General features: G+C 59.4%; 108 protein-coding genes, 3 tRNA genes, 1 other RNA gene and 1 pseudogene (2 of these 113 running past the window's edge). 89 read left to right on the top strand and 24 right to left on the bottom strand.

Annotated features, from left to right (window positions below; all coding sequences use genetic code 11):
• From H3028_RS08995 to H3028_RS08975, 5 genes are all read left to right on the top strand, one after another.
• Positions 1 to 723: the 3' portion of an ABC transporter substrate-binding protein gene (locus H3028_RS08995; RefSeq protein ID WP_181297101.1), read on the top strand. The gene continues 102 nt to the left of window position 1, outside the view; 723 of the gene's 825 nt are visible here — the last part of the coding sequence; the start codon falls outside the window, past its left edge; the stop codon is at positions 721 to 723.
• Between the two features lie 49 nt (positions 724 to 772).
• Entirely contained in the window at positions 773 to 1,084 is a 312-nt protein-coding gene (locus tag H3028_RS08990) for a DUF4398 domain-containing protein (protein ID WP_181297100.1), read from the top strand.
• A complete protein-coding gene (locus tag H3028_RS08985) occupies positions 1,081 to 1,887 on the top strand; it encodes an OmpA family protein (RefSeq protein ID WP_181296683.1) in 807 nt (268 codons plus the stop codon). The genes H3028_RS08990 and H3028_RS08985 overlap by 4 nt, the downstream gene beginning before the upstream one ends.
• A 121-nt stretch (positions 1,888 to 2,008) precedes the next feature.
• Positions 2,009 to 3,439, top strand: coding sequence for a PLP-dependent aminotransferase family protein (locus H3028_RS08980; RefSeq protein WP_181296682.1), 1,431 nt, complete (start codon positions 2,009 to 2,011; stop codon positions 3,437 to 3,439).
• Positions 3,440 to 3,463: 24 nt separating this feature from the next.
• Positions 3,464 to 3,994 carry a hypothetical protein gene (locus H3028_RS08975; RefSeq protein WP_181296681.1) on the top strand — a complete coding sequence of 177 codons (531 nt, stop codon included), beginning with the start codon at positions 3,464 to 3,466 and terminating at the stop codon, positions 3,992 to 3,994.
• Here the strand turns inward: H3028_RS08975 and H3028_RS08970 are convergent.
• Together H3028_RS08970 and H3028_RS08965 are read right to left on the bottom strand one after the other, a co-directional pair.
• The gene (locus tag H3028_RS08970; protein WP_181296680.1) at positions 3,967 to 6,594 is read right to left on the bottom strand and encodes an EAL domain-containing protein; all 2,628 of its coding nucleotides are present in this window, start codon (positions 6,592 to 6,594) and stop codon (positions 3,967 to 3,969) included. The two genes, H3028_RS08975 and H3028_RS08970, sit on opposite strands and share 28 nt — an antisense overlap.
• 121 nt (positions 6,595 to 6,715) lie before the next feature.
• A complete protein-coding gene (locus tag H3028_RS08965) occupies positions 6,716 to 6,883 on the bottom strand; it encodes a DUF2897 family protein (protein WP_168424978.1) in 168 nt (55 codons plus the stop codon).
• Positions 6,884 to 7,038: 155 nt separating this feature from the next.
• On the opposite strand from H3028_RS08965, the gene pyrF reads away from it, so the two are divergent.
• Positions 7,039 to 7,734 (top strand): orotidine-5'-phosphate decarboxylase, encoded by a 696-nt coding sequence (gene pyrF, locus H3028_RS08960; RefSeq protein ID WP_181296679.1) that lies wholly within the window; start codon positions 7,039 to 7,041, stop codon positions 7,732 to 7,734.
• Positions 7,735 to 7,788: 54 nt separating this feature from the next.
• Here the strand turns inward: pyrF and H3028_RS08955 are convergent, their stop codons facing one another.
• Positions 7,789 to 8,793, bottom strand: coding sequence for an NADP-dependent oxidoreductase (locus H3028_RS08955; RefSeq protein ID WP_181296678.1), 1,005 nt, complete (start codon positions 8,791 to 8,793; stop codon positions 7,789 to 7,791).
• 215 nt (positions 8,794 to 9,008) lie between these two features.
• On the opposite strand from H3028_RS08955, the gene H3028_RS08950 reads away from it, so the two are divergent.
• Positions 9,009 to 9,770, top strand: coding sequence for an SDR family oxidoreductase (locus H3028_RS08950; protein ID WP_181296677.1), 762 nt, complete (start codon positions 9,009 to 9,011; stop codon positions 9,768 to 9,770).
• Positions 9,771 to 9,786: 16 nt separating this feature from the next.
• Here H3028_RS08950 and H3028_RS08945 read toward each other — a convergent pair whose 3' ends face one another.
• Entirely contained in the window at positions 9,787 to 10,980 is a 1,194-nt protein-coding gene (locus H3028_RS08945; RefSeq protein ID WP_181297099.1) for a benzoate/H(+) symporter BenE family transporter, read from the bottom strand.
• Between the two features lie 305 nt (positions 10,981 to 11,285).
• Between H3028_RS08945 and fliE the strand changes: the two genes are divergently transcribed.
• From fliE to flhB, 18 genes are all read left to right on the top strand, one after another.
• Positions 11,286 to 11,615 (top strand): flagellar hook-basal body complex protein FliE, encoded by a 330-nt coding sequence (gene fliE / locus H3028_RS08940; RefSeq protein WP_025242402.1) that lies wholly within the window; start codon positions 11,286 to 11,288, stop codon positions 11,613 to 11,615.
• Positions 11,616 to 11,630: 15 nt separating this feature from the next.
• A complete protein-coding gene (gene fliF / locus H3028_RS08935) occupies positions 11,631 to 13,418 on the top strand; it encodes a flagellar basal-body MS-ring/collar protein FliF (RefSeq protein ID WP_181296676.1) in 1,788 nt (595 codons plus the stop codon).
• Positions 13,411 to 14,430 (top strand): flagellar motor switch protein FliG, encoded by a 1,020-nt coding sequence (gene fliG / locus H3028_RS08930; protein ID WP_168424973.1) that lies wholly within the window; start codon positions 13,411 to 13,413, stop codon positions 14,428 to 14,430. The genes fliF and fliG overlap by 8 nt, the downstream gene beginning before the upstream one ends.
• A 16-nt stretch (positions 14,431 to 14,446) precedes the next feature.
• A complete protein-coding gene (gene fliH / locus H3028_RS08925) occupies positions 14,447 to 15,223 on the top strand; it encodes a flagellar assembly protein FliH (protein WP_181296675.1) in 777 nt (258 codons plus the stop codon).
• Positions 15,213 to 16,571, top strand: coding sequence for a flagellar protein export ATPase FliI (fliI, locus tag H3028_RS08920; RefSeq protein WP_181296674.1), 1,359 nt, complete (start codon positions 15,213 to 15,215; stop codon positions 16,569 to 16,571). The genes fliH and fliI overlap by 11 nt, the downstream gene beginning before the upstream one ends.
• A 3-nt stretch (positions 16,572 to 16,574) precedes the next feature.
• Positions 16,575 to 17,027, top strand: coding sequence for a flagellar export protein FliJ (gene fliJ / locus H3028_RS08915; protein ID WP_168424970.1), 453 nt, complete (start codon positions 16,575 to 16,577; stop codon positions 17,025 to 17,027).
• Between the two features lie 170 nt (positions 17,028 to 17,197).
• Positions 17,198 to 17,503: an STAS domain-containing protein gene (locus H3028_RS08910; protein ID WP_181296673.1), complete on the top strand. Its 306-nt coding sequence runs from the start codon at positions 17,198 to 17,200 to the stop codon at positions 17,501 to 17,503.
• A complete protein-coding gene (locus H3028_RS08905) occupies positions 17,504 to 19,210 on the top strand; it encodes a fused response regulator/phosphatase (RefSeq protein WP_181296672.1) in 1,707 nt (568 codons plus the stop codon). It begins immediately after the preceding gene.
• On the top strand, positions 19,203 to 19,595 hold the full coding sequence (locus H3028_RS08900) for an Hpt domain-containing protein (RefSeq protein ID WP_168424967.1): 393 nt from the start codon (positions 19,203 to 19,205) through the stop codon (positions 19,593 to 19,595). The genes H3028_RS08905 and H3028_RS08900 overlap by 8 nt, the downstream gene beginning before the upstream one ends.
• A gap of 132 nt (positions 19,596 to 19,727) precedes the next feature.
• Positions 19,728 to 20,963, top strand: coding sequence for a flagellar hook-length control protein FliK (locus tag H3028_RS08895; RefSeq protein WP_181296671.1), 1,236 nt, complete (start codon positions 19,728 to 19,730; stop codon positions 20,961 to 20,963).
• A gap of 205 nt (positions 20,964 to 21,168) precedes the next feature.
• A complete protein-coding gene (gene fliL, locus H3028_RS08890) occupies positions 21,169 to 21,699 on the top strand; it encodes a flagellar basal body-associated protein FliL (RefSeq protein ID WP_181296670.1) in 531 nt (176 codons plus the stop codon).
• Between the two features lie 12 nt (positions 21,700 to 21,711).
• Positions 21,712 to 22,686, top strand: coding sequence for a flagellar motor switch protein FliM (gene fliM, locus H3028_RS08885; protein ID WP_181296669.1), 975 nt, complete (start codon positions 21,712 to 21,714; stop codon positions 22,684 to 22,686).
• A 40-nt stretch (positions 22,687 to 22,726) separates the two neighbouring features.
• Positions 22,727 to 23,197: a flagellar motor switch protein FliN gene (fliN, locus tag H3028_RS08880; RefSeq protein WP_181296668.1), complete on the top strand. Its 471-nt coding sequence runs from the start codon at positions 22,727 to 22,729 to the stop codon at positions 23,195 to 23,197.
• Position 23,198: 1 nt separating this feature from the next.
• Positions 23,199 to 23,618, top strand: a complete 420-nt coding sequence (gene fliO / locus H3028_RS08875) for a flagellar biosynthetic protein FliO (RefSeq protein WP_181296667.1) — start codon at positions 23,199 to 23,201, stop codon at positions 23,616 to 23,618.
• The gene (fliP, locus tag H3028_RS08870; protein WP_181296666.1) at positions 23,618 to 24,394 is read left to right on the top strand and encodes a flagellar type III secretion system pore protein FliP; all 777 of its coding nucleotides are present in this window, start codon (positions 23,618 to 23,620) and stop codon (positions 24,392 to 24,394) included. The genes fliO and fliP overlap by 1 nt, the downstream gene beginning before the upstream one ends.
• A gap of 19 nt (positions 24,395 to 24,413) precedes the next feature.
• A complete protein-coding gene (gene fliQ, locus H3028_RS08865; protein ID WP_019340606.1) occupies positions 24,414 to 24,683 on the top strand; it encodes a flagellar biosynthesis protein FliQ in 270 nt (89 codons plus the stop codon).
• Between the two features lie 36 nt (positions 24,684 to 24,719).
• Positions 24,720 to 25,499 carry a flagellar biosynthetic protein FliR gene (gene fliR / locus H3028_RS08860; protein ID WP_181296665.1) on the top strand — a complete coding sequence of 260 codons (780 nt, stop codon included), beginning with the start codon at positions 24,720 to 24,722 and terminating at the stop codon, positions 25,497 to 25,499.
• A 36-nt stretch (positions 25,500 to 25,535) separates the two neighbouring features.
• Complete coding sequence (gene flhB, locus H3028_RS08855) at positions 25,536 to 26,672, top strand: flagellar biosynthesis protein FlhB (RefSeq protein WP_181296664.1); 1,137 nt, start codon at positions 25,536 to 25,538, stop codon at positions 26,670 to 26,672.
• A 194-nt stretch (positions 26,673 to 26,866) separates the two neighbouring features.
• Here the strand turns inward: flhB and sodC are convergent, their stop codons facing one another.
• Entirely contained in the window at positions 26,867 to 27,388 is a 522-nt protein-coding gene (sodC, locus tag H3028_RS08850; protein ID WP_181296663.1) for a superoxide dismutase family protein, read from the bottom strand.
• 246 nt (positions 27,389 to 27,634) lie between these two features.
• Between sodC and flhA the strand changes: the two genes are divergently transcribed.
• From flhA to H3028_RS08775, 15 genes are all read left to right on the top strand, one after another.
• A complete protein-coding gene (gene flhA, locus H3028_RS08845; protein WP_181296662.1) occupies positions 27,635 to 29,755 on the top strand; it encodes a flagellar biosynthesis protein FlhA in 2,121 nt (706 codons plus the stop codon).
• A gap of 16 nt (positions 29,756 to 29,771) precedes the next feature.
• Positions 29,772 to 31,049, top strand: a complete 1,278-nt coding sequence (gene flhF, locus H3028_RS08840; protein WP_181296661.1) for a flagellar biosynthesis protein FlhF — start codon at positions 29,772 to 29,774, stop codon at positions 31,047 to 31,049.
• A 91-nt stretch (positions 31,050 to 31,140) separates the two neighbouring features.
• Positions 31,141 to 31,968: a flagellar synthesis regulator FleN gene (gene fleN, locus H3028_RS08835; protein WP_181296660.1), complete on the top strand. Its 828-nt coding sequence runs from the start codon at positions 31,141 to 31,143 to the stop codon at positions 31,966 to 31,968.
• Positions 31,965 to 32,711: an RNA polymerase sigma factor FliA gene (gene fliA / locus H3028_RS08830; protein ID WP_375154402.1), complete on the top strand. Its 747-nt coding sequence runs from the start codon at positions 31,965 to 31,967 to the stop codon at positions 32,709 to 32,711. Before fleN ends, fliA begins: the two co-directional genes overlap by 4 nt.
• Before the next feature lie 117 nt (positions 32,712 to 32,828).
• On the top strand, positions 32,829 to 33,203 hold the full coding sequence (locus H3028_RS08825) for a chemotaxis response regulator CheY (protein ID WP_181296659.1): 375 nt from the start codon (positions 32,829 to 32,831) through the stop codon (positions 33,201 to 33,203).
• Between the two features lie 23 nt (positions 33,204 to 33,226).
• A complete protein-coding gene (locus tag H3028_RS08820; protein ID WP_181296658.1) occupies positions 33,227 to 34,021 on the top strand; it encodes a protein phosphatase CheZ in 795 nt (264 codons plus the stop codon).
• 12 nt (positions 34,022 to 34,033) lie between these two features.
• Positions 34,034 to 36,208 carry a chemotaxis protein CheA gene (locus tag H3028_RS08815; protein ID WP_181296657.1) on the top strand — a complete coding sequence of 725 codons (2,175 nt, stop codon included), beginning with the start codon at positions 34,034 to 34,036 and terminating at the stop codon, positions 36,206 to 36,208.
• A 45-nt stretch (positions 36,209 to 36,253) separates the two neighbouring features.
• Positions 36,254 to 37,351: a chemotaxis response regulator protein-glutamate methylesterase gene (locus H3028_RS08810; RefSeq protein ID WP_181296656.1), complete on the top strand. Its 1,098-nt coding sequence runs from the start codon at positions 36,254 to 36,256 to the stop codon at positions 37,349 to 37,351.
• A complete protein-coding gene (locus H3028_RS08805) occupies positions 37,351 to 38,091 on the top strand; it encodes a flagellar motor protein (protein ID WP_181296655.1) in 741 nt (246 codons plus the stop codon). The genes H3028_RS08810 and H3028_RS08805 overlap by 1 nt, the downstream gene beginning before the upstream one ends.
• A 157-nt stretch (positions 38,092 to 38,248) precedes the next feature.
• Positions 38,249 to 39,067 carry a flagellar motor protein MotD gene (motD, locus tag H3028_RS08800; protein ID WP_181296654.1) on the top strand — a complete coding sequence of 273 codons (819 nt, stop codon included), beginning with the start codon at positions 38,249 to 38,251 and terminating at the stop codon, positions 39,065 to 39,067.
• A gap of 98 nt (positions 39,068 to 39,165) precedes the next feature.
• Positions 39,166 to 39,954, top strand: a complete 789-nt coding sequence (locus H3028_RS08795) for a ParA family protein (protein WP_181296653.1) — start codon at positions 39,166 to 39,168, stop codon at positions 39,952 to 39,954.
• A gap of 86 nt (positions 39,955 to 40,040) precedes the next feature.
• Positions 40,041 to 40,871: a CheW domain-containing protein gene (locus H3028_RS08790; protein ID WP_181296652.1), complete on the top strand. Its 831-nt coding sequence runs from the start codon at positions 40,041 to 40,043 to the stop codon at positions 40,869 to 40,871.
• Between the two features lie 86 nt (positions 40,872 to 40,957).
• The gene (locus H3028_RS08785) at positions 40,958 to 41,437 is read left to right on the top strand and encodes a chemotaxis protein CheW (RefSeq protein ID WP_181296651.1); all 480 of its coding nucleotides are present in this window, start codon (positions 40,958 to 40,960) and stop codon (positions 41,435 to 41,437) included.
• A 3-nt stretch (positions 41,438 to 41,440) separates the two neighbouring features.
• Entirely contained in the window at positions 41,441 to 41,854 is a 414-nt protein-coding gene (locus H3028_RS08780) for a DUF2802 domain-containing protein (RefSeq protein WP_181296650.1), read from the top strand.
• A 208-nt stretch (positions 41,855 to 42,062) separates the two neighbouring features.
• Positions 42,063 to 42,503 carry a rhodanese-like domain-containing protein gene (locus H3028_RS08775; RefSeq protein ID WP_181296649.1) on the top strand — a complete coding sequence of 147 codons (441 nt, stop codon included), beginning with the start codon at positions 42,063 to 42,065 and terminating at the stop codon, positions 42,501 to 42,503.
• Here the strand turns inward: H3028_RS08775 and H3028_RS08770 are convergent.
• Together H3028_RS08770 and H3028_RS08765 are read right to left on the bottom strand one after the other, a co-directional pair.
• Positions 42,484 to 42,807, bottom strand: coding sequence for an EscU/YscU/HrcU family type III secretion system export apparatus switch protein (locus H3028_RS08770; RefSeq protein ID WP_181296648.1), 324 nt, complete (start codon positions 42,805 to 42,807; stop codon positions 42,484 to 42,486). The genes H3028_RS08775 and H3028_RS08770 overlap by 20 nt on opposite strands.
• The gene (locus tag H3028_RS08765; protein WP_181296647.1) at positions 42,804 to 44,327 is read right to left on the bottom strand and encodes a flagellar hook-length control protein FliK; all 1,524 of its coding nucleotides are present in this window, start codon (positions 44,325 to 44,327) and stop codon (positions 42,804 to 42,806) included. Before H3028_RS08765 ends, H3028_RS08770 begins: the two co-directional genes overlap by 4 nt.
• Before the next feature lie 131 nt (positions 44,328 to 44,458).
• Here H3028_RS08765 and ccmA point away from each other — a divergent pair, with 131 nt between their 5' ends.
• The 15 genes from ccmA to H3028_RS08695 all read left to right on the top strand — a co-directional run bounded on the left by ccmA (position 44,459) and on the right by H3028_RS08695 (position 57,966).
• Positions 44,459 to 45,094, top strand: a complete 636-nt coding sequence (gene ccmA, locus H3028_RS08760; protein ID WP_181296646.1) for a cytochrome c biogenesis heme-transporting ATPase CcmA — start codon at positions 44,459 to 44,461, stop codon at positions 45,092 to 45,094.
• Positions 45,091 to 45,762, top strand: coding sequence for a heme exporter protein CcmB (ccmB, locus tag H3028_RS08755; protein ID WP_168424942.1), 672 nt, complete (start codon positions 45,091 to 45,093; stop codon positions 45,760 to 45,762). Before ccmA ends, ccmB begins: the two co-directional genes overlap by 4 nt.
• Before the next feature lie 154 nt (positions 45,763 to 45,916).
• Positions 45,917 to 46,702, top strand: coding sequence for a heme ABC transporter permease (locus tag H3028_RS08750; protein ID WP_181296645.1), 786 nt, complete (start codon positions 45,917 to 45,919; stop codon positions 46,700 to 46,702).
• A gap of 232 nt (positions 46,703 to 46,934) precedes the next feature.
• Positions 46,935 to 47,111, top strand: a complete 177-nt coding sequence (gene ccmD, locus H3028_RS08745) for a heme exporter protein CcmD (RefSeq protein ID WP_181296644.1) — start codon at positions 46,935 to 46,937, stop codon at positions 47,109 to 47,111.
• Positions 47,108 to 47,575 (top strand): cytochrome c maturation protein CcmE, encoded by a 468-nt coding sequence (gene ccmE, locus H3028_RS08740; protein WP_168424939.1) that lies wholly within the window; start codon positions 47,108 to 47,110, stop codon positions 47,573 to 47,575. The genes ccmD and ccmE overlap by 4 nt, the downstream gene beginning before the upstream one ends.
• Complete coding sequence (locus tag H3028_RS08735) at positions 47,572 to 49,545, top strand: heme lyase CcmF/NrfE family subunit (protein ID WP_181296643.1); 1,974 nt, start codon at positions 47,572 to 47,574, stop codon at positions 49,543 to 49,545. Before ccmE ends, H3028_RS08735 begins: the two co-directional genes overlap by 4 nt.
• A gap of 1 nt (position 49,546) precedes the next feature.
• Positions 49,547 to 50,077: a DsbE family thiol:disulfide interchange protein gene (locus tag H3028_RS08730; RefSeq protein WP_181296642.1), complete on the top strand. Its 531-nt coding sequence runs from the start codon at positions 49,547 to 49,549 to the stop codon at positions 50,075 to 50,077.
• Positions 50,074 to 50,547, top strand: coding sequence for a cytochrome c-type biogenesis protein (locus tag H3028_RS08725; protein WP_181296641.1), 474 nt, complete (start codon positions 50,074 to 50,076; stop codon positions 50,545 to 50,547). The genes H3028_RS08730 and H3028_RS08725 overlap by 4 nt, the downstream gene beginning before the upstream one ends.
• Positions 50,544 to 51,758 carry a c-type cytochrome biogenesis protein CcmI gene (ccmI, locus tag H3028_RS08720; RefSeq protein WP_181296640.1) on the top strand — a complete coding sequence of 405 codons (1,215 nt, stop codon included), beginning with the start codon at positions 50,544 to 50,546 and terminating at the stop codon, positions 51,756 to 51,758. Before H3028_RS08725 ends, ccmI begins: the two co-directional genes overlap by 4 nt.
• Before the next feature lie 36 nt (positions 51,759 to 51,794).
• Complete coding sequence (locus H3028_RS21245) at positions 51,795 to 52,217, top strand: hypothetical protein (RefSeq protein WP_375154401.1); 423 nt, start codon at positions 51,795 to 51,797, stop codon at positions 52,215 to 52,217.
• Positions 52,218 to 52,345: 128 nt separating this feature from the next.
• On the top strand, positions 52,346 to 52,642 hold the full coding sequence (locus H3028_RS08715; protein ID WP_181296639.1) for a flagellar protein FliT: 297 nt from the start codon (positions 52,346 to 52,348) through the stop codon (positions 52,640 to 52,642).
• Positions 52,643 to 53,040: 398 nt separating this feature from the next.
• Positions 53,041 to 54,510: a sigma-54 dependent transcriptional regulator gene (locus H3028_RS08710; RefSeq protein WP_181296638.1), complete on the top strand. Its 1,470-nt coding sequence runs from the start codon at positions 53,041 to 53,043 to the stop codon at positions 54,508 to 54,510.
• A gap of 213 nt (positions 54,511 to 54,723) precedes the next feature.
• Positions 54,724 to 55,830, top strand: coding sequence for an ATP-binding protein (locus H3028_RS08705; RefSeq protein WP_181297098.1), 1,107 nt, complete (start codon positions 54,724 to 54,726; stop codon positions 55,828 to 55,830).
• A gap of 5 nt (positions 55,831 to 55,835) precedes the next feature.
• Positions 55,836 to 57,245 carry a sigma-54 dependent transcriptional regulator gene (locus H3028_RS08700; RefSeq protein ID WP_181296637.1) on the top strand — a complete coding sequence of 470 codons (1,410 nt, stop codon included), beginning with the start codon at positions 55,836 to 55,838 and terminating at the stop codon, positions 57,243 to 57,245.
• Between the two features lie 61 nt (positions 57,246 to 57,306).
• Positions 57,307 to 57,966, top strand: coding sequence for a thiopurine S-methyltransferase (locus H3028_RS08695; RefSeq protein ID WP_181296636.1), 660 nt, complete (start codon positions 57,307 to 57,309; stop codon positions 57,964 to 57,966).
• 93 nt (positions 57,967 to 58,059) lie between these two features.
• On the opposite strand, the gene H3028_RS08690 is transcribed toward H3028_RS08695, so the two are convergent.
• From H3028_RS08690 to H3028_RS08675, 4 genes are all read right to left on the bottom strand, one after another.
• Positions 58,060 to 58,713 carry a DUF2959 domain-containing protein gene (locus H3028_RS08690; RefSeq protein WP_181296635.1) on the bottom strand — a complete coding sequence of 218 codons (654 nt, stop codon included), beginning with the start codon at positions 58,711 to 58,713 and terminating at the stop codon, positions 58,060 to 58,062.
• Between the two features lie 114 nt (positions 58,714 to 58,827).
• A complete protein-coding gene (gene htpX, locus H3028_RS08685) occupies positions 58,828 to 59,700 on the bottom strand; it encodes a protease HtpX (protein ID WP_181296634.1) in 873 nt (290 codons plus the stop codon).
• Positions 59,701 to 59,813: 113 nt separating this feature from the next.
• On the bottom strand, positions 59,814 to 60,257 hold the full coding sequence (locus H3028_RS08680; protein WP_181296633.1) for a hypothetical protein: 444 nt from the start codon (positions 60,255 to 60,257) through the stop codon (positions 59,814 to 59,816).
• Between the two features lie 6 nt (positions 60,258 to 60,263).
• A complete protein-coding gene (locus tag H3028_RS08675; RefSeq protein WP_181296632.1) occupies positions 60,264 to 61,475 on the bottom strand; it encodes a pyridoxal phosphate-dependent aminotransferase in 1,212 nt (403 codons plus the stop codon).
• 426 nt (positions 61,476 to 61,901) lie between these two features.
• On the opposite strand from H3028_RS08675, the gene msrB reads away from it, so the two are divergent.
• The 3 genes from msrB to H3028_RS08660 are packed head-to-tail and all read left to right on the top strand — an operon-like array spanning position 61,902 to position 63,751.
• Complete coding sequence (msrB, locus tag H3028_RS08670) at positions 61,902 to 62,300, top strand: peptide-methionine (R)-S-oxide reductase MsrB (protein ID WP_181296631.1); 399 nt, start codon at positions 61,902 to 61,904, stop codon at positions 62,298 to 62,300.
• A 33-nt stretch (positions 62,301 to 62,333) separates the two neighbouring features.
• Positions 62,334 to 62,819 (top strand): glutathione peroxidase, encoded by a 486-nt coding sequence (locus H3028_RS08665; RefSeq protein ID WP_181296630.1) that lies wholly within the window; start codon positions 62,334 to 62,336, stop codon positions 62,817 to 62,819.
• Positions 62,820 to 62,872: 53 nt separating this feature from the next.
• Positions 62,873 to 63,751, top strand: coding sequence for an ATP-binding protein (locus H3028_RS08660; RefSeq protein WP_181296629.1), 879 nt, complete (start codon positions 62,873 to 62,875; stop codon positions 63,749 to 63,751).
• 304 nt (positions 63,752 to 64,055) lie between these two features.
• Here H3028_RS08660 and H3028_RS08655 read toward each other — a convergent pair whose 3' ends face one another.
• Positions 64,056 to 64,739 (bottom strand): glutathione S-transferase family protein, encoded by a 684-nt coding sequence (locus H3028_RS08655; RefSeq protein WP_181297097.1) that lies wholly within the window; start codon positions 64,737 to 64,739, stop codon positions 64,056 to 64,058.
• A gap of 134 nt (positions 64,740 to 64,873) precedes the next feature.
• Positions 64,874 to 65,641: a hypothetical protein gene (locus tag H3028_RS08650; protein ID WP_181296628.1), complete on the bottom strand. Its 768-nt coding sequence runs from the start codon at positions 65,639 to 65,641 to the stop codon at positions 64,874 to 64,876.
• A gap of 214 nt (positions 65,642 to 65,855) precedes the next feature.
• Here H3028_RS08650 and H3028_RS08645 point away from each other — a divergent pair.
• The 3 genes from H3028_RS08645 (at position 65,856) to H3028_RS08635 (ending at position 67,315) form a co-directional block, all read left to right on the top strand.
• Positions 65,856 to 65,931: transfer RNA gene (locus H3028_RS08645), tRNA-Glu, on the top strand.
• 17 nt (positions 65,932 to 65,948) lie between these two features.
• A tRNA-Gly gene (locus tag H3028_RS08640) sits at positions 65,949 to 66,024 on the top strand.
• A 361-nt stretch (positions 66,025 to 66,385) separates the two neighbouring features.
• Positions 66,386 to 67,315, top strand: a complete 930-nt coding sequence (locus H3028_RS08635; RefSeq protein WP_181296627.1) for a ZIP family metal transporter — start codon at positions 66,386 to 66,388, stop codon at positions 67,313 to 67,315.
• A gap of 60 nt (positions 67,316 to 67,375) precedes the next feature.
• Here H3028_RS08635 and H3028_RS08630 read toward each other — a convergent pair whose 3' ends face one another.
• Positions 67,376 to 68,362 carry an NAD(P)/FAD-dependent oxidoreductase gene (locus H3028_RS08630; protein WP_181296626.1) on the bottom strand — a complete coding sequence of 329 codons (987 nt, stop codon included), beginning with the start codon at positions 68,360 to 68,362 and terminating at the stop codon, positions 67,376 to 67,378.
• Between the two features lie 526 nt (positions 68,363 to 68,888).
• On the opposite strand from H3028_RS08630, the gene ffs reads away from it, so the two are divergent.
• The 3 genes from ffs to efp all read left to right on the top strand — a co-directional run bounded on the left by ffs (position 68,889) and on the right by efp (position 70,915).
• Positions 68,889 to 68,985: signal recognition particle sRNA small type (gene ffs / locus H3028_RS08625), an RNA gene on the top strand.
• 180 nt (positions 68,986 to 69,165) lie between these two features.
• Positions 69,166 to 70,305 (top strand): elongation factor P maturation arginine rhamnosyltransferase EarP, encoded by a 1,140-nt coding sequence (gene earP, locus H3028_RS08620; RefSeq protein ID WP_181296625.1) that lies wholly within the window; start codon positions 69,166 to 69,168, stop codon positions 70,303 to 70,305.
• Positions 70,306 to 70,348: 43 nt separating this feature from the next.
• Positions 70,349 to 70,915 carry an elongation factor P gene (gene efp / locus H3028_RS08615; protein ID WP_025242341.1) on the top strand — a complete coding sequence of 189 codons (567 nt, stop codon included), beginning with the start codon at positions 70,349 to 70,351 and terminating at the stop codon, positions 70,913 to 70,915.
• A gap of 392 nt (positions 70,916 to 71,307) precedes the next feature.
• On the opposite strand, the gene H3028_RS08610 is transcribed toward efp, so the two are convergent.
• Complete coding sequence (locus H3028_RS08610; protein WP_181296624.1) at positions 71,308 to 72,657, bottom strand: class II 3-deoxy-7-phosphoheptulonate synthase; 1,350 nt, start codon at positions 72,655 to 72,657, stop codon at positions 71,308 to 71,310.
• A gap of 117 nt (positions 72,658 to 72,774) precedes the next feature.
• On the opposite strand from H3028_RS08610, the gene H3028_RS08605 reads away from it, so the two are divergent.
• Both H3028_RS08605 and H3028_RS08600 read left to right on the top strand, forming a co-directional pair.
• Positions 72,775 to 73,524 carry a spermidine synthase gene (locus H3028_RS08605; protein WP_181296623.1) on the top strand — a complete coding sequence of 250 codons (750 nt, stop codon included), beginning with the start codon at positions 72,775 to 72,777 and terminating at the stop codon, positions 73,522 to 73,524.
• A 411-nt stretch (positions 73,525 to 73,935) separates the two neighbouring features.
• Positions 73,936 to 75,629, top strand: a pseudogene (locus H3028_RS08600) (DEAD/DEAH box helicase).
• A gap of 704 nt (positions 75,630 to 76,333) precedes the next feature.
• Here the strand turns inward: H3028_RS08600 and H3028_RS08595 are convergent.
• The gene (locus H3028_RS08595; protein WP_181296621.1) at positions 76,334 to 76,780 is read right to left on the bottom strand and encodes a transposase; all 447 of its coding nucleotides are present in this window, start codon (positions 76,778 to 76,780) and stop codon (positions 76,334 to 76,336) included.
• A gap of 389 nt (positions 76,781 to 77,169) precedes the next feature.
• On the opposite strand from H3028_RS08595, the gene ihfB reads away from it, so the two are divergent.
• The 19 genes from ihfB to H3028_RS08500 all read left to right on the top strand — a co-directional run bounded on the left by ihfB (position 77,170) and on the right by H3028_RS08500 (position 98,642).
• Positions 77,170 to 77,454 (top strand): integration host factor subunit beta, encoded by a 285-nt coding sequence (ihfB, locus tag H3028_RS08590; protein WP_019340642.1) that lies wholly within the window; start codon positions 77,170 to 77,172, stop codon positions 77,452 to 77,454.
• A gap of 138 nt (positions 77,455 to 77,592) precedes the next feature.
• Positions 77,593 to 78,867 carry an LPS O-antigen chain length determinant protein WzzB gene (locus H3028_RS08585; protein ID WP_181296620.1) on the top strand — a complete coding sequence of 425 codons (1,275 nt, stop codon included), beginning with the start codon at positions 77,593 to 77,595 and terminating at the stop codon, positions 78,865 to 78,867.
• A 299-nt stretch (positions 78,868 to 79,166) separates the two neighbouring features.
• Positions 79,167 to 80,264: an LPS O-antigen chain length determinant protein WzzB gene (locus H3028_RS08580; RefSeq protein WP_181296619.1), complete on the top strand. Its 1,098-nt coding sequence runs from the start codon at positions 79,167 to 79,169 to the stop codon at positions 80,262 to 80,264.
• A gap of 74 nt (positions 80,265 to 80,338) precedes the next feature.
• Positions 80,339 to 81,808 (top strand): MBL fold metallo-hydrolase, encoded by a 1,470-nt coding sequence (locus tag H3028_RS08575; RefSeq protein ID WP_181296618.1) that lies wholly within the window; start codon positions 80,339 to 80,341, stop codon positions 81,806 to 81,808.
• A gap of 97 nt (positions 81,809 to 81,905) precedes the next feature.
• A complete protein-coding gene (locus H3028_RS08570) occupies positions 81,906 to 83,174 on the top strand; it encodes a lipopolysaccharide biosynthesis protein (RefSeq protein WP_181296617.1) in 1,269 nt (422 codons plus the stop codon).
• 17 nt (positions 83,175 to 83,191) lie between these two features.
• Positions 83,192 to 84,190, top strand: coding sequence for a UDP-N-acetylglucosamine 4,6-dehydratase (inverting) (pseB, locus tag H3028_RS08565; protein WP_181296616.1), 999 nt, complete (start codon positions 83,192 to 83,194; stop codon positions 84,188 to 84,190).
• Between the two features lie 4 nt (positions 84,191 to 84,194).
• Positions 84,195 to 85,355, top strand: coding sequence for a UDP-4-amino-4,6-dideoxy-N-acetyl-beta-L-altrosamine transaminase (gene pseC / locus H3028_RS08560; RefSeq protein WP_181296615.1), 1,161 nt, complete (start codon positions 84,195 to 84,197; stop codon positions 85,353 to 85,355).
• A complete protein-coding gene (gene pseF, locus H3028_RS08555; RefSeq protein WP_181296614.1) occupies positions 85,352 to 86,050 on the top strand; it encodes a pseudaminic acid cytidylyltransferase in 699 nt (232 codons plus the stop codon). Before pseC ends, pseF begins: the two co-directional genes overlap by 4 nt.
• Before the next feature lies 1 nt (position 86,051).
• Positions 86,052 to 87,137 (top strand): UDP-2,4-diacetamido-2,4,6-trideoxy-beta-L-altropyranose hydrolase, encoded by a 1,086-nt coding sequence (gene pseG, locus H3028_RS08550; RefSeq protein ID WP_181296613.1) that lies wholly within the window; start codon positions 86,052 to 86,054, stop codon positions 87,135 to 87,137.
• Position 87,138: 1 nt separating this feature from the next.
• Positions 87,139 to 87,654 (top strand): UDP-4-amino-4,6-dideoxy-N-acetyl-beta-L-altrosamine N-acetyltransferase, encoded by a 516-nt coding sequence (gene pseH, locus H3028_RS08545; RefSeq protein ID WP_309109535.1) that lies wholly within the window; start codon positions 87,139 to 87,141, stop codon positions 87,652 to 87,654.
• A gap of 11 nt (positions 87,655 to 87,665) precedes the next feature.
• Positions 87,666 to 88,733 (top strand): pseudaminic acid synthase, encoded by a 1,068-nt coding sequence (pseI, locus tag H3028_RS08540; protein ID WP_181296612.1) that lies wholly within the window; start codon positions 87,666 to 87,668, stop codon positions 88,731 to 88,733.
• The gene (locus H3028_RS08535; RefSeq protein ID WP_181296611.1) at positions 88,730 to 90,058 is read left to right on the top strand and encodes a hypothetical protein; all 1,329 of its coding nucleotides are present in this window, start codon (positions 88,730 to 88,732) and stop codon (positions 90,056 to 90,058) included. Before pseI ends, H3028_RS08535 begins: the two co-directional genes overlap by 4 nt.
• A gap of 8 nt (positions 90,059 to 90,066) precedes the next feature.
• Complete coding sequence (locus H3028_RS08530) at positions 90,067 to 91,611, top strand: capsule biosynthesis protein (RefSeq protein WP_258237741.1); 1,545 nt, start codon at positions 90,067 to 90,069, stop codon at positions 91,609 to 91,611.
• Positions 91,608 to 92,399, top strand: coding sequence for a glycosyltransferase family A protein (locus H3028_RS08525; protein WP_181296609.1), 792 nt, complete (start codon positions 91,608 to 91,610; stop codon positions 92,397 to 92,399). Before H3028_RS08530 ends, H3028_RS08525 begins: the two co-directional genes overlap by 4 nt.
• Complete coding sequence (locus H3028_RS08520) at positions 92,396 to 93,346, top strand: UDP-glucuronic acid decarboxylase family protein (protein ID WP_181296608.1); 951 nt, start codon at positions 92,396 to 92,398, stop codon at positions 93,344 to 93,346. The genes H3028_RS08525 and H3028_RS08520 overlap by 4 nt, the downstream gene beginning before the upstream one ends.
• Positions 93,347 to 93,354: 8 nt before the next feature.
• Positions 93,355 to 94,689: a UDP-glucose/GDP-mannose dehydrogenase family protein gene (locus H3028_RS08515; protein WP_181296607.1), complete on the top strand. Its 1,335-nt coding sequence runs from the start codon at positions 93,355 to 93,357 to the stop codon at positions 94,687 to 94,689.
• A complete protein-coding gene (locus H3028_RS08510) occupies positions 94,686 to 95,645 on the top strand; it encodes an NAD-dependent epimerase/dehydratase family protein (protein ID WP_309109534.1) in 960 nt (319 codons plus the stop codon). The genes H3028_RS08515 and H3028_RS08510 overlap by 4 nt, the downstream gene beginning before the upstream one ends.
• A gap of 322 nt (positions 95,646 to 95,967) precedes the next feature.
• Positions 95,968 to 96,522 carry a sugar transferase gene (locus tag H3028_RS08505; protein ID WP_181296605.1) on the top strand — a complete coding sequence of 185 codons (555 nt, stop codon included), beginning with the start codon at positions 95,968 to 95,970 and terminating at the stop codon, positions 96,520 to 96,522.
• Between the two features lie 116 nt (positions 96,523 to 96,638).
• On the top strand, positions 96,639 to 98,642 hold the full coding sequence (locus tag H3028_RS08500; protein ID WP_181297095.1) for a nucleoside-diphosphate sugar epimerase/dehydratase: 2,004 nt from the start codon (positions 96,639 to 96,641) through the stop codon (positions 98,640 to 98,642).
• A gap of 543 nt (positions 98,643 to 99,185) precedes the next feature.
• Here the strand turns inward: H3028_RS08500 and H3028_RS08495 are convergent.
• The 4 genes from H3028_RS08495 to H3028_RS08480 all read right to left on the bottom strand — a co-directional run bounded on the left by H3028_RS08495 (position 99,186) and on the right by H3028_RS08480 (position 102,658).
• A complete protein-coding gene (locus H3028_RS08495; RefSeq protein ID WP_181296604.1) occupies positions 99,186 to 99,500 on the bottom strand; it encodes a nucleotidyltransferase domain-containing protein in 315 nt (104 codons plus the stop codon).
• A 1-nt stretch (position 99,501) separates the two neighbouring features.
• Entirely contained in the window at positions 99,502 to 99,921 is a 420-nt protein-coding gene (locus H3028_RS08490) for a nucleotidyltransferase substrate binding protein (protein ID WP_181296603.1), read from the bottom strand.
• A 53-nt stretch (positions 99,922 to 99,974) separates the two neighbouring features.
• The gene (locus H3028_RS08485) at positions 99,975 to 100,913 is read right to left on the bottom strand and encodes a hydroxymethylglutaryl-CoA lyase (protein ID WP_181296602.1); all 939 of its coding nucleotides are present in this window, start codon (positions 100,911 to 100,913) and stop codon (positions 99,975 to 99,977) included.
• Positions 100,914 to 101,455: 542 nt separating this feature from the next.
• Complete coding sequence (locus tag H3028_RS08480; RefSeq protein ID WP_181296601.1) at positions 101,456 to 102,658, bottom strand: CaiB/BaiF CoA-transferase family protein; 1,203 nt, start codon at positions 102,656 to 102,658, stop codon at positions 101,456 to 101,458.
• Positions 102,659 to 102,834: 176 nt separating this feature from the next.
• On the opposite strand from H3028_RS08480, the gene H3028_RS08475 reads away from it, so the two are divergent.
• Both H3028_RS08475 and H3028_RS08470 read left to right on the top strand, forming a co-directional pair.
• Positions 102,835 to 103,734 (top strand): LysR substrate-binding domain-containing protein, encoded by a 900-nt coding sequence (locus tag H3028_RS08475; RefSeq protein ID WP_181296600.1) that lies wholly within the window; start codon positions 102,835 to 102,837, stop codon positions 103,732 to 103,734.
• A 148-nt stretch (positions 103,735 to 103,882) separates the two neighbouring features.
• On the top strand, positions 103,883 to 104,884 hold the full coding sequence (locus tag H3028_RS08470; RefSeq protein WP_168424899.1) for a DctP family TRAP transporter solute-binding subunit: 1,002 nt from the start codon (positions 103,883 to 103,885) through the stop codon (positions 104,882 to 104,884).
• 546 nt (positions 104,885 to 105,430) lie between these two features.
• Here H3028_RS08470 and H3028_RS08465 read toward each other — a convergent pair.
• Positions 105,431 to 106,774 (bottom strand): DUF2254 domain-containing protein, encoded by a 1,344-nt coding sequence (locus H3028_RS08465; RefSeq protein WP_181296599.1) that lies wholly within the window; start codon positions 106,772 to 106,774, stop codon positions 105,431 to 105,433.
• Between the two features lie 251 nt (positions 106,775 to 107,025).
• On the opposite strand from H3028_RS08465, the gene acs reads away from it, so the two are divergent.
• Entirely contained in the window at positions 107,026 to 108,981 is a 1,956-nt protein-coding gene (acs, locus tag H3028_RS08460) for an acetate--CoA ligase (RefSeq protein ID WP_181296598.1), read from the top strand.
• A gap of 43 nt (positions 108,982 to 109,024) precedes the next feature.
• Here the strand turns inward: acs and H3028_RS08455 are convergent, their stop codons facing one another.
• The 3 genes from H3028_RS08455 to H3028_RS08445 form a co-directional block, all read right to left on the bottom strand.
• Positions 109,025 to 110,146: a mechanosensitive ion channel family protein gene (locus H3028_RS08455; protein ID WP_181296597.1), complete on the bottom strand. Its 1,122-nt coding sequence runs from the start codon at positions 110,144 to 110,146 to the stop codon at positions 109,025 to 109,027.
• Between the two features lie 162 nt (positions 110,147 to 110,308).
• Positions 110,309 to 110,662, bottom strand: a complete 354-nt coding sequence (locus H3028_RS08450) for a rhodanese-like domain-containing protein (protein WP_258237740.1) — start codon at positions 110,660 to 110,662, stop codon at positions 110,309 to 110,311.
• Between the two features lie 894 nt (positions 110,663 to 111,556).
• Positions 111,557 to 111,646: transfer RNA gene (locus H3028_RS08445), tRNA-Ser, on the bottom strand.
• Positions 111,647 to 111,874: 228 nt separating this feature from the next.
• Here H3028_RS08445 and H3028_RS08440 point away from each other — a divergent pair.
• Positions 111,875 to 113,049: the 5' portion of an HD-GYP domain-containing protein gene (locus H3028_RS08440; RefSeq protein WP_181296595.1), read on the top strand. The gene runs 130 nt beyond the window's last position; 1,175 of the gene's 1,305 nt are visible here — the first part of the coding sequence; it begins with the start codon at positions 111,875 to 111,877; the stop codon falls past the right edge of the window.

Genomic DNA, 113,049 nt, shown 5'->3' with positions numbered 1-113,049 from the left:
ACCGGTGGAGCGGACAATCCACCGTTCCTGTGGCGTGATCCGCAGAATCCCAAGCGTCTGGTCGGCGCGAATGCCGATCTGCTGAAGGAGATCACCGACTCACTCGACCTGAAGCTCGAGCTGCTCTACACGGGCGGTGCAGCCAAAGCGCTGGAAGAGGTTCGCAGCGGTCGGGTCGATCTGCTGGCCGATGCACAGCTCGATGTAAAGGACTTGGCGCATCTGGATTTCATACATCCGTCGATCGCGACCTTGCAAATGTCCGCCTGGGTACGCAATGAGCCGGGCTTTCTCTATTCCAGTCGCGAGGAACTGGCGGAGCGCTCGGGCACCTATGTTGCGACGACGCGCTTCGGTAGTGAGCTCCAGGCGTATGCCAAACAAAACCTTCAGTTGCGCTCGGCCCCCAGCCTGGCCGAAGCCATGCAAAGGTTATTGGCAGGCAAAACCGACTATGTGTTGCATGAGCGATACAGCGTGGTTGCACAGGCTGGTTCTCAGGGTCTACTCGAAGCTATACAGCGGCTCGAACCTCCCGTATCCAGCCGCGGCATGCATTTCGCGGTGGCACACGACTCGGCCTGTAATGGGCCTTGGCTGCGCGGACAGCTCGCGACCAAAATGACAGAATTGCGCGCCGCCGGGGTGCCTCAGCAGTTGTTGGTGAAGAACCTTGAGCGCTGGAAGCAGCAACCGGTGCCAACAAGCAATTCGCAACGCTAGGACCTCTCTCTTGATAAAACATCTTTCCTGCATGCTCGTGCTGTCGGTGATGGTCGGCTGCGCCAGCGACCCGGCACCGTCCGAGCAGTTGCGCCTCACTGAGCAGGCGGTGATCCAGGCGCGTTCAGTAGGCGCATCGGAGCAGACACCTGAACTGGTGCTGGCCGAACAGAGACTCATGGCTGCGATCACGGCTATGAAGCGAAAGCATTATCTGGCGGCCCGCCGGCTAGCGGAGAAGGCGGAGCTGGACGCCCGGCTGGCGGAGGCCAGCGTCCTGAACGATAAGAGCCAGCAGGAGTTGTCAGAGCTGAGTCGACGCATCGCACGGCTACGCGAACAATTGGGAGATCTGCAGTGAAGCCCGTTCTTCTCTCCTCCGTATTGCTGGTGGCGCTTTTCGGGCTGCAGGGGTGCGCCTCGCAGGAATCGCAACGGCAGCTGGAGCAGGCTTCCAGTACGTTTCAAAGCGTCAGTGAAGATCTGCAGATCCTCCGTGAAGCGCCCAAGGACGTGATGCGTGCGGCTGAGTCGCTTGAAAGAGCCCAACGTTTTGCCGGCTACTGGGGCAGTGCCGAGGATGTCGAGCATTACGCCTATCTCAGCCAGCGTTATAGCGAGATCGCTCGGCAGCACAGCGAGCAGATTCTGAATCAGCGGCGCGCTACCCAGCTGAACATGGAGCGGGAGCGTCTGCGTCAAGCCTTGCAGGAGGCCAAGCTGATCGGTCTGCAGTACCAGGATCGCTCGCAGGAAGAACAGATGATCAGCCTGGCGGCCGCTGAAACCGATCGCGGTTTGGTAATGACGCTCGGGGACGTGCTGTTCAAGGCGGCCAGCGCCGAGTTGGACCCATCCGCCAACCGTACGCTGCTTCAGGTCGTACATTTCCTCCAGCTTAATCCTAAGCGTAAGGTCCGGATCGAGGGTTACACCGATAATCGGGGCGACGCGGCGGAAAACCTCGCCTTGTCCAAGGCTCGAGCACAGGCGGTGGGCGACTTCATGCAAAGCCTCGGTGTCGACGCTCAGCGCTTGGAAGTGGTCGGCTACGGCGAGCAGCATCGCGTCGCCGAAAACGCATCGGCGCGGGGGAGGGCGCAAAATAGGCGGGTCGAGATTTTGTTTTCCGATGAGCAAGGACGACTGAATAACTCCCGTTGATGCAGTGCGTATGGAGTAAGGCAAGGTAACCGACTGTGTCGGCGAGTTAACTGCTAACTGTATTGGTTGCGCATTACGGTGTTGTACTACTGTTATGGTTCAGTTGGCGGAGACGGACGAAATGACCAATCTGTTGCTTTATCAGCGCATCGCGCATCAACTTGCCGAAGACATTCGACGCGGCGTTTACCGTCCGGGCGAACGTGTGCCTTCGGTGCGCAAGATGAGCATGCAGCTGAGCGTTAGCCACGCGACCGTTCTGCAGGCCTATGCCAACCTCGAAGATCAAGGGATGATCCGGGCCCGCCCGCAATCGGGCTTTTATGTTCATCACACGCCAGCGCTGACGGCGCCTACCCCGGACATCGCCCAGGTCGAGCGGCCGACGCTGGTTACGCGCAGCAGTATCATCAACCAAGTACTCAGCGAGTCGCGTCGCGACGGGCTGATCCCGTTAGGTGCCGCCGTGCCTCATGCAGACTATCTGCCGGCTCGCGCTTTGCATCAGCAACTTGCCAAGGTCACCCGCTTCCAGAGCCAGCGGGCGTTCAGTTATATGTTCAGTCCTGGCTACGAACCGTTGCGCCGGCAGGTGGCAATTCGCATGCGTGACGCGGGAGTCATCGTCGGGCCGGACGAAGTGGTGATAACCCATGGCTGCGTCGATGCATTGCAGATGTCCTTGCGCGTATTGACCAAGCCTGGCGACCTGATCGCAGCCGAATCGCCCAGTTACTATGGTTTGCTTCAACTGGCCGACCTGCTTGGGCTGAAGGTCATCGAGATCCCATGCGATCCGGATACCGGTCTCAGCCTTGAGGCGTTGCAACTCGCGGCAAGCCAGTGGCCGATCAAGGCGCTTGTGTTGACGGCACGGCTGAGCAATCCGCTCGGCGGCAGCGTCCCCGACGCACGGCAGAAGCAACTGCTGAAACTGGCGGCGAATTTCGATATCCAGATTGTCGAAGACGATATCTATGGCGAGCTGTTGTTCGATGTGGGGTCGATCAAGGCGCTCAAATCCAATGATCGTGACGGGCGCGTGATCTATTGTTCAAGCTTCTCCAAGACGATTTCGCCTGGTGTGCGTATCGGCTGGGTTATTCCCGGCCGTTACCGTGAAGAGATACAGCGCTTGCAGACCTTCAGTACGCATTCGGCTTGCAGCGTCACGCAAATGGGAGTCGCTGCATATCTGGAGAATGGTGGTTATGATCGTCATCTGCGTTATATCCGCCACGAGTACCGGAAGAACCTCAGCGCTTTCCAACTGGCGGTTCAGCGCTACTTCCCCGAAGGCACACAGATGACACGCCCGTCTGGCGGTTTCATTCTCTGGGTGAGCCTGCCGGCTCGGGTGAATACCAAGGAGCTTCACGTGCAGGCGCTGAAGCGCGGGATCAGCATCGCGCCGGGCCTAATTTTCAGCAACACCGAGCAGTTCAATCACTGTGTCCGGCTCAATTGCGGGCTGCCCTGGACGGCTGAGGCAGAACGGGCGTTGAGAACCCTTGGCGAGCTAGCAGCGGAGCTGTGTCAACAATCGTACTGACCGGAGTGAATGAGGACATTGCCCATGAAATGGTTGAGTTTGCTGCTCGCGCTGCCTTTTCTGGGGGCTTGTGACGGCGATAAGCTGCCTTCCCAACCTAGTCCGCCAGCGAAACCTGAGGTTCAGGCTACTGCCGGTAGTCGCGCACCTGCATCGCCGCTCGGAACTGTCGAAAGCGACGGTGGCGAGCCCCCAAACGTCGAGATTGAGCTTGAGCCAGTCGCCGGGGGAGATTCCGAGGAGCTGCCGTCCGAGCGAATCGTGTCGGTGCCGGAGCCCGAGCCGGTCGTTCCGACCCCGGATACAGCGAAGAAAGAGATTGCGGTGGAAGAGGTCGAGCTGCCCGAGCCGGAGCTCGACTTGAGCCTCCCTGAGGACTGGGCCGAAGAACTCGACCCGGCCCAGAACACCGCGACCATGCGCTTATTGCCGCCCTTATTTGAATCGAGCGAGAACTCTCGCTCGCTGCAAATGAGCGGGCGTCTTCTGCCGGGGCTTGAGCAGGATGAAGCGCTGATCGATGGGGCTCAGATCAACTTCGAGCTCAAGCGTTGATCCGCTCGGTCTGTGTCTGCAGAGCTTCGGCTCAAGGGTTCGGTCCCGTCAACGCCGGCTAGCAGAGCGCGCAGCTCGTCTGCCGGAAGCGGACGGCTCATGTGGAATCCCTGAATTTCGCCGCAGCCATCGGCAACGAGTCGCGTCAACTGCTCCGAGGTTTCCACGCCTTCGGCCGTGACGCGCATGCGCAGCCCACGGCCAAGGTCGATGAGTGCTTTGACAATGGAGTGATCTTCGGACGAATGCGCCATGCCGGCGACGAAGCTGCCGTCGATCTTGATCATATCGAACGGGTAATTGCGCAGGTTGCTCAGTGACGAATAACCGGTCCCGAAATCATCCATGGCGAGCCGTACGCCGACTGCCTTCAGTTCATTGAGCACGTCCAGGGTGCGCTGATTTTCTTGGAGCAGTGCCGTTTCGGTTATTTCGAGCTCAAGGCGGCTGGCTGGGAGCGCGCTCTCTTCCAGAACAGTCCTGACCATACCGGAGAGCTCATCGCTGCGTAGCTGAAGCGGTGATAGGTTGACGGAGACCATGAGCGGACTCGTCCAACCTGTGGCTTCGATACAGGCCTGACGCAGAATCCACTCACCGAGCGGGACTATCAGTCCGGTTTCTTCGGCCAGCGGGATGAAATGCTCGGGCAGCAGCAGACCGCGAGCGGGGTGCCGCCAACGCAGCAAGGCTTCCGCGCCGTTGATGCGCATGCCTTCGCTGAAATAGCGTGGCTGGTAATGAACTTCGAATTGGCCTTCGGCAATAGCCTGGCGCAGCTCATCTTCCTGTTGCCGCCGCTCCAGTAGGCGGTTGTCCATCTCACTGCCGTAGAACCGCCAGGTTCCTCGGCCGTCAGCCTTGGCCTGGTAGAGCGCAATATCCGAACAACGCAGGAGTTCGTTGGCGTGAGCCGCATCGATGGGTGCCATGGCGATGCCAATGCTGGCGCCGATACGAATCGGCTTGTTCTCATAGAAAAAGGGTTCGCTGATGGCATCGACAACACGGGCACATAGTTTTTCGACGTCGCCATTATGCTGCAGGCGGCTCATCACCAAGACGAACTCGTCGCCGCCCAGCCGCGCAACCAGATCATCGCCTCTGATGCATTGCTTGAGGCGATTGGACACGCCGACCAGCACCTCATCACCAGCGCCGTGGCCCAGTGTGTCGTTCACCGGCTTGAAGCGATCCAGGTCGATGTACAGCACCGCTAACCTGGATTCGCTGGTGAGGGAGGCGAGCTTGGCTTCCAGATAGTCGCGCAGACGGTTGCGGTTAGGCAGGCCGGTCAGGGCGTCGTGCTGCGATAGGTATTGGATGCGTGCCTGAGCGCGGGTCTCTTCGGTGATATCGCTTGCTGTTCCTCGGTAGCCCATTAGCTGATCGCTTCGGTAGATCGCCCGAGCCGATAGCCGACAGGTCCGCTCGCAAGCATTCGCTGCCTGATAGCTGCAGCGCAGCGGAGCTCTGTGCGGTGCGGCCAGCCAGTTCTCTAGCGCCGCATGATCGCTGATCAATAGGTCGATCAAGGGCCGGCCAATCCAGGCGGCTGGCTCGTGCCCGGTAATTTCCTCGAAGCGGCTGGAGAGGTAGGTCAGCCGAGCGTTCCGGTCGGTTTCCCAGATCCAGTCGGACGCGGCTTCGGCCACGTCGCGAAAGCGCTCTTCGCTCGCTGCCAATGCCGTGCGGCTTCTGGATAGCCGCTTGTAGCTGGCGTCCATTAGCCTTACGGTTTTCAGCGCCTGGCGAAGCAACAGCCAGGCCAGCAGCCCGAGACCGAGGGTGACCGCCGCAAGTACCGGCAGGGTAGTCCACAATAGGTAGCGGCCCGGCTGGGATATCTGCCAGGTAAACGCCTGGGGTGTCCCATCAAGCATTTGCAGGTCGACAAGCGCATGCTTGTTTCGGGGGGCTTCGTCATCGACGCGTAGCCCTTCGATGGCATATTCCTCGCCCAGGGCGAGCAACCAGTCCGGCTCCATCACGTCGGCGAACAACAGGACCGACGCGGGGCCATCCATTTCTTCGATATCGCTGCCGCCCGGTGTCATCACGGCTGCGGCTACTATGGCAGGACGGCCTTCGGCCGACAGCAGGCCGGCCGCGGTTTCCTCCTCTTCGACCGCTTTGCGAGCCTGGGCGAGCAGGATGTCGAGCCCGTTGCCGAGCCACTGGTGTGCATCGACCTGTGCCAGCTCCCCGCGGATCACCGAATAAGTCGTATCGCCTTCGGCGTCGACCACCAGCACCGCGTCATAACCGAAATCGTCATACAGCGAAGGGCCGAGGTTTGCCTGGTCATAAGCCCAGTCCAGATTGACCTGTTTGCTCAGGTTGGCGTAGGCGTCGCCCCAGAAAGCATTGTCAGCGATATGCCGGGACATGCCCCGCAGATGCGCCTCGAATGCCTTGCCTGCCAGATAATGCTCTTGGGTCAATGCATCACGGTCGATGGTGCGGGCAATCTGGATGACCGCAGCCGCCGCTGCGAGCAGGGCAACAGCTAACAGGCAGGCAATACCGGGAAGGATCCGCCTCGAGAAAGCGGCCTGAGCCTTGGGGCCTGCGTTGGCCGGAGAGGGAGCTGATGCCATTGATGCTTCCTTCAGGAGAGGCAGAATGATCGCCCGAGTGAAGGCAAAAAGCCATCACTGATTGAGCGACCTGCCATTCTTTTGGCGTGACCTGGTGCCGAGGACTTGCCCCTTCATGCGGCTATTTGTTGCGCGCGTCCTCGGCATCCGCTTCGGCGTTGCGCTGGGCAATCCGCTGTTTCTGCTCGTCGGTCAGAGGGATCTTGCGAGCGCCGGCACGCAGCATCAACAGCCCGCCGACGATCGTGCCGAGCACCAGGGCGAGCAATAACCAGATATACCAAGGCATGTTTATCTCCTGATGATGATGGGATTGCTTTTAACCTTACGCCACCGTAGATAGCTGCGCCATTGCGATTGAGCGCGCAGCGAAGGGATTGCCGCATGCCGCCTCGATGATGGTTTTCTGCGACAATACGCGCCGAAATTCGCCGAGGAATCGTCATGATTTGCCAGACTCCCATCATCGTTGCGCTCGATTTCCCCTCCCGTGATGCTGCGCTGGCATTGGCCGGGCAGCTCGATCCGACGCTTTGTCGCGTCAAGGTCGGCAAGGAATTGTTCACCCGTTGCGGTCCACAGGTGGTCGAGGCGCTGCAGGCGAAGGGCTTCGAGGTGTTTCTCGATCTCAAATTCCACGATATCCCCAACACCACGGCGATGGCGGTCAAGGCGGCTGCGGAACTGGGTGTGTGGATGGTCAATGTGCACTGTTCGGGTGGGCTGCGAATGATGGCTGCCTGCCGCGAAACTCTGGACAAGGCGGGCGGACGAAAACCGCTGCTGATTGGCGTCACAGTGTTGACCAGCATGGAGCAGGCGGATCTCGCCGACATCGGCCTTGATCTGGAACCGCAACAGCAGGTGTTGCGTCTGGCAGGGCTGGCGGCAGAGGCCGGGTTGGACGGCCTGGTCTGCTCGGCGCAGGAAGCGCAATCGCTGAAAGCACGTTTTGCCCAGCTGCAATTGGTGACCCCGGGCATTCGTCCGGCTGGCAGCAAGGCTGATGATCAGCGGCGAATTCTTACCCCAGCCGAGGCGATGGCGGCGGGCTCGGATTACCTGGTGATCGGCCGGCCTATCGCCCAAGCGGCGGACCCCGCTCAGGCATTGGCCGCAGTGGTCGCCGAGTTGGCTTGACCTTTAGCGTCGCAACTGGTCGCCGCCTGTGCAGCGACCATTTCTCGCGCGGTCCTAGCTGACTTTCAACACCAGCTTGCCGAAGTTGCCGCCGGTGAACAGCTTCATCAGCGTATCGGGGAACGTCTCAAGCCCTTCGACGATGTCTTCTTTGCTCTTCAGCTCGCCGCTCTGCATCCAGCCGGCCATGTCCTTCATGGCTTCGGGGTAGCGGGAAACGTAATCCATCACAACCATCCCCTGCATGCGCCCACGGTTGACCAGCAAGGACAGATAGTTGGCAGGCCCCTTGACCGCTTCCTTGTTGTTGTACTGGCTGATGGCACCGCAGATCACGATTCGGGCACCCAAGCTGATGCGCGTCAGCACAGCGTCGAGGATATCGCCGCCGACGTTGTCGAAATAGACATCGACGCCTTTTGGGCAGTCGCGCTTCAACGCAGCGTGCAGATCCTCATTCTTGTAATCGATGGCTGCGTCGAAACCCAGCTCCTCGATGAGAAAGCGGCACTTCTCTGCGCCGCCTGCGATTCCGACGACACGGCATCCCTTGATCTTGGCGATCTGCCCGGCAACGCCGCCAACTGCACCTGCCGCGCCGGAGATCACGACGGTTTCGCCGGCTTTGGGTTCACCTACCGCCAGCAGGCCGAAGTAGGCGGTCATGCCGGTCATGCCCAGCGCGGACAGATAGCGCGGCAGTGGTGCCTGGTTCGGGTCCACCTTGTAGAAGCCTTTCGGCTCGCCGAGGAAATAATCCTGCACGCCAAGCGCGCCGTTGACGTAATCGCCTTCGGCAAAGCCGGGGTGCTGGGATGCAATGACTTTGCCCACGCCGAGCGCCCGCATTACCTCGCCAATACCGACCGGCGGGATGTAGGACTTGGCATCGTTCATCCATCCACGCATGGCGGGATCAAGCGACAGGTACTCGTTCTTGACCAGGATCTGGTTCGGGCCGAGCTCACCCAACGGCTTTTCGACAAACTCGAAGGTGTCGCGAGTAGGCGCGCCGATCGGCCGCTTGGCCAGCAGGAACTGGCGATTGGTCTTGTCCATGAAAAACCTCTTATGTGTGCGAAGTCTTGGTGTAGCCCGCCGAGCTCAACCTCGCAAGCAAGGCGCGAATGCTGGAATGCAGAGGCATCCGCCTGAGTGATATCGCCATGTGGCTCTTAATCGGCCCAAGGGATGACGGTATAACACTGACCAACGTTCGGCTTGTAGTCACTTTCGGACTCGTCGCCTTCTTTTCAATCGAACAGGTATCTAGCATGAGCATGTCTTTTTTCGGTCAGGTTGCGCTGGTAACTGGGGGCGCGGCGGGTATTGGACGCGCGACGGCGCTGGCATTCGCCGAGCAGGGTCTGAAAGTGGTCGTGGCAGACGTGGACGAGACAGGCGGTGCTGCCTGCGCCGAAGCCATTCGCGAGGCGGGCGGCGAGGCGACATTCGTGCGCTGCGATGTCACCCGCGACGAAGAGGTCAGGGCGATGGTCGAACAGGCGGTGGCGAGCTACGGGCGCATCGACTACGCCTTCAACAATGCCGGTATCGAGATCGAGCAGGGTCGCCTGGCTGAAGGCAGCGAAGCTGAGTTCGATGCAATCATGGGTGTCAATGTCAAAGGCGTCTGGCTATGTATGAAGCATCAGTTGCCGCTGATGCTCGCCCAGGGCGGCGGCGCCATCGTCAACACCGCTTCGGTTGCGGGCCTGGGGGCGGCCCCGAAGATGAGTATCTACTCAGCGTCCAAGCATGCCGTCATCGGCCTGACCAAATCGGCAGCGATCGAATATGCCAAGAAGCAGATCAGGGTCAACGCCGTCTGCCCGGCGGTGATCGACACCGATATGTTCCGCCGCGCCTATGAGGCTGACCCGCGCAAGGCAGAGTTCGCCGCGGCCATGCACCCGGTTGGCCGGGTCGGCAAGGCCGAGGAAATCGCTGCCGCGGTGCTCTACCTCTGTAGCGATGGCGCCGCCTTCACGACGGGCCATGCCTTAGCGGTTGACGGTGGCGCGACGGCCATCTAACGAACCGCCACGACGATCAGGTCGCGGCCTTGCGTCCGCTGACAATAAGTAGCGTCAACACGCCCGCTACCAGCCCCCACAATGCGGAGCCGATGCCAAACAGGGTCAGGCCCGACGCGGTGACCATGAAGGTGATCAAGGCTGCCTCGCGTTCGAGCGGCAGATGCATCGCCTGGGTCAGGCCACTGCCTATCGAGCCGAGCAGCGCCAGCGCCGCGATGGACAACACCAGCTCGGGTGGGAACGCTGCGAACAGCGCGGCTAGCGTTGCCCCGAAAATCCCAGCGATGCCATAGAACAGTCCGCACCAGACCGCTGCGGTGTAGCGCCGGGATGGGTCCGGGTGTGCCTCGGGGCCGCTGCAGATGGCCATGGTGATTGCCGCCAAGTGGATGCCGTGGGAGCCGAAGGGGGCGAGCAGGACCGACGCGATGCCTGTGACGGAAATCAGCGGCGAGGCGGGTGCTTGATAACCCTCGGCGCGCAGTACCGCCAGCCCCGGCATGTTCTGCGACGCCATGGCGATGACGAACAGCGGTATGCCGATGCTGAAGATTGCAGCGAAGGACAGCGCCGGCGTGGTCCACACCGGTATCGCAACCTCCAGACTTAGGCCACTGAAATCCAGCAGGCCGAACCCACCGGCCAGCACGCAGCCGACGATCAGCGCCGAGAGCACGGCGTAGCGCGGTACAAGCCGTTTGGCCAGCAGGTAGCTGAAGAACATCCCCAGCACCAGCACAGGCTGTACTTCCACGGCACGGAAGATCTCGATGCCAATGTTGAACAGCACGCCGGCTAGCAATGCCGCCGCCAGTGATGCGGGAACCTTGCGCATCAGGCGCTCGAAGCTGCCGGTAAGACCGCACAGCGCAATCAGCGCCGACGCGAAAATAAAGGCCCCGATCGCTTCGCCATAAGGGACGCCGGGCAAGGAGCTGATCAGCAGCGCTGCGCCGGGAGTCGACCAGGCGATGACGATCGGCGTCCGGTAGCGTAGCGACAAGCCGATGCTGCACACGGCCATACCAATCGACAGCGCCCAGATCCACGAGGAAATCTCCGCGCCACTGAGTCCGGCTGCCTGTCCGGCCTGGAACATCAGCACCAGCGAGCTGGTATAGCCGGTGAGCATGGCGATGAAACCGGCTACGACAGTCGAGGCTGAAGTGTCCTTGAGTGGCTGAAGCAAAGGGGTGGTACTGGTCATCGTCGGGTTTGGATTCGGTTTCATGGGCTGGCTATCAGATAAGAGAAAGCATTGGCAGGGCGGGCAAACGCTCTTTGCGCACGATCCTTGCTTCGCTAGCGCAGGCTAGGCTAGGCGAGACGACGACGTGCGTCGCGGTACAGCCGCACGCGGGTTCAGCGTAACAGTCTCTTGTGCCGCCTAGGACCGTCCGTCTCTCGTTTCCGTAAGTGCCTGGCTGTTGGGCCAGACACTGGCATCGATGTTGCTATCTACATCGTGCTTGCTGCGAAGCGTCAAAAAAACCGCAGCTGTCGGAGGAATAGATGAGCCAGGGTATTGAATTCAATCGCTTGATGCTGGAAATGCGGGCCATGCAGACCGATGCAATGGCACGCTCCAAGCCCGTGACCGCTACGCCCGAAGTCGGCGCGCCGAGCTTTTCTGACATGCTCGGCCAGGCTGTCAACAAAGTGAATGAAACCCAGCAAGCCTCCAGCCAGCTGGCCACCGCCTTCGAGATGGGGCAGGGCGGCATCGACCTGACCGAAGTGATGATCGCATCGCAGAAAGCCAGCGTTTCCTTTCAGGCCATGACCCAGGTGCGTAACAAGCTGGTCCAGGCGTATCAAGACATCATGCAGATGCCGGTTTAAGGCAGGGTTTGAATAATGGCTGAAGCGCTTAGCAAGGTTCCAGTGCCGGTTGATTCGGAGGCTCCGAAGAAGCCTCTGCTGGGCCTGTCCTTCCTGGAAAACCTTTCCGAAATGTCGATGTTGCGGCAGATCGGCCTGCTCGTCGGGCTCGCTGCAAGCGTCGCCATCGGCTTTGCTGTGGTGCTCTGGTCGCAACAGCCGGACTACCGTCCGCTGCTGGGCAGCCTCGCCGGGATGGACGCCAATCAGGTAATGGAAACCCTAGCGGCTGCCGATATTTCCTACACGATCGAGCCCAACTCCGGCGCCCTCTTGGTCAAGGCCGATGACCTCGCGCGTGCGCGTCTGAAGCTTGCCAGCGCGGGCATCGCGCCGACCGACAGTAACATCGGCTTCGAGATTCTCGACAAAGAGCAGGGCCTCGGCACCAGTCAGTTCATGGAAGCCACCCGCTACCGTCGTGGTCTTGAAGGCGAGCTGGGTCGCACCGTTTCCAGCCTGAACAACGTCAAGGCGGCGCGCGTTCACCTGGCGATCCCGAAGAGCTCTGTATTCGTCCGTGACGAGCGCAAGCCCAGCGCTTCGGTTCTCGTAGAGCTCTATCCGGGGCGCAACCTCGAGCCGAGCCAGGTAATGGCCATCATCAACCTGGTCGCCACTAGCGTGCCGGAGTTGACCAAGTCGCAAATCACTGTGGTGGATCAGAAAGGCAACCTGCTGTCCGATCAGCAGGGTCTCACCGAGCTGAGCATGGCCGGCAAACAGTTCGACTATAGCCGGCGCATGGAAAGCCTTTATACCCAGCGCGTGCACAACATCCTGCAGCCGGTGCTGGGCAGCGGACGCTACAAGGCGGAAGTATCGGCCGACGTTGATTTTAGTGCCGTCGAATCGACATCCGAAACCTTCAATCCCGATCAGCCGGCCCTGCGCAGCGAGCAGAGCGTCAGTGAACAACGCCAGAGCAGTCTCGGGCCGCAGGGCGTTCCGGGTGCGCTGAGCAATCAGCCGCCAGGACCGGCCGCCGCGCCGGAGAATGCAATTGCCGGACAGGCCGCCGCTGCTGGTGCCATCGCGCCGGGGCAGCCGCTGCTCGATGCCAACGGCCAACAAATTATGGACCCGGCGACTGGTCAGCCCATGCTTGCGCCATACCCGGCGGACAAGCGCGAGCAGGCGACTCGCAACTACGAGCTGGACCGTTCCATCAGCTACACCAAGCAGCAGCAGGGTCGCCTGCGCCGTCTGTCGGTGGCGGTGGTACTCGACGACCAGGTAACGGTCGCTGCTGACGGGACCACGACCCGGGTTCCAAGGACCGTCGACGAGCTGGCGCGCTTCACCCGGCTGGTGCAGGACGCCGTCGGTTTCGATGCCAGCAGGGGTGACAGCGTCAGCGTAATCAACGCGCCGTTCGCGGCCGATTCGCTCGATGAAACGTTCATCGAGATCCCGTTCTACTCGCAGCCGTGGTTCTGGGACATCGTCAAGCAAGTGCTCGGTGTGCTGTTCATTCTGGTGCTGGTATTCGGCGTGCTGCGGCCCGTATTGAACAATTTGACCAATGCCGGCAAAGGCAAGGATCTTCAGTCTGCGGGCGGTGATGCCGAGCTGGGCGAGATGGGTGGAATCGACGATACGCTGACCAATGACCGGGTCAGCCTGAGCGGGCCGCAGAGCATCATGCTGCCGAGCCCGACCGAGGGATACGATGCGCAACTGAATGCCATCAAGAATCTGGTAGCAGAAGATCCGGGCCGGGTGGCTCAGGTCGTCAAAGATTGGATCAATGCAGATGAATGATGCTCGAGTTCCCGCTAATAAACTGAACAAGGTCGACAAGGCCGCGATTCTGCTGCTCTCGCTGGGTGAGGCCGATGCCGCGCAGGTTCTGCGCCATCTCGGCCCGAAAGAGGTACAGAGGGTTGGCACGGCGATGGCGCAGATGCGCAACGTTCACCGCGAGCAGGTCGAGAAGGTGATGAGCGAGTTCGTCGAAATCGTCGGCGATCAGACCGGCCTTGGCGTGGGGTCCGATGGTTATATCCGCAAAATGCTTACCCAGGCGCTGGGTGAGGACAAGGCTGGCGGTCTGATCGATCGCATTCTGCTGGGCGGCAATACCAGTGGTCTGGACAGCCTGAAGTGGATGGAGCCGCGCGCTGTGGCCGACGTGATTCGCTACGAGCACCCGCAGATTCAGGCGATCGTGGTTGCCTACCTGGACCCCGATCAGGCGGGCGAAGTGCTGTCGCATTTCGATCACAAAGTGCGGCTCGATATCGTTCTGCGCGTTTCGTCGCTCAATACCGTCCAACCGGCGGCGCTGAAAGAGCTCAACCTGATTCTTGAAAAACAGTTTTCTGGCAATGCCAATACCACCCGGGCGGCACTGGGCGGTGTCAAGCGGGCGGCGGACATCATGAACTATCTTGACAGCTCGGTCGAAGGTCAGCTGATGGACGCGATCCGGGATGTCGATCAGGACTTGTCGGCGCAGATTGAAGACCTGATGTTCGTTTTCGACAACCTTGCGGATGTCGACGACCGGGGCATCCAAGTCCTGCTGCGCGAAGTATCCTCCGATGTGCTGGTCATGGCGCTCAAAGGGGCGGACGAAGCGATCAAGGAAAAGATCTTCAAGAACATGTCCAAGCGCGCGGGCGAGCTGCTGCGCGACGATCTGGAGGCCAAGGGGCCGGTGCGCATCAGCGAAGTCGAAGGCGCCCAGAAGGAAATACTCACCATTGCCCGCCGCATGGCCGAAGCCGGGGAGATCGTTCTCGGCGGCAAGGGCGGCGAAGAAATGATCTGACTCTAAGCGAGCCCAAATGCCCAAGGAAAATCCCAGCGATGTGATCCGCGCGAAGGACGTCAATGTCTTCGATCGCTGGGCGCTGCCGAGCTTCGATCCGCTGGGTGCGGAGGCGGTAGAGCCAGGGGCGATCGACGAACCGGCTGCAGAAGAAGATTCGTCCCGCAGCGAGGACGTCCCGATCGAGGAAGTCAAACCCTTGACACTCGATGAGCTCGAGGCGATTCGTCAGGAGGCCTACAACGAGGGTTTCAGCACGGGCGAGAAGGATGGTTTTCATGCTGGCCAGCTCAAGGCCCGGCAGGAAGCCGACGCCGCCCTGGCGCCCAAGCTCGCTAACCTCGAGCAGCTGATGGCGCAACTGTTTGAACCCATCGCTGATCAGGATCGGAACCTTGAGCATGCCATGGTCACGTTGGTCAGCCAGCTGTCCCGGGAAGTCATCCAGCGCGATCTGTTAATCGATTCCAGCCAGATTCGTCACGTACTGCGCGAAGCGCTGAAGCTGCTGCCCCTGGGCGCCAGCAATGTGCGCATCCATATCAATCCGCAAGATTTCGAATTGGTCAAAGCGTTGCGCGAGCGGCACGAGGAGACCTGGAAGATCGTCGAGGATAGCGATCTGCTGCCCGGCGGCTGCCGGATCGAAACCGAGCAGAGCCGTATCGACGCCAGTGTCGAAACGCGCCTGGGCCAGGCGATCAGCCAGCTGTTCGAGCAGCAGCGCGAAAACGCCACCAGTCCACCTGAAGCCGATCTGCATTTGGATCTGAGCTCGCCCGATGCGCCTTGAACGCACCAGTTTCGCCAAACGTTTCGCCACCTATGGCGAGGCGATCAAGCTGCCCAGCCAGCCGGTCCTCGAGGGTCGGCTGTTGCGTATGGTCGGGCTGACACTCGAAGCCGAGGGGCTACGCGCCGCCGTTGGCAGCCGCTGTCTGGTGATCAACGAAGACAACTACCATCCGACCCAGGTCGAAGCGGAGGTGATGGGCTTCTCCGGCGGCAAACTGTATCTGATGCCGGTCGGTAGCCTAGCCGGCATCGCGCCGGGCGCACGCGTTGTGCCGCTGGCCAACACCGGACGGCTGCCCATGGGGACTTCGATGCTCGGGCGCGTGCTGGATGGTGCTGGCCGCGCGCTGGACGGAAAGGGCGGCATGAAGGCTGAGGACTGGGTGCCGATGGATGGTCCGGTGATCAACCCGCTGAAACGTCACCCGATCAGCGAGCCGTTGGACGTCGGCATTCGCAGCATTAACGGGCTGTTGACGGTTGGGCGCGGCCAGCGTCTCGGGCTTTTCGCCGGTACTGGTGTTGGCAAGTCGGTACTGCTCGGCATGATGACGCGCTTCACTGAGGCCGACATCATCGTGGTCGGGTTGATCGGCGAACGGGGCCGCGAGGTGAAGGAGTTCATCGAGAACATCCTCACCGAAGAGAGCATCAAGCGCTCGGTGGTAGTTGCCTCGCCGGCCGATGACGCGCCGCTGATGCGCCTGCGCGCCGCCATGTACTGCACCCGCATCGCTGAATATTTCCGCGACAAGGGCAAGAACGTCCTGCTGCTGATGGATTCGCTGACGCGCTTCGCTCAGGCCCAGCGCGAAATTGCGCTGGCCATCGGCGAACCGCCGGCGACCAAGGGTTATCCGCCCTCGGTATTCGCCAAGCTGCCAAGTCTGGTGGAGCGCGCCGGCAATGCGGAGGAAGGCGGTGGCTCGATCACCGCGTTCTACACCGTATTGTCCGAGGGTGACGATCAGCAAGACCCGATTGCCGATGCCGCGCGAGGCGTGCTCGACGGCCATATCGTGCTGTCGCGTCGCTTGGCGGAGGAGGGTCACTACCCGGCGATCGACATCGAAGCGTCCATCAGCCGAGTCATGCCGCAGGTGGTCAATGCAGAGCATGTACGCCACTCGCAGCGGTTCAAGCAACTCTGGTCGCGCTATCAGCAAAGCCGCGACCTGATCAGCGTAGGCGCCTACGTACCCGGCGGTGATCCCGAGACGGACCTGGCCATCGCCCGGCAGGCGGAAATGGTGCGCTACCTTCGACAGGGTTTGAACGAGGCCGAAGGCCTGGCTCAGAGTGAGGCATCGCTAGCAACCGTATTCAACCCCAGGGCGGCGAGCTAAGCCTTGTCGGCGAGTCGTGCTGCCCGTCTGGCGCCGGTGATCGACATGGCCGAGCGCGCCGAGCGAGATGCGGCGCGGCTGTTTGGCCAGGGGCAGGCACAGCTGTCTCAGACCGAAGCCAAGCTGGGCGAGCTGCGCCAGTATTTCGGCGACTACCAACAGCAATGGCTCAGCCAGGGCAGTCAGGGTGTTTCCGGTCAATGGCTGATGAACTATCAGCGGTTCCTTTCCCAGCTCGAGTCGGCCATTGGTCAGCAGCAGCGCAGCGTCGACTGGCACCGCAACAATCTCGACAAGCTGCGTGAGCAATGGCAGCAGCGGCGTGCACGGTTGGATGGTCTGCGCAAACTGGTCGAGCGTTACCTGCAGGAAGCGAGAACGGCGGCAGATAAGCGCGAGCAGAAACTGCTCGATGAATTTTCACAGCGGCTGTCAGGCCGTCCAAAACAGGATTGAAGCTTGCTGCGCAGGGCTTTGGGTGCTAAATCTTCATCAGCTTGTTTGCTACAGCACGGCTGGTCACTGAAGGCGCAGGCGCAGCTGGACGAGGCGTCATGCCAGCGATGTTCCATCGCTTGTCCAGCAAACACGGCAGCTACGTTACCGCTTAGGACCAGGAGTGCTACATGACCATCAGTTCACAGCTATCGGCAGATGGACAAGAGCTGACGATTATCGTGCAAGGGCGTTTCGATTTTAATACCCATCAGGCGTTTCGCGATGCCTATCAGCGTACTGATTGCACGCCCAAGCGCTACGTGGTCGACCTCGGCGGTGCGACCTATCTCGACAGCTCCGCGCTCGGCATGCTGCTGCTGTTGCGTGATTACGGCGGCAGCGATAAGTCGAACATTCGCCTGATCAATTGCAACCCGGATGTGCGAAAGGTGCTCTCGGTTTCCAACTTCGAACAATTGTTCGCGATCGCCTGAATGCCTTGTCGGCTCACCATACTTATCGCCGAGGACGGTGCGGCCGACCGCATGCTGCTGGCCGCCATCGTCGGTCGCCAGGGACATCATGTGATCACCGCGTCGAATGGCGCCGAAGCGGTGCAGCTGTTCGAGCGCGAGCGGCCGCAGCTGGTGTTGATGGATGCGTTGATGCCGGTGATGGACGGCTTCGATGCCGCGCGGCAGATCAAGCGCCTGGCCGGCAACGAGCTGGTCCCGATCATCTTCCTAACCTCGCTCGGAGAACACGAGGCGCTGGTGCGCTGCCTCGAAGCGGGTGGTGACGACTTTATCGCCAAGCCCTACAACCCGATCATCCTCGAAGCGAAGATCCAGGCCATGCATCGCCTGCGCCGACTGCAGGCAACAGTGCTGGAACAGCGCGATCTCATCGCGCGGCGCAACCAGCAACTGCTCGATGAACAGCGTGCTGCCAAGGCGATTTTTGACAAGGTGGCTCATGCCGGTTGCTTGAGCGCTCCTAATATCCGTTATCAGCAATCTCCACGCGCGCTGTTCAATGGTGATCTGTTGCTCGCGGCGCAGGCACCAGCCAGCAGGATGTTCGTACTGCTGGGCGACTTCACCGGCCATGGCCTGCCCGCGGCGATCGGTGCCATGCCGCTGGCCGAAACCTTTTACGGGATGACTGCCAAAGGCTATTCCAGCGATGAGATTCTCCGCGAGATCAATGCCAAGCTGAAGTTGATCCTGCCGGTGGAAATGTTCTGCTGCGCCACATTGCTGGATATCAACCTCAAGCAGGGCACGCTGCGGGTTTGGAACGGCGGGCTTCCGGATGGTTACCTGCTCAGGGCCGCCGACGGCGGGTGTGTGCCATTGCCGTCCAAACATTTGCCGCTTGGCGTGCTCGAGGCGTCCGCCTTCGATGACCGCTTCGAGACCTTGCCGTTGTCAATCGGTGATCGTCTGCTGTTGATGTCGGATGGAGTACTGGAGAGTTGCAACGCCGACAATGAACTGTTCGGCGAGCAACGACTGCTGGCCATCATGAACGCGAATGCTGAACCCTCGGCCTTGTTCGAGGAGATTCAAGCGGCATTGCACGCCTTTCACGGTCAAATGCTTGACGATCTGAGCCTGGTCGAGGTGAGCATGACGGAGGAGAGCGTGCAGGCCGCGCTTCAGTCGTTCGACTCGTACCCGCTGAAGACCCAGCAAGCACGAGCGAGGGATTGGTCGGCCAGCTTCGAACTTCGTCCGAACAGCTTGCGTGCGGCCAACCCCTTGCCGATGACGATGCAGTTGCTGCTGCAGGTCTCGCCCTTGCGCCACCGCGCTGGCACCATCTACACGGTGCTGACCGAGCTTTATGTCAATGCGCTGGAGCATGGAGTGCTGTCACTTGATACCTCGTTGAAATGCGATGCCGAAGGCTTCGCCAGCTACTACCAGGAACGTGATCGACGGTTGGGTGAGCTCGATGAAGGCTTCGTTGCCATCGACCTGAGGGTCAAATCTGAAGGCGCCAAGGGCTACCTGCGCATCGGTGTGCGCGATAGCGGACCCGGCTTCGACGTGCAGCGAGCATTGAACAAGCAGTACTGCCCGTCGCGCCTCGGGGGGCGAGGTTTGCGCATGATTCGTCAATTGAGCGAACGCTTCTATTGGGAACCGGATGGCAAGGTTCTCAACGTGGAGTTTCACTGGACCGGTCATGCATAATTCACCGTTTCTGCAGCCAGGAGCATTCGTGGTCGATCATCTCGACAGCAGCGTGCTGGCGACCCTTCAAGATGTGATGGAGGCAGAGTATCCGGTGCTGCTGGATACCTTCCTCACCGACTCGGAAGAGCGGCTACTCCTGCTGCAGAGCGCCTGCCGCAACGGCGACGGTGAAGATCTGCGTCAGGCAGCTCATAGCTTCAAGGGCAGTTGCAGCAACATGGGGGCTACGTTACTGGCGGAACTTTGTCGCGAGCTGGAAGAGACCGCGCGGGTTGAGCAGCTGGATGAGGCACCCGAATTGATCGAGCGCATCGAGCGCGAATTCGCCATCGTACGGATTCTCTATCGAGCCGAACGCCAGCGGGCTGGCGGGTCTGGCTGATTGCCGCATTGCAACGACGCACGCTATCTCGCTTGATCAAACCCGTATGGGAGCCGTTGTAGCGGATCAATTTGTCCGCTGGCCTGGACTTTGCTTTAGGAGATTCACGTTATCACCTGAGCGGAAAGACCCATGGCCGTTTCCCCCGATCTATTACTCAATATTAAGGCACCGACCGCGGCCGCCAAGGCGGCGAACGCGCATCTTAAGCAGGCTTCGCAATCCAGTCGGGACGAGCCCTCCAGCTTCGCCAACGTCTACGCGAAGGAACGCCAGGCCAAGCCGGCGGAGCGTCAGGATTCAGCCGTGAAATCTGCTCGTGACAAGCCAGCCAGCGAAAAACCGAGTCAGGAAACCGCCAAAACAGGCGGCAGCGAAAAGCCGGCTGCGGCCGACGCCGGCAATGAATTGCCTGCCGAACCCGAGATGGTTGACAGCGACTCGCAGACCGCCGAGGCCGAACTCGATCCGCTGCTGCTGTTCGGCATGGGTGGGCAGGGTGAAATGAGCGACGGACAGCTGGCCGCGCAACCGCCGACCGGCAGTGAGTTTCTGGTTAGCCTGGCGCAGGCGCAGGCGGCTGTCGGTGATGCCGAAGGGGAGGGCGGCACGGCACTGTCTGGGCAGCGCTCACTGGATATTCAGTCGGGGGGCCAGAAGAGCCCATTCGCGACCTTGGTCATGCAAGATGAAATGCCTACGGATGCTCAGGATTCGCTGTCGGCGAGCCTTCTCGCGGGCGAAGCGCTTATCGACGAATCCGATGAGAGCTCGCTGGAAGGAGGTTTCGGTGAATTGCTCGATACGCTGGATACGCCGAAGGAGAGCCGCACAAGCGCCACCGATGCGGCGATCAACCGGCTCAATCCGCTGACTCAGGCGATCGCTCAGCAAAATCAGGTTCAGCAGGCCCAGCGGCCGGCAATGGTGCCAGGACAACCGGTACAGATGCAGCAGTCCGGCTGGAGCGAAGCGGTTGTCGACAGGGTGATGTGGTTGTCGAGTCAGAACCTCAAGTCCGCCGAGATCCAACTCGATCCGGCCGAGCTGGGACGCATGGAGGTTCGTATCGACATGAACAAGGATCAAACTCAGGTGACCTTCCTCAGCCCGCACGCGGGCGTCCGAGATGCGCTGGAAGGGCAGATGCAACGATTGCGAGATATGTTCGCCCAGCAGGGTATGAGCATGGATGTGAACGTTTCGGACCAGTCGCGAGGCTGGCAGGGCCAAGGCGGTGATGACTCTCGTGGCAGGGGTGTTGCCGGCAAAGCGGCTGTTGGTGATGAAGAAATCAGCCAAGGTGCGATGGACATCAGCACCGCCCGTACGGGCGGCGAGCGCGGCCTGGTGGATTACTACGCCTAAGCTGTGATGGCTGGCAACGGAAACCGGGCGCCGTGCCCGGTTTTTCGTGCCTGGAGGGCGAATACCCGGACACTATTCGTCTACAAGTTGGCCAGTGGCTGTAGCAATCGTTTACGCCGCCTCTTCCCTGGCTGATACTTTGGCACAGCTGTTGCTCGTAACGCTTTGATGCGAGTGAAATCACCTGTGATGACGGATATTTGGCATGGCTAAGAAACAGGGACCCCCAGACGTAGCGAGTCCTGCAGCTTCGGCCGACGGGAAGGGCAAGCTCAAGCTGATTATCCTGATCGTGCTCGGCCTCTTGCTGGCGGTCGGACTGTCGGTGGGCAGCACCTTCTATTTCATGACCCGCGGTGCTTCCGAGCAACCGTCGGACGAGGCCGTAGACACCCAGGCTGCACCACAGCGGCAGGCTGCGATTTATGACGTGTTGGCACCGGCGTTCATCGTCAACTTCACCAATACCAAGGGTCGCCAGCGCTACATGCAGGTTAGCGTGGCATTGATGTCTCGTGATCAGGCGGCACTCGACGCGCTGAAGGAACACATGCCGCTGTTGCGCAATCAACTGGTTATGCTGTTTTCCAGTGAGGACTTCGCCACCCTGGCGACGCCGGTCGGCCAGGAGATGCTTCGGCAGAAGGCGACCGCCAGCGTTCAGGAGCTGGCGCAGAAGGAAATCGGCAAGCTTGCCGTCGAGCAAGTGCTGTTCACCAACTTCGTATTGCAATAGGGGTCGTTGTAAATGGCTGTTCAAGACCTGCTCTCACAGGACGAGATCGATGCGCTCCTGCACGGGGTTGACGACGGTCTGGTCGATACCGAGAGCGATGCCGAGCCGGGCAGCATCAAAAGTTACGACCTGACCAGCCAGGACCGTATCGTCCGCGGGCGCATGCCCACGCTGGAGATGGTCAACGAGCGCTTTGCCCGCTACACCCGCATCAGTATGTTCAATCTGCTTCGCCGCTCGGCCGATGTATCGGTGGGAGGCGTGCAGGTGATGAAGTTCGGCGAGTACGTGCATTCGCTGTATGTTCCCACCAGTCTCAATCTGGTGAAGATCAAACCGCTGCGCGGAACCTCGCTGTTCATTTTGGATGCCAAGCTGGTATTCAAGCTGGTGGATAACTTCTTCGGCGGGGATGGTCGGCACGCCAAGATCGAGGGGCGCGAATTCACGCCCACCGAGCTGCGCGTTGTGCGCATGGTGTTGGACCAGGCATTCGTCGATCTGAAAGAGGCTTGGCACGCGGTTCTCGACGTCAACTTCGAATACGTGCATTCGGAAGTGAATCCGGCGCTGGCCAACATCGTGAGCCCCAGTGAAGTGGTGGTGGTATCGACTTTCCACATCGAACTGGAGAGCGGCGGTGGCGATTTCCACGTGACCATGCCGTATTCGATGATCGAGCCGATTCGCGAAATGCTCGATGCCGGCTTCCAGTCGGATGTCAGCGACCAAGACGAACGTTGGGTCAACGCCTTGCGCGAGGATGTGCTCGATGTGAGCGTGCCGCTCAGCGCCACGGTCGTACGGCGTCAACTCAAGCTGCGCGACATTCTCAATATGCAGCCGGGAGATGTCATTCCGGTGGAAATGCCCGAGGACATGATCATGCGCGCCAATGGCATGCCAACCTTCAAGGTCAAATTGGGCGCACACAAGGGCAACCTGGCCCTGCAGGTGCTCGAATCCGTATTGCGACCACCTCGTTGATTCAATCCCTATTAAATTACCAGCCGGTCGAGGATTAGCGATGGCAGACGAACACGAAAACACCTCCGCGGAAGAGCAGGCGCTTGCCGATGAATGGGCTTCGGCGCTGGCCGAGGCGGGCGACGCCAGCCAGGACGATATCGACGCACTGCTAAATCAGGGGCCGGCCACGCCTGCGGCACCACCGCGTGCACCGCTGGAGGAGTTCGGCAGTAGCCCGAAGAGCCCTGCGGGGCCAGCCGGCATGGAGGGGCCGAACCTGGATGTGATTCTCGATATTCCGGTATCGATCTCCATGGAAGTTGGCAGCACCGAGATCAGCATCCGCAACCTACTACAGCTGAACCAGGGCTCGGTAGTCGAACTCGACCGATTGGCAGGCGAGCCGCTGGATGTACTGGTAAACGGCACCCTGATCGCCCACGGTGAAGTGGTGGTGGTGAACGAAAAATTCGGCATCCGCCTGACTGACGTGATCAGTCCGAGCGAACGCATCAAGAAGTTGCGCTGACATGCGGATTCTGGCCCTCCTTTCGCCACTGCTGGCTATGCCGGCGATGGCCGCCGAGTCCGCGGCGAGCATGAGCAGCTCCGGCATGGGCACACAGATGACCAAACTGCTGTTCGGCCTGTTGCTGGTGATTGGCCTGATCTTCCTGCTCGCCTGGCTGCTGCGTCGGATGCAGCAACTCAACCCGCGCAGCAATCAGGCTATCAAGCTTATCTCCAGCCATGCCCTCGGGCCACGCGAGCGTCTGGTGCTGGTGCAGGTCGGCAGCGAGCAGGTGCTCCTCGGCCTGAGCGCCGGTCGCATCACACCCCTGCATGTGCTTGCAGAACCGGTTCATTTACCGGACGCCGAGCCGGCCAACCCGGAGTTTGCCCAGCGCCTGATGGAGTTGCTTGGCAGGGACCAGAAGGACAAGCCCTGATGCTTCGATTGTTGCTGGCGGTCCTGCTGTTGCTGGCCGCGCCGTTCGCTGTGGGTCAAGATGCAGGAGGCCTGATCTCCCAGGGCGACAACCCACTGTCGATACCGGCGATCACGCTGAGCACCGATGCCGAGGGGCAGCAGGAATATTCGGTCAGTCTGCAAATTTTGCTGATCATGACGGCGCTGAGCTTCATCCCGGCGTTCGTCATGCTGATGACCAGCTTCACCCGCATCATCATCGTCTTTTCTATCCTGCGTCAGGCCCTTGGCCTGCAGCAGACGCCATCGAACCAGATCCTCGTCGGCCTGACGATCTTCCTCACGCTGTTCATCATGGCCCCGGTGTTCGAGCGGATTAACAACGAGGCGGTGCAGCCTTATCTGAATGAGCAACTGTCCGCACCGGATGCGATCGCACGGGCCGAAGTACCGCTAAAGAATTTCATGCTGGCGCAAACCCGCGAGAGCGATCTGGAGCTGTTCGTACGGCTGTCGCGCCGGACCGACATCCAGACGCCGGACGCTGCACCGCTGACCATTCTGGTGCCGGCATTCGTGACTTCCGAGTTGAAAACCGCGTTCCAGATCGGCTTCATGATCTTCATTCCATTCCTGATCATCGACATGGTGGTAGCCAGCGTGCTGATGGCGATGGGCATGATGATGCTTTCGCCACTGATTATTTCGTTGCCGTTCAAGATCATGTTGTTCGTACTGGTCGACGGCTGGGGGCTGATCATCGGCACGCTCGCTAGCAGTTTCGGTACGCTCTAGCGTCCATTGGGAGACACGCATGACACCCGAAGTCGCGGTTGACCTGTTTCGAGAAGGCCTGTGGATGACCGCGATGATCGTCGGCGTGTTGGTGGTGCCGAGCCTGTTGGTCGGTCTGGTGGTGGCGATGTTTCAAGCCGCTACCCAAATCAACGAACAAACCCTGAGTTTTCTGCCGCGCCTGTTAGTCATGCTGATGACGCTGATCTGGGCGGGGCCCTGGTTGGTCCGCGAGTTGATGGAGTACACCCAGGGCCTGATCCAGAACATCCCGCTGATCATCGGATAGCCATGATGTTCAGTGCCTCCCGCAAGGCGTTCGCCAGTGCTTGAACTCAGCGATGCGCAGATCGGCGCCTGGGTCGGGCAGTTCCTGCTGCCGCTATTTCGCATCGCGGCGCTGTTGATGAGCATGCCGATCATCGGTACACAGCTGGTGCCGATGCGCGTACGGCTGTATCTCGCAGTGGCCATCGCGGTGGTGCTGGTGCCGGGATTGCCGCCGGTGCCGGTGGTCGAGGCGTTGAGTGGACAGGCGCTGGTTCTGATCGCTGAGCAGATATTGATCGGCGTAATGCTGGGTTTCGTACTGCAGCTGTTTTTCCAGGTATTCATCGTCTCCGGCCAACTGCTCGCCATGCAGATGGGTCTGGGCTTCGCGTCGATGGTTGATCCGGCCAATGGCGTCTCGGTACCGGTGATCGGTCAGTTCTTCAACATGCTGGTGATTCTGCTGTTCCTGGCAATGAACGGCCATTTGGTGGTGCTGGAAATCCTCACCGAAAGCTTCGTCACCTTGCCGATAGGCGGTTGGCTAGTAGGGACCAACCACTTCTGGGAAGTAGCCGGCAAGCTCGGCTGGGTGCTGGGCGCCGGATTGCTGCTGGTGCTGCCGGCGATCACGGCGTTGCTGGTGGTGAACCTGGCCTTCGGCCTGATGACCCGGGCGGCACCTCAGCTGAACATTTTCTCGATCGGTTTCCCGTTGACCCTGGTGCTCGGCCTGGTCATCGTCTGGATCGGCATGGCCGACATCCTCGCGCAATATCAGACGTTCGTCAGCGAAGCGCTGGGCATGCTGCGTGAACTGATCGGATTACGCTGATGCGGTCTCTTTCTTCACAGCTAATGGAGCCCTCGCATGGCTGAGAGCGAAAGCGGTGCCGACAAAAGTGAGGAACCCACGGAGAAACGCATCCGTGAATCTCGAGAGAAGGGCCAGCTGGCCCGCTCAAAAGAATTGAATACGGTGGCGGTGACTTTGGGCGGAATCGGCGGTCTGCTCGCCTCGGGCGGCAGCCTGGCGGGCAGCCTGATGGCGATGATGCAGGGCAGCTTCGAACTCAGCCGTGAAACCCTGCTGGACGAAGGCGCCATGGTGCGGCTGCTGATGAGCAGCGGCATGATCGCGCTCGAAGCCATCATGCCGCTGCTCATCGTGCTGCTGATCGTGTCCGTCATCGGCCCGATCTCGCTGGGTGGCTGGCTGTTTTCAGGCAAGGCGATGGCGCCCAAGTTCAGCCGGATGAATCCCGGTCCCGGCCTGAAGCGGATGTTTTCGACCAAGGCGCTCGTCGAGCTGCTCAAGGCGCTGGGCAAGTTTCTCGTGGTGCTGATAGTGGCGTTGGCGGTACTCAGCGCCTATCAGGATGATCTACTGTCCATCGCCAAACAGCCGCTGGATCTCGCCATCATGCACAGTGCCGAGGTGGTGGGCTGGTGCGCGCTGTGGATGGCCTGCGGGCTGATCCTGATCGCAGTGGTGGATGTGCCCTTTCAGCTTTGGGACAACAAGCAAAAGCTGATGATGACCAAGCAGGAAGTGCGCGACGAATACAAGGACAGCGAAGGTAAACCCGAGGTTAAATCACGGATTCGTCAGCTGCAGCGCGATGCGGCTCAGCGGCGAATGATGCAGGCCGTGCCGGACGCCGATGTGGTCATCACCAACCCGACTCACTTCGCCGTCGCCTTGAAGTACGACGGGGATAAGGGCGGCGCGCCGATGCTGGTGGCAAAGGGCGGAGATTTCGTGGCCCTGAAGATTCGCGAGATTGCCAACGAGCACCAAGTGACGGTGCTCGAGTCACCGGCGCTGGCGCGGGCGGTGTACTACTCCACCGAGCTCGACCGGGAAATCCCAGCGGGACTTTACCTCGCTGTGGCGCAGGTGCTGGCGTATGTTTATCAGCTACGCCAGTACCGCTCCGGCAGGGGTAAACGGCCGGATCCGTTGAGTAATCTGCCGATTCCGCCGGACTTGCGCCGAGATGAATGAGCGGCCTGGAAGCCGCTCGTGCAGCTTGAAGCTTCGCAGGGTGAGTTCAGCCTGCTGCGGGGACTGTGACGAGCATCTTGTGGGCTAAAGCCCACCCCGCGTGCATTGGACTCACCGTAACGGTGTGCGCACCTGAAACTCACCCTTGCATTGAAGCTTGAAGCCGGGAGCCGTTTCTTCGGCGTTCAGCCGCTTTATTCGATCACTCCGCACGCGACCCGAGCGCCACCACCACCGAGTGGCTGCGGATGGTCGGAATGGTTGTCGCCGCCCTTGTGAACCATCAATGCCAGGCCTTTGATATCGCCAAGGCTTTTCAGGCGAGGTGCCAGGACTGGTTGGTTGGCCTGCCCCTCACTGTCGACCATCAATGCCGGTAGATCGCCCATATGGCCTTCCCCCCACGGCTCGCCATGCTTGCCGGTGTTCTTCGGATCCCAGTGACCGCCGGCCGAGCCCGCTGCGATGGTTTCGCCGTCCTTGTCCGCCGGCTCGCAGCTGCCCTTGGCGTGGATGTGGAAACCATGTGCGCCGGCGTCCAGGCCGGACAGCTCGGGACGGAATACCAATCCGTATTGGCTGCTCTCGATCTTGACGGTGCCGACGGACTCGCCGATGCCTTCAGCTGATACAGCCTTGACCGGCACGCTGAGGGTTTCGGCTTGGAGGCCCATGGCCGTACAGCTGGCGAGGGCCGCGATGATCCACTGTTTCATGGCAAAAACTCCTGTGAAGTGAAGGCGCGAAAAATGCCGCAGATAGCGATTGCCGTCTCGGCATTGCTGCCGATCAGCGATCCTAGGGTGAGACTGTCCAGTGTCCGGTCGGTTCGAACATGGCTTCGTTGACAGCGCCGCTTGCTCGGCGGATGCAAGTGCGCGTGGAAGTTGGACCCCTTCTTGCTATAGCTCGGGCAGAGCGCTTTTTGCGTCAATTCTTTGTTCTGTTTTGTCGGGGTCTACGTGGATCGCACGCAACTCATCCATATTCGCAATGGCCTGGCGGGCGCGGGGCGCGGCAATCTTGGTGTGCCGCTGCTGCTGCTCGTGATGATGGGCATGATGATGTTGTCGGTGCCGCCGTTCCTCCTGGACCTGCTGTTCACCTTCAACATCGCGCTGTCGATCGTCGTGCTGCTGGTCAGTGTTTATGCGCTGCGGCCACTGGATTTCGCGGTGTTCCCGACGATTCTGCTGGTCGCCACCTTGATGCGTCTGGCGTTGAACGTGGCGTCTACACGAGTCGTGCTGATCAACGGCCATGAGGGCGGGTCGGCAGCGGGCCATGTGATCGAGGCGTTCGGCAACGTGGTGATCGGCGGTAACTACGTCGTCGGTATCGTCGTCTTTGCAATCCTGATGATTATTAACTTCGTCGTGGTCACCAAGGGTGCCGGGCGGATTTCGGAAGTCAGTGCGCGCTTCACTCTGGATGCCATGCCCGGCAAGCAGATGGCCATCGACGCCGACCTCAATGCTGGGCTGATCGATCAATCCGAAGCCAAGCTGCGTCGGGTCGAGGTCGCCTCGGAGGCGGATTTCTACGGCTCGATGGACGGTGCGAGCAAATTCGTCCGCGGTGACGCCATCGCCGGCTTGCTGATCCTGTTCATCAACCTCATCGGCGGCGTCGGCATTGGCATGGCGCAACACGGCATGAGCTTCAGCGACGCAGGCCAGGTCTACGCGCTGCTGACCATCGGTGACGGCCTCGTGGCGCAGATCCCTTCGCTGCTGCTGTCGACAGCAGCAGCCATCATGGTGACCCGTGTCACTAGCTCCGAAGACATGGGCCAGCAGGTCAATCGGCAGATGTTCGCCTCGCCCAAGGCGCTGGCCGTATCCGCCGGCATCATGATTGCCATGGGCCTGGTGCCCGGCATGCCGCACATGTCGTTTATCGGTCTCGGTACGGTCGCCGCAGGTGGTGCTTATTGGATCTGGCATCGCCAGAAGCAAGTTAAGCAACAGGCCGAGGAGGACGTGCAAAAGCAGCAGGAATTGCTGCCTGCGCAGCGCGCGGCGGAGACCAAGGAGCTGGGCTGGGACGATGTGACACCGGTGGACATGGTCGGCCTGGAGGTCGGTTACCGGTTGATTCCGCTGGTTGACCGCAACCAGGGTGGACAGCTGCTGGCTCGGATCAAAGGCGTGCGCAAGAAGCTCTCGCAGGATCTCGGCTTTCTGATGCCATCGGTGCACATTCGCGACAATCTCGATCTGCTGCCCAATGCCTATCGCTTGACGCTGATGGGCGTGAGCCTGGCCGAGGCCGAGGTCTACCCGGACCGCGAGCTGGCGATCAATCCGGGCCAGGTGTTCGGGCCGCTCAATGGCATCGCTGCCAAAGATCCGGCGTTCGGCCTGGAAGCGGTCTGGATCGAGGCCGCACAACGCGACCAGGCCCAGTCGCTCGGTTACACCGTGGTGGATGCCAGCACCGTGGTCGCGACGCACCTGAACCAGGTCCTGCACAAGCATGCCCACGAGTTGCTGGGGCATGAGGAGGTTCAACAATTGATGCAGCTGCTTGCCAAGAGCTCGCCAAAGCTCGCAGAAGAGCTGGTGCCCGGGATGATTTCGTTGTCGACCTTGCTCAAGGTGCTGCAAGCGCTGCTGCAGGAGCAGGTGCCGGTGCGTGACATCCGGACCATTGCCGAGGCGATCGCCAACGTCGCCGCCAAGAGTCAAGATCCCGCCGCGATGGTGGCTGCGGTACGGGTCGCGTTGGCCCGTGCAATCGTGCAAAACGTTGTAGGACTAGAGCCGCAGCTACCTGTGATCACGCTGGAGCCAAGGTTGGAACAGATATTGCTCAATAGTCTTCAGAAGGCAGGGCAAGGCTCCGAAGACGGAATTCTTCTGGAGCCAGGAATGGCCGAGAAGTTGCAACGATCCCTGGTAGAGGCAGCACAGCGTCAAGAAATGTTGGGTAAGCCGGCGATACTGCTGGTGGCCGGTCCAGTCCGCGCGATGTTGTCGCGGTTCGCCCGATTGGCCGTACCGAACATTCACGTCCTCGCCTACCAGGAAATACCGGATAACAAGCAGGTCACCATCGTTTCCACGGTGGGTCAGAATTAACCGAGGGTTATAGGCCATGCAGGTCAAACGTTTCTTCGCAGCCGACATGCGTATCGCCATGAAGATGATTCGTGACGAGCTGGGCGCCGATGCCGTGATCACGGGCAATCGCCGTGTTGCCGGCGGCGTCGAGCTGACTGCTGTGCTTGATTATCCGATGGAGCCGGCAGCCCCGAAGCAGCCGAATGCGGCGCTGGAAGCGGAGCTGCGCAAGACCCAGGCGCGTATCGCCAGTGCCCATGCGGACCTGCAAGCGCCATCGCGCAGCCCTGCCGGGCAGGATCGTCAACTGCTTGACGAGAAACCTGCTGCCGTTCAACCAACGCCAGTCGCCGCGAGTGCCTCGTTCGATACGCGTGCGGTCGAAGCCATGCAGTCGGAGCTGCAGGGGTTGCGCGAGTTGATCGAAGTGCAGCTTGGCTCGATTGCCTGGGGGCAGGAGCAGAGCCGTCGTCCGCAACAGGCCGGGCTCTGGCGCCGCCTGCAACGCGTCGGCTTGCCGGCCGAACTGTCGCGCGCATTGCTGGAAAAGGTTTCCACCGTATCCGAACCGCGTCAGGCCTGGCGCATGCTCCTGGCGCACCTGGCGCAATCGATCAAGGTCAGCAAGGTCGAGCCGCTGGAAGAGGGCGGCATTATTGCGCTGGTCGGCCCGGCCGGTGCCGGCAAGACCACCACGCTGGCCAAGCTCGCGGCGCGCTACGTGCTCAAGCACGGCGCGCAAAGCATTGCACTGGCAAGCATGGACAACTATCGCATCGGTGCGCAGGAGCAGCTGAAGACCTTGGGGCGCATCCTCGACGTGCCTGTCATCCAAATCGATCCCAGTCAGCCATTGAGCAAGACTCTGGCGCCGATGGCTCGCAAGCGCCTGATCCTAATCGATACCGCTGGCCTGCCGGCCGGCGACGCGATGATGCGTGTTCAGCTCGAAGCACTGGCCGATCGCGGCGTCAAGTCGAAGAATTACCTGGTGCTGCCGGCGACCAGCCAGAGTCAGGTACTCAAGGCGACCTGGCATAACTACCGCCGATGCGGGCTGGCTGGCTGCATTCTGACTAAACTGGATGAAGCCGGGAGCCTGGGTGATGTGCTGGGTCTCACCATCAGCCAGCATCTGCCCATCGCTTACCTTGCCGATGGGCCGCGCATCCCTGACGATCTGCATCTTCCGCGCAGCCACCAGCTGGTGAGCAGGGCGGTGAGCCTGCAATCCGACGAGAATCCCAGCGAGGAAACCATGGCCGACATGTTCTCCGGTCTGTACAACGGTTCTTCACGGAAAGTCGGATGAGTATTTTGCTCTGTGATACACACAAAGAAGACGCGTTCGGGCTGAACGTATCGATGGCCCTCGGGCTCCAGCAAGAGATAGGCGTGTGAAAATGGGTATTCATCCCGTACAGGTTATTGCGGTGACTGGCGGCAAGGGTGGCGTCGGCAAGACCAACGTGTCGGTCAATCTGGCCTTGGCCCTGGCCGAGCTCGGTCGTCGGGTGGTTCTGCTTGATGCCGACCTTGGACTGGCTAACGTGGACGTACTGCTGGGTTTGACGACCAAGCGCACACTGGCCGACGTCATTGCCGGCGAGTGCGATCTGCGTGACGTGCTGATTCAAGGGCCAGGCGGCATCCGCGTCGTGCCCGCGGCGTCGGGCACCCAGAGCATGGTGCAGTTGTCTTCTCTTCAGCACGCCGGGCTGATTCAGGCCTTCAGCGATATCGGAAACGACATCGATGTACTGATCATTGACACTGCGGCGGGCATTGGCGACGGCGTGGTGAGCTTCGTGCGCGCTGCGCAGGAAGTATTGCTGGTCGTGACCGACGAGCCCACCTCGATCACCGATGCCTACGCGTTGATCAAGCTGCTCAATCGGGACTATGGCATCAGCCGCTTCCGTGTCCTGGCGAACATGGCGCACGCGCCGCAGGAAGGACGCAACCTGTTCGCCAAACTGACTAAGGTGACCGAGCGTTTCCTCGACGTGGCGCTGCAATACGTCGGTGCGATCCCCTACGACGAGGCGGTGCGCAAGGCGGTACAGAAACAGCGTGCCGTCTATGAGGCCTATCCTCGCGCCAAATGCTCGCTGGCATTCAAGGCCATCGCGCAGAAGGTGGATAGCTGGCCACTGCCGGCAACGCCGCGGGGCCACCTGGAGTTCTTTGTGGAGCGCCTCGTCAGGCCCGCCGCAGACCGTAACGAATGACAGCAGCTGGATTCGGTATGTACTACAGCAAAGCTCAGGCAAAAGACTCGCAATACCAGCTCATCGATCAGTACGCGCCGTTGGTCAAGCGTATTGCCTATCACCTCCTGGCGCGTTTGCCAGCGAGCGTGCAGGTCGATGATCTGATGCAGGCCGGCATGATCGGATTGCTGGAAGCGTCCAAGAAATACGACTCCGGAAAGGGGGCGAGTTTCGAGACTTACGCCGGTATCCGTATCCGTGGCGCAATGCTCGATGAGGTCCGCAAGGGCGATTGGGCGCCGCGATCCGTGCACCGCAATTCACGCATGGTCAGCGAGGCGATTCGGGCAATTGAAGCCAGAACCGGTCGCGACGCTAAAGATCAGGACGTTGCGGCCGAACTTAAATTGAGTCTCGATGAGTACTACGGCATTCTGGGCGACACCCTGGGCAGCCGCCTGTTCAGCTTTGATGATCTGCTTCAGGAAGGCGAGCACGGGGAATTCGAGCAGGATGCAGCAAGCACCCATCCGGAACCGTCCCGCGATCTTGAAGACGAGCGTTTTCAACAGGCGCTGGCCGAGGCCATCGGCAACCTGCCTGAACGCGAGAAGCTGGTGCTTTCACTGTATTACGACGAAGAGTTGAATTTAAAGGAAATCGGCCAAGTGCTGGGGGTCAGCGAATCGCGGGTGAGCCAGTTGCACAGTCAGTGCGCGGCGCGTCTGCGGGCCCGCCTCGGCGAGTGGCGGGCCCGTTAACGGGCGGTTCGAAAAAAGTATTAGAGGCCGCTTACGAGCTTCATCATGAAGGCCCGCAACAGACCGTGAGCAGGTTATGGGATTTCGGGATTTACGGAGGTGTACTTGGACAAGAACATGAAAATCCTCATCGTCGATGACTTTTCGACCATGAGACGGATCATCAAGAATCTTTTGCGTGATCTGGGCTTTACCAACACCGCCGAAGCGGATGATGGCATCACTGCGTTGCCGATGCTGAAGAGCGGCAGTTTCGATTTCCTGGTCACAGACTGGAACATGCCGGGCATGAGCGGCATCGATCTGCTGCGTGCTGTGCGTGCCGACGAACGCTTGAAGCATCTTCCGGTGCTGATGGTTACCGCCGAAGCGAAGCGCGACCAGATCATCGAGGCCGCGCAAGCAGGCGTAAACGGTTACGTGGTCAAGCCATTCACGGCTCAAGTGCTCAAAGAGAAGATTGAAAAAATCTTCGAGCGCGTCAACGGCTGAAGCAGTAACGCCGCGAGGGCACTATGACGCAAGCAGAGCAAAGCCTGGCAGAGTTCGAAGCGACTCTGAAGGCTCATGCACCCCAGTTGATCGAGAGTCTGCAACAAGGCCGCTTCGACGAAGCGACACAGATGTTCAACGAGCTCAACCAGGCCCGAAATAACGGACTTTATCGAGAGGTTGGCAAGCTCACCCGTGAGCTGCATAACGCCATCGTCAAGCTCGAGATGGATACCTGTGCTACGGGTGGTGATCCGTCACCGATTACCGACGCCACCGATCGGCTTTCCTATGTGGTGGAGATGACCGAAAAGGCCGCCAACCGCACCATGGATCTCGTGGAAGAGTCGGCGCCGCTGGTTGACTTCATCAGTCATGAGGCCCCGGGTCTGGCAGCTGACTGGCAGCGCTTCATGCGCCGCGAAATGAATGCCGAGCAGTTCAGGGATCTGGTCCGTCGCATTGATCAGTACCTGCAGCGCTCGATGAACGACAGTAGCCAACTATCGCAAAATCTCAGCGAGATCATGCTCGCCCAGGATTTTCAGGATTTGACCGGTCAGGTGATCAAACGTGTCACCCGGCTGATCACCGATCTTGAAAACAACCTGCTGAATCTCGTGCTGATGGCCGGGCAGGTTGATCGCGTGGCGGGCATCCAGCATGACCGCGAAGCGATGCGCGCCGAGCAGGAAAAGAAAAAACAAGAAAAAGAGCCTTCCAACGGTGAAGGTCCGCAGATGCATGCCGATATACGTGAGGATGTCGTATCCGGGCAGGACGATGTCGATGATCTGCTTTCGAGCCTGGGCTTTTAGGGGAAGGTGAATATGAGCTTCGACGCCGATGAAGAAATCCTCCAGGATTTCCTGGTAGAGGCCGGCGAGATTCTCGAACTATTGTCAGAGCAACTGGTGGAGCTGGAAAGCAGCCCCGATGACACAGCCTTGCTCAATGCGATTTTTCGCGGTTTCCATACGGTAAAAGGCGGTGCCGGTTTTCTCCAGCTGCATGAGCTGGTCGAGTGCTGCCACATCGCGGAAAACGTCTTCGACATCCTGCGCAAGGGTGAGCGTCGCGTCGACTCGGAATTGATGGATGTCGTGCTGCAGGCACTGGACGCCGTTAACGAAATGTTCAGCCAGGTGCGCGAGCGCACCGCGGTGACCCCCGCTACCCCTGAGCTGCTGGCAGCACTTGCACGTCTGGCCGAACCGGCCGGAGCGGAGCAGCCGTTGGCCGAAGCGCCAGCCGAGCCTGAGCCAGAAGCCGCGACGGCAGACAATGAATTCGAGCAGTTCCTGGGCGCGCTGGACCAGACCGCCGAGGCTCCGTCTGCCGGGGCCACGGACGAGATCACCGACGCGGAGTTCGAATCGCTGCTCGACCAGCTTCATGGCAAGGGGCAATTTGCGGTAGAGCCGACGCCGATCGCGCCGTTCGCCGAAACCCCAGCCAGTGATGAGATCACTGACGACGAATTCGAAGCATTGCTCGATCGGTTGCATGGCAAAGGCCAGTTCGCCGAACCGGCTGCCGCTGCGCCTCGTGCCGAGGCTCCGGCTACGCCTGTGGCGTCCGGTGGTAATGAAATCACTGATGACGAATTCGAAGCACTGCTGGATCAACTGCACGGTAAAGGGAAGTTCGAGCCGGAGGCGGCTCCTCCCGTAGCCCCAGTGCCTGCCGCTACAGCGGCTCCGGCTGCTACACCGGTAGCGAAGAAGGATGCAGCGCCGAAGCCAGCAGCAGCGTCTGTAACAAGCAAGGCAGCGGTGGCCCCCAAGGCAGAGGCTGCTTCCAAGGCAGCCCCGGCGCCCGAGAAACCGGCGAGCGAAGCCGAGACGACTGTACGGGTCGATACCGCGCGGCTCGACGAGATCATGAATATGGTCGGCGAACTGGTACTGGTGCGTAACCGTCTGGTGCGTCTGGGTTCTAACAGTGCCGATGAAGCCATGGCCAAAGCCGTATCCAACCTTGACGTGGTGACCGCCGATTTGCAGAGCGCCGTGATGAAAACGCGCATGCAGCCGATCAAGAAGGTGTTCGGCCGTTTCCCGCGCCTGGTTCGAGACCTGGCGCGCAGCCTCAAGAAAGAGATCAACCTGGAGTTGGTCGGCGAAGAAACCGATCTGGACAAGAACCTCGTCGAAGCCTTGGCCGATCCGCTGGTGCACTTGGTGCGTAACGCGGTCGACCACGGTATCGAGACGCCAGAAGAGCGCGAGGCCGCCGGCAAGCCGCGCACCGGCAAGGTGGTGCTCTCAGCCGAACAGGAAGGTGATCACATCCTGTTGATGATCACCGATGACGGCAAGGGTATGGACGCCGACATATTGCGTGCCAAGGCGGTAGAGAAGGGCCTGCTGGAACGGGAAGCCGCCGATCGCCTGAACGATCTGGAATGCTACAACCTGATCTTTGCGCCGGGCTTCTCCACCAAATCGGAGATCTCCGATGTGTCCGGCCGTGGTGTCGGCATGGACGTGGTCAAGACCAAGATTTCGCAGCTCAACGGCACGGTCAACGTGTTCTCCAGCAAGGGCCAAGGCTCGCGCGTCGTCATCAAGGTACCGCTGACGCTGGCGATAATGCCCACCCTGATGGTGATGCTGGGCAACCAGGCCTTCGCCTTCCCGTTGGTGAGCGTCAACGAAATATTCCATCTCGATCTGTCGCGCACCAACGTGGTTGATGGTCAGGAAGTAGTGATCGTCCGTGACAAAGCACTGCCATTGTTCTACCTCAAGCGCTGGCTGGTACGCGGTGCCGAGTATGAGGAGCAGCGCGAGGGTCATGTCGTGATTCTGAGCGTCGGCAACCAGAGCATCGGCTTCGTCGTGGATCAGTTGGTGGGGCAGGAAGAAGTGGTGATCAAGCCATTGGGCAAAATGTTGCAAGGCACTCCGGGCATGTCCGGCGCGACGATCACCGGCGACGGTCGTATCGCCCTGATCCTCGATGTCCCAAGCATGCTGAAGCGTTACGCACGCCGCATCTGATCACTGGACAGCGGTTCTGATGGCCGCTGTCGCTAGGAGTGTTTTATGGCAGTCAAGGTCCTGGTGGTGGACGATTCCGGCTTCTTCCGTCGCCGGGTATCGGACATCCTTTCTTCAGACCCGAATATCCAGGTAATTGGCACCGCTACCAATGGGCGCGAGGCAATCGACCAGGCCTTGGCGTTGAAGCCTGACGTCATCACCATGGATTACGAGATGCCGATGATGGACGGCATCACCGCGGTGCGGCAGATCATGCAGCGTTGTCCGACCCCGGTGCTGATGTTCTCTTCGCTTACCCACGAAGGTGCGAGGGTGACGCTCGATGCGCTGGACGCCGGAGCGGTGGATTTTCTGCCGAAGAATTTCGAGGATATTTCGCGCAATCCGGACAAGGTCAAGCAGCTGCTCTGCGAGAAGATCCACACGATTTCGCGCAGCAACCGTCGCTACAGTAGCGCCGTCGGCAGTACCGCAGCTGTAACAGCGCCGGCGCGCAACACGTCCGCTCCGTCGGGTGTCGCACCTGCGCCGGCCCGTACCGCGGCGCCCGCTCATGCGGCGCCAGCGCCTCGTCGCAAGTCTTATCGACTGGTGGCCATTGGTACATCGACCGGTGGTCCGGTGGCGCTTCAGCGCGTGCTGACTCAGCTGCCCGCCAGTTTTCCGGCTCCCATCGTATTGATCCAGCACATGCCCGCCGCTTTCACCAAGGCATTCGCCGAGCGTCTGGACAAGCTTTGCAAGATCAGTGTCAAAGAAGCCGAAGACGGCGATCTGCTGCACCCCGGTCTCGCGCTGCTGGCACCCGGCGGCAAGCAGATGATGATCGACGGGCGGGGTGCGATTCGCATCCTGCCTGGCGACGAGCGGCTTCACTATCGGCCATGCGTGGACGTCACGTTCGGCTCTGCCGCGAAGGCATTCCACGACAAGGTCTTGGCGGTCGTGCTGACTGGCATGGGTGCCGACGGTCGCGAAGGCGCGCGCATGCTCAAGCAGAGCGGCAGCCAGGTGTGGACCCAGGACGAAGCCAGTTGTGTCATCTATGGGATGCCTATGGCGGTGGCGAAGGCCAACCTCAGCGATGCGGTTTACGGCCTCGATGACATCGGCCGGCATCTGAGCGAGGCGTGCCTCTAATGGATGTGCTCAGCCTCATCGGGCTGGTCCTTGCGTTTGTCGCCATCGTCGGTGGCAATTTCCTTGAGGGCGGCCACGTCTCGGCGTTGCTCAATGGTCCGGCAGCGCTGATCGTGCTGGGCGGCACGCTGGGCGCGGTTCTGCTGCAGACGCCGATGGCGGTGTTCATGCGGGCCATGTCGATTCTCGGCTGGATTTTCTTCCCCCCGCGTGTCGACATGGCTGGCGGCATCAGTCAGGTCACTGGCTGGAGTGCCACGGCGCGCAAGGAGGGGCTGCTGGGGCTCGAGCCGATCGCCGAAAGCGAGCCCGATCCCTACGCTCGCAAAGGCCTGCAGTTGCTGGTCGATGGCGCCGAGCCCGAGGTGATTCGCAGCATTCTCGAGGTTGACCTGTACACCCAGGAAACCCGCGATCTGCGAGCGGCAAAAGTGTTCGAGAGCATGGGCGGCTATTCACCCACGGTGGGCATCATCGGTGCGGTGATGGGATTGATTCACGTGATGGGCAACCTCGCCGACCCAAGCCAGCTAGGCAGTGGCATAGCCGTTGCATTTGTTGCCACCATCTATGGCGTGGCCTTTGCCAACCTGCTGGTATTGCCAATGGGCAACAAGCTCAAGAGCGTGGTGCAGAAGCAAACCGCCTATCGCGAGATGCTGCTCGAAGGCGTTCTGTCGATTGCCGAAGGGGAAAATCCCCGCTCGATCGAGATGAAGCTGCAAGGCTTCATGGATTGAGCGGCGGAAGGCCGACGGTGCGCACCCCTGCCGCCGCGGACACGGGAAGAAACATGGTACAGGCTCAAATCACGGTCGTTATTCGCTACAGCGCCGCCTTTGCGAGCAGGCCCGTTGCTATGTCTGCTCACCCGTCACTGCTGAGAGTAGGCTGATCATGGGTCGACGCAGAACGCACGAAGAGCCGGAGAATCACGAGCGCTGGCTGGTTTCCTACGCGGATTTCATCACCTTGCTGTTCGCCTTCTTCGTGGTGATGTATTCGATTTCCTCGCTCAATGAAGGCAAATATAAAATCCTGTCGGATTCGCTCGTGGGCGTCTTCAATCAGGTCGACCGCGCCGTCAAGCCAATCCCAATCGGCGAAGAGCGGCCGCGCACTACGCAGCCGGATGTGTCTGAGATCGACGAGCCGCAGGCATCACAGCAACCGATTGATCCCCTGCAAAGCATCATGCAGAGCATGCGGGAGGCTTTCGCCGACCTGATCGACACGAACGAGCTTACCGTCAGAGGCAATGAGCTCTGGGTCGAAATCGAGCTGAATTCCAGCCTGCTGTTCCCCAGCGGCGATGCATTACCCAACGACCATGCGTTCGATCTGTTGGAGAAAATCGCCAGGATTCTGGCACCTTTTGATAACCCGATTCATGTCGAAGGCTTTACCGACAACCTGCCCATCAGTACGAACAAATTTCCGACTAATTGGGAGCTTTCGGCCGCCCGCGCCGGCAGTGTCGTGCGGATGTTGGCGGCCGATGGCGTCGATCCATCACGCCTGGCAGCGGTGGGCTACGGCGAGTTTCAGCCCATCGCGGATAACGCGACTGCGGAGGGCCGGGCACGTAACCGCCGGGTGATTCTGGTTATTTCACGCAATCTCGATGTGCGACGGGGTATCAGCGGTGTTGGCGGCGGCAGCGCCCGAGCTATCGGACCAGCCCCGCACTCTGGCACACAACGTGCTATTCCTTGAGATCGTTAGGTGCCGCTCGCGGTGTCGTCAATTCCTCGTCGTCGGTTATGCCGACACGGCCGTTCCCGGTCTGGTCCGATCCGGATGGAAAGAGAGTTATGAGAGTCTGGGCAGTAGCCAATCAGAAAGGCGGAGTGGGTAAAACCACTACCTCCATCGCGCTCGCCGGATTGCTGGCTGATTCCGGCAAGAGGGTCGTGGCGTTGGATCTCGATCCCCATGGCTCGATGACGAGCTATTTCGGTCATGATCCGGATAATCTCGATCGCAGCGTTTTCGATCTGTTCCAGCATCAGGGCAGCGTTCCAGAGGGGCTGCCCTGGCAGCTGCTGCTGCCGACGAGCCATGAGCGCATTTCGCTGCTGCCATCGAGCACCGTGCTGGCGACCCTGGAGCGTCAGTCGCCCGGGCAGAACGGCCTCGGTCTGGTCATCGCCAAGAGCCTTTCGCAGCTCTGGCAGGATTTCGATTACGCCATCATCGACAGTCCGCCCTTGCTCGGGGTGCTGATGGTCAATGCACTGGCGGCCAGCCAGCAGTTGGTCATCCCGGTGCAGACCGAGTTCCTGGCGATGAAGGGCCTGGAGCGCATGGTCAGCACGCTCAGCATGATCAACCGGTCGCGTCGGCAGGCATTGCCCTACACCATCGTGCCGACCATGTTCGACCGACGCACCCAGGCTTCGATGAATACGCTCAAGGTTTTGCGCAACGGTTACCAGGAAAACCTATGGCAAGCCTTTATCCCGATCGATACGCGCTTGCGCGATGCCAGTCGCGCTGGTTTGACGCCATCGCAGCATGATCCGAACAGCCGGGGCGTGCTGGCCTACCGGGCGCTGCTCAAGACGTTGCTGGCGGCACAAGCTTCGCCGCAGGTCGCCTGAATGGCGACATACGGATTTGATCGTGGTTCAAGTTCGCCGTGGTTGCGGCCGATAGCCTATCCAGTGGGTTTGCACGAGTTGGTTTCATGAGCCGTACCGTTCTTAAAGAAAGCCGTTCGCAACAGACGCTGCAGTCCTATCTCGACGCGCTTCTGCAGGATGCCGTCATGGAACTGACCGATTCGGTCAGCCACGACGAGTTCCTGGCGGCGGTGCTCGAGGAGCAGCAGCGCGACGTCCAGCGGGTCGTTCCGCTGCGGCAGGTTGCGTTACCCGAGCCTGAGCCGATACCAATGCTTGCGCCGGTTATCGCCGAGCCGGAGGCGTTGCTCGAGCTGCAGCCCGAATCGCCGGCAGAGCCGCTACCAGCATCGATCGAGCCGATAGCCACTTTCGAACCGAAAGTGCAGATGCCTGGCGGCCCGCCGGTACACCGGGGCGGCCAGCCGGAATGGGGCGAGGAGCCGTTCGAGTGCCTGCTGTTCGACGTGGCCGGTCTGACATTGGCGGTGCCGCTGGTCAGCCTCGGTTCGATCTATCCGCTCGCCGGGCAGGAGCTGACACCGCTGTTCGGCCAGCCCACTTGGTTTCTCGGCATATTGCCGAGTCAGGCCGGTAATCTGAAGGTGCTGGATACGGCGCGTTGGGTCATGGCCGATCGGTATCGTGATGATTTTCGCGAGGGGCTGCAGTACGTGATCTCGGTGCAAGGCCACGAGTGGGGATTGGCTGTGCATCAGGTCAGTCGCTCGATTCGCCTGGACCCGAAGGAGGTCAAATGGCGCTCGCAGCGCACCCAGCGGCCCTGGCTGGCCGGAACAGTGATTGATCATATGTGCGCGCTGGTGGACGTGGCTGCGCTTGCAGAACTGATTGCCAGCGGCGCGACCCGCCATCTCAAGGGCATCCCGTCGTAAACGAATTGAACAACCGTGGGTGCGCGCAAGCGCCCCGCGTAACCGATAGAATCGACCGCCACAGCGGTATAAGAAGAGGTGGGGCTATGAAGACGACTTCCGCACAGGGTTCCGATGATCCGGTCCTGCAGTGGGTAACCTTCCGTCTGGATAACGAGACCTATGGCATCAATGTGATGCAGGTCCAGGAAGTGTTGCGCTATACCGAAATTGCGCCGGTACCAGGCGCGCCAAGCTATGTGCTTGGCATAATCAACCTGCGCGGTAACGTAGTCACCGTGATCGATACGCGCCAGCGCTTCGGCCTCGAGACGGCACCCGTGTCGGACAATACCCGTATCGTGATCATCGAGGCAGATCGCCAGGTGGTTGGCATTCTGGTCGACAGCGTTGCCGAGGTGGTCTATCTGCGTCAGTCGGAGATCGAGACCGCACCCAACGTCGGTAACGACGAGTCGGCGAAATTCATTCAGGGTGTTTGCAACAAGAACAACGAGCTGCTGATTCTGGTCGAACTGGACAAGATGATGAGCGAAGAAGAATGGGCGGAACTTGAGAGCATCTGATTCATGATCGAGTCGCTGGTTGCGGCGGTCGTCGCGCTTGCTCTGTGCTGTCTGGCACTGCTGGGTTGCTGCATCTGGTTGTTTCGACGCCAGCAACGGCAGATCCAGGCGCAAGCGCTTGAGAACGCGGCCCGTGACCAGCGCATCAAGGAGCTTGGTGCTCGGCTGGATAGCCATCAGCAAGGCAGTGTCACGATGGCCAAGAACCTGCGAGAGTTGTCACGCATCGTTGCACCGCTGCCGGAAAAGCTCAGCCAACTCGAACAGCGCGATCCGAACAATTTCTCATTCTCCCAAGCCGCCAAATTGGTCGGTATGGGTGCCAGCGTCGATGACCTGACGCAATCCTGTGGTCTGTCCCAGTCCGAAGCCGAGCTGATGCGCAAGCTGCATCAGGCGCGGCGCAAATCTGACTAGCGCAACGCTGCTCACCGTTATTGGCCGTTAAAAACAAAGTACGCAGGTATTTTCAACGGCCTGTTATTTCGTCGTTGTCATTCTGTGACGTTTGTCCGGCCCTCCGGCCTTGGCAGTGAACGATATGACCATTGCTTCCTCCAAAACTGGACAGGGCTCCGCCATGTCCGGCGTAAGCCCCTGCCCTAAGTTGGGCGAGGAGGATGTGATGCTGCGCATTCTGATGCTGTGTCTGCTGATGAGCCCAACGTGGCTCAGTGCCGCGGAAGCGCCGGTGGAAGTCGACGGTGCCATGACCGTCAACGTGTACCAGGCCAGACAACTCCATGAGCTTGGTGCTGTGTTCGTCGACGTTCGGCCAAGCCGTGAGTGGAGCTGGGGGCATGTCGAAGGCGCGGTGCACATGGATCTCGCGCGCGAATTCTTCGGCCTCGCGCGCGCGGAGTGGCCTAGAACCGTACCGCTGGTGGTTTACTGTGACAGTGAGGTCTGTCCGGCCAGCGCCGAGGCGGTTCGTCTGGCGGTGGAGTGGGGCTACGAGCAGGTGTTTTATTTCCGCGCGGGCTATTTTGCATGGGTACTGGCGGATTTCCCGCAGGAGAAGAGTCGCTTCAGCGGGGTCACGACTCTCAACGCTCAGGCCCATTGAGCCGCGGGACGGCCGGTCGGCTCTGTGGCTCGGTAAAACCTGATGGGCACTTGCCTTTCAGGTACCAGGCAAACGCGATGATCTCGGCAATGGTGCGGTAGAGCGCCTCGGGAATGGCGTCGCCCAACTCCAGACGCGCCAGCAGTTTCACCAATTCGGCGTTCTCATAGATCGGCACCTCGTGCTCGCGGGCGATCGCCAGTATCGCTTCGGCCAGGTCGTCGTCACCCTTGGCTGACAGGGTTGGCGCGTTGGCGCCGTCGTAGGTCAGTGCGATGGCCTGACGTGGTGTGTTGGCGGTCATGCAGTTTCATCCACGAAGCGTTGATCCAGGGAGGTGCGCGGGCCTTGGGGCGGCGTACCCTGGCGGCAGGCCAGCTCGCCGACGTTCAATCCGGCCGTGACCAGTCGCTGACGCAGGTGATCGAGTTCTGCTGCAATCAACTGGGCGGTGCCGCTGCGTTCCGCCCATATCTGGCTGGATAGGCTGCCCTGTAGCAGCTGCGCTTGAACTTGCAGCGGACCTAAAGGTGCGACGTCAAAGGCGAGCTCGACTTTCCAGAGGGTTTCCGGTTTTTCCTTGTGGCTGTGCTGAGTTTCTTCTTCGCGCTGAAGTTTCACCTGCAGCGGGACGATCTCCCGTTGATCCCGCATCGGTACCTCGATCTGCCATGTGGTGACCTGAGTGCCGTCGGGGCCCGTCTGGGTCTGGGCGAGGCTGGACAGCTGATGTGTCTGCAGTCGAGAGACCGCTGCAGCGGCAAGTTTCAATATCAATTCGAGATCGGCCTCATCGCCAACGTTCGGCGGCAAGCGGCTCGGCAGTGGAAAGTTCTGCGCCAGGTGGCGCGCGTTTGGCTGTCCAAGCGCACCCAGGGCACTGCGGGCAAATGCCGGCAGCGCCTGGCCGAGGGTTGCGCCGGCTTGTGCCGCCGCCAGCGGGCCGCTTCCTGGTAGCCCGGGTAGTTGAGCAATCAGGCGGAGCAGGGCGGCTTTCATATCCGCCGGCAGGTTGCTCGCCTGACCGCTCAGCAGGCTTGATTCGAGAAACACACCGCTACGCGCCAATGCCTGTGCCAGGGTCTTGGTATCGCCAAGCTGTTGCATATCCGGAACCAGACCGAGCAAGCGCTCGGCCGCACCACGCAATTGTTCGGGCAGACCTGAACCGGATCCGAGCGCGCCGAGCAGCCCTTCGAGCGAACCCTGGCGGTTATGCTGCGCGGTGAGTTGCTGGCCCAGCACCAACTGATCGAGGCGACCACTCAGTGGCATGAACGACAGCGATTGGTCGCCTTGGACTCGGGCCGTTATGAGGCTGCCCGGTGCGAGCGGCATGGCTGACTCGACGTTCAGCTTGTGTCCGGCGAGTGGCGAGTTGAGCAGGGTGATCACCACTTTGAATAGGTTTTTTCCGTCCTGCTGTGTTTGCTGGCTGGCCGTCACCTTGCCTTGCACCACGGTGCCCACCGGCAGCTGCCCGAGGTCGATGCTGCTTTGTGGCTGCCGATTGCCTGGCTGCAGTGCGGCGATCAGACGGGTGTCGGAGAGCGCAGTGACCATCATGGCCGCACCCGGCACGGCGGCTTTCGGGCTGCTGGTCTCGATGGTCGCCTGCCGCCCATTGTTAAGCGTCAGGCGCAACGTCAGCTGAAAGTTCTGCAGTGCCTCCTTGATACTGATGACCTCGGCCTCGGCGCTTTCCCCCGCGATTAGCAATCCCTGCATCGGCTGCAACAATTTCAAGGCCATCTCGGCCGTGTTCGCCAATGGGCGAGACGGGCCTGAGGCGGGGATTGCCTGGGTGCTTTTGATCTCGGTCATCTTACTTAAATGCTCTTACAACCTTTCGCCGTTGTGGCCTTTGGTGCAGGGGCTCGGCATGTATAATTCCGGCCGCCCAGCCTGCCATCGATATAGCGGCCTGGCTCCTTCCATCTTGAGGTAGCCCTAGCGTGTCCAGTCCCTTTCTAGAAGCTGTGGCGCTTTCCTGCGAGCGGGACTGGCGCCTTCTGTTCGAAAGGTTAGACCTGCGGATCGCCAAAGGGGAAATGTTGCAGATCGCCGGCCCCAACGGCAGTGGCAAGACCAGCCTGTTGCGCTTGCTGTCCGGGCTGATGCAGCCGACCGCCGGAAAGGTGCTACTTAACGGTCGGGACCTCGAGAGCCAGCGCGGCGAGCTGGCTCGCAATCTGTTGTGGATCGGTCATGCCGCGGGCATCAAGGGGCTGCTCACCGCAGAGGAAAACCTCACCTGGCTCTGTGCTCTGCATCAGCCTGCGACGCGCGATGCGATCTGGCAAGCGCTGGATTCCGTCGGATTGCGCGGTTTCGAGGATGTACCCTGTCATACATTATCGGCCGGTCAGCAACGTCGCGTCGGCCTGGCCCGGCTGTACCTCTCGCCACCACCCTTGTGGATCCTCGATGAACCCTTCACTGCGCTCGACAAACATGGCGTGGCGCAGCTCGAGCGACATCTGGCGGGGCACTGCGAGCAGGGTGGCCTGGTCGTGTTGACCACGCACCATTCGCTGACGGAGAAGCCGGCAGGCTTCCGCGAGATAGATTTGGGGCAGCGAACCGCATGAGTAACGTCTTTACGCTGCTTCTGGCTCGCGAAAGCCGCCTGTTGTTCCGCCGTCCGGCGGAGCTGGCCAACCCGCTGGTGTTCTTCGCCATCGTCATTGCGTTATTTCCGTTGGCGGTCGGCCCCGAGTCGCAATTGCTACAAACGATTTCCCCCGGGCTGATCTGGGTAGCCGCGTTACTGGCAGTGCTGCTCTCGCTGGATGGGCTGTTCCGCAGCGATTTCGAGGACGGCTCGCTCGAGCAGTGGGTCGTTTCGCCGCACCCTCTGGCACTTCTTGTGCTCGCCAAGGTGCTGGCACACTGGATGTTTTCCGGTCTGGCGCTGGTTTTGTTGGCCCCGCTACTGGGCCTCATGCTGGGAATGCCGGTCAGCGCATTGCCGGTGCTGCTGGTGTCCCTGCTGCTGGGCACACCAGTGCTCAGTCTGCTGGGAGCGGTGGGGGCGGCGTTGACGGTCGGGCTCAAGCGTGGCGGACTGCTGTTGGCGCTACTCATTCTCCCGCTTTATATCCCCGTGCTGATTCTGGGCAGCGGGGCGCTGCAGGCAGCACTGCAGGGGCTGCCTGCGCTCGGACACCTATTATGGCTTTCCAGCCTGACTGCTCTGGCAGTTACCCTGACACCCTTTGCTATAGCGGCCGGCCTGAAGATCAGTGTTGGCGAATGACGGACTGCACCATGGATCTATCCGATAGCGGAACACGAGTCGCCGAAGTGACATCAGCGGCTTCGGTAACGATGAGTTTACTGATCGCTGGCCAGAGGCGACTGTCCGGTTTAGGGGCGGTATCGCCAGGCGCGATGGCCTTGAGGCAGGTGCTATGAACTGGACATGGTTCCACAAGCTGGGTTCGCCCAAATGGTTCTACGAGATCAGCAGTCGCTGGATGCCGTGGCTGGCCTGGGCAGCGCTGCTGCTCATTGGTGTGGGGACGGTCTGGGGGCTGGCCTTCGCGCCGCAGGATTACCAGCAGGGCAACAGCTTCCGGATCATCTACATTCACGTGCCGGCCGCGTTTCTGGCGCAATCGATCTATGTGATGCTGGCGGTGGCCGGGGTCGTCGGGCTGGTATGGAAAATGAAGCTGGCCGATGTCGCCTTGCAGCAGGCCGCGTCCATTGGCGCCTGGATGACCTTCATTGCGCTGCTTACCGGTGCGGTGTGGGGCAAGCCGACCTGGGGCGCCTGGTGGGTGTGGGATGCGCGCCTGACATCGATGCTGATTCTGCTGTTCCTGTACTTCGGCATCATTGCGTTGGGCCAGGCCATCACCAACCGCGACAGCGCGGCGAAGGCCTGTGCGGTGCTGTCCATCGTCGGTGTGGTCAACATTCCGATCATCAAGTATTCGGTGGAGTGGTGGAACACGCTGCACCAGCCCGCCACCTTCACCGTGACGGAAAAACCGGCCATGCCCATGGAAATGTGGCTGCCGCTGCTGGTCATGGTGCTGGGGTTCTATTGCTTCTTCACCTTGGTGCTGCTGATGCGCATGCGCCTGGAAGTGCTGCGCCGCGAGTCGCGAAGCAGCTGGGTCAAGGCTGAAGTGAAAACGCTCATAGGGTCTGATGATGTTTCGTCGCGGTCGCGACGAAGGCCCGTTTGACGCAGAACAAGGCGCGAGGAGCATGGTTTGGTTATTCCCAATGAGCGACGAGTAACGCAGTGCTGCGTCAAACGGGCCCCGTCCCTGCGGGTTGCTCTTCAAATGGCGTCATGCGGCGTTGCGGGACTTGGCAAGGGAATGACCATTCCCTGCGTCCCGCGCCTTGCGTGGCGCCATTTGACGCAGCAACGCGGCTCGCTACGAAACATCAACAGACCCTAGGCAAGGCATCATGAATTTCTCGTCGTTCTCCGAATTCATCGCCATGGGCAACCATGGCCTGTATGTCTGGACGTCCTACGGCATCAGCCTGGCGGTCCTGATTCTCAACGTGGCGCTGCCGACCATGGCGCGCCGGCGTTATCTGCAAGACGAGGCGCGTCGTTTGCGCCGGGAGGAAATGAAGTGAATCCTGTGCGCAAGAAGCGTCTGTTCATCGTGCTGGCCATTCTGGCAGGCGTCGGTATCGCGGTGGCGCTGGCATTGTCTGCTCTGCAAGAGAACATCAACCTGTTCTACACGCCGACGCAGATCGCTGCGGGCGAAGCCCCGGAGGGCACGCGGATTCGGGCCGGTGGCCTGGTCGAGGCAGGGTCGGTGAAGCGCAGCAGCGACTCGCTCACCGTCTCCTTCCGTGTCACCGATAACAATGAGACGGTGACCATCCAGTACCAGGGCATCCTCCCCGATCTGTTCCGTGAAGGGCAGGGCATCGTTGCCCTCGGCCGCGTGAATGCCGACGGCGTTCTGGTGGCCGATGAGGTACTTGCCAAGCATGACGAGAACTACATGCCGCCGGAAGTCAGCCAGGCGCTGGAGCAGAGCGGGATGATGAAGCATTACGAAGGCGACAAGCAGGAGTATGCGAAATGATCCCCGAGCTCGGTCATCTGGCGATGATTCTGGCGCTGTGCCTGGCGGTCGTGCAGGGCACGCTTCCACTGATCGGCGCCTGGCGCGGTGATCATCAGTGGATGGGTTTGGCGCAACCGGCTGCCTGGGGACAGTTTTCCTTCCTGGCGTTCTCCTTCGCCTGCCTCACCTATGCGTTCATGGTGGACGATTTCTCCGTGGCCTACGTCGCGCAGAACTCCAACAGCGCCTTGCCCTGGTACTACAAATTCAGTGCGGTATGGGGCGCGCACGAAGGCTCGTTGCTATTGTGGGCCTTCATTTTGTCCGCCTGGACCTTCGCCGTCGCGATCTTCTCGCGCCAGTTGCCTGACGACATGCTGGCGCGGGTATTGGGCGTGATGGGATTGATCAGTATCGGCTTCCTGCTGTTCCTGATTGTCACCTCCAATCCCTTCGAGCGCCTGCTGCCACAAGCGCCGATGGACGGCCGTGACCTGAATCCGCTGCTGCAGGACTTCGGTCTGGTGGTACATCCGCCGATGCTCTACATGGGGTATGTCGGTTTCTCCGTGGCCTTTTCGTTCGCCATTGCCGCATTGCTCGGTGGCCGACTCGATGCCGCCTGGGCGCGCTGGTCGCGCCCCTGGACGCTGATTGCCTGGGCCTTCCTGGGCACGGGTATTGCCCTGGGTTCATGGTGGGCCTATTACGAACTGGGCTGGGGCGGCTGGTGGTTCTGGGATCCAGTGGAGAACGCGTCCTTCATGCCGTGGCTGGTAGGCACCGCGTTGATTCATTCTCTGGCGGTGACAGAGAAGCGTGGCGTGTTCAAAAGCTGGACCGTGCTGTTGGCTATCGCAGCGTTCTCGCTCAGCCTGTTGGGTACATTCCTGGTTCGTTCAGGGGTACTTACCTCGGTGCACGCGTTTGCAACTGACCCGGAACGCGGCGTGTTCATTCTGGCGTTCCTGCTGTTGGTAGTCGGCGGATCGCTGACCTTGTTCGCACTGCGCGCGCCGGTGGTGAAGAGCCAGATCGGCTTTGGTCTGTGGTCGCGTGAGACCCTGCTGCTGATTAATAACCTGCTGTTGGTCGTCGCCACCTCGATGATTCTGCTGGGTACGCTCTATCCACTGCTGCTCGATGCGCTGTCGAACACCAAGCTTTCGGTCGGCCCCCCTTATTTCAATGCCATGTTCCTGCCGCTCGTTGGTGCGCTGATGCTTGCAATCGGCGTGGGGGTGCTGGTGCGCTGGAAAGACACGCCGGTGAAATGGTTGATGGGCATGCTGGCGCCGGTGCTGATCACCAGCGCTGTCCTGGGCGGGCTAGGCTCGATGCTGTTCGGCGACTTCCATTGGGCTGTGCTGGCTGTCTGTCTGCTGGCAGCCTGGGTGGTAGCTGCGGGGACGCGCGACATACTCGACAAGACTCGCCACAAGGGCCTGCTGAAAGGCGTGCGGAGCCTGGCGCCGAGCTATTGGGGGATGCAATTGGCGCACCTGGGGTTGGTGGTCTGTGCCTTGGGCGTGGTGCTGACGAGCCTGCAAAGCGATGAGCGCGACCTGCGTCTGGCGCCCGGGGAGTCGCTGCAATTGGGCGGTTACAGCTTCGTCTTCGACGGAGCCAAGCACTTCGAAGGGCCCAACTTCACCTCCGACATGGGCACCATCCGTGTCTTCGATGGCGAAAAGCAAGTCGCGACGCTGCATCCAGAGAAGCGCCTCTATACCGTGCAGCAGATGCCGATGACCGAGGCGGGCATCGATGCAGGCTTCACCCGTGACCTCTATGTGGCACTGGGCGAGCCCCTGGAGAACGGTGCCTGGGCGGTGCGGGTACACATCAAGCCGTTCGTGCGCTGGATCTGGCTGGGCGCCCTGATGATGTCGCTGGGTGGTGTGCTGTCGGTTTGCGACAAACGTTACCGGGTGAAAGTCAGGTCCCGCGTCCGCGACGCACTCGGTTTGGCCCAGCAAGGAGCCTGAGATGAAAAGACTTTTGATGTTGCTGCCGTTGGCGATCTTTCTGCTGGTCGCCGTGTTTCTCTATCGCGGATTGTTCCTGGACCCGACCGAGCTGCCGTCGGCGCTGATCGGCAAGCCACTGCCGTCATTTTCCCTGCCTTCGGTCGAGGATCCGCAGCGGTTGATCACTGCGGAAGATATCAAGGGCAAGCCGGCGCTGGTCAACGTCTGGGCAACCTGGTGCGTGGCCTGCAAGGTCGAACATCCGGTGCTCAACAAGCTTGCGGCTCAAGGCGTGAACATCCATGGCGTCAACTACAAGGATGACAACGCCGACGCCCAGGAATGGCTCAAGGATTTTCACGATCCTTACCAGCTGAACATTCGCGACGAGCAGGGCAGCCTGGGGCTGGATCTGGGCGTGTACGGTGCACCGGAAACCTTTCTCGTCGATAAGCAGGGCATCATTCGCCACAAGTATGTCGGCGTCATCGATGAGCGCGTCTGGCGTGAGCAGCTCGCCGCGTTGTACCAGGAGCTGGTGGACGAATGAGACAGCTGATTCGGGGGGTACTGCTGGCGCTGTGTCTGGCGGGCGGCGCGCAGGCCGCTATCGATGCCTATGAATTCAAGGATGAGGCCGAGCGGGAACGTTACCGCACGCTGGTCGAGGAGCTGCGCTGCCCCAAATGCCAGAACCAGAACATTGCCGACTCCAACGCACCCATCGCCATGGACCTGCGTCGCGAAATCTACCGCATGCTGGGAGAAGGGCAGAGCAACGAGCAAATCATCGATTACCTCGTTGCGCGTTACGGCGACTTTGTACGCTATAAGCCGCCTGTGAACGCCAAGACACTCGTGCTCTGGTATGGCCCGGTCGCCTTGCTCGTCCTCGGGGGCGGTGTACTGGCGGTCATCCTGATGCGGCGTCGCCGGGGCATGGCCGACCAAGCGTCGAACACACTTTCCGAGGCCGAGCGTGCACGCCTCGCTACGTTGCTGGATAAAAAAGACCCATGATCGATTTCTGGATAGGTGCCGGCCTGCTGCTGCTGGCCGCCCTGGCGTTCCTGATGCTCCCCCTGTTGCGCGGGCGTCGTGTACAGGCAGAAGAGGACCGGACGGCACTGAACGTCGCGCTCTATGAAGAGCGGCTCGGTGAACTGGCTGCACAACGGGCTGCTGGGACCCTCACGCTGGAACAGTTCGAGATGGGACGTGCCGATGCGGCGCGTGAGCTGCTCGACGACACAGAAGGTGGCGAAACCCGCCGAAACAGTGACTTGGGCCGGGCCGTCCCATTGATCGCGGCGATCCTCGTGCCGCTGATTGGTTACGGTCTGTATTCGCATTGGGGGGCGAGCGATAAGCTGCAATTGGCACGGGAATTCACCGAGCAACCCAAAACCATTGAAGAGATGATTGCGCGGCTGGAGCGCGCGGTGAAGGCGCAGCCCGAGTCCACCGAGGCGTGGTACTTCCTGGCCCGAACCTACATGAGTCAGGAACGCCCCGCCGATGCAGCCGCCGCCTACGAGCAGCTCATCAACCTGGCCGGTCGTCAGCCGGAGCTCTTGGGGCAGTGGGCGCAGGCGCTCTATTTCGCGGAAGATCGCCAATGGTCGGCGCAGATGCAACAGCTGACCGACGAAGCGTTAAAGGGCGATCCTAACGAGGTCACCAGCCTTGGTCTGTTGGGCATCGCGGCATACGAGGGTGAGCGCTTCGAGGAGGCAATAGCGTTCTGGGAGCGACTGGTCGCGACTCTGCCGGTCGAAGACCCGTCTCGCGAAGCCATTCAGGGCGGTATCGCTCGAGCGCGCGAGCAGCTCGGCGAACCGGCATCGGCAAGGGTGAAGGAGCCTGCAGGCGAGACGGCCGCTGTCGACGCCGGCCTGAAGGTCGACGTACGATTGGACGCGGCGCTTACCGATGACGTGCAGCCGACTGATACGGTGTTCGTTTTCGCCCGCGCGATGTCTGGGCCGCCGATGCCACTGGCAGTGAAGCGCCTGACCGTCGCCGATCTGCCTGCTACGGTCAGTTTGAGCGATGCCGATGCGATGACTCCGCAGCTTCGCTTGTCCAACTTCGAACAGGTCAGGCTGCTTGCCCGTATTTCCCGAGATGGGAACGCCCTTCAAGGCGAGTGGAAGGGCAGCAGTGAACCGCTGGCGTTGGGTCACGACGACACGGTCGAGCTGATCATCAACCAACCTGACACGCCCTGATCTCGCGTGGCACTCAAGAGGCCCGGAACAATGGCGATGAACTCGGTTTCGACAGGCGCATATCGTCTATCAAAAATGGGCGGCGCAATGGTGCTGGCGCTGCTGTTGGGAGCCTGTGCGGGAAATCCGTATCAGACATCGGAGCCGACACGCCGGCCGCTTCCGCCGGTATCGGAGCCTCGCGAACCCGTCACCAGCCCACCGCCGGTTCGCACACCACCGGCACCACGCCCGCCAGCGACTCAGAAAAGCCACCCGCGTTACGCGCCACCTCCTCATGCCGCTGCGCATTGGGACAATCGCCTGGGTGTCTATGTCGTGGAAGGGCGCAACATGTTCTATCGCGAGCGGCTTTACTACCGTTGGGATGGCGACTGGTATTGCTCTGGCCGTCCCGATGGTCCCTGGGAGCCAGTTGCGCCTCCCAGCGTTCCGACGGGGCTACGCGGTCTGCATTGAGCTCCGACTTTTATCCGCGGTTGTGCTAAAGGCGAATCGAGGTTTGCCGATAAAGGTTTCAGGCACAGCAATCGTGCCGGGCAGCCGTCCAGGCTAGGCCTTGTAATCAGTTCATCCGGAGCGGATCCATGAGTGCAGCAGTCAAACGTCTCGAAGAAACCGGCAACGCGCTGCGCGACGCGATGGTTCAACAGGATTGGACGTCGATCAGCGTCCTGGATCTGCAATGCCGTCAAGTCATCGACGACGCGATGGTTGAACCTCGCGAGGACGAGCCGGCGATTCGTCAGCGATTGCAGGAGCTGGTGAGCCTTTATCGTGAATTGGTCATGACCTGTCAGGCCGAGCAGCGGCGTGTCGCGGATGAGCTGATCCAGCTCAATCAATCTCAGCACGGTGCCAACGTCTATAAGCTGTTTGGCTGACCTGAGGCATGCCAAACCTGCGATACCATTGGCCGGCTGCCGTTCTGTTGGCTGCACGGAGTATCAATCTGTAACGCCGGGATCCTTTTGCGCCTGAAGCAGCGTGACGGTAAACCTAATTACCCGCCCGCAACGCGATGCGCCCCTCAGCTTCGTTCGATACAGTCAAGTCACGCTTCGCTAGCGAGCGCTGCCGGCATTCTGACCGGCACATTTGTATCCTTTCTGCCCCTGTATCGATGAAGAGATGCATTTAATGGTCTTTTTGTCGTTGAATCACGTCATAAATTTGACTCGCGACGTTTTTTTTAATTTACTAACGGCTATCTGCCGATGACGTAGTCGTTTCTAGCGAGACGAGCGCAGGCTTTCTTTCAGCCTCTAGAGCTATAAACAAGATGTGGCGTGAAACCAAGATTTTGTTGATAGATGACGATAGGGATCGTCGCCGGGATTTGACCGTCATTCTGAACTTTCTGAGTGAGGATCATCTGGCCTGCGCCAGCAGTGAGTGGCGGGGCGCCGTCGACGCGCTTGAATCAAGTCGCAGCGTACTCGGCGTCATGCTCGGTAACGTCTCAGCCAAGGGCGGCGCGGTAGAGTTGCTCAAACAGATCAGTAAGTGGGATGAAAATCTTCCGCTCATGCTGATCGGCGAGCCCGTTCCGGCAGATTGGCCGGACGAGATCCGTCGGCGCGTGCTGACCAGTCTCGAGATGCCGCCGAGCTACAACAAGCTGCTTGATTCCCTTCATCGCGCCCAGGTTTACCGGGAGATGAACGACCAGGCCAAGGCGCGCGGGCGGCAGCGCGAACCCAATTTGTTCCGCAGCCTGGTCGGCACCAGCCGCGCGGTACAGCATGTCCGGCAGATGATGCAGCAGGTCGCGGATACCGAGGCGAGCGTGTTGATCCTCGGAGAGTCGGGCACCGGCAAGGAAGTCGTTGCGCGCAATCTGCACTATCACTCCAAGCGCCGTGGCGGGCCATTCGTTCCTGTTAACTGCGGGGCGATTCCGGCCGAGTTGCTGGAAAGCGAATTGTTTGGACATGAGAAGGGTGCGTTTACCGGGGCGATTTCGTCTCGTGCTGGGCGGTTCGAGTTGGCCGAAGGCGGGACGCTATTTCTCGATGAGATCGGTGACATGCCGCTGCCCATGCAAGTCAAGCTGCTGCGAGTCCTGCAGGAGCGCACCTTCGAGCGCGTGGGTAGCAACCGTACGCAGAATGCCGATGTACGCATAATCGCCGCGACCCACAAGGACCTGGAGAAGATGATCGTGGACGGTAGCTTCCGCGAGGATCTCTATTACCGCCTTAATGTGTTCCCTATCGAAATGGCCCCGCTGCGCGAGCGTATCGAGGATATTCCGCTGCTGATGAACGAACTCATCTCGCGAATGGAGCATGAGAAGCGAGGCTCGATTCGCTTCAACTCCGCCGCGATCATGTCGCTATGCCGTCACGATTGGCCAGGCAATGTCCGTGAGCTGGCTAATCTGGTCGAGCGTATGGCGATCATGCATCCCTATGGGGTAATCGGCGTGATGGAGCTGCCGAAGAAATTCCGTCATGTCGATGATGATGACGAGCAGTACGCCATCAATATGCACGATGAAATGGAGGAGCGCGCCGCGATCAACGCCCCCATCGTTGCTGCCGATGCGCACGCCATGCTTCCGATCGAAGGGCTCGATCTGAAGGAATATCTGGGCAATCTGGAGCAGGGCCTCATCCAGCAGGCGCTTGAGGATGCAAACGGGGTCGTCGCACGTGCGGCCGAACGCCTGCGAATTCGCCGAACGACCCTCGTTGAAAAAATGCGCAAGTACGGCATGAACCGCCGCGACGACGACATCGACGAGTGATCCCCCGCCACGCCGCTAAATCCGGCGGCGTGGCATTCCCCTCTTCCTCTTCATGCCGCGGCATGATCCTTGCTGCCATCACTTCACCGACCATCTTTTTGACGGATACGAGTGCCAGTGACTTCCGCGTCTTCTTCATCGGCTTTAATCCAGCATCCCGCCAAGACCGCCGCAAGCGGCGAGCTTGAGCAATCGCTCGCACTGTTTACCCGTATGTCCGGCCGGCTGGGTGAATCCCAACAGCTGCTGCAGGCGCGTGTGGCCGAGTTGAGGGGCCAATTGGCTGAAACCAGCGCACAGCGCTTGCAGGAGCTCGGTGAGAAGGAGCGGCTGGCCAATCGGTTGCAGAGCCTGCTTGATCTGCTGCCCGGTGGCGTCATCGTCATAGACGGCCAGGGAGTTATTCGCGAAGCCAATCCAGTGGCCCTCGACCTTCTAGGTGAGCCACTCGAAGGACTGCTCTGGCGAGAGGTAATCGCTCGTAGCTTCGCGCCGCGCAAAGACGACGGTCACGAAATCTCGCTGAAGGATGGGCGTCGCGTTTCCATCGCAACGCGCTCGTTGAACGGCGAACCCGGACAATTGGTTCTGCTGACCGACCTGACCGAGACGAGGCGGCTGCAAGACCAGCTCGCGCGTAACGAACGCTTGTCTGCGCTGGGGCGGATGGTGGCGTCGTTGGCGCATCAAATCCGCACGCCACTTTCCACTGCGTTGCTCTATGCCAGCCACTTGGAGCAGGGCGGGCTATCCGTCGAGCATCAGCAGCGCTTCGCCGGGCGCCTCAAGGATCGTCTTAACGAACTGGAGCATCAGGTTCGTGACATGCTGATATTTGCCCGGGGTGATCTACCGCTGAAGGATCGATTGACTCCGGTCGAACTGCTGGCGGCACTGCGCGCCTCGGCCGAGACGCGGGTGGACGGCGTCAACGTCCGCTGGCAGTGCGATGTACAGGGTGGCGCGCTGCTATGCAACCGCGACACCTTGGTGGGTGCGCTGCTCAACCTGATCGAGAACGCGCTTCAAGCGGCAGGCACTGACCCGAGGTTGAAAGTCCATCTCTACGCGCGTGGCCCGATGTTGCGTATCAGCATCAGCGACAACGGTGTCGGGATCGATGCTGCAACGCTGGCTCGGCTTGGCGAGCCATTCTTCACCACCCGCGCGACGGGGACGGGGCTGGGGCTGGCCGTTGTCAAATCGGTGGCGCGAGCGCATTCGGGTGCGCTTGAGTTGCGCTCCCGGCCGGCCCGAGGAACCTGCGCCACCTTGCAACTGCCATTGCTTCCGGTGTGTACGCCGGCACTTTCGGAATGAGTCCCATGACCGCAAAAATCCTGTTGGTGGAGGACGACCGCGCGCTGCGTGAGGCTCTGGGCGATACGCTGGAGCTCGGTGGCTATTCCTACCTCGCTGTGGATTGCGCCGAGACCGCCTTGCTGGCTTTGGAGCGGGACGGTTTCGGTCTGGTCGTCAGTGACGTGAACATGCCCGGCATGGATGGCCATGCGCTGCAGGCGCTGATCCGCCAGCGCTATCCGCAGCTGCCGGTCCTGCTGATGACGGCATACGGTGCCGTCGAACGAGCGGTCGAGGCCATGCGTCAGGGAGCGGTGGATTACCTGGTCAAGCCGTTCGAGCCGAAGGTCTTGCTCGGATTGGTTGCGCGGCATGCCAGCGGGCAGATTGGTGCAGACGAGGAGGGGCCGGTTGCAGTCGAGCCGGCAAGCCGGCAACTGCTGGCATTGGCGGCGCGAGTGGCGCGGAGCGATTCGACGGTGCTGGTTTCTGGCGAGTCAGGCACCGGCAAGGAGGTGCTAGCCCGCTATATTCACCAGCAATCCTCGCGCGCCAAAGGACCATTCATAGCAATCAATTGCGCGGCGATACCGGACAACATGCTCGAAGCGACGCTGTTCGGCCACGAAAAAGGCGCCTTCACCGGCGCCATCGCGACGCAGCCGGGCAAGTTCGAACTGGCCGAAGGCGGCACGCTGTTGCTCGATGAAATCTCCGAGATGCCGCTGGCGTTGCAGGCCAAGTTGCTTCGTGTGTTGCAGGAGCGGGAGGTCGAGCGTGTCGGCGGCCGCAAGCCGATACCGCTGGATATCCGGATCGTCGCCACGACCAATCGCGATCTGGCTGATGAGGTTCGTAGCGGACGCTTCCGTGAAGATCTGTTCTATCGCCTCTCGGTGTTTCCACTCGCCTGGCCGGCATTGCGCGATCGGCCTGCGGACATCGTACCGCTTGCTGAGCGGCTGCTGGCCGACCATGCGGTGAAGATGCGTCAGCCAGGCGTAAGGCTCACAGGCGAGGCACGTCAATCCCTGCTAGGCCATTCATGGCCCGGCAATGTTCGCGAGCTCGACAATGCCATTCAGCGCGCACTGATCTTGCAACAGGGCGGTCAGATCCGACCGGACGATTTTTGTCTGACGGCGGCGGCTGGTCTCGCCTCGTTGGTACGAAGTCCAGGGGGCGCTGAGGCTGTGCCAGCCGCCCAGGCATCGCCTATGGCTCCGCCCGCTGCTGCCGAAACGGTTAGTGCGCTGGGTGAAGACCTGCGTCGCCGCGAATTCGAGCTGATCCTCGATACCTTGCGTGCCGAACGCGGACGCCGCAAGGAGACTGCCGACCGGCTGGGCATCAGTGCGCGTACCCTGCGTTACAAGCTGGCTCAGATGCGTGACGCCGGCATGGACCCGGAAGCCGCCTTGTATGCCAGTTGAAACGATCACTAACGGGCAGCTCTGATAAGCTCCGGCCTTCATCGCGCATGAGGGTTTGGATGTGGACGAAGGGTTCTGGCAACGGCGTTGGGCACGTAACGAAATCGGATTTCATCTGAGCGAGATCAATCCTTATCTGCGCCGTCATTGGCCGCGTTTGCGTCTGGCCGTAGGCACCCGGGTCTTGGTGCCGTTGTGCGGTAAGAGTCTCGACATGGCTTGGTTAGCTGAGCAAGGCTTTGCAGTGCTCGGTGTCGAGCTGAGCGAGCGCGCCGTCGAAGATTTTTTCGCCGAGCAGGGTCTGATCGCCGAGGTAAGCGTTCTGGGCGAGTACAAAGTCTACCGTGCCGGTGCGCTGGAAATACGCTGTGGTGATTTCTTCGCCCTGAACCAAGACGACGTGGCTGATTGCCAAGCACTGTACGACCGTGCCGCGTTGATTGCACTGCCGCCGGAAATGCGCGAGCGTTACGTCGAACATCTGGCGAATGTTCTCGCGCCGAGCTGCCAGGGCCTGCTGGTTACCCTGGATTATGAGCAGGCGCAAATGCCCGGCCCGCCATTCGCGGTGAGCGATGCAGAGGTTCAGCAGTCCCTGTGCTCGCGCTGGGAAATCGAATTGCTGGAACGGGCGAACGTGCTGGATGGCAATTGGAAGTTTCTTGAGCGCGGTCTGACCCGCCTGGAAGAAAGCTGCTACCGACTCGGTCCGCGCTCGTGAATATCTACGATCCAGAGTGACGGCAGCAGCTAGAAACCTGCAGGCCAGTGGCGGTAGTTGCAGGTTTCCTGTTATCCGTGGACACGCTTGGCTTCACTTGTTGCTCTGAAGCTGGCGGATGAACACGTCGGCTTCGTCGATAGCCCGCTGCATGTCGGCCAGCAGCTGGTCAACATTCCCTTCGAGCGTGCGGTATTCGCCCTGAAGCGCACCAATGGCACGGGCGTTGAGGTTGTGTTTGAGAAACAACACCTGATCACGCAGCACATCGAGCACCGGATCAATGCGTTTCTCCGCTGCCTTCATGCGTTGCAGCAATAAGCGATAGTCCTTCTGGGTGCGCTCGAGATCCTTGGCGCTAGCCGCCTTCAGACTTGCGTTGCTGTACTCGCCGAGCTCCTGTTTCCATTCTTTGAATAGGGCATTGGCAACGTCCTCCACCGCCTCGATCCTGTTTCGTACATCGAGAGCGCTGTTCTCGCTGGCTTCGAATTCGCTGTTCAGCGCCTCGTAGCGCTCCTCGAGCTCGCCACCCTGCACCTGTACGACGCTGCGATAACGTTCGAGGGCGTCCTTGAATTGCTCCTTGGCCTGCTGCTGCGAATCGCGAGCATCCTCGACGCGGTCGATCAGAATGTCGCGCTTGTGCAGCCCAACCTTTTCCATTGCCGAGTAATAGGCGCTCTGGCAGCCGACCAGGGCGAGCAGGGCGAGCAGGGCGAAGCCGAGTAGGAGGAGGCGGCGCATGGTGATATCCCTTGTTCGATGAGTGCGCTTGCTTCGACAGGCATACAGCCACTACGTGCAAAGCATGGGCGAAAAAAAAGGGCGGTCAATGCCGCCCTTTTTTGATCCGCTCGTTCAGCCGCGCTGACGCAGGGCTTCGATACGGTCTTCCAGCGATGGGTGTGTCATCAGCAGCCCGGCAAATCCGTTACGCAGGGCACCGTTGATGCTGAAGGCCTTCAGGCTGTCCGGCATGTCGACCGGCACGCCTTGTTCCGCGCGCAACCGCTGGAGGGCGCCGATCATGGCGCTGGTGCCGGCCAGATGTGCGCCTGCTTCGTCGGCGCGGAACTCACGTTTGCGCGAGAACCACATCACGATGATGCTGGCGAGAATACCCAGTACCAGCTCGGCGAAGATGGTCGCGACGAAGTAGCCGATGCCATGGCCGTCTTCGTTCTTAAGGATTACTCGGTCGACGAAGCTGCCGAAGATTCGCGCAAAGAACATCACGAAGGTGTTCACCACACCCTGAATCAGCGCAAGGGTCACCATATCGCCGTTGGACACGTGGCCAATCTCATGAGCCAGTACTGCCTTGACCTCATCCGGAGAAAAGCGCTCGAGCAGGCCTTGGCTGACGGCGACCAGTGCGTCGTTCTTGTTCCAGCCAGTCGCGAAGGCGTTGGCTTCATAGGCCGGGAAAATCCCAACTTCGGGCATCTTGATGCCGGCGTCGCGGGAAAGCTGTTCGACGGTCTGCAGCAGCCACTGCTCATGGCGCGTGCGAGGTTGGCTGATGATCTCGGTGCGGGTGCTCATCTTCGCCATCCACTTTGAGATGAACAGCGAAATCAACGCGCCGGCGAAACCGAAGACGGCGCAGAAAGCCAGTAGGCTGCCGTAGTTCTGACCCGTGTAGCGATCCACTCCGAGTAGCTTCAGGGTGACGCTGGCGACGACCAATACAGCTAGGTTAGTGGCCAGGAACAAGAAAATGCGCATCATGTTGCGGCAGACTCCAGGGAGAACAATAAGAACGATAGGCTATATAAGGTGCTGGTCGGCGCTATTCAACCGAGCGACTATTTCAAGCTATGTCGCCTGTGTTGCAGGCGCGCTCAGGGGTGGCTGGTTAGCGAGCGGGTGAACAGCTGGCGGGTCAGTTGTGCCAGCCGCTCGCCGTGACCGTCGCGTCGCGCCTGGCGAAGTTGGTGCGCCAGGCTCGAGTGCACCCGGCGTACGCTGGGAGGTAATGTTTCGCTGCCGTTCGCGGCTTCAGGTAGTGAGCTGGTCAAGCGCAGAAGCGCCTTTTCGGTCAGCACGGCCTGGTCGATGGCGAGAAACTGAATGGTGGTTTCGAAGCGCAAATACCCTTCTTCCGCCAGCCATAGCAACGCGCCCAGGCAGCTTTGGTGACGCTTGCTGGGCAGGCCGAACTCGTCGGGCTCTTCATGGCCGATCAGGTCTTCGACATACAGCGTTATCTTCCGTGGGAAGGCCTGATAAAGCATCAATAGGCCAGCCGTGGCGTCCCGGTAAAAGTCGTCAATCTGCAGGTCCATCGAAGACTACTGGCTGTATGTCTTGAGAAAATTGCCGATGCGCCCGATCGCTTGTTCGAGGTCGTCCACCCGCGGCAGGGTGACCACACGGAAGTGATCCGGCCACGGCCAGTTGAATGCGGTGCCCTGGACGATCAGCAGCTTTTCGGACAGCAGCAGGTCGAGTACGAACTTTTCATCGTTATGGATCGGGCAGATCTTCGGATCGATCCGGGGGAAGGCGTAGAGCGCGCCCATGGGCTTCACGCAACTGATGCCGGGAATGTCGTTGAGCAACTCCCAGGTGCGGTTGCGTTGCTCAAGTAGCCGGCCCGGCGGCAGCACCAGATCATTGATACTCTGATAGCCGCCCAGGGCGGTCTGGATGGCGTGCTGGGATGGCACATTGGCGCACAGGCGCATGTTGGCCAGTATGTCGATTCCTTCGATGTAGCTCTGCGCCTTGTGCTTGGGCCCCGAGATCACGACCCAGCCTGAGCGGAAGCCGGCAACCCGGTAGGATTTGGACAGTCCGTTGAACGTCAGGCAGAGCACATCCGGCGCCAGGGACGCGGTGCATATGTGCACCGCATCGTCATAAAGAATCTTGTCGTAGATTTCGTCGGAGAACAGCACCAGATTGTGCTGGCGCGCCAGTTCGACCATACCTTCCAGCACTTCGCGGGGGTAGACCGCGCCGGTCGGGTTGTTCGGGTTGATCAGGACCAGCGCCTTGGTGTTTGGCGTAATCTTGGCCTTGATGTCGGCCAGATCCGGCCACCAGTTGGCTTGCTCGTCGCAGAGGTAATGAACCGGCTTGCCGCCTGCCAGGCTCACGGCCGCGGTCCACAATGGGTAATCTGGTGCTGGAATCAGCACTTCGTCGCCATTGTTCAGAAGCGCCTGCATGGACATCACGATCAGCTCGGACACGCCGTTGCCAAGGTAGATGTCTTCGATGGTCACGCCTTCTACCTGCTTCTGCTGGTAGTACTGCATGATGGCCTTGCGTGCACTGAACAGGCCCTTGGAATCGCTGTAGCCTTGCGCGGTGGGCAAGTTGCGGATCACGTCCTGAAGGATTTCCTCGGGAGCCTCGAAACCGAACGGCGCCGGATTGCCGATGTTCAGCTTGAGGATGCGATGGCCTTCCTCTTCCAGGCGTTTGGCGTGCTTGAGCACTGGCCCGCGGATGTCGTAGCAGACATTAGCGAGCTTGTTCGATTTGCTGACCTGCATGATCCTGAGTGTCCCGAAGTGAAGACGCGCCCGACTTTTAATGGCTGGCGTCGTTTGGCATGAACCCGGGCGCCTTGGCAGCCGGAAACCCCGCTGCCAGACTAGGCGTCTAAGAGCAACGCATCATACGTGCGGTCTGATCACCGGAAAAGGTACAGATCCGCCTTTTTTAGAGAGGGTCTGTTCCGCTTCGCTCGCGGCCGCACCGTCCAAAAAACAGGCTGGCCTTTCGGGTTGCCCGGCACATCTCGCCATGCGGCGTTGCGGGAGTTGCAAGGGAACAACCATTACCTGCCTCCGCGCGATCCACATGGATGTGGTGAATGCGGCAAGCCCGCCGGGAGCGGGCGCTGCCTTGCCTGGCGAAATTTGACGCAGCAACGCGGTTAGCGACGAAACGGAAACAGACCCTTAGGAGGTGTACCGATGGACAAGCTTGAAAAACCGCTCGAAACCTGGCGCGAAGAACTCTCCGACGAGCAGTTTCAGGTGTGCCGGCTGGGGGCGACAGAGCGCCCGTTTACCGGCAAATACAACGAAACCAAGACACCTGGCATCTATCACTGCGCCTGTTGCGATGCGCCGTTATTCGACTCGGATGCCAAGTTCGATTCCGGCTGTGGCTGGCCGAGCTACTTCCAACCCGTCAGCGACACGGCCATTGCCAGCGTCGATGACTTCAGTCACGGCATGCATCGAATCGAGGTCAAGTGCGCGCGCTGCGATGCGCACCTGGGCCATGTGTTCCCCGATGGCCCGGCGCCGACCGGTCTGCGCTATTGCATCAACTCGGCTTCTCTCAACCACAAGCCGCGCGACGCGTAAAGGCGCTTCGTAACGCATCAACGGAATACTGCCATGCGCGATCCGCTATTCGATCTACCCTGCATTACCATTGATGGCCAGCAGAAGGCGCTGGCCGATTTCGATGCCAAAGTGTTGCTGGTGGTCAACACGGCCAGCGAGTGTGGCTTCACGCCCCAATACAAGGGGCTGGAGGCGCTGTGGAAGCGCTATCGCGAGCGGGGTTTGGTGGTGCTCGGATTCCCCTGTGACCAGTTCGGCCATCAGGAGCCAGGGAACGAAACGCAGATCGCGACTTTCTGCGAGCGCAACTTCGGTGTCAGCTTTCCGCTGTTCGCTAAAGTTCAGGTCAATGGCGGCGAGGCCCACCCGCTGTTCGTGCAGTTGAAGAGACGCGCGCCGGGCCTGCTTGGCAGTCGGGCTATCAAGTGGAACTTCACCAAGTTTCTGATTGCTGATGAAGGGCGGTCGATCGAGCGCTTCTCGTCGAGAACAGCTCCGGAGGCGCTGGCAGCGCACATCGAAACCCACCTTAAGTGAGCCTCCGCTGCCCATGCCTCGCCATGGGTAGCCTGTGTTCTGGAGTCGTTGAAATGGATGCCGAGCTCAAAACTTTTCTGCAGCGCGCCGATGCGTTGATGACGCGCCTGGAACCGCTTCTGCCGGCCCCCCGCGCGTCGATTGACTGGAGCTGCTCCCTGGCCGCGCGTTGGCATCACGAGGGGCAGGGAGGCTACCTGCAGCCGTTAAACGTGTCCCTCGACGTGCGTCTGGCTGATCTGATCGGTATCGATCGCCAGCGAGAGTTGCTGTCGAACAATACCCGGCAGTTCGTTTCGGGCCTGCCGGCGAACCATGTACTGCTATGGGGCGCGCGCGGGACAGGCAAGTCCTCGCTGATCCGCGCGCTGCTGGCCGAGCACGCGTCTGCAGGCCTGCGCTTGATAGAGATCGAGCGCGACCATCTCGCCGATCTACCGAAGGTCGTCGATCAGCTTGCTGCTCAGCCGCAGCATTTCGTGGTGTTCTGCGATGACCTTTCGTTCGAGGCGGGCGAGGGCGACTACCGCGTGCTCAAAAGCGTGCTGGATGGCTCGCTGGAGCGGGCGCCGGAAAACGTTCTGTTGTATGCGACCTCGAATCGCCGCCATCTGGTCCCGGAGCGTCAGAGCGATAACGAGCACTGGCAGATGATTGATGGCGAGCTGCATCCCAACGAAGCGGTTGAGGACAAGATTGCGCTCTCGGATCGCTTCGGTCTTTGGTTATCGTTCTACCCCTTTAGCCAGGAACACTACTTGAGCGTGGTGCAGCACTGGATCGGCTCGCTGGCCGAACAGGCCGGACTCAGCTGGAGCTGGGATGAAGCGCTGGAGAAGGATGCGATTCGCTGGGCCACGGCCAGGGGCAACCGCAACGGCCGCTGCGCCTACCAGTTTGCCCGGCAATGGGTGGGGATTCGCCTGCTTTGAGCCGGTGGTAGGACTCGCTGACTCTGGCATGCAGCGGCCGGTGTGTGCTTAGTCGGTTTGAGGGGCGGCGCGGCATTCGCCGCGGGTCGCGCCTCCAACAAGAAGCCATCGCGCGCCCGCTGCTCTTGTGAGGATCCCTCGGCGCGCCTTTTGCTGCTCTGTGCGAGCCTGCCTCGGGCGAAGCCTCTGCTGCGAGTCCGCGCGGCGATGGATGGCCGCTACGCCGGCGCGCCCGCTGCTTCTCTGTGGGAGGTGCGCCCCGCGGCGAAGCTATTGCTTTTCGGTAGGGCAGGCCGCATCGGCGTCAGCTGGGCTGGGCCGCCCTCTTGCTCATTTCGACGAGCTTTGCGGTCATACGTTGTTCGCCTGGTAGCAGGCTTTGCACGGAGGCAAGCGCCTTCACCCGCTCGAAATGCGCCGCCAGCGCTGGCCATCGATTGGCGTCGATCAGTTCGCCGCCATGCTCCATGTTGATCAGCTGACAGGTGAAGGCGATGTCGCCCATCGAGAGCTGATCGCCAACAAAATAGGATTTATTGCCCAGCTGACGCTCCAGGTAGTCAAAGTGCGGGGGCAATTTTTCGTTCAGTGCAGTCTGCACACTGTCTTCGTTGCATGAACGACCCGCGCTAGGCTTCAGGATGCGATTGCGGAAAACCCCGAACGTGGTCAAAGGGGCAAGCTCATAGTCGGCGTACTTTTCGATCCAGCGTATCTGTGCGCATTCCGCCGGGCTGTTTCCGTAGAGTGGCGCGGTCTGTTCGTAGGTCTCTTCGAGGTACTGGCAGATGACGCTGGAGTCGGCGAGACAGAGCTCGCCATCCTTCATGGCCGGGATACGACCAAGCGGATTGAGCTGCAGGTACCACTCGGGTGGGGTGAAAGGCATGACGACTTCGAGCTGGTAGTCCAAGCCTTTTTCCAGCAAGCAAAGACGTACCTTGCGAACGAATGGCGACAGCGGGGCACCGAACACGGTCAGGGACATCGAGATTCTCCACGGCAAAACAGATAGAAGGACGCAGCCGGGAGCGAGCGAATCAATACCAAGTGTGCTACGCACCGAGGCCGCAGGTGCGTCTTGCTGCTCAGGCCACTGCCTGCACTCGTCCCGGCCTACGCCTAGTAAATGTTGTTCTTTTTCCAATCTTCTTCGCTTTCGAGATGCTTCAAACCTTCGGCTAGCGCGCTGGGTTCGTCAAGCTTCGGTTGCTGTTGGGTCTGCTCGAGTTTGTTGGCGTGGGCGTAGCTCGCTTCGAGCTGTTCCAACACGGACTGGTAGTCTGCCGGGTTGGCTTGCTTGCGGACGTGCTGAATGCCCCGTTCGAAGGCGAGACGAGCCTTGTGCGCGTTGCCTTGCTGTAGAGCGTGTTGGCCGGCATTGGTGAAATACTCGACGTGCAGCATCACCATCATCTGTTGGATCTGTTGAATCCAGCGTTTGGCAGCCGTTGTATCCAGCTGGTTCTGCTTGTTGGCCCAAATGATCTGGGCATGCAGGTCTTCCAGCAACAGGCGGATCTCCTTGGCCTGGGCCTCGGTGATCACTTTCACCGGCGCGTTTTGCACCGGAATCTCGTCACCTTTAGCAACGTTGGTACGCAGGGCGTCGACACGAGCCTTTAAAGCAGTGCTCTTCTTATCTAATGGCAGCAGTCGTTCGCCCAGGTGCAGTTCCAGGCGCGCCAGCAGCATTTTGAGCGAAGGCGTCATCATCTGACCTGGAAAACTCTCGGAAAGATTGGCGCAGCGGCGCATTCGATCGCTGAGTTCGGCGCGCACACGAGCCTTTTCCAGATTGTTCTTCTCAACGATCTGGTTGATCACACCAATCGCTATCAACACCAACAGGCCAGCAATGACCAATCCTGCAATCAGAACGGGGGACACGAGACGCACCTCTCTAACCGGGCAGTTTTTTGCCGAGTGTAGAGTGTTGGATGGCAAGCTGATAGCGCAACGCAGCGTCCGCATGCAGGCATGAATTTTTTTTCACGCCATGCTTGACGGCCATTCCAAGGCTCCATAGAATGCGCGCCACTTGCAGCGTGAAGCACATCGCAGACGCTGGAAGCCGGAATGATAGCTGTAGTTTCCGGGCTGCGTCCCCTTCGTCTAGTGGCCTAGGACACCGCCCTTTCACGGCGGTAACAGGGGTTCGAGTCCCCTAGGGGACGCCATTTTTGTTGTAGATAGCGCGGGAATAGCTCAGTTGGTAGAGCACGACCTTGCCAAGGTCGGGGTCGCGAGTTCGAGTCTCGTTTCCCGCTCCAAATTCGCTGGTGTAAGGCTTGGCCGATCACCCGCTCAGAGAAAGCGACCTTGAGTCGCTTTTTTTGTGCCTGAAATTCCTGCTTCGCCCCGCGCTCATCACGCCTGGCTTGCGCCGGGTTCCTCTGCTAATCCCGTCGAGTGATATCAGGGGGCCTTTGCGCTAGCTGCGGGGGTTGTTCGGGCGGGTCCATGGCCTCCGAATGCTCGCATCAAAACTCAGCGAGCTCATCACGGTCTGATTGTTAGACGCTCGTCGCCCCTTGCGCGCAGTGGTGCCCGCTGGCAGTTCCGTAACTGACCGCTCTGCGGCCCCTTCGTCAGTTTGGGCAGACGGCAGGACTTTCATTCGGGGCCTTCATCATGGCAAGCACTCAAAGCGCCGCAGCGACGCTACGCTCGGCATGGATAGCTCATGCGCAGGCAAAACCGGCCATCGCGTTGGGGTTGTTCGGTGCGGTTCTGGTCGTAATGCTGTTGTTGGGTGCGAGTGGCTACAGCGCTTTCCGGAACGGTGACGAGAGCAATATCCGCTACGCGCTGCTGGGCGGTACGGCCGGCTTCGCCGCCACGGCGTTGGGTGCGTTGATGGCGATCGCGCTCGGTAATATCTCCACGCGCACCCAAGACAGTATGCTCGGCTTCGCTGCCGGCATGATGCTCGCGGCCAGCTCGTTCTCGCTGATTCTCCCAGGTCTCGCTGCTGCCCGGGACCTGTTTGGCAGTGGGCCTGCTGCCGCCTTGACCGTAGTGGCAGGGCTCGGCTTCGGCGTGTTGTTAATGCTCGGGTTGGATTATTTCACGCCGCATGAGCACGAAAGCGCAGGGGCCTTTGGTCCCGATCATCAGCGTATGAGCCGGGTGTGGCTGTTCGTCTTCGCCATCATCCTGCACAACATTCCGGAGGGGATGGCGATCGGCGTGAGCTTCGCCGATGGTGACATGAACGTAGGTCTGCCGCTCACCATGGCGATCGCCATACAGGACATTCCCGAAGGGCTAGCCGTTGCATTGGCGTTGCGGACCACTGGTCTTTCGGCGTGGCGATCAATATTGGTTGCTGCCGCATCGGGCCTGATGGAGCCGCTCGGCGCATTGGTGGGTTTGGGCATATCCAGTGGCCTGGCCGTCGCTTACCCGGTCAGCCTCGGGCTGGCCGCTGGTGCAATGATCTTCGTTGTCTCGCACGAGGTCATTCCCGAAACTCATCGCAACGGCCATCAAACCCCTGCAACGGTCGGTCTGATGGGCGGTTTCGCGGTGATGATGTTCCTCGATACCGCGCTGGGCTAGGCCGGGCTGAGCAGCAGGCCGCCGCTCTTCGCTTGGCGGCCTGGATCGAGTCGCTGCTTGCTAGAGCTGCTCGAGCAGCCGCCGTGCGGCTTCCTGGCCGCTGAGCCATGCCCCTTCGACTCGGCCTGATAAACACCAGTCGCCACAGGCATAGAGACCGAGGTGGGCGTCGGCCAACGCGCCCCATTCATGAGACTGGCTCGGGCGTGCATAGAGCCAGCGGTGGGCGAGCGTGAACTCCGGGGCCGGTACCACGCAGTCGATCAGCTCGGCAAACGCGCCGTGCAGGTGTTCGATCACCGACTCCCTGGACATGTCCAGGTGTTGTCGGCTCCAGGCGCTGCTCGCATGCAATACCCATATGTCGAGATGATCATCGCGTCCGGGGCGGCTGTGATGCCGGGCTAGCCAATCAAGGCTATCGTCCTGAACGAAGCAGGCTTCAAGACTGGTTTCGAGCGGCTTGGCGAAGCCCAGGGCGACGGACCAGGTCGGTTCCATGGCGACGCTGGCGGCGACGGCAGCCAATTTCGGTGCCGAGGCCAACAACGTACTGGCCTGGGGCGCAGGGATGGCGATGATCAGCTGGCTGAACGGGCCGTGATTGTTTCCTTCGGCATCAACCAACGTCCAATATTCCTCGCCCCGAAAGGCTTCCGTTATGCGGCAGGACAGCTTGGCCGGCAGTTCGCCGAGCAGCCCGGCGGCAATTGCGCTCATGCGCGGCACACCTATCCAGCGCAGTTGTTCATCTGCGGAAGGGGACAGCTGCCCCTCACGGGACTGGTAGAGGTTAGGTGACCATTCGGCGACCCAGCCTTCGGCTTGCCATTGGTGTACGGTCTCGGTGAAGCGGCGATCCCGGGCGGTGAAGTACTGGGCGCCGAGATCGAGATGGCCAGCGTCGCTGCGCTTGCTGGTCATGCGACCGCCCAGGCCGCGGCTCTTGTCGAATAGCTGGACAGGCTGTCCGGCCGCATGCAGCGCCTGCGCGGCGGAGAGCCCTGCAATGCCGGTGCCGACGATGGCAATGGGAGCTTTGCTCATGCTTACCTCTTTCGATAGCGCCGCCAGTCTCCGCTGCGCGACAACTGCGCTGGTTCGTTCGGTCCTGGTGCCGCTTCCAGGGTGAGCGGCAGTGCTGGTGCATTCCCTATCCTCAAACAGACCGCTGCTTTTGCATAGGGGTTCGGGCCGATAGGGTCCATATCGGGCCTATATTTTTACGTCGGCTGACGGGCGGTGGCGGGGCGGATGCTTCGATCTGACGGGGCGCTGGATAATGGCGCGCGACGCAAGGCCGGGCGGCCCAACACTTCCTGTATCAGTACGGTCGATTTTGGTTTGGCAGTCGATGCAGTCAGCAGCCAGCGTTCTTTGCTTGTATGCACGTGCCGGGTTACCACGATGCGTCCGTGCATGGCCTCCTTCGGAATGGTCCGGCGTGCAGATCCGGCGTATTCGTTATGCCTGGCGAGTCAGTGCGTTAGCGCGCAGGGATTGGTTGTAAGTTGGGAATAAGCCGGTACAATGGCGCCGCTCGCCGCCAGGCGGGTTTTGTTATGGTGGGCCCTGCCGGTCCCCCCGCAACGATCAGCCGTGAACCCGGTCAGGCCCGGAAGGGAGCAGCCGCAGCGGTGACATTGTGTGCCGGGGTGTGGCTGGTAGGGTTCACCTCCATAACGTTTATCCTCTATCGTTTCCCATCGCCCTGGTGCCACCGGCTCCGGCGAATGCTTGTTCCTGCCGTTTGCGACCGCGCTTAATCCAACGCGCTCCCAGCCTGTATCCTTTGCTCCTCGAGACTGTTCGGCGAGAGCGGTCTGGCATCTGGGCGAAGGAGTATGGTTTTGTCAGTCAAAGCGAGCTGGGACATCTTCTGCATCGTTGTCGACAACTACGGCGACATTGGTGTGACCTGGCGCCTGGCTCGGCAGCTGGTGGCCGAGCATGGCCAGCGGGTGCGGTTGTGGGTCGATGACCTGGACACTTTTTCCCGGCTTTGCCCAGGTACCAGTGCCACGGCTGATCAGCAGTGGCATGAAGGCGTCGAGGTGCGTCACTGGGCGCCGGATTGGCCGGGTGCCGAGCCAGCGGATGTGGTGATCGAAGCCTTCGCCTGCCAATTGCCTGCGACGTATATAGAGGCGATGGCCGGCAGCGGGCGCCGTATCCTCTGGCTCAATCTTGAATACCTCAGCGCGGAAGATTGGGTGGTGGGTTGCCATGCACTGCCTTCGATGCAGCCCGATGGGTTGCAGAAGTACTTTTTCTTTCCGGGATTCGAGCAGGGCACTGGCGGACTGATTCGCGAAGGCGATCTGCTGGCGCGACGGGAGGCATTCCAGAGCGATCCGACGCTGCGCGAGGCTTTCCTGCAGAGCTTCGATCTGACCGTGCAGCCCGGCAGGCGGCTACTCTCGCTGTTCGCCTACGAAAACCGCGCCGTTGCCGGATGGCTCGATGCGCTGGCTGCCGACACGCGTCCTTCAGAGCTGCTGGTGCCGGAGGGTCGGGTTCTGGGGGATGTGGCGCGCTGGCTAGGACTGGAGCGGCTGCAAGCTGGCGATTGCCACGCCCGTGGCGCGCTGCAAATCAGAGTATTGCCGTTCATGACCCAAAACCAGTACGACATGCTCCTGTGGTGTTGTGACTTTAATGCGGTGCGCGGCGAGGAATCGTTCATCCGCGCGCAATGGGCGGGGCGCCCGCTGGTCTGGCATATCTATCCGCAGGAGGAAGATGCGCACTGGGACAAGCTTAATGCCTTCCTCGATCTCTATTTACGCGACATGGCGCCGGGCCCGGCCGCTGCGCTGCGGGGGTTCTGGCATGCCTGGAATACAGGAGAGGGGAGTGGGAGGGCTTGGTCAGCCATGCTTGAATACGAGGCCGAGCTGCGCGCGCATGCCGAACGCTGGACGCACAAACAGGTCGCTAACGGCGATCTAGCCGGAAAGCTGGTGTTTTTTTACACAGATTGGCTATGATACGCGGCCTGTTTTTTGTCTCTAATCCCATTCGGATATTCGTATGAAAACCGCACAAGAGTTCCGTGCCGGCCAAGTGGCCGTTATCAACGGCGCGCCCTGGATTATCCAGAAAGCCGAGTTCAACAAGTCCGGTCGTAACAGTGCCGTAGTCAAAATGAAGCTGAAGAACCTGCTCAACGGTTCGGCGACCGAGACCGTGTACAAGGCTGACGACAAGCTGGAGCCGGTAATTCTCGAGCGCAAGGAAGTGACCTATTCCTACTTCGCTGACCCGCTGTACGTCTTCATGGACGAAGAATTCAACCAGTACGAGATCGAAAAAGACGATCTCGAAGGCGTGATGACCTTCATCGAAGACGGCATGACCGACGTCTGCGAAGCAACGTTCTATAACGACAAAGTGATCTCGGTCGAACTACCGAACACCATCGTTCGTGAAATCGTCTACACCGAGCCATCCGTGCGTGGCGACACCTCCGGCAAGGTCATGAAGACCGCCCGCCTGAAGAACGGCGCCGAGCTGCAGGTTTCCGCCTTCTGCGAAATCGGTGACTCGATCGAGATCGACACCCGTACCGGCGAGTACAAGTCGCGTATCAAGGCCTGATTCAGCCTTGTGGACAAGCCCGGCCCCGTTCCGGGCGAACTCGATAACGAAACCCCGCTTTAGCGGGGTTTCGTTTTTCAGAAGTTTGGTAATCGCCGCGGGTCGCGCCTGCTATGGAAAGCGGCGCGGTGCAAGGCTTAGGCGCTTGGTTTGCCTTTGCTTTGCTTTTGTGGGAGGCCCGCCCACGGGGCGAAGCTTTTGCCCTTAGAGCCACAGTGACCCCTTCGCCGCGGGTCGCGCCTCCTACCAAAAGCGGGGCGGCGCGCGGCTTAGCCGCTTGGTTTGTCTTTTGCTTTGCTTTGCTTTTGTGGGAGGCCCGCTGTCGTGCAACCAAAGGTTTTTGCCGCCGGTTCACCAACCGAACCTGGGCCTAAGCGCTGCGCAGAAAGCCATCAGCTCGGCCGCACCTGCTTCAGCGTCTCGGCGATCATGAATGCCATTTCCAGTGACTGATCGGCGTTGAGCCGCGGATCGCAGTGGGTGTGGTAGCGGTCGGAGAGGCCGTCTTCGGTGATCGGGCGCGAACCGCCGATGCACTCGGTGACATTCTGCCCGGTCATTTCGATATGGATGCCGCCCGGATAGCTGCCTTCGGTGCGGTGTACGTCGAAGAACTGCCGCACCTCGGCCAATACCCGTGCGAAGTCACGGGTCTTGTAGCCGCTGGAAGCCTTCATCGTGTTGCCGTGCATCGGGTCGGAGCTCCAGAGTACCTGGCGGCCTTCGCGCTGCACGGTCTGGATCAGGCGTGGCAGCCCTTCCTGAACCTTGTCGGCCCCCATACGCACAATGAGGTTCAAGCGGCCCGGATCGTTGTCCGGATTGAGGATGTCGATCAGGCGGATCAAGTCATCGCTGTCCATGCTTGGCCCGATCTTCACGCCGATAGGGTTACCCACGCCGCGCAGGAACTCTACGTGTGCGCCATCTAACTGCCGCGTACGGTCGCCGATCCAGAGCATGTGCGCCGAGCAGTCGTACCAGCCACCGCTGAGGCTGTCCTGACGTACGAACGCCTGTTCGTAATTCAGCAGCAAGGCCTCATGAGCGGTGAAAAAATTGGTCTCGCGTAGCTGCGGCGCATTGTCCATTCCGCAAGCGCGCATGAACCTCAGCGCCTGGTCGATTCGCGCGCCCAGTCGGTGATACTTCTCCGCCATCTGCGAGTTGGCGATGAAGTCGAGGTTCCATTGGTGCACTTGATGCAGATCGGCGAAACCGCCCTGAGCGAAGGCTCGCAACAGGTTCAGGCTGGACGTCGACTGATGGTAGGCCTGGAGCAAGCGCTCCGGATCCGGAACGCGGCTTTTTTCATCAAAACCGATGCCGTTGACGATATCGCCGCGATAGGCGGGCAGGGTAACGCCGTCGATGGTCTCGCTGCCCGAGGAGCGCGGTTTGGCGAACTGGCCCGCCATGCGACCGACCTTGATCACCGGGCAGCCCGCGGCAAAGGTCATCACCACTGCCATCTGCAGCAGTACCTTGAAAGTGTCGCGGATCTTCGGCGCGGAAAACTCGGCAAAGCTTTCTGCACAATCACCGCCCTGGAGTAGAAAGGCGCGACCCTGAGTGACTTCGGCGAACTGCCGGCGCAGTTCCCGCGCCTCGCCGGCGAACACCAGCGGAGGCAGGCTTGCCAGTGTGTCTTCGACGCGCTTTAGATGGTCGGCGTCCGGATATTCAGGCTGCTGCTGGATGGGCTTGTTTCTCCAGCTGGTGGGGCTCCAGGCATGGCTCATGGAAGTGATATCCGTCCGCGAAAAGTGCGCAGATTTTACCTCATGCGCTGCCTCGGCGCTGATAGCCCTTGCCAATCGGGCTGGTAAGATTGCCCCGACCGGTTTGGAGTGAGCGCAATGGATAAGCAGGAAGTGTTGTTGGCCGAAGTGAAGGATGCTTTCGGGCTGATCCGTGTGCTGGAAGTAGGGGAGTACCGGTTTCTCGAATTCGGCGCGGCGGTTGAGCAAAGCTGTGTCTTCACGCGGGACCCCAGCTGGCTGGAGTATGACTACACGCGGGCGATGCTGATGGGCGGTCTACTGCACGCATCGCCGGAGACGGCGCTGTTTCTCGGTCTGGGCGCTGGCACCCTGACCCAGGCATGCCTGGAATTCCTGCCGCTGGAGGACGTCGAAGCCATCGAATTACGGCCGGACGTCCCGGAGCTGGCGATGCGTTATCTTGGTCTGCAGAACGATCCGCGGCTCTACATCCGTGTTGGCGATGCGGTGGAGCTGCTTGATTCGGCAGAGACCGCCGATCTGATCTTCGTCGATCTGTATACAGACGTAGGCCCTGCTGCGGCACATCTGGCGTGGCGCTTTCTTGAGCGCTGTCAGCAGAAGCTGAATCCGAATGGCTGGCTGGTGATCAATCAGTGGGGCACCGACGAAGACAAGCCGCTCGGCGCGGCACTTTTGCGCGGCCTGTTCCATCGTCATTACTGGGAATGCCCGGTGAAGGAGGGCAATGTCGTGCTGTTCGTGCCCGCCGATCTGGAACAAGCCCTCGATATCGCCGCCTTGCGCGAACGTGCCACTACCCTTGCGCCGCGTCTGGGTTATTCGCTGGACTCGTTGATCAACGCGATACGTCCAGCCAGTTAAATGCACACCGTCGCAACCCGAGGCGCCCGCTTTTCGTAGGAGCGAACCGCCTACGCCGATCTGCTTTTCGTAGGAGGTGCGCCCCGCGGCGAATGCGGGCTGCCTGCCAGCCCAGAAGCCAATAGCCCCGCCCCGGGGCTGGCCTCCTACAAAGCGGCTCTTCGAGGTTCTTCCGAACTTAACCCGCAAGACAAATTGCACGCACAGCTTCACAAAATTCCGGTATAGTACGCGCCGGCTGAAACACAGCCTGCGTTCAGGTTACTGCAACACACGAAGCGCTGCTTCGGCTGCTATCCGCTTCTCGCGGCTATCCTTGACGATTCATCATTCATTACGTTTTCGCAAACCCCGCCGACCAGGCTGCCAGGGTGACCTTCGGGTTTTGCATGGCATGCGCAGCTTCGGAACATGGGTCTTTGCGGAGCATCAGGAAAAGACCCATGACCCAGGAAATCGGCGGCTTTGCCGCACTCGGTATTCATCCCTCCGTACTCGCTGCAGTTGTCGCAGTGGGCTACGAAGAGCCTTCGGCAATTCAGAGCCAGGCTATTCCCGTAATTCTCGGCGGCCACGACATGATCGGCCAGGCCCAGACCGGTACCGGCAAGACCGCGGCCTTCGCGCTGCCCATCCTGTCGAAAATCGATCCGGCTCGTAAAGAAGTGCAGGCGCTGATCCTCGCGCCCACTCGCGAACTCGCACTGCAGGTCGCAACCGCATTCGAAACCTATTCCAAGCAGATGCCTGGTCTGACCGTCGTTGCGGTCTACGGCGGCGCTCCGATGGGCCCACAGCTCAAGGCCATTCGCCAGGGCGCGCAGGTCATCGTCGCCACGCCTGGCCGTCTGGTTGATCACCTGAGCCGCAACAGCGCGCTGCTCGGAACCATCCAGTACCTCGTTCTCGACGAAGCCGACGAAATGCTCAAGCTGGGCTTCATGGACGACCTCGAAGTCATCTTCGAAGCTATGCCGGAAAGCCGCCAGACCGTGCTGTTCTCCGCGACCCTGCCGCATTCTATCCGCGCCATCGCCGAGAAGCATTTGCGCGAGCCGCAGCACATCAAGGTCGTTACCAAGACCCAGACCGTCGCCCGCATCGAGCAGGCGCACCTGATGGTCCATGCCGACCAGAAGATTGCGGCCGTACTGCGCTTGCTGGAGGTCGAAGATTTCGACGCACTGATTGCCTTCGTGCGTACCAAACAGGCCACTCTGGATCTGGCGGCCGCACTGGAAGCCAAGGGTTACAAGGCCGCTGCGCTGAACGGCGACATTGCCCAGAACCAGCGTGAACGCGTCATCGAATCGCTCAAGGATGGTCGCCTGGATATCGTAGTTGCCACCGACGTGGCCGCCCGCGGCCTCGACGTGTCGCGCATCACCCACGTGTTTAACGTGGACATGCCCTACGATCCGGAATCCTACGTACACCGTATCGGCCGTACCGGCCGGGCCGGTCGTGAAGGCCGTGCATTGCTGCTGGTCACCCCGCGTGAGCGCCGCATGCTGCAAGTCATCGAGCGCGTGACCAACCAGAAGGTTGCCGAAGCTCGCCTGCCGAACGCTCAGCAAGTGCTGGACGCACGCATCAAGAAGCTCACCAACAGCCTGTCGCCGCTGGTAGCGGACGCCGAAGCGAGTCATGGCGAGCTGCTCGATAAGCTGGTTGCCGACATCGGCTGCAGCCCGCGCGCCCTGGCCGCTGCGCTGCTGCGCAAAGCCACCAATGGTCAAGCGCTGACCCTGGCGGAAGTTGAGAAGGAGCAGCCGCTGGTTCCTACGGGTGCGCCGCGTGAACGCTCTGATCGTCCTGAGCGCAGCGGTGATCGCGAGCGTCGTGCTCCGGTTCCGCTGGCCGAAGGCCGTGCCCGCTGCCGTACCCCGCTGGGTGCGCGCGATGGTATTGCTGCGCGCAACCTGCTGGGCGCCATCCTCAACGAAGGCGGCCTGGCCCGCGAAGCCATCGGCCGCATCCAGGTGCGCGACAGCTTCAGCCTGGTCGAACTGCCGGAAGAGGGCCTTGAGCGCCTGCTCGGCAAGCTCAAGGACACCCGCGTCGGCGGCAAGCAACTCAAGCTGCGTCGCTATCGCGAAGATTGATCATGTCTAGGTGACCAAAAGGGTGGGCTTGATAGCCCACCCTTTTTTGTTTCAGCGTCTCAACCCGCGTCGCTCTGCTTTTTGTGGGAGGCGCGCCCCGCGGCGAATGCAGGCCGTAGGCCTGCCCAGCCTCTAAAACCTTCACCCCAAGTCGGGCCCCCCACAAAGCCAAAAAGTATCAAAGTCGAAAAGAACTGAAGCCCGGAGCCTCAAATCTCCATCCCCGCGTCGCTCCGCTTTTCTGTGGGAGGCGAGCCCCGCGGCGAATGCAGGCCGCAGGCCTGCCCAGCCTCTAAAAGCTTTGCCCCAAGTCGGGCCTCCCGCAAAGCCCAAAAGCATCAAAGTCGAAAAGAATTGAAGCCCGGAGCCTCAAATCTCCATCCCCGCGTCGCTCTGCTTTTTGTGGGAGGCGCGCCCCGCGGCGAATGCAGGCCGTAGGCCTGCCCAGCCTCTAAAAGCTTCGCCCCGGGTCGGGCCTCCCACAAAGCCCATAAGCATCGAAGTCGAAAAGAATTGAAGCCCGGAGCCTCAAATCTCCATCCCCGCGCCGCTCCGCGCCGCTCCGCTTTCTGTGGAGGCGCGCCCCGCGGCGAATGCAGGCCGTAAGCCTCCCCAGCCTCTAAAAGCTTCGCCCCGGATCGGGCCTCCCCCACAAACGCAAGCCCAAGGCATCGAAGCCCAGAGCCCAAAAGCTCAAAGGACCATTACACCCAAGCCGCGTCCCAGTGCGGATAATCTCCGATCCGCTCTACCAAGCCTGCCCGCAGGGGGTTGGCGATCACATACCGAGCCATGTTTCGCAGGTTCTCCTCCCGGCGCAGTGCGCGGTCATGAAAGCCATCCTGCCAAATTGACCCGCCGATACGCTTCGCCGATATCGACTTAACCCGCCCCACTAGCCGCGAGAGCGGCTCCTGTCGTAACTCCAGTAGCCAGTGCAGATGGTCCGGCATCACCACAAACGCCATCGTCTTATGCGAACCCCGTGCCGCATCGTCTCGCATAACCCGAATCAGCGTACGGGCGGCAGAGTAATCCTCGAAAATCGGCCGGCGCTGTTTCGTTACCGTCGTGACTAGGTAGATTTGCCCTTCGGCGGACCATCGACCCGCACGTAGTCGGCTTGACAAAAAATAAGCGTCCTTGCTCATTCGATCCTCCATAGCTAGGCGGACAGCATAACGCCAAAGCCTTGCTCTGGGCCGAGCCTCCCACAAAACCAAAACCAAAACCAAAACCAAAACCAAAACCTCAAAGCCCGAAACTCATGGCCTTAAAAGCTCAAACTTCATCCCCGCGCCGCTCCGCTTTCTGTGGGAGGCGCGCCCCGCGGCGAATGCAGGCCGCAGGCCTGCCCAGCCTCTAAAAAGCTTCGCCCCGAGGCGGGCCTCCCACCAAGCCCAAAAGCCCAAAACCCCGTCGCTGCTTCGGCCTCGCCCAAAAACCTGACCCAAACGTCCAGGCTGTTCAAACTCTGAACAACATGCTACAAACGACCGCAACCCAAATGATCTAGCCGCTTGAAAACGAAGGGAAAACCATGACCAAGTCGGAGTTGATCGAACGTATCGTCACCCAGCAAGGCCTTCTTTCGTCCAAGGATGTCGAGCTGGCCATCAAGACCATGCTCGAGCAAATGGCCCAGGCATTGGCAACCGGAGACCGCATTGAGATTCGCGGTTTCGGCAGTTTTTCCCTCCATTACCGCGCCCCCCGCGTCGGCCGCAACCCGAAGACCGGCCAGTCTGTCCCGCTCGATGGCAAGTTTGTTCCCCATTTCAAGCCCGGGAAGGAGCTGCGTGATCGAGTGAATGAAGACGAGTAGCGAGCCGAAGCGCCGCACTTAGCCCTGCGCCTAAGTTTCCATGATTCATGAGGTTGGGTGAACTTTTCGCCTCCGCCGTGTACGAATTTCCGATTCGCTTGCTTTGTAACAAGCGTAGCTATAACAAGGATCGGGTTGATGACTACGCAGCACCAGACCGCCGCAACTGAAGAAATCGATTTGGTCGAGCTGTTCCGCGCTCTTTGGCGGCAGAAGCTGCTCATTGTCGGTACGACCATCGCCGTCACGCTCATCGCTGCCGCCTACGCCTTCCTCGCAACGCCTTATTACGAAACCAGAACCTATCTTCGTCCTGTCGCACAGAGCAGCCTCGATCAGCTCAATGAGACCGGCATCTATAAGCTCACTCCGGAAGAGGCGCTCAACAGGGTGGCGGGAGGGCTTTCGTCCTATGAAACCCGTCTGGATTTTTTTCTGAGTAACCAGGAGCTTTTTCAGCAGATACCCAAGCGTGGAGATTCACTTGAGCAGACCTTCGCAGGGTTCAACGAAAAGGCCTTCGAGATGCTTCATCCAGACCCCAAGCGAACGGATAACCCCAGCGCCTTCGTCGGCCTTAAGCTCACCTATCCAGAAGGAATGGAGGGTGCTTCAGTCGTGAATGGCTTTGTCGCTTATGTGCTGGAGCTAGAGCGCCGCGAGATTGCAGAAGACCTCGATAGCCTTATAAAGAACCGCTTGGCCAGCCTGGAAATGAACATGGAGGCGCAGCGAGCGAACTACAGCGCTTCCAAAGAGGCGAAAATAGCTGCGCTGCTCGAAGAGAGCGCCCTCAAACGTGCCCAGCTACAAGATGAGCTCACAGCCCTGCGCGAAGAACTGAAAACGCGCCGGACCAATCGAATTCAGCAGCTCAGCGAGGCCATTTCCATTGCTGAATCGTTGGGGATCCGTACACCGACAAGCCCGTCCGCCATGGCGGAGTTGCCCCGCGGGGGCACTCAAGTCATTCGTACCGAGGTAACCAATCAGGAAGCCCCGTTATATTTCATGGGCACCGAAGCCCTGACAGCCGAGCGAGATGCCCTCGCTAATCGCAAGTCCGACGATTTCATCGAGCCCCGTATAGCCGAAATCCAATCCGAGCTGGCAATGCTTGAAAACAATCGTGAAGTTGAGATTTTGAAAGAGCGGGAGAGCGAGGACCTCTATCTCACCGATCTGGCTGAGCTGCGCGAAGAGGCCGCTCGCCTGAAGGGCATCAAGCTCGATACCGAAAGACTAAGACTGGTTCGGCTGGATCAGCCTGCACTGCAATCGCTAGAACCGGTTAAGCCGAAAAAGGCCATGATCCTTGCGTTAGGCATCGTGCTAGGAGGAATGCTCGGCATCTTTATCGCTTTGATACGGAGCCTTGTGGGCCGGACCGAGCCGCCCTCTACGCGCGGATAGCTGCGGATGGGTTTAGAGGGAATTACAGCTCCGACGCTGTTTCACAGTCACAGTTTTAGATGGGAGCACATCGCGGCGATACGGGCTGTGGGTCTAGTTCCTTCCAGTATTTCAAACGGGCATGGGAATGAGATCGAATAACAAAAAAGAATATTTCTTATAGCCGTATTGTCATTCAGCACTCAATTAAACGCCGTAGGTCAGTGCTTTACCGCTGAATAGCTTTTCGAGTTTGGCAATTGATCCCCTCCGTGGCAATATTCGCCGCTTTTCGTTAGCGCTTCCCTTGGAGGGGATAAATGCAGGAAACAGGAAGCTACGCCGCGCGCAGTCGCGAAGATGAAATTGACTTAGTCGAGCTGGCGAAAGCGCTCTGGTCACAGAAACTCATCATTCTCGCGGCCACGATAGCGGGTGCGGCTATCGCGTTGGCGTATGCATTGCTTTCGGCCCCGATATACACAACAAAGGCCACCGTCCTTCCTCCGCTCCTTTCCGATATCGCCGCCTACAATGCGGGCAGAACGGAGTCATCACTCTATACGTCTAGTAGTGATGAAAAAGACAATCGATCTGATCAGGCGCTTAAGCTGTTCACTACCGAAGATGTATATGCAGTCTTCACTCGTAACTTGAGATCCCAATCCCTTCGGCGAGATTTGTTCAACGAGGTATATCTCCCGTCGCTTTCAGAAGCCGAACATGCCGGCCCAAGGGATCGGCTCTGGGGAAACTTTAATGAATTGGTGACGATCACAGCACCTGATAAGCAGCGCCCCGAACTATTTGAAGTATCTGTCGACCAACATACACCCGAGCTAGCCGCTGGATGGACGAATGAGTTAATCAACCGCGCCGCTGCTGCCTCGGAGCGTGACATGCAGCGCAACGTGGCAAGTGAATTGAATACCCGTATACATTCGATCGAGCGCCGCATCGCTTCTTTACGTAGCACCGCGCAGCAGCGGAGGGAAGACCGTATCGCAACTCTGAAAGAAGCTTTGGTGGTCGCCCAAGAGGTAGGGATGAATAGCCCACAGGTGATTGCCGGTCGGACTTCTTCAAGCGAACAGCTCTCGAAATTTATCGATGGCAGTTTGACCTATATGCGCGGCGCTAAAGCAATCGAAGCCGAGATGAAAGTTCTGGAAGCGCGCCAGTCTGACGATCCGTTTATTCCTGAACTTCGCAGCTTGCAGGAGCAGCTTTCGTTTCTAAAGACCATAGACGTGCGGCCTGACAACGTTTCCGTTTTCACGTTAGACAGTGCCGCTGAGGTGCCCGAAACACCAATCAAGCCAAAGAAGACGCTGATCGTCGCGCTCGGATTGGTACTCGGTGGGATGATCGGAGTGTTCATCGCCTTGGTGCGGGTAATGATGCGACGCGGCAAGTAATTTCGGGGATATCACATCGGCTGCTGCGCTGGCGCGGCCTGTGTTACGCGTAACGCTACGTTAAAGGAATAACCATGCGCTATCCAATTATCGAACACCACGGCGCCAAGGATGGCGTAACCGGTTCCTGCCATCAGCTTCATATGAACGCTTCAACCAGCGTGCTGATCGATTGCGGCTTGTTCCAAGGGAACGATGCCTCGCTACCCGACGGATCAGATGCAGATCCGCTGGCCATCGAGTTTCCGCTCGATACGGTCAAAGCGCTGATCGCCACCCACGTGCACATCGACCACGTTGGCCGAATTCCTTATCTGCTAGCGGCGGGCTTCGAAGGGCCCATTCTGTGCAGCGAGCCCTCAGCGAAACTCCTCCCTATCGTGCTTGAAGATGCCTTCAAGCTCAGCATCAGCCGTGACCAGGCTCGAGTCCAGCGCTACATAGAGCGCATCGAAAAGCGCCTCATTCCCTTGCCTTACCAGCACTGGTTCACACTGTTTGATAGTGACGAACTGGTCGCACGCGTCCGCTTGCAGCGGGCCGGCCATATCCTCGGTTCTGCTTATGTCGAAATCGACCTGAACTACCCACAACAGAACGAGAGCAAGCGTGTGGTGTTTTCCGGCGACCTGGGCGCGCCCCATGCGCCATTCTTGGCGCCACCCCAGCCGCCCGAGCGCGCCGATATCCTGGTACTTGAAAGCACCTACGGCGATCGCCTCCATGAGGACCGCCAGAATCGTCGCCAGCGCCTCGAAGCCGTCATCGAACAGGCGCTGCAGGACCAAGGCACCATACTGATCCCCGCGTTCAGCATCGGCCGCACTCAGGAACTGCTCTACGAACTAGAAGGCATCATTCAGAGCAAGCAAAGCGCCAAGCCCGCCCCTGTAGGAGCGAGCTCGCTCGCGAATCACGCCGCAATGTCAACGCCTAGCGAAACCAACTGGCCCGAACTGCCGATCATCCTAGACTCCCCCCTCGCAAGCCGATTCACCGCCGCCTACCGTGAGCTGAAGCCCTTCTGGAACCAGGAGGCCCGCGACCGTGTCCAATCCGGGCGCCGCCCGTTGGCCTTCGAACAGCTGATCACGATAGACAGCCACGGCGACCACCAGCGCATCGTTGATCACCTGTCCCAGACTGCGCGCCCAGCCATCGTTATAGCCGGTGGCGGCATGTGCAGCGGCGGTCGCATCGTCAATTATTTAAAGGCTATGCTGGGGGATCAAAGGCACAACGTCCTGTTTGTCGGCTACCAAGCCAAAGGCACACCGGGGCATGCCATCCAGACCTACGGGCCGAAGGGCGGCTATGTGGACCTGGACGGCGAGCGCATCGACATCCGCGCCGACATCACCAGCGTCGGCGGCTATTCGGCCCATGCGGACCAAAAGGGACTGGTAGAATTCGTGACCGGGATGCAGCAGTGGCCGACAGAGGTAAAGGTTGTGCATGGGAACGAAAGGGCGAAGCGAGGCTTGGCTTCTGCACTGAATCAGCAATATAGCGCTGCCGGCAACCCGATGCTCCTGCATCCCTAAACCCAATACGGAACCGGCCTGTAATGCTTACACTCAGCGGCTTCATTATTCACGAGTATCGTTACCGCTTCGGTGCGGTTTCAAGGTGCGCGCACTGATGTTTTCAGTTGGCTATCAACGCCTAATCAATGTTGCGCTGCGGGGCATGACTTTGGCCAGCAAGTTTTTGCTGATCTTCTTCCTGGCTCGTTTCCTCGAGCCGGAAGAGTTGGGGCTCTACGGGCTGCTCACAGCGACCATTGGCTACGCCCTTTATCTGCTGGGCTTCGACTTCTACGCCTTCACTACTCGCGAGCTGCTTAAGCGCGAGCGCAGCGAGTGGGGCGGTTTGTTAAAGGACCAGGGCGTGCTTTATGTAGGGCTGTATAGCCTATTCCTTCCGCTGCTGTGCTTGATCTTTCTCAAAGGTCTCCTGCCTTGGAGGTTGGCCGGTTGGTTCTTCACTTTGCTAGTGCTGGAACACCTGTCTCAGGAGCTAATCCGTCTGCTGGTTGCTATTTCCGAGCAGCTTCTGGCTAGCCTAGTATTATTTCTCCGTTCCGGGATCTGGGCACTCGCTGTGACGGGCTTGATGCTCATTGAGCATGAATCGCGAACACTCGACATTGTTGTAGGCGCTTGGACGCTTGGCGGCGTATTCGCTGTACTGCTGGGCATCATTAATATCGCGCAACTTAAAATTGGTGGCTGGCACAGGCCCATCGACTGGCGCTGGATTGGCAAAGGCTTGAAAATCGCCATCCCCTTGCTGATCGCCACCTTGGCGATTCGCGGACTGTTCACCCTGGACCGCTACTGGTTCGAAGCACTGGCCGGTCTCGATGTGTTAGGCGCTTATGTATTGTTCATGGGTTTCAGCAATGCGCTTATGTCTTTTCTGGATGCCGGAGTGTTCGCCTTCAGCTACCCCGGTCTCATTACCGCGCATAGCCGGCAGGACGCCACGGCCTTCCGCCACGGGGTGCGTAAATTGCTATTACAGACGCTGGTACTATCGATTGCTTTTGCGGTGATTGCGTTGTTGTTGATTGGCCCCTTGCTGCAATGGCTCAACAGGCCTCTCTATATCGAGCAACAGGGTCTTTTCCCCTGGCTCCTCCTAGCCACTGTGCTTTACGCCGTTGGCATGGTGCCGCATTACGCCCTGTACGCCCAGGGTCATGATCGCCCGATCATTCAGAGTCACATTGCCAGTCTTCTGATCTTCATCCCGGCTACTTGGCTGTTTTCACTCTACTCAACACTGCTGGCGGTACCACTCGGACTATCCGCAGCCTTTACTCTGATATTGCTATGGAAGTCCTGGCTTTTTTTCCAGCTGACGCCCACGCACTATCGATCCACTCGCGTCAGACTCCAGGTCTGAAAACAAGGAATATTTTAATGCTCAGCAACAAGACCATCCTCGTTACCGGCGGTACCGGCTCCTTTGGTAATACCTTTGTTCCAATGACTCTGGCCAAGTACAACCCCAAGAAAATCATCATCTTTTCCCGTGACGAGATGAAACAGTGGGACATGGCCAAGAAGTTTGAGGGCGACAAGCGTGTGCGCTTTTTCATCGGCGACGTACGCGACAAGGATCGACTATACCGGGCCCTCGATGGTGTCGATTATGTGGTGCACGCCGCTGCTACCAAGATCGTACCAACCGCTGAATACAATCCCTTCGAGTGTGTCAAAACGAACATCGACGGCGCCATGAACCTGATCGATGCCTGCATTGACAAGGGCGTTAAAGGTGTAGTTGCTCTGTCGACCGACAAGGCCAGCAGCCCGATCAACCTGTACGGCGCCACCAAGCTGGCGTCCGATAAGCTATTTGTAGCGAGCAATTCGTACTCCGGCTCCCACGAAACCCGTTTCTCGGTCGTGCGTTATGGCAACGTGATGGGCTCGCGCGGCTCGGTGATTCCTTTCTTCATGTCGATTAAAGATAAAGGCGTTCTGCCTATCACTGACGAACGCATGACCCGCTTCATGATTTCCCTGGAGGAGGGCGTGGAGTTGGTCTGGCACGCTTTCGACGACATGGAAGGCGGTGAAATCTATGTGAAAAAGATTCCGTCAATGAAGGTCACCGACCTGGCTCGCGTCGTCGCACCTGGAGCCCGCCAGGAAATCGTTGGCATTCGCCCCGGCGAGAAGCTGCACGAACAGATGATCAGCGCCGAAGACGCCTACTACACCTACGAATATCCCGAGCACTTCAAGATCCTGCCGACAATCAATAATTGGGCCACTTGTGAGAAGCGCATCAAAGACGGCAAGAAGGTTCCTGAGGGTTTCGTTTACGCGAGCGACAACAACAGCGAGTGGATGAGCGACGCCGAGCTGCAGGCGTGGATCGACGCTAACCGCGAAAAGATCGGGAGCATCTGAGCCCATGATCCCCTACGGCCGTCAGGACATCACCCAAGCCGATATCGACGCGGTCGTGGGTGTTCTGCAATCAGACTTCCTCACTCAGGGCCCGATGGTGCCACGCTTCGAACAGACCGTAGCGCAGCATGTCGGGGCTAGCCACGCTCTAGCCGTGAACAGCGCCACGTCGGCGCTGCACATCGCTTGCCTTGCGCTGGGGCTCGGCCAGGGCGACTGGTTGTGGACCAGCCCGGTTACGTTCGTCGCATCGGCCAACTGCGGACTCTACTGCGGCGCTCAGGTCGACTTCGTCGACATAGACCCACGCACTTACAACCTGTGCCCCAAGGCGCTGGAACTCAAGCTGGCACAGGCCGAGCGTGACGGGACATTGCCGAAAGTGGTAGTGGCAGTTCACCTGTGTGGTCAGCCCTGCGACATGCAAGCCATCCAAGAGTTGGCCCAGCGCTATGGATTCAAGGTTATCGAGGACGCTTCGCATGCCATCGGAGGCAAGTACCGGGGCGAGTTCATAGGAAATTGTCGCTACAGCGACATCACGGTTTTTAGCTTCCATCCGGTGAAGATTATTACAACAGCCGAAGGCGGTATGACGCTGACTAACAATGCAGAACTCGCCAGCCGCATGGCGTTGCTACGTAGCCACGGCATCACCCGTGATCCGACGCAAATGACGCACGACGCCGACGGCCCCTGGTACTACCAGCAGATCGATCTCGGCTTTAACTACCGGATGACTGAACTGCAGGCCGCACTTGGCGTAAGCCAGATGGAGCGGCTGGACCAGTATGTCGGCCGCCGGCACCAACTGGCCGCGCGCTACAACGAACTGCTCGCCAGATTGCCGATCACCCGCCCCTGGCAGCACCCCGATAGTTATTCCGGCCTGCACCTGTACGTGATTCGCCTACAGCTGGACAAGATTGGCAGGTCGCACCGCCAGGCAGTCGACTTGCTGCGCGGAATGGGCATTGGGGTTAATTTGCATTACATCCCGGTGCATACCCAGCCGTACTATCAGCGCATGGGTTTCCATGTTGGTGATTTCCCCGAGTCGGAGCGCTACTACGCCGAAGCCATCAGTCTGCCGATGTTCCAAACCATGAGCGAAGAACAGCAGGACGACGTCATCGCAGCAGTACGCAAGGTAACCGCGCCATGAGACTGGCTGTGATCCCCGCGCGCGGCGGCAGCAAGCGCATCCCACGCAAGAATATCAAGCCCTTCTGCGGCAAGCCGATGATAGCCCGTTCAATCGAATCGGCTTTGGAAAGCGGCTGCTTCGACCGGGTGATCGTCTCCACCGACGATGCAGAAATCGCCGAAATCTCCCGGGAGTACGGTGCGGCCGTTCCCTTCATGCGGCCGGCGGAGCTGTCAGACGATCACACCGGGACCGTCCCGGTAATTCGGCATGCCGTTGAGTGGCTCATCGCGAACGGTGAACGCCCGGAACAGGTGTGCTGCATCTACGCCACCGCTCCCTTCGTAAGTGTGGAAGACATTCGCCAGGGACTGGCGGCGCTGGTCGCGAACGGCTGCGATTATGCGTTCTCGGTTACCAGCTATGCGTTTCCAATCCAGAGAGCGATCCGCATTACGCCGCAGGGGCGTGTTGAAATGTTCCAACCAGAGCACTTCAACACTCGCTCGCAAGATATCGAAGAGGCGTTCCATGATGCGGGACAGTTTTATTGGGGGCGCGCCGGAGCCTGGCTGGAAGGAAAGGCATTGTTCGGGTTGCATTCGACTCCAGTAATCCTGCCGCGCCATCGTGTTCAGGACATCGATACGGCGGAGGACTGGGAGCGTGCCGAATGGATGTTCAAAGCGATGCACGCCCAGGCGGAACGCTAGAATGATGGTTGCCTTCCGTGTGGACGCCTCGTTGCAGATGGGCACTGGCCACGTCATGCGTTGTCTGACCCTTGCCGATGCGCTGACGGAAAGAGGCGCGGAGTGCCACTTCATCTGCCGAGCGCATCCGGGCCATCTCATCGATCTGGTACAGAGCAAGGGGTACGCGGCCTATTCCTTGCGCTGTGAATCTTCAAAACCTGCGATAGACGACGGACTGGCGCATGCAGCTTGGCTGGGCGCGTCGCAGCAGCAGGATGCACAGGCCTGTTTCCCCATCCTCCAGGCGATCCAGCCGAACTGGCTGGTTGTCGATCACTATGCTTTAGACAGCCGGTGGGAACTTGAGCTGAAGCCCCATTATCGCCAACTCATGGTGATCGACGACCTGGCTGATCGCTTTCACCAATGCGACTTGCTGTTAGATCAGACGTTTGGCCGCGATGCTGCGGACTACCGCAGATGGGTGCCCGCCAAATGCACGCTACTGTGCGGCTCGCAATATGCCTTGTTGCGGCCGGAATTCGCGGCCCTGCGCGACTACAGTCTGCAGCGTCGAGCCAACCCGCAGTTGGACCAGTTGTTGATCACAATGGGCGGCGTCGATAAGAACAATGCCACCGGAGAAGTACTGAAAGCTCTGCGCGTCTGTCCGCTTCCGGCGGACTGCCAGATCACAGTGGTTATGGGTTCAACCGCACCTTGGCTGTCCGAGGTAACCAATCAGGCGCAGAGCATGCCTTGGCCAACTCGGGTTCTGGTAGGTGTGAGCGATATGGCGCAACTCATGGCCGGTTGCGATTTGGCAATAGGTGCGGCCGGCGCAACGTCTTGGGAGCGCTGCTGTCTAGGACTGCCGACGGTCATGCTTGTGCTGGCCGATAACCAGCGACAAGTTGCTCAAGGCCTGGAAAAGGCGGGGGCAGCATTGCTCATTGAAGGAACGCACTGCATTGCGGAGCGCTTGCACAATTATCTTTCGGCACTGGCTGAACGGTTAGCAGCTCTTCAAACCTTGAGTCTTGCGGCTGCGAGTATTGTCGAAGGGCACGGAACAAACTCTGTCATTCAGCAATTGGAGGCTTGAAGTGAGCTTATCCTTACGACAAAGCCTACGTCGGATGGGCACAGCGGATTTAGAAAGGGTGTTGGCCTGGCGCAATCACCCTGACGTTCGCCGCTACATGTACACCCAGCACGAGATATCGCTGGACGAGCATACCCGCTGGTTCACCAAAGCCTCTCAAGACCCCAAACGGCACCTGATGGTGTTTGAAGGCGATGCGGTACCACTCGGCTTCATTAATATTCAGGAGGTTGCAGCGGGTGGAATCGCTGACTGGGGCTTTTATGCAGCGCCCGATGCACCGCCGGGTACAGGGCGTCTGTTAGGACAGGCAGCGCTAATATATGCCTTTACAGAGGCCGGATTGCACAAGCTCTGCGGGCAGGCCCTCGCCTACAACGAACGCTCCATCAGCTTTCATCAGAACATGGGTTTTAAGCAAGAAGGTATTCTGCGTCAGCAACATTTCAACGGCCAGCAGTACCACGACGTGGTGTGTTTTGGCCTACTTGCCATTGAGTGGAAAGCCTGTCAATAAGAGATCAACCTATGCCCATCACTCCCAGCATCAGCATCGCTGGTCGTCGTATTGCTGCCGACGCGCCGCCCTACATTATCGCCGAGCTTTCCGCCAACCATAACGGCAGGCTAGAAACAGCACTGAAAATCATTGAGGAAGCAAAAAGATCTGGCGCCGACGCAGTGAAGCTGCAGACCTACACGGCTGATACCATCACCCTGGATTGCGATTCCGAAGAGTTCCAGATTCACGGCGGCTTGTGGGATGGTAAGACCCTGTATCAGCTCTATCAGGAAGCTCATATGCCTTGGGCGTGGCACAAGCCGCTATTCGAACATGCGCGTAATCTGGGCATCACAATCTTCAGCTCGCCGTTTGACAATACCGCCGTTGACCTGCTGGAAGACCTTAACGCACCGGCCTACAAAATTGCCTCCTTTGAGGCCGTCGACTTGCCGCTGATCAAATACGTGGCGAGTACTGGTAAGCCAATGATTATCTCCACGGGCATGGCCAACGCCGAGGAGATCCAGGAAGCAATAGACGCGGCCCACGAGGGTGGTTGCAAAGAACTGGCTATCCTCCATTGCGTCAGCGGTTATCCAGCACCGGCCGAAGATTACAACCTACGCACCATCCCCGATATGATGCAGCGCTTCGGCTTGGTCACTGGCTTGTCGGACCATACGCTGGACAATACAACTGCAATTGCCAGCGTAGTACTGGGCGCCTCAATTATTGAAAAGCACTTCACTCTTAACCGAGATGGCGGCGGGCCGGATGACAGTTTTTCGTTGGAACCGGAAGAGCTGGCAGCGTTATGCCGCGATAGTAGAACAGCATGGTCTGCGTTGGGTGAGGTTGATTATGGCCGTAAGGCTAGTGAACAGGGCAATGTGAAGTTCCGGAGGTCTCTGTACGCTATCAAGAATCTCAAAACGGGTGAGATCATTTCCGCTAACTCGATCCGTAGCGTACGCCCGGGCTATGGGTTAGCACCAAAATATCTAGAATCTATTGTTGGTCGTAGGTTAACCCGCGACGTGCCGGCGAACTCACCGTTGGCCTGGGATTGTTTTGAAAGGCCTGAGATTTGACTCGCTTAATTGTAACGACGAAAGGCTTGTTAGCGATACAAATGCCGATGCTCCTAGTGGGGAGCTTGGCCGCAATAATAATCCTTATTGATGTCTTCTTGCCGTTTACGTCTGCATACGCAGATGTTTTGCCTGCCTATATTCTCTATTTGGCTTTTTTTACCGCTGTGTTCGTTATATATAGCGTGCTCGCCGTTGTGCTGGAAGCTGCCTATCCTCCAAGTCAGCGGCTTTCAAGTCTGTCTGATGCTTGTAAAGCCGGAAGGATGGCAACGTGCATGACATTTGCCTGTTTTATATCCGTTACCAGCCTTCTTGCTCTGATAGTTGACCGGGCGGTGTACCAAGACGTGAACTTCCTAGCCCAAAGTTTTGTGGAAATACGCTCCCGTTTAAATGCCGAAAGGGAGCCAGGTTCGGGTATTTCATCCGTTTACAGTGTTTTCGGTAATCTCTTCCAGTTCAGCTATTTTTTTTCTTTCATTTGCTTGGTCTATTACGCTGAGGTGTTGACTCGCTTGCGCTGCGCGGTATATTTATTTTTTATCGCTTTTTGCTTGTTGGGTGGATCATATATTCTAGGTGGGCGAACAATTATCGGGCTGTTTGTGCTTACATTATTGGCTATATTGGTGGCTCGGGTAGTAGCCGGTCGTTCGTCCGTTCGAGACCTTTTCAATGTGCGGGTGTTGGTGGGGTTGGCTTTGTTGCTTGTCTCATTTGTCGGTATCGTTGGTTATGTTTTTTACGCTCGTGCTAGTGTAAGTGGCCTAGATTCCGCTACCTATTTGCATAATTTTGCTCTGCATCTGCACGGCCGCGCGATTTCTTACAATGCGTCGTGTGAAGTGGTTTGGTGTGATATGGCTAATTATCTACAGTTGTCCGGAATTTATGTTACCCATGTATTGTGGGTGATGGCTGAAAATATTGCTGATTCGAATTCGGAGCCAGAAGGTGCACCAGTCTTTGGTGGGGTTTTGGTAATTCTCGCAAAAGTAATTGGCCCTTTGAGTGATCAGTACGAATTTGCAGGATTATTTAACTCTTTGCCCGGGTCCCTATATTATCAGTATGGCGGGGCTGGAGTCGCCCTTGGGGCTCTTTTGATTGGTTCCTTTTTTGCTTTTGCCGTCAACTGGTTGAGGCGAAGAGGGACTGTAAGCTCGTTGATGATTTTTTATATTTTGTTTATGGTGCTATTGGTTGCGCCGGTACTTTCCGCGTTCAATATAATAGCATTTGTCTTTGTGTTATTTGCTTTGAGCTTTGTGGGGATTATATATTTGGCTGGGGTTTCCATGGGGAAGGGGCGTCAATTATGAGGATTGGCTTGGTTAATTTGTTTTCGTTTAGGCCTCATGTTGAACATCTAATATTTATCGCTTATATTCTCAAAAGAGATGGCCATGATCTATATTTTCTAACATGTGATGGTGCGGTAGAGAATTGCTATCCGCGCGCACTTAAAGGGAGCGGTAAGCTAAAAGAGTGCGCTAAGTGCATGCTTGGCGGCGTGCGTAGCTATACCAATAATAATGTAACAAGCATTAGTTCTCGTATCAGCGGAGGTCTGAGCATAGAGGATCTTGATAACTTGGCGCTATCAAGCTCCTGCACCTTAAGTCGTACGGAATCTGAAGACGAGTGGAATGAGCCCGAGGTGGTTTCAATTCGTAGATCTTTATACGAGCCTATCGATCGTTCCTATGCTAGTGCTAGACGCTGGATTATCGAGAACGACCTTGAAGGTGTGATTTGCTTTAATGGGCGTATGGACTTAACGCGCGGCGTAACACTCGCGTGTGAGCATGCAGGTGTCCCGTTCGTTACGCATGAGCGACCCTGGTTTAGTGAGGGTCTGCAGTTGACGCCAAATGCTAACTGCCTTTCGCTCAAGGCTATCGGCGATATGGTGGCAGCATATGATGATCGCCCTCTTACGGCGCCACAGGCGCTAATTGCGGGGAAACTGGCGGGTCAGCGCTTTCTTCAACGCAACTCATTAGAATGGCGTCTTTACAATCAGAACCCGGAACCCGCGCCTTGGCCGCTTTCAGCCCCGGGGCAACGGGTCCTAGTGCTACCTAGCAGCAAGAACGAATTTGCCGGTCATGCAGAGTGGAAAACCAGTTGGATCGATAATAGCCAAGCCTTAGATGACTTTTTCGAAGCGTTCGGAATCGCGCCGCAGCAAGTAGTTGTGCGCTGCCATCCCAACTGGGCGGAAAATATCGGTCAGGTTGGAGGTGCTCGCTCTTTGAAGCTGTACCAGAGTTGGGCCGCTCGCCGCGGCATACACTGCATTTCCAGCGAGCAGAAAGCGAGCACGTACGATTTAATTCAACACGCCGATATAGTTGTACTTAACGGGGGGAGTTCAGCTGTAGAGGCGGGGGTATGTGGTAAACAGGTCATCTGCCTAGGGCCTTCAACCTATGCTCGTGCTGGATTTGTTCGAGCCTTTGCTGATAAGGCTTCGATGTACGAAGTGAATGCGAAGCAGGATTTGGATCCGGACACGGTCATTCGTAAAACGTTGCGCTTCCTCTATGTACGCTCTCATCGGCATCCTCAATTCGTGAATTTTGTAATACCAATTGAAACTACTCGCTATACCTACCGCGAGGGAGCAGATGCATCGCGGCTTATAGATATGTTGCAGTCCGGCGAACTAGTAGCTGATGATCCAACTTGGGCGGAAGACCAAGGCGGAGAAGATCCCGTTGTCGAAGCATTAAAGAATAAGCGCTGGGGGGAATTGTCAGATTATGTACCCGTCAGCCCGGAACTGCCCTTATTGGAAGTAAAACGTCGTCCCGCATTTCGCTGGGTTGATGGCGTTCGAGCAAAGCTGCCTAGGGGAGATAGAGGTTGAGTAAAGAAAATCCGACGGTCTCGATAATTACGCCGTCTTATAACGCCGAGCGATTGATTGGAAGAACGCTTCAATCGGTACTAGAGCAAAGCTGGCAGGATTGGGAGTTGTTGGTCATTGACGATTGCTCGAAAGATGGCACTCGAAGCGTTGTATTGGAATTTGCCGCCCGGGACTCGCGAATTCGTCTTATACCGTTAGAGAGGAATAACGGTGCCCCGGCCGCACCTCGGAATATCGGGGTAAAGAATGCTAATGGGACTTGGATTGCTTTTCTCGACGCGGATGATATCTGGCATCCAGAAAAGTTGGCGTTACAAATGGCGGCGGCAACGTCGAACGAGGCAGAGTTTATCAGTACTAAAATGAAGGATTTTACTGATGAAACTTTACTGAGCTTCGATCCGATTGCCAATCCCGCGGCGCAACTCGTCACGTTCTGGCAACAGCGTATTAAGGGGCGTATACCCACGTCAAGTGTATTGATTAGGCGTGACCTTATGTTGCGCTTTCCATTCAACGAAGATATTCGTTACAAGGCCGTTGAGGATTATGACTGTTGGCTAAGGGTACTTGAGGCGGGAGTAAAGCACTGGAAAGTTCAATATCCCCTGCTTAACTATAGAAGAATTTCTGGCCAGATTTCAGGTTCAAAGAAGTACATGCTTCAGCGGATGCATATGGTGCATCGCGAGTTTCCTCGGACTAACGGGCTGCTTGCGTATGTGTTTACTTTTACCCATGCGATGGGTGGATTTTATTATCGCGTTTTAAGGAAAGGTCTATGAAGCGGGTAATGGTCACAGGCGGTGCAGGATTCTTAGGGTCCCATTTGTGCGAGCGTCTGCTAGCTGGAGGGAACGAAGTTTTGTGCGTCGACAACTTCTATACTGGCGCAAAGCGCAATATAGCTCACCTAATGGCAAATCCGTATTTTGAGCTTATTCGTCATGATGTGACCTTTCCCCTCTATGTAGAAGTAGACGAGATATATAATTTGGCATGCCCGGCGTCACCGATTCACTATCAATTCGATCCGGTGCAGACGCTCAAGACTAATGTTCATGGCGCCATCAATATGCTTGGCTTGGCCAAGCGTACGAAAGCAAAAATATTCCAGGCATCTACCAGCGAAGTTTACGGGGATCCGGAGATTCATCCGCAGCCGGAAGGCTATTGGGGACGGGTAAATCCAATTGGCATTCGCTCCTGCTATGACGAAGGCAAGCGCTGCGCTGAAACGCTTTTCTCCGATTATCACCGTCAGCACGGGTTGCGGATAAAGATTGCGCGGATCTTCAACACTTATGGCCCGCGGATGCATCCCAACGATGGGCGTGTCGTTAGTAATTTCATCGTTCAGGCGCTGAATGGGGAAGATCTCACCATTTATGGTGAAGGCCATCAGACCCGTAGTTTCTGCTATGTCGACGATCTTATCGAAGGCTTTGTTCGCTTGATGAACACGGCGGATGAAGTAACTGGCCCAATAAATCTGGGAAATCCTGGCGAATTTACCATGCGCCAACTGGCTGAGCGCGTTCTCGAACTAACAGGCAGCGCTTCACGTATAGTTTTCCGCCCCCTGCCGGAGGATGATCCCCAGCAGCGGCAACCTGACATTACCCAGGCTAAGTCGGTGTTGGACTGGCGGCCGACCATCATGCTGGACCAAGGGTTGGAGAAAACCATTCAGTACTTCGATGAGTTGTTAAAAGAAGCGAAGGTAGGCTGACGTAACTTATGAACATAACGGTTTTTGGTAGTGGCTACGTTGGTCTGGTGACGGGTGCTTGTCTGGCTGATGTTGGGCATTCGGTGGTGTGCATTGACATTGATCAACAAAAGATCGATGGCCTTAATAAAGGCGTCGTGCCCATCTATGAACCTGGGTTGGAAGAGCTGATTCTTAACAACTGCAAGGCCGGCCGTCTTAGTTTCTCCACCGACGCAGCGCTCGGAGTGGAACATGGCTATCTCCAATTCATAGCGGTGGGTACACCGCCGGATGAAGATGGTAAAGCCGACCTGAAGTATGTCTTGGAGGTGGCTGGTACCATCGGCCGCCACATGACAGAACCTAAAATCGTAATTGATAAGTCAACGGTGCCGGTAGGGACTGCTGATAAAGTTAGGGAGTGCGTGTCAAGTCTGCTGTCCGAGCGTGGGAAAAAACTGGAATTTGAGGTCTGCTCCAATCCTGAGTTTCTCAAGGAAGGTGCGGCGATTGAGGATTTCACAAAGGGTTCGCGCATCGTTATAGGTAGCGATTCCCCCGTAGTGCGTGATGCCATGCGGCTATGCTATGGCCCTTATAACCGTAATCACGACAAGTTAATGTTTATGGACGTACGCTCGGCTGAGCTTACTAAATATGCCGCCAACGCCATGCTGGCTACTAAAATTAGTTTTATGAACGAAATGGCTAACTTGGCTGATCTGCTTGAAGCGGATATCGAACAGGTTCGTCTCGGTATTGGCGCGGACCCCCGAATCGGTTACCACTTTATCTACCCCGGTTGCGGGTACGGCGGTTCCTGCTTTCCGAAAGACGTCCAGGCGTTGGCCCGTACCGCGCAGGAGGTTGGCTATCAGGCCGATCTGCTCGAGGCGGTTGAGGCGGTTAATAAGCGGCAGAAGCAAATGCTGTTCACCAAGCTGCAGCAGGCCTTCGGGGGGAGTCTGGCTGGAAAGCGAATTGCTCTCTGGGGGCTATCGTTCAAGCCCAACACCGACGATATGCGGGACGCACCAAGCAGGAGCTTCATGGAGGCGGCCTGGTCCGCTGGAGCTTACATCCAAGCACACGATCCCCAGGCTATGGCGGAGTGCGAGCGGATTTATGGTGCTCGCGACGATCTAACGCTCTGTGCATCCAGAGAAGCTGCACTTGAGGGGGCAGATGCGTTGGTTATCTGTACGGAATGGAAGGCTTATCGGGTATGTGACTTGGGCAGGTTGCGGCAAACGCTTCGTTTCCCTGTGGTTGTGGACGGACGTAATCTTTTCGACCCCAAGGAGATGGCGGCCGCCGGCCTTCTCTATCATGCAGTTGGCCGCGGTCTACGCAAGGCATGACGCCAATGTCGAAGATCCTCGTTACAGGGGCAAACGGTTTTATAGGTAAGGCGTTGGTCGAGCGCCTAACGACTAACCGGCACTCTGTTCGGGCGATGATCCGCTCCCCTTCGAGATGTTCGCACAGTCAAGTCGAATGCGTTGTGGCTGATCTGAGCGATGACAGGGGACTACATTTGGCCTGCGCTGATGTGAGCTGTGTGATTCACCTAGCGGGCCGGGCACATATCATTAAGGAGCGGGTCACCTCATCTCTTGAGGCGTTTCGTGAAGTTAATGTTAATGGCACCGTAGCGCTGATCCAGGCAGCAGCCCGTTCAGGAGTTAGCCGTTTTGTCTTTGTTAGTTCTATAGGGGTTAATGGCGACCGCACTGACGGTCGGCCATTTTCCGAGAATTCAGTGCCTGAGCCTTGCTCTGATTATGGAAGATCTAAGTACGAGGCCGAGCTGGCACTCATTAGTTGCTGCGAGCAGGCGGGCATCGAGTGGGTTATTGTTAGACCTCCAATGGTGATCGATAGTAATGCACCTGGCAATTTTGCACGATTGCTGAGGCTGGTCGATCGTGGTGTTCCGATGCCTTTTGGCCAGGACTGTAATCAGCGCAGCTTGGTTTCCCTGCAAAATTTGGTGAGTCTTTTGGAAAGGTGTGCTGAACATCCGCTCGCTGCAGGCGAAGTTTTTTTGGCTGCAGATGGAGACAATGTTTCGACCAGAGAGATTATTTCGAGCTTGGCCCATGGGATGGGGCGGTCCGCTCGCCTGTTTCCCGCTCCGGTCAGTATCATCGGACTCACCTGTAGGCTGCTTGGGCGCCAACGGCTGTTCAATCAATTGTTCGGCTCGTTGCAAATCGACAGCACTAAGGCGCAGAGGATTCTGGGCTGGTTACCAAGGGAAAGTACCCATCAGGCGCTGGTACGGATTGGCCATGAGTACCGTGTTCGTTTCTAGTCGTTCGCCTGTTACGAAATGTTCGAACCGCCTCCGCATTCACCGCATTGGCGGGGTGATGCGGGACTATCGCCACGGAGTTGTTGCGTGGCATTAGGCAAGCGATGGTAAACCCCACGATCCGGTCCAGTACTGGCTGGCCTGCTCCAGCTTGGTGCTACGTTGCTGGGCAAAAAAAGCGATGGCCCAACGGCTGCTCGGCTCGCTGCAGGTGGATATCAGCAAGACCTGCGAACTGCTGGACTGGAAACCGCCCCATACGGTGCAAGAAGGGCTCAGGCGTTGCTTTGAGCGTTCCAACTGATCTCTTACCGGTGAACCCGTGATTCGACTCTTCGATTTTGTATTTTCGCTGGTGGGCCTGGTGGTTGGGTTCCCGGTGTTGCTCGTGCTGACAATCATTGGCTTGTTCGATACGGGCTCACCGATTTTTCGCCAAGTGCGTGTCGGCCGCCGTCAGAAGCCGTTTACGCTGGTCAAATTCCGCACGATGCGGGTGGATACGGCATCGGTTGCAACGCATCTGGCCAGTAGCGCGTCCATCACCCGCTTCGGCCATTTCCTGCGCAAGACCAAGCTGGATGAGCTGCCTCAGTTGTGGAACGTGCTGAAGGGCGAGATGAGCCTGGTGGGACCACGGCCAGGGCTGTTCAACCAGGCGGATCTGACTGAGGAACGTGCCAAGCGTGGCGTGTTCGACGTGCGTCCCGGGATTACCGGACTGGCGCAGGTGAGCGAAATCGATATGTCCACGCCGGCTCTGCTGGCCGAGACGGATCAGAAGATGATCGCCAGCCTGACCCTGGCCGATTACTTCAAGTACATCTTTATGACCGTGGCCGGCAAGGGCGCAGGAGACCGGGTCGTGAAACGCTAACCTCAGCTGTTTTCTAACCTGTGTTGTCTAGCGTTGGGTCAGTTGGGTGAATTAATGGGCTGCATAGCCGAAGCGGCCGGCGTTTCGGTTCTAGGAAGGGTAGCGTTGTGTTGAGATTGGCGGAAAACATACGTGCGCGACTGGTGCGATTGCCCCGGCGCTACAAACGCCTCATTCAAGTATCGACAGATGTGGTGTTGGTCTGGGCTGCGCTTTGGCTGGCATTCGTCGTACGCCTTGGAAATTTTACGTTTGTCGACCCGCTCGGTGGCCACGCTTGGCTCTTCGGTGTTGCGCCGCTGATCGCTATTCCGTTCTTCATCCGCTTCGGTATGTATCGCGCTGTGATGCGTTACTTCGGTAATGACGCACTGATGGCGATCGCCAAGGCCGTGACGCTCTCGGCGTTGTTGCTCTCCCTCGCGGTGTACTGGTACTCCGACGCGCCCAAGCTCATTCCGCGCTCGATGGTGTTCAACTATTGGTGGTTGAGTCTTGTCTTGATCGGTGGGCTGCGCCTGGTGATGCGCCAGTATTTCATGGGTGACTGGTTTTCTCCCAATTCGCTCACCAAGTTCAAAGGCCGTGATGCGAGCTTGCCGAAGGTGGCGGTTTATGGCGCCGGTGCGGCGGGCAATCAGTTGGTGGCGGCGTTGCGCCTGGGGCGGGGTATGCGTCCGGTTGCGTTCATCGATGATGATCCCAATCTGTTCAATCGCTCTATTGCGGGACTACGGGTTTATTCGCCCAAGCATATCCGGCAGATGATTGACGAGACCGGCAGCGACGAGATTCTGCTGGCGATTCCATCGGTATCGCGAGCGCGGCGTCGTGAAGTTTTGGAGACGCTGGAGCACTATCCGCTCCATGTTCGTAGCGTGCCGGGTTTTATGGATCTGGCCAGTGGGCGGGTCAAGGTCGAGGACATTCAGGAAGTCGATATCGCGGATCTGCTCGGGCGCGACGCCGTGCCGCCGCAGCAGGCGCTGTTCGAGAAGTGCATTCGGGGCAAGGTGGTGATGGTGACCGGTGCTGGCGGCTCGATTGGTTCGGAGCTGTGCCGGCAGATCCTCTCGAACAAGCCCAAGGCGTTGCTGCTGTTCGAGCATAGCGAGTTCAATCTCTACAGCATTCACATCGAGCTAGAGCGGACGATTGAGCGAGCCTCTTTGCCGATCAAATTGGTGCCGATTCTGGGTTCCATCCGCAATCCTGACCGTCTGTTGGATGTAATGCGCACCTGGCAGGTGGAGACGATCTACCACGCGGCGGCCTATAAGCATGTGCCCATGGTGGAGCACAACGTCGCCGAAGGCGTTTTGAACAATGTGCTGGGCACCATGAACACGGCCCAGGCCGCCGTGCAGGCGGGTGTGGCCAACTTCGTGCTGATCTCCACCGACAAGGCAGTGCGGCCTACCAACGTAATGGGCAGTACCAAGCGTGTTGCGGAAATGATCCTGCAGGCGCTGAGCCGCGAGACGGCGCCTGTGCTATTTGGTGCTGATGATGCGGTGCATCACGTCAACAAGACCCGTTTCACCATGGTCCGTTTCGGCAATGTGCTGGGCTCGTCGGGGTCGGTGATCCCTCGGTTCTATCAGCAGATTCGCAACGGTGGCCCGGTGACGGTGACCCACCCGAAGATCACTCGCTATTTTATGACCATTCCCGAGGCGGCGCAGCTGGTGATCCAGGCGGGCTCTATGGGGCAGGGCGGCGATGTGTTCGTGCTGGATATGGGCCAGCCGGTGCGCATTGCAGAGCTGGCCGAGAAGCTGATTCACCTGTCTGGCCTGAGCGTGCGCTCGGAGAGGTCTCCGCACGGGGACATTACCATCGAGTTCACTGGATTGCGCCCGGGTGAGAAGCTCTACGAAGAGCTGCTGATCGGCGACAACGTGAGCCCGACCGAGCACCCGATGATCATGCGGGCAGATGAAGAGTATTTCACCTGGGATGTGCTGCGTGGCGTATTGGCCAAACTGCTGAAGGCGGTGGAGCAGGATGATTACCCACAAGTTCGGGTCCTGCTCCGAGAAGTAGTGAGCGGGTATGTGCCGGAAGGGGAAATCGTCGATTTGATCTATCAGCAGCGGCGGGTTGGGCCGGCTGAGTAGTGATGTTTTTGGCAGGCTATCGCCTGCATTCGCCGCGGGGCGCGCCTCCTACAAAAAGCGTTGTGTGAGCTTTTGATGGGTGGGAGGGCCGCTCTCGGCGCGAAGCTGTTTGTTTTGCTGGCGAGGCTGCGTGCCATCGCACCGGGCAGGCCGCTAACCCATTGGTGCTCCGGATACGAGCTTCAGGTGAAGCAGCAGGTTAAGCGGCTCCCACAAAAGCGTTGCGGTGTGAGCTTTTGATGGGGTGGGACAGCGGCCCTCGGCGCGAAGCTGTTTGTTTTGCTGGCGAGGCTTGCGTGCCATCGCACCGGGCAGGCCGCTAACCCATTAGTGCTCCGGATACAGCTTCAGGTGAAGCCGCAGGTTAAGCGGCGCCAACACAAGCGTTGCGATGTGAGCTTTTGATGGGGTGGGACGTCCGCCCTCGGCGTGAAGCTGTTTGTTTTGCTGGCGAGGCTTGCGTGCCATCGCACCGGGCAGGCCGCGAACCTATTAGTGCTCCGGATACCAGCTTCAGGTGAAGCAGCAGGTCAAGTCGATACGCTAAACCGTTGCCTTATAAAACAGCTTCCCGACTCGGTCGATGTGTTCGATCAGCTGCGGATTGTCGATCTGGCGATGCAGTGATAGATCAATTTTGTAAGGCAGGAGCAGGTCATCCAGTGCCAGCTCGATATTGAGTAGGTCCTGGTGAGAGAGTTCGTTGCCTTTCAGGGTCAAGTCGATATCTGAACCGGGGCGGTAGTTTCCTTTCGCACGGGAGCCGTAGAGGATCGCTTCGCTAACCTTGGGGAAAAGTCCAAGTGCTTTGCAGATCGATTGAACATCTTCTTCAGATAGTCCCGCGTGCTCCAGCATCCTAGCGTTGGTTCTTCCCGGCTGGACATCGTTTGCTCCAGACCTTTAGCAGCGGATGATGCTGCAACCGGATATTCATCAGAATCGCCTCCGCCGTTTCCTCGTTGTATGTATGAGAGGTACGTTTGCGGTCTGTGAGCATTTGCATCCAAGCATGACCGTCGCTGATCAAGCCCTTGCTGAACGCTTCACGAATGGTATCGCGCGAGCCAACGATGCCCTCGATGCCCTGCCAGACGAGGAAATCTTTTAACGTATTCCAGCCAAGCTCGTAACAATATCCGAAGCCCTGGATGACGCCTTGTTTTTCAAGTTTCGATAGTTCGCGTTGCCCCATTAGCTCAATGGCTTCGTCAAGCTCTAGCAGAACCTTATGGAAGCTGCTCAGGCGCCGCTGCCAGTGCACGTCGATGTTGTCCATTAGCGAAGCCCTAGGTTCGAGTGGGTAAAGGCTACACGTCTCTGCGGCAGGGCCTATCGGGCGGTTTCCTGTTCCATCCACTTCGGCTTCGGATAGCGACGGTCCGATTTTCCGGCCTTGAGTACGGCTCCCGGTATGTCGTGGCCAACCAGTTCTGGCAGGCTGGCAGCGCACTGCAGCAGTTTGTCCAGATCGACGCCGGTATCCAGGCCCATGCGCTGGAACATATGTACCAGGTCTTCCGTGCAGATGTTGCCGCTGGCGCCGGGTGCATAAGGGCATCCGCCGAGGCCGCCGAGCGAGGCGTCGAAGCGGTCGATACCTGCATTCAGGGCAGCCAATGCATTGGCGAGGCCCATCCCTCGGGTGTTGTGAAAGTGAGCGGTGAATACCGCGTCGGGCCAGTGGGTCATTGCGTGCCTGCAAACGCGTTCGACCTGTGCCGGATCGGCCATGCCGGTGGTGTCGCAGAGGGTGATGCCCTGTACCCCGGTGTTGAGCAGGCGCTGTATCAGTTCATGAACTCGCGGTTCGGGAACCTCGCCTTCGAACGGGCAGCCGAAGGCGGTGGACAGCGAGGCGTTGATGAACACGCCGCTGCCGCGAGTCACCTCGATGATCTCGCGAAACTGCTCCAGCGATTGCTCCGGCGTCATCCGTAGATTGGCCATGCCATGCGTATCGCTGGCGGACATCACCAGATTGATCTCGTCGACGTCACAGGAAAGTGCGCGCTCGCATCCCTTCACATTGGGAACCAGTACGGTGTACTCGACGCCCGGCACTCGGCGGATACCGCGCATGACTTCTTCGGCGTCGCGCAGGTTGGGAATGGCCTTGGGCGAGGTGAAGGAGGTGACTTCGATCTTGGCCAGCCCGGTTTCGGAGAGGCTATTGATCAGAGTCATCTTGTCTTCGGTGGGGATGAAGTTCGGCTCGATCTGGAAGCCATCGCGGGTGGCGACGTCCTGGATGTAGAGACGCTTGATCATGGGTATCTCCGTTCGTGGAAAGCGCTGCTTTGTTGGCGCGTGGTAAAGATCACAAGCTTCGGTCTGGGGGCTCGCATGACACCAGAAACGCATGGTGGGCATCCGGGGAGGGTGGGCTGAAGCCCACCCTCCCCGGATGCTTGCAAGCACTGCCCAAATAGTGCCGAGTCGGTAGGGTGGATGTCGCTCTACCCATCCACCGTTAAGGAGTGTCTGGGTTCGCGAGCAAGCTTGCTCCTACCAGGACTGTGAATTTTCGTGCCTCATGCTCCGCGTGAAGATGGAGCTGCGAGGCTTCGTGTCGTTGGACGCGAAGCGTCGGAGCCACCAGCAACGTGCATGCGGGCGGCACTGCGCCGGTAGAAGCGAAAATCTTCGCCCCGCGGGCGGGCCTCCATTGTTGGATCGCTAATGCCCGCATCTTCCGTGGGAGGCGCGACCCGCGGCGAATGCCCTTGGGCAGTGGGCCAAAAGCAAAAGCTTCGCCCCGGGGCGGGCCTCCCACGTAAATCAAAAGCAGACCCGCGGCGAAGGGCTGCCGCTTAGATGATCCCTCGCTCACGTAGCCCTCGGACCTGCACATCGGTCAGGCCAAGCCCGGCCAGGACGTCTTCGGTGTGCTCGCCCAGCTGCGGGCCGCCAGCGCCGATGCGGCCGGGGGTGCGGCTGAGTTTGGGGAGTACGCCTGGGACCTTGAGCGGCCCGGCAAACGTTTGCACCTGCTCGATCATCTGGCGCGCCAGGTAATGCGGATCCTTGACGATGTCCGCCGCTGTGTAGGGATAGCCGGCTGGGACGCGCGCCTCCTTCAACGCCTCGATAACCTCATCCCGACTGTGCTGAGCAGTCCATTCGCCGATGGCGGCGTCGATCAGCTCGGCATGCTGGGCGCGGCCATCGTTATGCGCGAAACGCGGGTCGTCGGCCAGGTCCTGGCGCCCCATCAGCGTCATCAGTCGCTTGTAGATGCTGTCGCCATTGCCGGCGATCAGCACGTAGGCACCATCGCGACACAGGTAGGAGTTGGAGGGCGTGATACCGGGCAGTGCGCTGCCGGCCGGCTCGCGGACATAGCCGAAGGCATCGTATTCGGGCACCAGGCTTTCCATCATGGCGAACACCGATTCGTACAGCGCGACATCGATTTCCTGGCCCTTGCCGCTGCGGTTGCGCTCCTGCAAGGCGAGCAGCACACCGATGACGCCATACAGCGAGGACAGCGAATCACCGATGCTCACGCCCACTCGCACCGGCGGCTGGCCCGGATAGCCGGACAGGTGCCGCAACCCGCCCATGGCCTCACCGATCACGCCGAAGCCGGGCAGGTCGCGATAGGGGCCGGTCTGGCCGTAGCCGGAGATGCGCAGCATGATCAGGCGCGGGTTGAGCGTCGACAGTTCATCCCAGCCCAGGCCCCAGCCTTCGAGCGTGCCGGGGCGAAAGTTTTCCACCAGCACATCGGCTTCGGCGACCAGCTGGCGGACGATTTGCTGGCCTTCGGCGGCTTTCAGATCGAGCGTCACCGACTGTTTGTTACGTGACTGCACGTGCCACCAGAGCGAGGTGCCGTCCTTGAGCTTGCGCCACTTGCGCAGCGGATCACCGACACCCGGCGGTTCGATCTTGATCACCTCGGCGCCGAATTCGCCGAGCATCTTGCTGGCGAAAGGGCCGGCGATCAGCTGGCCCATCTCGATGACCTTCAGGCCATGCAGCGGCAGGCTGTTTCCATTCTGTTCGTTCATCGCAGCACCTGTACCGGGTCGATTCATGTGCGCAGGATGACCGAGCGCCACGTTGTGGACAATTGCCGAATAACCAAGGATGGTTTCGCAAAGCACGAAGGCTACAGGCTGGGTGCCTTTCTAAGCGCGCCGATTTATCGTTGTCGCTTCGTCACTTGCGAATACGAGAGCCAACCATGCGGCGTGTCGATTTCGTTACCCTGCGCCTGTTCGTCGCCGTTGCCGATGAGCGCAGCCTTACCCGCGCGGCCGAGCGCGAGCACCTGGCGCTCGCCGCGGTCAGCAAGCGCATCAGCGATCTGGAGGGCCAGCTCGGCGTTAGCCTGCTGTATCGCCAGCCTAAAGGCGTGGAGCTGACGCCTGCCGGCCACGCGCTGCTGCACCACGCCCGCAATCTGCTCGACGGCCTGCAGCAGATGGATGCCGACCTCAGCGAGTTCAGTCAGGGCGTGAAGGGACATGTGCGCATCCATGCCAACACATCGGCGGTCATCGAATTCCTGCCGGAAGACCTTAGCGCCTTCGCGCGTTTGCATCCTGAAGTGAAAATCGACCTGGAAGAGCGCGTCAGCAACGACACTTTGCGTGCCCTGCGCGAGGGGTTAACGGATATCGGCATCTTCGCCGGGCATATGCCGGCCGAAGACCTTCAGGTATTCGGCTATCGCGAGGACAACCTGGTGCTGGTCACGCCGCGTCAGCATCCGCTGGGGGGCTTGAAGCACATTGCCTTACGCGATGCTGCCGGCTTCGACTTCATCGGCCTGCAGCAGGACGCCTCGCTGTATGCGCTGTTGCAGCAGTCGGCCCAGCAGATGGGCACGCCGCTGCGTTTGCGTATTCAGGTGCGTAGCTTCGAGGCCATCTGCCGCATGATTCATACCAGTATGGGGATCGGTGTGCTGCCCGAGCAGGTGGTGCGCAACTACCTGCCGGCGCTGGATGTGGCGATCATCCCGCTGACCGATGCCTGGGCGCGGCGTGAGCTGAAGATTGGTGTGCGTAACCTGGAAAGTCTATCGGTCACCGCGCGGCAAATGCTCGAACACCTCACCGCTCGCGAAGGCAATCGCTGAAAATTGGCTGAAACCGGCGTGGGCGCTTTGATGCCTTCGTGGGAAGCGAAGCCTCGCTTGCCCAAATATGAATGTCGCCGGAAAAGGACGGCGGAGTAGAGTCGTGACCAGCTACTTGGCTCACACAACTACAAGACGGAGCTTTCCCATGGCACGACTCACCCGTGGTATCACCCATCTGCTCGCCGCTTCAGCCCTGTTCAGCATGTTCACCGCGCAGGCTGCCGATCCGATTCTGATCAAGTTTTCCCACATCACCGCCGACAGCACGCCCAAGGGGCAGGGCGCGCTGATGTTCAAGAAGCTGGTCGAGGAGCGTCTGCCGGACCAGGTCGAAGTGCAGGTGTATGCGAACTCCTCGTTGTACGGCGACGGCAAGGAAATGGAGGCACTGCTGCTCAACGACGTCCAAATGCTCGCACCCGCGCCGTCGAAGCTGGAGCAATACACCAAGCAACTGCAGCTGTTCGACCTGATGTTCCTCTTCGATGACGTCGCGGCGGCGCAACGCTTCCAGCAGTCGGACAAAGGCAAGGCCATGCTCAAGTCCATGGAAGACAAGGGCATCACCGGGCTGGCCTACTGGCTCAACGGCATGCGCCAGTTCACCGCGAACAAGCCGCTGCGTGAGCCGGCCGATGCTCGCGGATTGAAATTCCGTGTCCAGCCATCGGATCTGCAGGCCGCTCAGTACACGGCGTTGCGCGCGGTGCCGCGCAAGATGGCGTTCGCTGAAATCTACCAAGGCCTGCAGACCGGTGTGGTCAATGCCCAGGACAATCCCTGGTCCAACATCTACAGCCAGAAATATTACGAAGTGCAGCAGTACATGACCGAGTCCAACCATGGCATCGGCAATTACCTGCTGATCACTAATACCCAGTTCTGGAACGGCTTGCCGGCGCCGGTGCGCGCTGAGCTCGAACAGATCATCGACGAGGTCACCACCGAGGTGAACCGCCAGGCCGAGGCGCTGAACGAAAAAGCCAAGCAGAACGTGATCGATACTGGCAAGAGCGAAATCCTGGTGCTGACCGAAGATCAGCGCAACAGCTGGCGTGACGCTGTTCGTCCGGCCTGGAAGAAGTTCGAGGCGGAAATCGGTGCCGATCTGATTCAGGCCGCCGAAGCGGCGAACCAGGCGGAGTAAATCGACCGCTACGCGCCTTCCGGCACTCGCTGCGGGGCGCTTTAGCGGGAGGCGCGCCCCGCGCCGAAAGCGCGCGTTCTGCCCACTCAAAAGCAAAAGCTTCGTCCCGAGGCGGGGCTCCTACAGGAAGCGGCAAAAGCTTCGTCCCGGAGTGGGCGTTCTACAGCAGAGCCAAGGTGCCACTCGCTGCGGGGCGCTTTTAGTGGGAGGCGCGCCCCGCGGCGAAAGCGCGCGTTCTGCCCGCTCAAAAGCAAAAGCTTCGCCCCGAGGCGGGGCTCTACAGCAGAGCCAAGGCGCTGGTGGCATTGCTTCAGTGGGAGGCGCGCCCCGCGGCGAACGTGCGCGTTCTGCCCACTCAAAAGCAAAAGCTTCGTCCCGAGGCGGGTCTCTACAGCAGAGCCAAGGCGCTGGTGGCATTGCTTCAGCGGGAGGCGCGCCCCGCGCCGAAAGCGCGCGTTCTGCCCGCTCAAAAGCAAAAGCTTCGCCCCGAAGCGGGCTTCCCACAGGGGAAGGCAAAGCGCTTTTCCCTGCGGAGAAAATGGCCGTTCACGTCCCGGCTTGCGGCTCATGCTCAAGGTCGATCGGAAGTGGCGCGACGACGGGCGCTTTGTCGTTCAGTTTCTCCAATCGTTCGAGCACCTCGTTTACCGCACGACGGTCGCGCGGGTTTTCCACCTTGGCATCGGCGTCTTCGCGCAAGGCCTGGACCTCATCGTGAAGGGCCTGCAGCTGCGCTTCGTTCGGGTTGCCGTGCAGGGCATTCTTCAAGCACTGCAGGAGCGTGATCAGGACTTGCGGATCATGGCCACCATAGATGCGGATCGGGGCGATAACGCTTTGCAGCAATCGCTGCATAGCCATCTGCGGATAGAAAAGGCGCGGACGGCCTTCATCCATGCAGCCAGCGTCAAAAGGCGGGACTCCGCCGAGCCGCTTCAGCAGTACGCCGATCAGATTGACCGCCCGCATCGCGGTACCGGGGTCGTTGATGGCCGGGCTGATGGCCTTGACCGCGATTTCCGAGATCTGCCGCATGCCGTAGGAGACGTTAGCGCCAGCGAATTCATTGTCGTGGAAGTCGAAACAGTCGAGTGCTTCATTCGCCTCTTCATCGCTCAGCGGCTCACTGAACTTGATCAATGGATGGCCCTCGATCAGGAAGAAGCCCGGCTCTACCTGGATCACGGCGATCAGGTCGCGTTTGCGCAGCATCTTGCCCAGGCGCCGTTCGTTCACTTCGCGAAGATATCCCGGTCGGGCTGAAGGCAGGCACCACCAGTCGGTTGTGTCGGGGATGTCGGCGACGCCGGCGATGCGCCGCCTACGCTTGTCCAGGTTGGCTGATGCGCCGTTGTAGAGCCGGCTGAGGATCCAGTCGACCTGAATCGATTGGGATACCGAACGAATGAATACGACGAACAGCGCCATGCACAGCATGCCGAATAGCAACGCCAGCAGGAGCCCGAGCGCCGGGATGCTGGCCGGGTCGTTCTTGTTCAGGGCGCCGATCATCAGTAGGTAGTAGACGATGCTGCCCAAGTAGATGCCGAGGATCACCTGATTGCGCGTGTCGCTGACCAGGCCGGGCAGTACCCGAGGCGACAGGCGGGCCGCGGCGCCGTTGAGCACGACCATCACCATAGAGAAGCTGAAGACCGTGAGAGAAATGATGCCGGTAATCAGCGTGCCAAGGATTTCACGGCTGTTGTCGGCATCGACCAGACCTGGCGGCAGCTTTTCACGTAACGGCGCAGCAATGGACGTCGACTCAAATGCAAACACCAGCATCGCTATGACGAAATAAACGGCGGGGATCAGGACCGGATATAGAGCGATGCTCTCCCTGATGCGTTTAACGACACGAAAGAACACGTTGGCTGGATCTGACATCCTTGAACCCCGGCGTGACGGGCATGTGCCCCGGCATTTCTATGACCACAGAGGGCGGCAAAGTACGCCTTGGCCGAAGCGTCTATGCTCTAGGGGAGAAAGGCGTTTTCGAAGGCCACACGCCAGCGGAACGCTTTGGCCCCGCGTTGCTCGAACGTGAAGTCGCCAGGCGCTTGGTTTGATTCGTATGGTTCGCCTGTGGGGCAGGTTATTCGAAACGATAACAAGACCGACGAGTGAGGTAATTGTCCATGACTGCTGCGTCCCTGTATCCCGTGAAACCGGAAGTTGCGGCTCGGTCGCTGACCGATGAGGCCGCCTATAAAGCGCTATACCAACAGTCGGTGGTCAACCCTGACGGGTTCTGGCGCGAGCAGGCGGAGCGCATCGATTGGATCAAGCCGTTTTCGCGGGTCAAGCAGACCTCCTTCGATGACCATCATGTGGACATCAAGTGGTTCGCCGATGGCACCTTGAACGTCTCGGCCAACTGCCTGGATCGCCACCTCGAAACACGGGGTGACGAGGTGGCGATCATCTGGGAGGGAGACGATCCATCCGAGCATCGCCGCATCACCTACCGCGAGCTCCACCACGAGGTCAGCAAGTTTGCCAACGCGCTCCGTGGGCAGGATGTGCATCGGGGCGATGTGGTCACGATCTACATGCCCATGATCCCCGAGGTGGCGGTGGCAATGCTGGCTTGTGCACGCATTGGTGCCATTCATTCGGTGGTGTTCGGCGGGTTCTCCCCGGAAGCGCTGGCCGGCCGGATCATCGACGGCAAGTCCAAGGTGGTCATCACCGCCGACGAAGGGCTGCGCGGCGGCAAGAAGGTACCGCTGAAAGCGAATGTCGACGAGGCGCTGACCAACCCGCAAACCAGCTGCATTCAAAAGATCATCGTGGTACGCCGCACGGGTGGCGACATCCGCTGGAACCAGCATCGCGACATCTGGTATGACGATCTGATGCGCGTGGCCGGGGATGTTTGCGCACCCAAGGAGATGGGGGCGGAGGAGCCCCTGTTCATCCTTTATACGTCCGGCTCGACCGGCAAACCCAAAGGTGTGATGCATACGTCCGGCGGCTACCTGCTCTACGCCGCTCTGACTCATGAACGAGTATTCGATTACCGTCCCGGCGAGGTTTATTGGTGTACTGCCGACGTCGGCTGGATTACCGGCCACAGTTACATTCTCTACGGACCGCTGGCCAACGGTGCGACAACGCTGATGTTCGAAGGTGTGCCTAACTATCCCGACGTCACGCGGATCGGCCAGATCGTCGATAAGCACAAGGTCAACATTCTCTATACCGCGCCCACCGCGATCCGCGCGATGATGGCCGAGGGTGGTGCCGCGATGGAGGGTGTCGACGGCTCAAGCCTGCGGCTGCTCGGCTCTGTCGGCGAGCCGATCAACCCCGAGGCCTGGCACTGGTATTACGAGACGATCGGCAAATCGCGTTGCCCCATCGTCGATACCTGGTGGCAGACCGAGACGGGCGGCATTCTCATCAGCCCGCTACCTGGCGCTACGGCTTTGAAACCGGGTTCCGCGACGCGGCCTTTCTTCGGGGTGGTGCCGGGATTGGTAGACAACCTTGGCAATCTGCTCGAGGGCGCCACCGAGGGCAATCTGGTGATTCTCGATTCGTGGCCGGGGCAGATGCGCAGCATCTATCGCGACCACGATCGCTTCGTCGACACCTACTTCAAGACCTTCCGCGGTATGTATTTCACCGGTGACGGCGCCCGTCGCGACGAAGATGGCTACTATTGGATTACCGGCCGGGTGGACGACGTGCTGAACGTATCCGGTCACCGCATGGGCACGGCGGAAATCGAAAGCGCCATGGTCGCGCACCGTAAGGTGGCCGAAGCCGCGGTGGTGGGCGTGCCGCACCCGCTCAAGGGGCAGGGCATCTACGTGTACGTGACGCTGCTGGCGGGTGAGGAGCCATCTGATCAGTTGCGTCAGGAGCTACAGCAGTGGGTGCGCAAAGAGATCGGGCCAATTGCCGTACCGGACGTCATTCAGTGGGCGCCAGGCTTACCCAAGACTCGCTCGGGCAAGATCATGCGGCGCATCCTGCGCAAGATCGCCACTGACGAATACGATGCGTTGGGGGATGTCTCGACGCTGGCCGATCCGGGCGTGGTACCTCAACTGATCGAAACCCATAAGCAGATGCGCATGTGGTGAATGCTGGAGCGGCGGCGGCCTACGGGCCGACGCCGCTCAAGCGTCATCCGTTGGGCTGCGCGCTCCGGGCCTGCTGAGTGGCGGCGGGCTTTTCATTTGGCACACCGGCGACCGTCAGTTCCGGAAAGCTACCGCCAATGAATTCAACTCTGCGGGTCGGGAAGGCGAACTGCACGTCCATCTCGCGAATGCCGTCCAGCAACTGCAGATTGATTTCCTGCTGGGTATCCATGTACGCGTTGTAGTCCGATACCTGCATGATGTAGACGACTTCGAAGGTGAGCTGGCTGTCGTCGAAGGCGAGGAAATGCGCACGGTCGAAATTGGCGTTGTCGATGCCGTCGATGATTCGCTTCAGCAATGCTGAAACCTCGCGCACCTTGTCCGACGGCGTGTTGTAGGTGATGCCGAACTTGAACACGATCCGCCGCGTGTTCATGCGCTTGTAGTTATGCAGGGTACGCTTGAGCAGTTCGGCGTTGGCGCAGACGATCTGTTCGCCGCTCAGCGCGCGTATGCGGGTAGTTTTAAGACCGATGTGCTCGATATTCCCGGCAACATCGTCGAACACGACGAAGTCTCCGATCTCGAACGGTTTGTCTACGCCGATGGATAGAGACGCGAAGACATCGCTGAGCAGCGTCTGCACCGCCAGCGCAATGGCGATACCGCCGACGCCGAGGCTGGCGACCATTGCGGTGATATCGACACCCAGGTTGGCCAGAATCGACAGCAGCATCATGGTCCATATGACGATGCGGATCATGATGCCGATGATGGTGGTGGTGACTGGATTTCGCGCCTTGCCGTCGCGAGTCAGGCTTTCCATCCACAGCCGGGCGGCTGTATCCATCCACAAGGCGATCTGGAACGCCAGCGCGATGAACCAACCATGCGACATGGCTGATTCCCAACGATCCGGCAGCTCGACGACCTTTAAAGCAAGCAGTAACGAGAGCGCGATCAGCAGCAAATGGCTGGTGCGGCTGAGCATCTCCGCAGCAATGGCGACGAAGCCACTTCGTGCCCCTTTGGCCATTTTCCTCAAGCGGTTGGTAATGATCCGCAGGATGGCCTGCAGTACGAGATAACTGACGATAGTGACGCCAGCGACTATGGCGATGTTGATCCAGAGCTGTTCGTTCAACATCACATCCCAATTCATCAACTCGAGTCCTCCCGGGTATACGCGACCAAGCGTAGAAGCAGCGGCTCCTTTTTCAGTAGCCACTGCAACGCATTAGTTCCCGTAGTAGACGACGGGGAGGCGAATCAATGAGGGAATGCGGAGGGAGTATGGCGCGGTTGTCGACCGGGCATCGAGGCGTCAGCGAGGGGGGACGACTGCTTTCAGGTCTCCATAACCACCGGCATTGATGACCTGGCTATAGCCCATCTCAAGGAGCAGATCCTGCGCGGCAGACGAACGACGTCCGCTGCGGCAGTAGAGAACGACCGGAGTCTCTTTGTCCGGCGCGATACCGCCGATGCGCTCGGCCAGATCCCGGGTTTCGATTCGCGTCGCGCCGGGCAGGGCGCCTTCGGCGTATTCCTGGGCGGTGCGAACGTCGATCAACACGCTGTCGCCGCGTTGCAGTGCGGCTAGAGCGGCTGGCTGGTCAACCTCGCCGGCGATCACAGCGGGGATCACCATCATCAGCAGCAGAAGCACGCGATACATAAGCATCCCTCTGTCGTCTCGGCCGGTCAGCTGATCAGCCGGGTGAGATTCGGAAGAATCAGAATGACCGCCGTGGCGACCAATATCATGGTGGCCTGCCGGATTTTCTTGTGCTTGAACATGGTAGCGGCCTTTTATTGTTCTGGTGCGAGCCGTCGCGTCGCGTCTCGCCGGTAACGGTTGTGTAATCCATACGATGCGCAGCGGCAGAGGTCTGGTCCGCTTCCCAGACGTGCTTGGCCTGTGACCATTCCCAAGGTCGGGGTATTGGTTTAAGCCAAGCAATATGTGGACCAGCGCAGGCACTCGGGTAAAGACACCTGAGCGTATGGCAACGAAACGAGGCCACGCGGAGCCGTCTCGCGCGATTCGCTGGATCGGACACAGCCATGCGTAAGGGGCAGTCGGTTGGGCAGGGAGCCGTGCAACGCCTGGGAATTAAGCTTGTTCGCGATTTCGCCAGTTAATAACTGCTGATGCGTTTGCGCAATATTCGGCTCGATTCGCCGGCCATGACCGCTGGTCAGAGATTTTCCATAGCGACGCCTCGCACATGGACAATCGACGGCACTGTTGCCGAGCCCAGCTGAATCATGGAGCGAATTGAAACGTCGCGCGCTTGAGGCGACACCCCTGCGGGTGGAATCGGAACATCTGCGTAACGCGTTCTGGGCGAGCGGACGGTTGGTCCGGTGCCGCTAGATGTAAAGGAAAGGAGACCGGATAAAGGAAACCGGATAAGTGAGGACGGACCGGACCTAATCATGCTCTGGAAGACGATCGGCGGCGGTACGCGTTCCCACAACGTTCCCATCGGACCGCTTTTTTTTACGCCTGAAACGTCGAAGCCCCTGACTTCGCTAGGAAAATCAGGGGCTTCGCGTATTTCGAGTCTGGCGGTGAGGGTGGGATTCGAACCCACGATACGATTTCTCGTATACACACTTTCCAGGCGTGCTCCTTCAACCGCTCGGACACCTCACCGGATCTCGACGGGCTTGATGTCCGTCGAGGCGCGCTAATGTAGCCGAACAGCTTTCGGATGGCAAAAAGTTTTTTAGTTTTTTCATGCGGTTAAGGTGCGGTTGGAAAACTGGCTAAGCGGTCGTGGCGATGAACCTATGGTTCCTCTAGGGTTCTAACACCTATGGAATCGATGCCCGCTTTAACGCAATCGAGCGTAGTGAATATGAAGAGCCGAGAAAGGCTTTGATGAAGTTATTCAAAAGCAAGCGCAAGCGGCCGGATGTGGTAGAGGTCGCTACAAAACGTCGTCTGCACGTCGGTCATCTGGAACTCGGCATGTATATCTGCGAGCTGGATCGTCCGTGGCGCCAGACCGATTTTCTATTTCAGGGATTTCCCCTGCTCAAGCTCGAACACATCCAGGCGGTGCGTGAGCGCTGCGACTATGTTTTCGTCGATGATACCCGTCGTGTGCTGCTCGATCAGGGCCAGATGATCGTGCCTTCAGCGACGCCGTTGCGTGTCACGCGTACCATGACCCGAATCCCGCTCTCGCTTGAAGTTCAAGAAGCGCGCGAAGCCTACCGCAGCAGTGCGCTAGTGCTGGATCAGGTGCTGCTGGATGTTCAACAGGGGCGGGCTATCGATACCAAGGCCTGCCAGGCGCTGGTCAAGCGGAACTTGGAAAGCATGTTGCGCAACGAAAGTGCCATGCTTTGGCTGACGCGCTTGAAGTCGCAAGATCTGTACACCAGTTTGCACTGCCTCTCTGTCTCCATACTGGCGATGGGGTTCGGCATCCATCTCGGGCTACCCGACGAAAAGATCGAGTTACTGGGCATAGCCGGGCTGTTACACGATGTCGGCAAGATGAAGATCGATCCGGCCATTTTGAACAAGCCGGGCAAGCTCACCCAGGAAGAATTCGAGCACATCAAGCAGCACCCGGACTTCGGCTATCAGGCGCTGTGCAGCCAGAACGACATTCCCGCTGCGGCCGTCCAGGCGGCGCACGGGCACCATGAGCGGCTGGATGGCAAGGGTTACCCCCAAGGGCTCCAGCAGTACCAGATTCCGTTTACCACCCGGGTGGTGACAATCGTCGATGCCTTCGACGCGATTACCAGTCACCGAGCGTATGACAATGCACGACCGATCCAGGCTGCCTACGATGTGCTCCGCAGTGGTGCCGGCCAGCAGTTCGATGAGGCGTTGGTACACGAATTCATTCGCTGGCTCGGCGTGTTTCCGGTGGGCACGTTAGTCGAGTTGCATACCGGTGAGGTAGCCCTGGTGCTGGAGAAACATCAGCAGCTGCACTTGCGGCCCAAGGTGGTTGTCCTGCGCAGCGCCGATAAAAAGCCCTGCGACCCACGTTATCTGGATCTTTCCCAGCTGACCGTTGACGCCGATGGAACGCC

Source organism: Pseudomonas sp. Q2-TVG4-2 (assembly GCF_013620795.1).
GTDB lineage: Bacteria > Pseudomonadota > Gammaproteobacteria > Pseudomonadales > Pseudomonadaceae > Stutzerimonas.
This window is presented reverse-complemented; position numbering and strand designations above follow the sequence as displayed.

What these genes read in the sequence shown, in the direction of transcription:
- H3028_RS08705 (WP_181297098.1), top strand. Translation starts at nt 54,724, where the DNA reads ATGTCCGGCCGGCTGGGTGAATCCCAACAGCTGCTGCAGGCGCGTGTG.
- H3028_RS08795 (WP_181296653.1), top strand. Translation starts at nt 39,166, where the DNA reads ATGAGAGTCTGGGCAGTAGCCAATCAGAAAGGCGGAGTGGGTAAAACC.
- H3028_RS08965 (WP_168424978.1), bottom strand. Translation starts at nt 6,883, where the DNA reads ATGCCTTGGTATATCTGGTTATTGCTCGCCCTGGTGCTCGGCACGATC.
- pseG (WP_181296613.1), top strand. Translation starts at nt 86,052, where the DNA reads ATGATGGTTGCCTTCCGTGTGGACGCCTCGTTGCAGATGGGCACTGGC.
- H3028_RS08485 (WP_181296602.1), bottom strand. Translation starts at nt 100,913, where the DNA reads ATGATCAAGCGTCTCTACATCCAGGACGTCGCCACCCGCGATGGCTTC.
- H3028_RS08585 (WP_181296620.1), top strand. Translation starts at nt 77,593, where the DNA reads ATGACTACGCAGCACCAGACCGCCGCAACTGAAGAAATCGATTTGGTC.
- H3028_RS08655 (WP_181297097.1), bottom strand. Translation starts at nt 64,739, where the DNA reads ATGTCCCTGACCGTGTTCGGTGCCCCGCTGTCGCCATTCGTTCGCAAG.
- H3028_RS08680 (WP_181296633.1), bottom strand. Translation starts at nt 60,257, where the DNA reads ATGGACCTGCAGATTGACGACTTTTACCGGGACGCCACGGCTGGCCTA.
- pseC (WP_181296615.1), top strand. Translation starts at nt 84,195, where the DNA reads ATGATCCCCTACGGCCGTCAGGACATCACCCAAGCCGATATCGACGCG.
- fliE (WP_025242402.1), top strand. Translation starts at nt 11,286, where the DNA reads ATGAGCCAGGGTATTGAATTCAATCGCTTGATGCTGGAAATGCGGGCC.
- efp (WP_025242341.1), top strand. Translation starts at nt 70,349, where the DNA reads ATGAAAACCGCACAAGAGTTCCGTGCCGGCCAAGTGGCCGTTATCAAC.
- H3028_RS08595 (WP_181296621.1), bottom strand. Translation starts at nt 76,780, where the DNA reads ATGAGCAAGGACGCTTATTTTTTGTCAAGCCGACTACGTGCGGGTCGA.
- pyrF (WP_181296679.1), top strand. Translation starts at nt 7,039, where the DNA reads ATGATTTGCCAGACTCCCATCATCGTTGCGCTCGATTTCCCCTCCCGT.
- fliQ (WP_019340606.1), top strand. Translation starts at nt 24,414, where the DNA reads ATGACACCCGAAGTCGCGGTTGACCTGTTTCGAGAAGGCCTGTGGATG.
- fliI (WP_181296674.1), top strand. Translation starts at nt 15,213, where the DNA reads ATGCGCCTTGAACGCACCAGTTTCGCCAAACGTTTCGCCACCTATGGC.
- H3028_RS08775 (WP_181296649.1), top strand. Translation starts at nt 42,063, where the DNA reads ATGCTGCGCATTCTGATGCTGTGTCTGCTGATGAGCCCAACGTGGCTC.
- motD (WP_181296654.1), top strand. Translation starts at nt 38,249, where the DNA reads ATGGGTCGACGCAGAACGCACGAAGAGCCGGAGAATCACGAGCGCTGG.
- H3028_RS21245 (WP_375154401.1), top strand. Translation starts at nt 51,795, where the DNA reads ATGAACTCGGTTTCGACAGGCGCATATCGTCTATCAAAAATGGGCGGC.
- acs (WP_181296598.1), top strand. Translation starts at nt 107,026, where the DNA reads ATGACTGCTGCGTCCCTGTATCCCGTGAAACCGGAAGTTGCGGCTCGG.
- H3028_RS08580 (WP_181296619.1), top strand. Translation starts at nt 79,167, where the DNA reads ATGCAGGAAACAGGAAGCTACGCCGCGCGCAGTCGCGAAGATGAAATT.
- H3028_RS08630 (WP_181296626.1), bottom strand. Translation starts at nt 68,362, where the DNA reads ATGAGCAAAGCTCCCATTGCCATCGTCGGCACCGGCATTGCAGGGCTC.
- H3028_RS08570 (WP_181296617.1), top strand. Translation starts at nt 81,906, where the DNA reads ATGTTTTCAGTTGGCTATCAACGCCTAATCAATGTTGCGCTGCGGGGC.
- ccmI (WP_181296640.1), top strand. Translation starts at nt 50,544, where the DNA reads ATGATCGATTTCTGGATAGGTGCCGGCCTGCTGCTGCTGGCCGCCCTG.
- H3028_RS08635 (WP_181296627.1), top strand. Translation starts at nt 66,386, where the DNA reads ATGGCAAGCACTCAAAGCGCCGCAGCGACGCTACGCTCGGCATGGATA.
- H3028_RS08510 (WP_309109534.1), top strand. Translation starts at nt 94,686, where the DNA reads ATGACGCCAATGTCGAAGATCCTCGTTACAGGGGCAAACGGTTTTATA.
- H3028_RS08780 (WP_181296650.1), top strand. Translation starts at nt 41,441, where the DNA reads ATGATCGAGTCGCTGGTTGCGGCGGTCGTCGCGCTTGCTCTGTGCTGT.
- H3028_RS08820 (WP_181296658.1), top strand. Translation starts at nt 33,227, where the DNA reads ATGACGCAAGCAGAGCAAAGCCTGGCAGAGTTCGAAGCGACTCTGAAG.
- ihfB (WP_019340642.1), top strand. Translation starts at nt 77,170, where the DNA reads ATGACCAAGTCGGAGTTGATCGAACGTATCGTCACCCAGCAAGGCCTT.
- fliL (WP_181296670.1), top strand. Translation starts at nt 21,169, where the DNA reads ATGGCTAAGAAACAGGGACCCCCAGACGTAGCGAGTCCTGCAGCTTCG.
- H3028_RS08770 (WP_181296648.1), bottom strand. Translation starts at nt 42,807, where the DNA reads ATGACCGCCAACACACCACGTCAGGCCATCGCACTGACCTACGACGGC.
- H3028_RS08575 (WP_181296618.1), top strand. Translation starts at nt 80,339, where the DNA reads ATGCGCTATCCAATTATCGAACACCACGGCGCCAAGGATGGCGTAACC.
- fliG (WP_168424973.1), top strand. Translation starts at nt 13,411, where the DNA reads ATGAATGATGCTCGAGTTCCCGCTAATAAACTGAACAAGGTCGACAAG.
- H3028_RS08790 (WP_181296652.1), top strand. Translation starts at nt 40,041, where the DNA reads ATGAGCCGTACCGTTCTTAAAGAAAGCCGTTCGCAACAGACGCTGCAG.
- H3028_RS08490 (WP_181296603.1), bottom strand. Translation starts at nt 99,921, where the DNA reads ATGGACAACATCGACGTGCACTGGCAGCGGCGCCTGAGCAGCTTCCAT.
- pseI (WP_181296612.1), top strand. Translation starts at nt 87,666, where the DNA reads ATGCCCATCACTCCCAGCATCAGCATCGCTGGTCGTCGTATTGCTGCC.
- H3028_RS08950 (WP_181296677.1), top strand. Translation starts at nt 9,009, where the DNA reads ATGAGCATGTCTTTTTTCGGTCAGGTTGCGCTGGTAACTGGGGGCGCG.
- sodC (WP_181296663.1), bottom strand. Translation starts at nt 27,388, where the DNA reads ATGAAACAGTGGATCATCGCGGCCCTCGCCAGCTGTACGGCCATGGGC.
- H3028_RS08450 (WP_258237740.1), bottom strand. Translation starts at nt 110,662, where the DNA reads ATGTATCGCGTGCTTCTGCTGCTGATGATGGTGATCCCCGCTGTGATC.
- H3028_RS08815 (WP_181296657.1), top strand. Translation starts at nt 34,034, where the DNA reads ATGAGCTTCGACGCCGATGAAGAAATCCTCCAGGATTTCCTGGTAGAG.
- H3028_RS08480 (WP_181296601.1), bottom strand. Translation starts at nt 102,658, where the DNA reads ATGAACGAACAGAATGGAAACAGCCTGCCGCTGCATGGCCTGAAGGTC.
- H3028_RS08725 (WP_181296641.1), top strand. Translation starts at nt 50,074, where the DNA reads ATGAGACAGCTGATTCGGGGGGTACTGCTGGCGCTGTGTCTGGCGGGC.
- fliP (WP_181296666.1), top strand. Translation starts at nt 23,618, where the DNA reads ATGCTTCGATTGTTGCTGGCGGTCCTGCTGTTGCTGGCCGCGCCGTTC.
- H3028_RS08980 (WP_181296682.1), top strand. Translation starts at nt 2,009, where the DNA reads ATGACCAATCTGTTGCTTTATCAGCGCATCGCGCATCAACTTGCCGAA.
- H3028_RS08750 (WP_181296645.1), top strand. Translation starts at nt 45,917, where the DNA reads ATGAACTGGACATGGTTCCACAAGCTGGGTTCGCCCAAATGGTTCTAC.
- H3028_RS08710 (WP_181296638.1), top strand. Translation starts at nt 53,041, where the DNA reads ATGTGGCGTGAAACCAAGATTTTGTTGATAGATGACGATAGGGATCGT.
- H3028_RS08700 (WP_181296637.1), top strand. Translation starts at nt 55,836, where the DNA reads ATGACCGCAAAAATCCTGTTGGTGGAGGACGACCGCGCGCTGCGTGAG.
- H3028_RS08970 (WP_181296680.1), bottom strand. Translation starts at nt 6,594, where the DNA reads ATGGCATCAGCTCCCTCTCCGGCCAACGCAGGCCCCAAGGCTCAGGCC.
- H3028_RS08520 (WP_181296608.1), top strand. Translation starts at nt 92,396, where the DNA reads ATGAAGCGGGTAATGGTCACAGGCGGTGCAGGATTCTTAGGGTCCCAT.
- fliM (WP_181296669.1), top strand. Translation starts at nt 21,712, where the DNA reads ATGGCTGTTCAAGACCTGCTCTCACAGGACGAGATCGATGCGCTCCTG.
- H3028_RS08610 (WP_181296624.1), bottom strand. Translation starts at nt 72,657, where the DNA reads ATGAGCCATGCCTGGAGCCCCACCAGCTGGAGAAACAAGCCCATCCAG.
- H3028_RS08515 (WP_181296607.1), top strand. Translation starts at nt 93,355, where the DNA reads ATGAACATAACGGTTTTTGGTAGTGGCTACGTTGGTCTGGTGACGGGT.
- H3028_RS08715 (WP_181296639.1), top strand. Translation starts at nt 52,346, where the DNA reads ATGAGTGCAGCAGTCAAACGTCTCGAAGAAACCGGCAACGCGCTGCGC.
- H3028_RS08990 (WP_181297100.1), top strand. Translation starts at nt 773, where the DNA reads ATGGTCGGCTGCGCCAGCGACCCGGCACCGTCCGAGCAGTTGCGCCTC.
- fliO (WP_181296667.1), top strand. Translation starts at nt 23,199, where the DNA reads ATGCGGATTCTGGCCCTCCTTTCGCCACTGCTGGCTATGCCGGCGATG.
- pseF (WP_181296614.1), top strand. Translation starts at nt 85,352, where the DNA reads ATGAGACTGGCTGTGATCCCCGCGCGCGGCGGCAGCAAGCGCATCCCA.
- ccmB (WP_168424942.1), top strand. Translation starts at nt 45,091, where the DNA reads ATGAGTAACGTCTTTACGCTGCTTCTGGCTCGCGAAAGCCGCCTGTTG.
- H3028_RS08690 (WP_181296635.1), bottom strand. Translation starts at nt 58,713, where the DNA reads ATGCGCCGCCTCCTCCTACTCGGCTTCGCCCTGCTCGCCCTGCTCGCC.
- H3028_RS08825 (WP_181296659.1), top strand. Translation starts at nt 32,829, where the DNA reads ATGAAAATCCTCATCGTCGATGACTTTTCGACCATGAGACGGATCATC.
- flhF (WP_181296661.1), top strand. Translation starts at nt 29,772, where the DNA reads ATGCAGGTCAAACGTTTCTTCGCAGCCGACATGCGTATCGCCATGAAG.
- fliA (WP_375154402.1), top strand. Translation starts at nt 31,965, where the DNA reads ATGACAGCAGCTGGATTCGGTATGTACTACAGCAAAGCTCAGGCAAAA.
- H3028_RS08910 (WP_181296673.1), top strand. Translation starts at nt 17,198, where the DNA reads ATGACCATCAGTTCACAGCTATCGGCAGATGGACAAGAGCTGACGATT.
- fliF (WP_181296676.1), top strand. Translation starts at nt 11,631, where the DNA reads ATGGCTGAAGCGCTTAGCAAGGTTCCAGTGCCGGTTGATTCGGAGGCT.
- flhB (WP_181296664.1), top strand. Translation starts at nt 25,536, where the DNA reads ATGGCTGAGAGCGAAAGCGGTGCCGACAAAAGTGAGGAACCCACGGAG.
- H3028_RS08660 (WP_181296629.1), top strand. Translation starts at nt 62,873, where the DNA reads ATGGATGCCGAGCTCAAAACTTTTCTGCAGCGCGCCGATGCGTTGATG.
- H3028_RS08975 (WP_181296681.1), top strand. Translation starts at nt 3,464, where the DNA reads ATGAAATGGTTGAGTTTGCTGCTCGCGCTGCCTTTTCTGGGGGCTTGT.
- H3028_RS08470 (WP_168424899.1), top strand. Translation starts at nt 103,883, where the DNA reads ATGGCACGACTCACCCGTGGTATCACCCATCTGCTCGCCGCTTCAGCC.
- H3028_RS08735 (WP_181296643.1), top strand. Translation starts at nt 47,572, where the DNA reads ATGATCCCCGAGCTCGGTCATCTGGCGATGATTCTGGCGCTGTGCCTG.
- htpX (WP_181296634.1), bottom strand. Translation starts at nt 59,700, where the DNA reads ATGATGCGCATTTTCTTGTTCCTGGCCACTAACCTAGCTGTATTGGTC.
- H3028_RS08465 (WP_181296599.1), bottom strand. Translation starts at nt 106,774, where the DNA reads ATGTCAGATCCAGCCAACGTGTTCTTTCGTGTCGTTAAACGCATCAGG.
- H3028_RS08675 (WP_181296632.1), bottom strand. Translation starts at nt 61,475, where the DNA reads ATGCAGGTCAGCAAATCGAACAAGCTCGCTAATGTCTGCTACGACATC.
- fliH (WP_181296675.1), top strand. Translation starts at nt 14,447, where the DNA reads ATGCCCAAGGAAAATCCCAGCGATGTGATCCGCGCGAAGGACGTCAAT.
- H3028_RS08895 (WP_181296671.1), top strand. Translation starts at nt 19,728, where the DNA reads ATGGCCGTTTCCCCCGATCTATTACTCAATATTAAGGCACCGACCGCG.
- H3028_RS08810 (WP_181296656.1), top strand. Translation starts at nt 36,254, where the DNA reads ATGGCAGTCAAGGTCCTGGTGGTGGACGATTCCGGCTTCTTCCGTCGC.
- H3028_RS08495 (WP_181296604.1), bottom strand. Translation starts at nt 99,500, where the DNA reads ATGCTGGAGCACGCGGGACTATCTGAAGAAGATGTTCAATCGATCTGC.
- fliN (WP_181296668.1), top strand. Translation starts at nt 22,727, where the DNA reads ATGGCAGACGAACACGAAAACACCTCCGCGGAAGAGCAGGCGCTTGCC.
- msrB (WP_181296631.1), top strand. Translation starts at nt 61,902, where the DNA reads ATGGACAAGCTTGAAAAACCGCTCGAAACCTGGCGCGAAGAACTCTCC.
- H3028_RS08455 (WP_181296597.1), bottom strand. Translation starts at nt 110,146, where the DNA reads ATGAATTGGGATGTGATGTTGAACGAACAGCTCTGGATCAACATCGCC.
- H3028_RS08955 (WP_181296678.1), bottom strand. Translation starts at nt 8,793, where the DNA reads ATGGACAAGACCAATCGCCAGTTCCTGCTGGCCAAGCGGCCGATCGGC.
- H3028_RS08765 (WP_181296647.1), bottom strand. Translation starts at nt 44,327, where the DNA reads ATGACCGAGATCAAAAGCACCCAGGCAATCCCCGCCTCAGGCCCGTCT.
- H3028_RS08605 (WP_181296623.1), top strand. Translation starts at nt 72,775, where the DNA reads ATGGATAAGCAGGAAGTGTTGTTGGCCGAAGTGAAGGATGCTTTCGGG.
- H3028_RS08730 (WP_181296642.1), top strand. Translation starts at nt 49,547, where the DNA reads ATGAAAAGACTTTTGATGTTGCTGCCGTTGGCGATCTTTCTGCTGGTC.
- H3028_RS08945 (WP_181297099.1), bottom strand. Translation starts at nt 10,980, where the DNA reads ATGACCAGTACCACCCCTTTGCTTCAGCCACTCAAGGACACTTCAGCC.
- pseB (WP_181296616.1), top strand. Translation starts at nt 83,192, where the DNA reads ATGCTCAGCAACAAGACCATCCTCGTTACCGGCGGTACCGGCTCCTTT.
- H3028_RS08475 (WP_181296600.1), top strand. Translation starts at nt 102,835, where the DNA reads ATGCGGCGTGTCGATTTCGTTACCCTGCGCCTGTTCGTCGCCGTTGCC.
- H3028_RS08905 (WP_181296672.1), top strand. Translation starts at nt 17,504, where the DNA reads ATGCCTTGTCGGCTCACCATACTTATCGCCGAGGACGGTGCGGCCGAC.
- ccmD (WP_181296644.1), top strand. Translation starts at nt 46,935, where the DNA reads ATGAATTTCTCGTCGTTCTCCGAATTCATCGCCATGGGCAACCATGGC.
- fleN (WP_181296660.1), top strand. Translation starts at nt 31,141, where the DNA reads ATGGGTATTCATCCCGTACAGGTTATTGCGGTGACTGGCGGCAAGGGT.
- H3028_RS08900 (WP_168424967.1), top strand. Translation starts at nt 19,203, where the DNA reads ATGCATAATTCACCGTTTCTGCAGCCAGGAGCATTCGTGGTCGATCAT.
- H3028_RS08805 (WP_181296655.1), top strand. Translation starts at nt 37,351, where the DNA reads ATGGATGTGCTCAGCCTCATCGGGCTGGTCCTTGCGTTTGTCGCCATC.
- H3028_RS08665 (WP_181296630.1), top strand. Translation starts at nt 62,334, where the DNA reads ATGCGCGATCCGCTATTCGATCTACCCTGCATTACCATTGATGGCCAG.
- H3028_RS08785 (WP_181296651.1), top strand. Translation starts at nt 40,958, where the DNA reads ATGAAGACGACTTCCGCACAGGGTTCCGATGATCCGGTCCTGCAGTGG.